This is a genomic window from Fluviispira vulneris (genome assembly GCF_014281055.1).
In the GTDB taxonomy this organism is placed as follows: Bacteria; Bdellovibrionota_B; Oligoflexia; order Silvanigrellales; family Silvanigrellaceae; genus Silvanigrella; species Silvanigrella vulneris.
The window spans coordinates 807402-922744 of sequence record NZ_JACRSE010000001.1 but is presented as its reverse complement, the minus strand read 5'-3'; the positions used below and the strand labels follow the sequence as shown (position 1 = coordinate 922744).

General features: G+C 33.5%; 101 protein-coding genes, 1 tRNA gene and 1 pseudogene (2 of these 103 cut by a window edge). 62 read left to right on the top strand and 41 right to left on the bottom strand.

Translation table 11 applies throughout. From position 1 onward, the window contains the following. The 4 genes in view from mrdA to H7355_RS03720 are tightly spaced (at most 24 nt apart) and all read left to right on the top strand, a layout consistent with a single transcriptional unit that may run on beyond the window. Nucleotides 1-1405 carry the 3' portion of a penicillin-binding protein 2 gene (gene mrdA, locus H7355_RS03735; protein WP_186645344.1) on the top strand. The gene continues 599 nt to the left of window position 1, outside the view, so only the last 1405 of its 2004 coding nucleotides appear in the window; its start codon lies beyond the left edge, outside the window; it ends in the stop codon at nt 1403-1405. A 7-nt stretch (nt 1406-1412) separates the two neighbouring features. Further along, a complete protein-coding gene (rodA, locus tag H7355_RS03730; protein WP_186645342.1) occupies nt 1413-2534 on the top strand; it encodes a rod shape-determining protein RodA in 1122 nt (373 codons plus the stop codon). Nucleotides 2535-2544: 10 nt separating this feature from the next. Then, nucleotides 2545-2817, top strand: a complete 273-nt coding sequence (locus tag H7355_RS03725) for a hypothetical protein (protein ID WP_186645340.1) — start codon at nt 2545-2547, stop codon at nt 2815-2817. 24 nt (nt 2818-2841) lie between these two features. Continuing rightward, on the top strand, nt 2842-3453 hold the full coding sequence (locus tag H7355_RS03720; RefSeq protein ID WP_186645339.1) for a crossover junction endodeoxyribonuclease RuvC: 612 nt from the start codon (nt 2842-2844) through the stop codon (nt 3451-3453). On the opposite strand, the gene H7355_RS03715 is transcribed toward H7355_RS03720, so the two are convergent. Further along, nucleotides 3419-6148, bottom strand: coding sequence for a M1 family metallopeptidase (locus H7355_RS03715; protein ID WP_186645337.1), 2730 nt, complete (start codon nt 6146-6148; stop codon nt 3419-3421). The two genes, H7355_RS03720 and H7355_RS03715, sit on opposite strands and share 35 nt — an antisense overlap. A 473-nt stretch (nt 6149-6621) precedes the next feature. On the opposite strand from H7355_RS03715, the gene H7355_RS03710 reads away from it, so the two are divergent. Then, nucleotides 6622-9162 (top strand): hypothetical protein, encoded by a 2541-nt coding sequence (locus H7355_RS03710; RefSeq protein ID WP_186645335.1) that lies wholly within the window; start codon nt 6622-6624, stop codon nt 9160-9162. Nucleotides 9163-9245: 83 nt separating this feature from the next. Here H7355_RS03710 and H7355_RS03705 read toward each other — a convergent pair whose 3' ends face one another. Then, a complete protein-coding gene (locus tag H7355_RS03705) occupies nt 9246-9848 on the bottom strand; it encodes an FMN-binding negative transcriptional regulator (RefSeq protein WP_186645333.1) in 603 nt (200 codons plus the stop codon). A 598-nt stretch (nt 9849-10446) separates the two neighbouring features. On the opposite strand from H7355_RS03705, the gene H7355_RS03700 reads away from it, so the two are divergent. After that, nucleotides 10447-11970 carry an ArnT family glycosyltransferase gene (locus H7355_RS03700; RefSeq protein WP_186645331.1) on the top strand — a complete coding sequence of 508 codons (1524 nt, stop codon included), beginning with the start codon at nt 10447-10449 and terminating at the stop codon, nt 11968-11970. Between the two features lie 76 nt (nt 11971-12046). Here H7355_RS03700 and H7355_RS03695 read toward each other — a convergent pair whose 3' ends face one another. Then, nucleotides 12047-12976 carry a DUF2079 domain-containing protein gene (locus H7355_RS03695; protein WP_186645329.1) on the bottom strand — a complete coding sequence of 310 codons (930 nt, stop codon included), beginning with the start codon at nt 12974-12976 and terminating at the stop codon, nt 12047-12049. 970 nt (nt 12977-13946) lie between these two features. Here H7355_RS03695 and H7355_RS03690 point away from each other — a divergent pair. Continuing rightward, nucleotides 13947-14519: a hypothetical protein gene (locus tag H7355_RS03690; protein ID WP_186645327.1), complete on the top strand. Its 573-nt coding sequence runs from the start codon at nt 13947-13949 to the stop codon at nt 14517-14519. 97 nt (nt 14520-14616) lie between these two features. On the opposite strand, the gene H7355_RS03685 is transcribed toward H7355_RS03690, so the two are convergent. The 5 genes from H7355_RS03685 to pepF all read right to left on the bottom strand — a co-directional run bounded on the left by H7355_RS03685 (nt 14617) and on the right by pepF (nt 19425). Next, nucleotides 14617-15381 carry an Nmad3 family putative nucleotide modification protein gene (locus H7355_RS03685; RefSeq protein ID WP_186645325.1) on the bottom strand — a complete coding sequence of 255 codons (765 nt, stop codon included), beginning with the start codon at nt 15379-15381 and terminating at the stop codon, nt 14617-14619. A gap of 159 nt (nt 15382-15540) precedes the next feature. Beyond that, complete coding sequence (locus H7355_RS03680; protein WP_222435650.1) at nt 15541-15774, bottom strand: hypothetical protein; 234 nt, start codon at nt 15772-15774, stop codon at nt 15541-15543. 245 nt (nt 15775-16019) lie between these two features. Continuing rightward, nucleotides 16020-16565 carry a hypoxanthine phosphoribosyltransferase gene (gene hpt / locus H7355_RS03675; RefSeq protein WP_186645323.1) on the bottom strand — a complete coding sequence of 182 codons (546 nt, stop codon included), beginning with the start codon at nt 16563-16565 and terminating at the stop codon, nt 16020-16022. 24 nt (nt 16566-16589) lie between these two features. Continuing rightward, nucleotides 16590-17453, bottom strand: a complete 864-nt coding sequence (locus tag H7355_RS03670) for a purine-nucleoside phosphorylase (protein WP_186645321.1) — start codon at nt 17451-17453, stop codon at nt 16590-16592. A gap of 157 nt (nt 17454-17610) precedes the next feature. Then, on the bottom strand, nt 17611-19425 hold the full coding sequence (pepF, locus tag H7355_RS03665) for an oligoendopeptidase F (protein ID WP_186645319.1): 1815 nt from the start codon (nt 19423-19425) through the stop codon (nt 17611-17613). A 222-nt stretch (nt 19426-19647) separates the two neighbouring features. Here pepF and H7355_RS03660 point away from each other — a divergent pair, with 222 nt between their 5' ends. Beyond that, entirely contained in the window at nt 19648-20940 is a 1293-nt protein-coding gene (locus tag H7355_RS03660; protein WP_186645317.1) for a dicarboxylate/amino acid:cation symporter, read from the top strand. Nucleotides 20941-20986: 46 nt separating this feature from the next. Here the strand turns inward: H7355_RS03660 and H7355_RS03655 are convergent, their stop codons facing one another. The 8 genes from H7355_RS03655 to H7355_RS03620 all read right to left on the bottom strand — a co-directional run bounded on the left by H7355_RS03655 (nt 20987) and on the right by H7355_RS03620 (nt 30105). After that, entirely contained in the window at nt 20987-22840 is a 1854-nt protein-coding gene (locus H7355_RS03655; protein WP_186645310.1) for an IucA/IucC family protein, read from the bottom strand. Then, on the bottom strand, nt 22833-23621 hold the full coding sequence (locus H7355_RS03650; RefSeq protein ID WP_186645308.1) for an ABC transporter ATP-binding protein: 789 nt from the start codon (nt 23619-23621) through the stop codon (nt 22833-22835). The genes H7355_RS03655 and H7355_RS03650 overlap by 8 nt, the downstream gene beginning before the upstream one ends. 7 nt (nt 23622-23628) lie before the next feature. Continuing rightward, complete coding sequence (locus H7355_RS03645) at nt 23629-24633, bottom strand: FecCD family ABC transporter permease (protein ID WP_186645306.1); 1005 nt, start codon at nt 24631-24633, stop codon at nt 23629-23631. A 3-nt stretch (nt 24634-24636) separates the two neighbouring features. Beyond that, entirely contained in the window at nt 24637-25569 is a 933-nt protein-coding gene (locus H7355_RS03640; protein ID WP_286190647.1) for a FecCD family ABC transporter permease, read from the bottom strand. Between the two features lie 62 nt (nt 25570-25631). After that, entirely contained in the window at nt 25632-26549 is a 918-nt protein-coding gene (locus H7355_RS03635; protein WP_186645302.1) for an ABC transporter substrate-binding protein, read from the bottom strand. Further along, complete coding sequence (locus tag H7355_RS03630) at nt 26536-27753, bottom strand: MFS transporter (RefSeq protein ID WP_186645300.1); 1218 nt, start codon at nt 27751-27753, stop codon at nt 26536-26538. Before H7355_RS03630 ends, H7355_RS03635 begins: the two co-directional genes overlap by 14 nt. A gap of 176 nt (nt 27754-27929) precedes the next feature. Then, nucleotides 27930-28976, bottom strand: a complete 1047-nt coding sequence (hemE, locus tag H7355_RS03625; protein ID WP_186645298.1) for a uroporphyrinogen decarboxylase — start codon at nt 28974-28976, stop codon at nt 27930-27932. Nucleotides 28977-28995: 19 nt separating this feature from the next. Continuing rightward, entirely contained in the window at nt 28996-30105 is a 1110-nt protein-coding gene (locus H7355_RS03620) for a mannose-1-phosphate guanylyltransferase (protein WP_186645296.1), read from the bottom strand. Between the two features lie 176 nt (nt 30106-30281). Between H7355_RS03620 and H7355_RS03615 the strand changes: the two genes are divergently transcribed. After that, nucleotides 30282-31490, top strand: a complete 1209-nt coding sequence (locus H7355_RS03615) for a phosphoglycerate kinase (protein WP_186645294.1) — start codon at nt 30282-30284, stop codon at nt 31488-31490. Between the two features lie 54 nt (nt 31491-31544). Beyond that, nucleotides 31545-32339 carry a triose-phosphate isomerase gene (gene tpiA / locus H7355_RS03610; protein ID WP_186645292.1) on the top strand — a complete coding sequence of 265 codons (795 nt, stop codon included), beginning with the start codon at nt 31545-31547 and terminating at the stop codon, nt 32337-32339. Between the two features lie 219 nt (nt 32340-32558). Here the strand turns inward: tpiA and H7355_RS03605 are convergent, their stop codons facing one another. The 4 genes from H7355_RS03605 to H7355_RS03590 form a co-directional block, all read right to left on the bottom strand. After that, a complete protein-coding gene (locus H7355_RS03605) occupies nt 32559-33128 on the bottom strand; it encodes a hypothetical protein (protein ID WP_186645290.1) in 570 nt (189 codons plus the stop codon). Between the two features lie 198 nt (nt 33129-33326). Then, the gene (locus H7355_RS03600; RefSeq protein WP_186645288.1) at nt 33327-34301 is read right to left on the bottom strand and encodes an SPFH domain-containing protein; all 975 of its coding nucleotides are present in this window, start codon (nt 34299-34301) and stop codon (nt 33327-33329) included. Nucleotides 34302-34303: 2 nt separating this feature from the next. Beyond that, complete coding sequence (locus H7355_RS03595) at nt 34304-35170, bottom strand: SPFH domain-containing protein (RefSeq protein ID WP_186645286.1); 867 nt, start codon at nt 35168-35170, stop codon at nt 34304-34306. 19 nt (nt 35171-35189) lie between these two features. After that, nucleotides 35190-37271 carry a SulP family inorganic anion transporter gene (locus H7355_RS03590; protein ID WP_186645284.1) on the bottom strand — a complete coding sequence of 694 codons (2082 nt, stop codon included), beginning with the start codon at nt 37269-37271 and terminating at the stop codon, nt 35190-35192. Between the two features lie 490 nt (nt 37272-37761). Here H7355_RS03590 and H7355_RS03585 point away from each other — a divergent pair, with 490 nt between their 5' ends. Genes H7355_RS03585 through leuB form a run of 4 tightly spaced genes read left to right on the top strand, consistent with a single transcriptional unit; the run spans nt 37762 to nt 42456 of the window. Beyond that, a complete protein-coding gene (locus tag H7355_RS03585; RefSeq protein WP_186645283.1) occupies nt 37762-39351 on the top strand; it encodes a homocitrate synthase/isopropylmalate synthase family protein in 1590 nt (529 codons plus the stop codon). A gap of 10 nt (nt 39352-39361) precedes the next feature. Then, nucleotides 39362-40759, top strand: a complete 1398-nt coding sequence (gene leuC, locus H7355_RS03580; RefSeq protein WP_186645398.1) for a 3-isopropylmalate dehydratase large subunit — start codon at nt 39362-39364, stop codon at nt 40757-40759. Between the two features lie 15 nt (nt 40760-40774). Next, nucleotides 40775-41380, top strand: a complete 606-nt coding sequence (gene leuD, locus H7355_RS03575) for a 3-isopropylmalate dehydratase small subunit (RefSeq protein WP_186645281.1) — start codon at nt 40775-40777, stop codon at nt 41378-41380. Then, the gene (gene leuB / locus H7355_RS03570; protein ID WP_186645279.1) at nt 41380-42456 is read left to right on the top strand and encodes a 3-isopropylmalate dehydrogenase; all 1077 of its coding nucleotides are present in this window, start codon (nt 41380-41382) and stop codon (nt 42454-42456) included. Before leuD ends, leuB begins: the two co-directional genes overlap by 1 nt. On the opposite strand, the gene H7355_RS03565 is transcribed toward leuB, so the two are convergent. Continuing rightward, on the bottom strand, nt 42444-42806 hold the full coding sequence (locus H7355_RS03565; RefSeq protein ID WP_186645277.1) for a hypothetical protein: 363 nt from the start codon (nt 42804-42806) through the stop codon (nt 42444-42446). The two genes, leuB and H7355_RS03565, sit on opposite strands and share 13 nt — an antisense overlap. Before the next feature lie 545 nt (nt 42807-43351). On the opposite strand from H7355_RS03565, the gene H7355_RS03560 reads away from it, so the two are divergent. Beyond that, nucleotides 43352-44905 carry a hypothetical protein gene (locus H7355_RS03560; protein ID WP_186645275.1) on the top strand — a complete coding sequence of 518 codons (1554 nt, stop codon included), beginning with the start codon at nt 43352-43354 and terminating at the stop codon, nt 44903-44905. A gap of 82 nt (nt 44906-44987) precedes the next feature. Here the strand turns inward: H7355_RS03560 and H7355_RS03555 are convergent, their stop codons facing one another. Further along, complete coding sequence (locus tag H7355_RS03555) at nt 44988-45746, bottom strand: FKBP-type peptidyl-prolyl cis-trans isomerase (RefSeq protein WP_186645274.1); 759 nt, start codon at nt 45744-45746, stop codon at nt 44988-44990. A gap of 154 nt (nt 45747-45900) precedes the next feature. On the opposite strand from H7355_RS03555, the gene H7355_RS03550 reads away from it, so the two are divergent. Continuing rightward, entirely contained in the window at nt 45901-46926 is a 1026-nt protein-coding gene (locus H7355_RS03550) for an NUDIX domain-containing protein (protein WP_186645272.1), read from the top strand. Here H7355_RS03550 and hisS read toward each other — a convergent pair. Then, the gene (gene hisS / locus H7355_RS03545) at nt 46923-48260 is read right to left on the bottom strand and encodes a histidine--tRNA ligase (protein ID WP_186645270.1); all 1338 of its coding nucleotides are present in this window, start codon (nt 48258-48260) and stop codon (nt 46923-46925) included. The two genes, H7355_RS03550 and hisS, sit on opposite strands and share 4 nt — an antisense overlap. Nucleotides 48261-48496: 236 nt before the next feature. On the opposite strand from hisS, the gene H7355_RS03540 reads away from it, so the two are divergent. The 6 genes from H7355_RS03540 to H7355_RS03515 are packed head-to-tail and all read left to right on the top strand — an operon-like array spanning nt 48497 to nt 56032. Then, nucleotides 48497-49273, top strand: coding sequence for an isoprenyl transferase (locus H7355_RS03540; RefSeq protein ID WP_186645268.1), 777 nt, complete (start codon nt 48497-48499; stop codon nt 49271-49273). Between the two features lie 20 nt (nt 49274-49293). Further along, nucleotides 49294-51099: an RIP metalloprotease RseP gene (rseP, locus tag H7355_RS03535; protein ID WP_186645266.1), complete on the top strand. Its 1806-nt coding sequence runs from the start codon at nt 49294-49296 to the stop codon at nt 51097-51099. Nucleotides 51100-51114: 15 nt separating this feature from the next. Continuing rightward, entirely contained in the window at nt 51115-51753 is a 639-nt protein-coding gene (locus H7355_RS03530) for a hypothetical protein (protein WP_186645258.1), read from the top strand. Next, nucleotides 51750-52661, top strand: a complete 912-nt coding sequence (gene pssA / locus H7355_RS03525; protein ID WP_186645256.1) for a CDP-diacylglycerol--serine O-phosphatidyltransferase — start codon at nt 51750-51752, stop codon at nt 52659-52661. The genes H7355_RS03530 and pssA overlap by 4 nt, the downstream gene beginning before the upstream one ends. Before the next feature lie 23 nt (nt 52662-52684). Further along, the gene (locus H7355_RS03520) at nt 52685-53761 is read left to right on the top strand and encodes an aspartate-semialdehyde dehydrogenase (protein ID WP_186645254.1); all 1077 of its coding nucleotides are present in this window, start codon (nt 52685-52687) and stop codon (nt 53759-53761) included. 21 nt (nt 53762-53782) lie between these two features. Beyond that, on the top strand, nt 53783-56032 hold the full coding sequence (locus H7355_RS03515) for a hypothetical protein (protein ID WP_186645252.1): 2250 nt from the start codon (nt 53783-53785) through the stop codon (nt 56030-56032). A gap of 15 nt (nt 56033-56047) precedes the next feature. Here H7355_RS03515 and H7355_RS03510 read toward each other — a convergent pair whose 3' ends face one another. Beyond that, entirely contained in the window at nt 56048-56308 is a 261-nt protein-coding gene (locus tag H7355_RS03510; protein ID WP_186645250.1) for a hypothetical protein, read from the bottom strand. An 83-nt stretch (nt 56309-56391) separates the two neighbouring features. Here H7355_RS03510 and H7355_RS03505 point away from each other — a divergent pair, with 83 nt between their 5' ends. From H7355_RS03505 to H7355_RS03475, 7 genes are all read left to right on the top strand, one after another. Then, complete coding sequence (locus H7355_RS03505; protein WP_186645248.1) at nt 56392-57348, top strand: hypothetical protein; 957 nt, start codon at nt 56392-56394, stop codon at nt 57346-57348. A gap of 109 nt (nt 57349-57457) precedes the next feature. After that, the gene (locus H7355_RS03500; protein ID WP_186645246.1) at nt 57458-58111 is read left to right on the top strand and encodes a YceI family protein; all 654 of its coding nucleotides are present in this window, start codon (nt 57458-57460) and stop codon (nt 58109-58111) included. 48 nt (nt 58112-58159) lie between these two features. After that, complete coding sequence (locus tag H7355_RS03495) at nt 58160-58528, top strand: hypothetical protein (protein WP_186645244.1); 369 nt, start codon at nt 58160-58162, stop codon at nt 58526-58528. Between the two features lie 31 nt (nt 58529-58559). Continuing rightward, nucleotides 58560-58925, top strand: a complete 366-nt coding sequence (locus H7355_RS03490) for a hypothetical protein (protein WP_186645242.1) — start codon at nt 58560-58562, stop codon at nt 58923-58925. A gap of 4 nt (nt 58926-58929) precedes the next feature. Next, complete coding sequence (locus H7355_RS03485; RefSeq protein WP_186645241.1) at nt 58930-59784, top strand: DUF692 domain-containing protein; 855 nt, start codon at nt 58930-58932, stop codon at nt 59782-59784. Next, nucleotides 59766-60617: a hypothetical protein gene (locus H7355_RS03480; protein ID WP_186645239.1), complete on the top strand. Its 852-nt coding sequence runs from the start codon at nt 59766-59768 to the stop codon at nt 60615-60617. The genes H7355_RS03485 and H7355_RS03480 overlap by 19 nt, the downstream gene beginning before the upstream one ends. Continuing rightward, complete coding sequence (locus H7355_RS03475; protein WP_186645237.1) at nt 60614-61357, top strand: tetratricopeptide repeat protein; 744 nt, start codon at nt 60614-60616, stop codon at nt 61355-61357. Before H7355_RS03480 ends, H7355_RS03475 begins: the two co-directional genes overlap by 4 nt. 20 nt (nt 61358-61377) lie before the next feature. On the opposite strand, the gene H7355_RS03470 is transcribed toward H7355_RS03475, so the two are convergent. Next, nucleotides 61378-61848 (bottom strand): Dps family protein, encoded by a 471-nt coding sequence (locus tag H7355_RS03470; protein ID WP_186645235.1) that lies wholly within the window; start codon nt 61846-61848, stop codon nt 61378-61380. 223 nt (nt 61849-62071) lie between these two features. On the opposite strand from H7355_RS03470, the gene H7355_RS03465 reads away from it, so the two are divergent. Further along, nucleotides 62072-62503: a hypothetical protein gene (locus H7355_RS03465; RefSeq protein ID WP_186645233.1), complete on the top strand. Its 432-nt coding sequence runs from the start codon at nt 62072-62074 to the stop codon at nt 62501-62503. A gap of 450 nt (nt 62504-62953) precedes the next feature. Further along, nucleotides 62954-64795, top strand: a complete 1842-nt coding sequence (locus tag H7355_RS03460) for a leukocidin family pore-forming toxin (RefSeq protein ID WP_186645232.1) — start codon at nt 62954-62956, stop codon at nt 64793-64795. A gap of 38 nt (nt 64796-64833) precedes the next feature. On the opposite strand, the gene H7355_RS03455 is transcribed toward H7355_RS03460, so the two are convergent. Beyond that, on the bottom strand, nt 64834-66102 hold the full coding sequence (locus tag H7355_RS03455) for a diphosphate--fructose-6-phosphate 1-phosphotransferase (RefSeq protein ID WP_186645231.1): 1269 nt from the start codon (nt 66100-66102) through the stop codon (nt 64834-64836). Nucleotides 66103-66230: 128 nt separating this feature from the next. Next, the gene (locus H7355_RS03450) at nt 66231-67490 is read right to left on the bottom strand and encodes an adenylosuccinate synthase (protein ID WP_186645230.1); all 1260 of its coding nucleotides are present in this window, start codon (nt 67488-67490) and stop codon (nt 66231-66233) included. A 159-nt stretch (nt 67491-67649) separates the two neighbouring features. Between H7355_RS03450 and H7355_RS03445 the strand changes: the two genes are divergently transcribed. Beyond that, the gene (locus tag H7355_RS03445; protein WP_186645229.1) at nt 67650-68258 is read left to right on the top strand and encodes a tetratricopeptide repeat protein; all 609 of its coding nucleotides are present in this window, start codon (nt 67650-67652) and stop codon (nt 68256-68258) included. 57 nt (nt 68259-68315) lie between these two features. Here the strand turns inward: H7355_RS03445 and H7355_RS03440 are convergent, their stop codons facing one another. After that, complete coding sequence (locus H7355_RS03440; RefSeq protein ID WP_186645228.1) at nt 68316-69653, bottom strand: hypothetical protein; 1338 nt, start codon at nt 69651-69653, stop codon at nt 68316-68318. Nucleotides 69654-70113: 460 nt separating this feature from the next. Between H7355_RS03440 and H7355_RS03435 the strand changes: the two genes are divergently transcribed. The 9 genes and pseudogenes from H7355_RS03435 to H7355_RS03390 all read left to right on the top strand — a co-directional run bounded on the left by H7355_RS03435 (nt 70114) and on the right by H7355_RS03390 (nt 80234). After that, a complete protein-coding gene (locus H7355_RS03435; RefSeq protein ID WP_186645227.1) occupies nt 70114-70902 on the top strand; it encodes an MnmC family methyltransferase in 789 nt (262 codons plus the stop codon). A gap of 425 nt (nt 70903-71327) precedes the next feature. Continuing rightward, complete coding sequence (locus H7355_RS03430) at nt 71328-72956, top strand: type VI secretion system baseplate subunit TssF (RefSeq protein ID WP_186645225.1); 1629 nt, start codon at nt 71328-71330, stop codon at nt 72954-72956. Then, the gene (locus H7355_RS03425) at nt 72956-73606 is read left to right on the top strand and encodes a hypothetical protein (protein ID WP_186645212.1); all 651 of its coding nucleotides are present in this window, start codon (nt 72956-72958) and stop codon (nt 73604-73606) included. The genes H7355_RS03430 and H7355_RS03425 overlap by 1 nt, the downstream gene beginning before the upstream one ends. A gap of 9 nt (nt 73607-73615) precedes the next feature. Then, nucleotides 73616-75241 (top strand): type VI secretion system baseplate subunit TssF, encoded by a 1626-nt coding sequence (locus tag H7355_RS03420; RefSeq protein WP_186645211.1) that lies wholly within the window; start codon nt 73616-73618, stop codon nt 75239-75241. A 29-nt stretch (nt 75242-75270) separates the two neighbouring features. Then, nucleotides 75271-77562, top strand: a complete 2292-nt coding sequence (locus tag H7355_RS03415) for a contractile injection system protein, VgrG/Pvc8 family (protein ID WP_186645207.1) — start codon at nt 75271-75273, stop codon at nt 77560-77562. An 18-nt stretch (nt 77563-77580) separates the two neighbouring features. Further along, complete coding sequence (locus H7355_RS03410) at nt 77581-78081, top strand: PAAR domain-containing protein (protein WP_186645205.1); 501 nt, start codon at nt 77581-77583, stop codon at nt 78079-78081. 12 nt (nt 78082-78093) lie between these two features. Continuing rightward, nucleotides 78094-79221 (top strand): annotated as a pseudogene (locus tag H7355_RS15990) (DUF6402 family protein). After that, a complete protein-coding gene (locus H7355_RS03395; RefSeq protein WP_186645199.1) occupies nt 79211-79693 on the top strand; it encodes a hypothetical protein in 483 nt (160 codons plus the stop codon). The pseudogene H7355_RS15990 and the gene H7355_RS03395 overlap by 11 nt, the downstream one beginning before the upstream one ends. Continuing rightward, complete coding sequence (locus H7355_RS03390) at nt 79662-80234, top strand: hypothetical protein (RefSeq protein WP_186645197.1); 573 nt, start codon at nt 79662-79664, stop codon at nt 80232-80234. Before H7355_RS03395 ends, H7355_RS03390 begins: the two co-directional genes overlap by 32 nt. A gap of 145 nt (nt 80235-80379) precedes the next feature. Here H7355_RS03390 and H7355_RS03385 read toward each other — a convergent pair whose 3' ends face one another. Together H7355_RS03385 and H7355_RS03380 are read right to left on the bottom strand one after the other, a co-directional pair. Then, the gene (locus H7355_RS03385; RefSeq protein ID WP_186645195.1) at nt 80380-80790 is read right to left on the bottom strand and encodes a GNAT family N-acetyltransferase; all 411 of its coding nucleotides are present in this window, start codon (nt 80788-80790) and stop codon (nt 80380-80382) included. Nucleotides 80791-81182: 392 nt separating this feature from the next. Beyond that, nucleotides 81183-81821, bottom strand: coding sequence for a SanA/YdcF family protein (locus tag H7355_RS03380; protein ID WP_186645193.1), 639 nt, complete (start codon nt 81819-81821; stop codon nt 81183-81185). 142 nt (nt 81822-81963) lie between these two features. Between H7355_RS03380 and H7355_RS03375 the strand changes: the two genes are divergently transcribed. Together H7355_RS03375 and H7355_RS03370 are read left to right on the top strand one after the other, a co-directional pair. Then, entirely contained in the window at nt 81964-83886 is a 1923-nt protein-coding gene (locus tag H7355_RS03375; RefSeq protein ID WP_186645191.1) for a hypothetical protein, read from the top strand. Between the two features lie 70 nt (nt 83887-83956). Continuing rightward, the gene (locus tag H7355_RS03370) at nt 83957-84604 is read left to right on the top strand and encodes a DedA family protein (RefSeq protein WP_186645189.1); all 648 of its coding nucleotides are present in this window, start codon (nt 83957-83959) and stop codon (nt 84602-84604) included. 8 nt (nt 84605-84612) lie between these two features. On the opposite strand, the gene H7355_RS03365 is transcribed toward H7355_RS03370, so the two are convergent. The 3 genes from H7355_RS03365 to H7355_RS03355 all read right to left on the bottom strand — a co-directional run bounded on the left by H7355_RS03365 (nt 84613) and on the right by H7355_RS03355 (nt 87303). Then, entirely contained in the window at nt 84613-85035 is a 423-nt protein-coding gene (locus tag H7355_RS03365) for a 6-pyruvoyl trahydropterin synthase family protein (protein WP_186645187.1), read from the bottom strand. Nucleotides 85036-85047: 12 nt separating this feature from the next. After that, the gene (locus H7355_RS03360; RefSeq protein ID WP_186645185.1) at nt 85048-86349 is read right to left on the bottom strand and encodes an ABC1 kinase family protein; all 1302 of its coding nucleotides are present in this window, start codon (nt 86347-86349) and stop codon (nt 85048-85050) included. Nucleotides 86350-86499: 150 nt separating this feature from the next. Next, nucleotides 86500-87303 carry an S-adenosylmethionine decarboxylase gene (locus tag H7355_RS03355; RefSeq protein ID WP_186645183.1) on the bottom strand — a complete coding sequence of 268 codons (804 nt, stop codon included), beginning with the start codon at nt 87301-87303 and terminating at the stop codon, nt 86500-86502. A gap of 205 nt (nt 87304-87508) precedes the next feature. On the opposite strand from H7355_RS03355, the gene H7355_RS03350 reads away from it, so the two are divergent. The 10 genes from H7355_RS03350 to H7355_RS03305 all read left to right on the top strand — a co-directional run bounded on the left by H7355_RS03350 (nt 87509) and on the right by H7355_RS03305 (nt 100189). Then, nucleotides 87509-88933 (top strand): DHH family phosphoesterase, encoded by a 1425-nt coding sequence (locus H7355_RS03350; RefSeq protein ID WP_186645181.1) that lies wholly within the window; start codon nt 87509-87511, stop codon nt 88931-88933. Next, complete coding sequence (locus H7355_RS03345; protein ID WP_186645180.1) at nt 88930-89703, top strand: hypothetical protein; 774 nt, start codon at nt 88930-88932, stop codon at nt 89701-89703. The genes H7355_RS03350 and H7355_RS03345 overlap by 4 nt, the downstream gene beginning before the upstream one ends. A 171-nt stretch (nt 89704-89874) precedes the next feature. Then, complete coding sequence (locus tag H7355_RS03340) at nt 89875-92073, top strand: glutamine synthetase III family protein (RefSeq protein WP_186645178.1); 2199 nt, start codon at nt 89875-89877, stop codon at nt 92071-92073. 260 nt (nt 92074-92333) lie between these two features. Then, on the top strand, nt 92334-93989 hold the full coding sequence (locus H7355_RS03335) for an argininosuccinate synthase (protein ID WP_186645176.1): 1656 nt from the start codon (nt 92334-92336) through the stop codon (nt 93987-93989). An 18-nt stretch (nt 93990-94007) separates the two neighbouring features. Beyond that, a complete protein-coding gene (locus H7355_RS03330; protein ID WP_186645174.1) occupies nt 94008-94988 on the top strand; it encodes an amidohydrolase family protein in 981 nt (326 codons plus the stop codon). A gap of 1 nt (nt 94989) precedes the next feature. Beyond that, nucleotides 94990-96126, top strand: a complete 1137-nt coding sequence (locus tag H7355_RS03325; RefSeq protein ID WP_186645172.1) for a hypothetical protein — start codon at nt 94990-94992, stop codon at nt 96124-96126. A 46-nt stretch (nt 96127-96172) separates the two neighbouring features. Continuing rightward, a complete protein-coding gene (locus H7355_RS03320) occupies nt 96173-96817 on the top strand; it encodes an orotate phosphoribosyltransferase (protein ID WP_186645169.1) in 645 nt (214 codons plus the stop codon). Then, nucleotides 96810-97901: a hypothetical protein gene (locus H7355_RS03315; protein WP_186645168.1), complete on the top strand. Its 1092-nt coding sequence runs from the start codon at nt 96810-96812 to the stop codon at nt 97899-97901. The genes H7355_RS03320 and H7355_RS03315 overlap by 8 nt, the downstream gene beginning before the upstream one ends. A gap of 52 nt (nt 97902-97953) precedes the next feature. Then, nucleotides 97954-99024 (top strand): FUSC family protein, encoded by a 1071-nt coding sequence (locus tag H7355_RS03310; RefSeq protein WP_186645167.1) that lies wholly within the window; start codon nt 97954-97956, stop codon nt 99022-99024. 133 nt (nt 99025-99157) lie between these two features. Next, nucleotides 99158-100189 carry an ROK family protein gene (locus H7355_RS03305; protein WP_186645166.1) on the top strand — a complete coding sequence of 344 codons (1032 nt, stop codon included), beginning with the start codon at nt 99158-99160 and terminating at the stop codon, nt 100187-100189. Nucleotides 100190-100219: 30 nt separating this feature from the next. Here H7355_RS03305 and H7355_RS03300 read toward each other — a convergent pair whose 3' ends face one another. From H7355_RS03300 to H7355_RS03275, 6 genes are all read right to left on the bottom strand, one after another. Beyond that, nucleotides 100220-100714 carry a MarR family winged helix-turn-helix transcriptional regulator gene (locus H7355_RS03300; RefSeq protein WP_186645165.1) on the bottom strand — a complete coding sequence of 165 codons (495 nt, stop codon included), beginning with the start codon at nt 100712-100714 and terminating at the stop codon, nt 100220-100222. Between the two features lie 22 nt (nt 100715-100736). Further along, a complete protein-coding gene (locus H7355_RS03295) occupies nt 100737-101159 on the bottom strand; it encodes a type II secretion system F family protein (RefSeq protein ID WP_286190642.1) in 423 nt (140 codons plus the stop codon). A gap of 202 nt (nt 101160-101361) precedes the next feature. Next, nucleotides 101362-101907 carry a type II secretion system F family protein gene (locus tag H7355_RS03290; RefSeq protein WP_186645161.1) on the bottom strand — a complete coding sequence of 182 codons (546 nt, stop codon included), beginning with the start codon at nt 101905-101907 and terminating at the stop codon, nt 101362-101364. A 184-nt stretch (nt 101908-102091) separates the two neighbouring features. After that, nucleotides 102092-103711: a CpaF family protein gene (locus H7355_RS03285; RefSeq protein WP_186645153.1), complete on the bottom strand. Its 1620-nt coding sequence runs from the start codon at nt 103709-103711 to the stop codon at nt 102092-102094. Beyond that, on the bottom strand, nt 103708-104535 hold the full coding sequence (locus tag H7355_RS03280; protein ID WP_186645151.1) for a hypothetical protein: 828 nt from the start codon (nt 104533-104535) through the stop codon (nt 103708-103710). The genes H7355_RS03285 and H7355_RS03280 overlap by 4 nt, the downstream gene beginning before the upstream one ends. A gap of 32 nt (nt 104536-104567) precedes the next feature. Then, nucleotides 104568-104861 (bottom strand): Flp family type IVb pilin, encoded by a 294-nt coding sequence (locus tag H7355_RS03275; RefSeq protein ID WP_186645149.1) that lies wholly within the window; start codon nt 104859-104861, stop codon nt 104568-104570. Between the two features lie 256 nt (nt 104862-105117). Here H7355_RS03275 and H7355_RS03270 point away from each other — a divergent pair, with 256 nt between their 5' ends. From H7355_RS03270 to H7355_RS03235, 8 genes are all read left to right on the top strand, one after another. Continuing rightward, on the top strand, nt 105118-106986 hold the full coding sequence (locus H7355_RS03270; protein WP_186645147.1) for a pilus assembly protein N-terminal domain-containing protein: 1869 nt from the start codon (nt 105118-105120) through the stop codon (nt 106984-106986). 7 nt (nt 106987-106993) lie between these two features. Then, nucleotides 106994-107824, top strand: coding sequence for a hypothetical protein (locus tag H7355_RS03265; protein WP_186645145.1), 831 nt, complete (start codon nt 106994-106996; stop codon nt 107822-107824). Beyond that, nucleotides 107814-108488, top strand: coding sequence for a hypothetical protein (locus H7355_RS03260; RefSeq protein ID WP_186645143.1), 675 nt, complete (start codon nt 107814-107816; stop codon nt 108486-108488). The genes H7355_RS03265 and H7355_RS03260 overlap by 11 nt, the downstream gene beginning before the upstream one ends. Nucleotides 108489-108496: 8 nt before the next feature. Beyond that, nucleotides 108497-109240 carry a hypothetical protein gene (locus H7355_RS03255; RefSeq protein WP_186645141.1) on the top strand — a complete coding sequence of 248 codons (744 nt, stop codon included), beginning with the start codon at nt 108497-108499 and terminating at the stop codon, nt 109238-109240. Beyond that, entirely contained in the window at nt 109240-110391 is a 1152-nt protein-coding gene (locus H7355_RS03250; protein ID WP_186645139.1) for a hypothetical protein, read from the top strand. The genes H7355_RS03255 and H7355_RS03250 overlap by 1 nt, the downstream gene beginning before the upstream one ends. After that, nucleotides 110378-111445: a hypothetical protein gene (locus H7355_RS03245; protein WP_186645137.1), complete on the top strand. Its 1068-nt coding sequence runs from the start codon at nt 110378-110380 to the stop codon at nt 111443-111445. The genes H7355_RS03250 and H7355_RS03245 overlap by 14 nt, the downstream gene beginning before the upstream one ends. Nucleotides 111446-111529: 84 nt before the next feature. Continuing rightward, a tRNA-Phe gene (locus H7355_RS03240) sits at nt 111530-111605 on the top strand. A gap of 165 nt (nt 111606-111770) precedes the next feature. Continuing rightward, nucleotides 111771-112442, top strand: a complete 672-nt coding sequence (locus H7355_RS03235; RefSeq protein ID WP_186645133.1) for an O-methyltransferase — start codon at nt 111771-111773, stop codon at nt 112440-112442. 13 nt (nt 112443-112455) lie between these two features. Here H7355_RS03235 and H7355_RS03230 read toward each other — a convergent pair whose 3' ends face one another. Then, nucleotides 112456-113865 carry an O-antigen ligase family protein gene (locus H7355_RS03230; RefSeq protein ID WP_186645131.1) on the bottom strand — a complete coding sequence of 470 codons (1410 nt, stop codon included), beginning with the start codon at nt 113863-113865 and terminating at the stop codon, nt 112456-112458. Between the two features lie 112 nt (nt 113866-113977). Between H7355_RS03230 and H7355_RS03225 the strand changes: the two genes are divergently transcribed. Beyond that, entirely contained in the window at nt 113978-115165 is a 1188-nt protein-coding gene (locus H7355_RS03225) for a glycosyltransferase family 9 protein (protein ID WP_186645128.1), read from the top strand. On the opposite strand, the gene H7355_RS03220 is transcribed toward H7355_RS03225, so the two are convergent. After that, nucleotides 115162-115343, bottom strand: the end of a protein-coding gene (locus H7355_RS03220) for a 2-hydroxyacid dehydrogenase (protein WP_186645126.1). Its footprint extends 814 nt past the window's final position; only the last 182 of its 996 coding nucleotides appear in the window; its start codon lies beyond the right edge, outside the window — the gene reads right to left on this strand; it ends in the stop codon at nt 115162-115164. The two genes, H7355_RS03225 and H7355_RS03220, sit on opposite strands and share 4 nt — an antisense overlap.

Sequence of the window (115343 nt, the reverse complement as noted above, 5' to 3'; positions counted from 1 at the left end):
TGGCAAAGCTGGGATTGAGCGTAAATATGAAAGATATCTCCGTGGGGGAGAAGGACGTGAAGCTTTACTTGTCGATGCTCTAGGTCGTTTACAAGCAGATTCTTCGATGGATATTACGATAAATTTAAGTCGAGCTGCGCAAAGAGGAAATGATGTTTATTTAACGATTGATTCAGAATTACAAGCAGTAGCGAGTGATGCTTTTAGAAATAAAAATGGTTCTGTTTGTGCAATTGATCCAAGAAATGGTGAAATTCTTGTTTATTTATCAAATCCTAATTATAAACTTTCTATGTACCAAGATGGTTTGACAATTGAAGATTGGCAAACTCTGCGCGCAAATCCATTTAAACCACTCCTTGATAAAGTTACAGGAGGAGCTTATCCCCCTGGATCGACATTTAAAATTATTGTTGCCATTGCAGCTCTAGAAGAGGGAATTATTACTGGTGAGAGAAAATTCAATTGTCCAGGATATTTCGTTTTAGGCAATGGCAGATGGAAATGTTGGAAGCACACAGGACATGGTGCTGTTAACTTAGAAAATGCATTAAAATTAAGTTGTGATGTATTTTTTTACAATATTGGCAATCTTTTAGGGATCGATCGCATTTCAAAATGGGGAAGATTGTTTGGCTTAGGTGAGAGAACTGGGCTTGATTTAAATATGGAATTACCTGGAATTTCCCCGTCAACAGAATGGAAATTGCGAACAAAAGGTTTGCCATGGTTGAGTGGGGATACCATAAATGCTTCGATTGGCCAAGGATTTAATCTCTGTACACCTATTCAAATATTGAATGCCTTTGCCGCAATGGGCAATGGTGGTAAATTATTTAAACCACATTTTTTAAAAAAAATCGTAGACAATCAAGGGAAAATTATCTTTGAAGAACGCCAAACTTTAATTCGAGAAATTAAACTCAATCCTGCAAATGTCGCACTGATTAAAAAAGGATTGTATGATGTTGTGCATTCACCCGAGGGGACCGCAAAAAAAGCAAGAGTTCCTGGTTTTACAGTGTCTGGAAAGACAGGTACGGCGCAAACATCGGCCTTAAAATTCACGAAAGGCGTGAATCAAGATGATGTTGCCTTTCGAGCGCTTGACCATGCGTGGTTTGCCTCTTATAGCCCCAGTGATGTTCCTGAAATTGCTGTGGTTGTTTTTAGCGAATACGATGGGGGAGGTGGGGGAGCTAATGCTGCACCCATCGCCCAACAAATCATCGAAGCCTTTTGGCGGAAAAAATTTCCTGAAAAATTTGCAGGTACGAGTAAAACAGCAATGTCATCACCGATGACCCATGGTGTGGGAGAAGATGCTCCACCAGAACAAGATATTGATGTGCATGAAGAAGGTAACGAAACAGAACCTGTAAATCTTCCTGATGAATTGAGGTAATAGTTGTATGATTTTGCTTTCTCTTTTGCGGGATAAATTCAAAGGAATGCCATGGGGGATCATAGCAACATCATATGCAATAATTCTAATTGGTTTGTATAATTTATACAGTGCAACCAATGCAACTGTAAATTCTATGCGCTTTTATGATCAAATCACTTTTATTTTACTTGGAACTCTTGCGGCTTTATTTTGGGGTGTCTTTTTAGAATTAAAAAGCATAGAGCGACTCAGTCTTTTAGGTTATATCCTTGTATGTATAATGTTGCTATCTGTTGATATTTTTGGCCGAAGTGCAAAGGGTGCTGAGCGTTGGCTTGTTATTGGTCCTATTCGTTTACAGCCGAGTGAATTTGCAAAATTTATTATTATTTTAATGGTTGCGCAAAGTTTTAATATGATGAAAGGTTTTTCAGAATTTTCTTTATTAAGTTTATGGCGACAAATTTTATTAGTTGCTTTGCCTTTTTTATTAATTCTAGCCCAACCCGATCTGGGTACAGCAAGTTTAGTTTTACTCATTTCTGGATTACAAATATCTACAGTTAAAGTGCGTGGAAAAAGTATTTTAACCTTATTAATTATAACAATTTCTTGCATTATTTTAGCATGGAATTTTGTTCTATATGACTATCAAAAACAAAGGGTGTTAACTTTTATTAATCCCATGCTAGATCCGAGGGGATCCGGATATCACTCTATTCAGAGTATGATCGCAGTGGGAAGTGGTGGCCTTTGGGGGCAGGGATTTGGGCAAGGGACACAAGCGCGCCTTAATTTTTTACCGGAGCGACACACGGATTTTGCTTTTTCTGTGTGGGCAGAAGAGCATGGGTTTGTTGGTTGTATTCTTCTGATATTTTTATTTTCCGCTCTTATTATTCAAATCTTTCAGACAGCAGATCGTGCTAGAGATTCTTTTTCAGCGCTTGTTTCTGTTGGGGTAGGCGGTTTTTTTCTCTTTCATTTTATTATAAATATCAGCATGGTATTAGGAGTTTTTCCAGTTGTGGGTGTGCCTCTTTCCTTTTTTAGTTATGGAGGGACACATATGATCACAGCATTGAGTTGCATTGGTCTTGTGGTTGCCGTAGAAAGAAAGAGGCATTTATCGACAACTTCATTCTAGGAGTCACCAGTTGTCTAGAATTTCGGAAAAAACAAAATTTAGAAAAAATGTGTTTGTCATTGGGAGTCTGATTACTGCAGGCGTGTGTGCAAGTATTTTAATTTTCGCTGAATCATACGAAAATAAAGAAAATATTCTCACTGCGCCTTTACAGGGCGATTTACCCACTGCTAAAATCACGTCCTCATCTGAAAGTACTCAAAGTAACAAGCAAGCAGAAAGTAAGTCTTCATTAGATAGTAAGCAAAGTAACAAGCAAGTAAACGATAATAATGCTCAATAAAAATCATATGGATAAACAATTTTTATGCGCATAATTGGAATTGATCCGGGCACACGCATTGCGGGTTATGGCGTTGTCGATCTCTCAGAACAAAAAAGTTTAAAAGCAATTGCTGCAGGTGCATGGAAATTGGATGTGCAAAAAGAACTTCCTCCACGCTTAGCAACTTTGGCTATTGAATTTAGACGTGTGGTCGAGGTTTATAAGCCAAGTCATATGTGTCTAGAGTTGTCATTTTTAGCTGACAATCCACGCACGGCTTTGTTTTTGGGACATGCGCGAGGCGTTATTTTATCTGAAGCGCATCAGCTTGGCTTAGTGATTTCAGAAATCAGTGCCACTTCTGCTAAGAAAATCATTTCTGGCAATGGACGAGCAGAAAAAGCTGCCATTGCAAAAATCATGTCCTCCATGTTGGGCTTTAACTTTGACAAACTTCCCTTCGATGCCACCGATGCCCTCGCTATTGCTTGTGCCGATGCGATGCGCAATCGCGATCAAGTCTTTGCCAATTCTGTTGTTCCATTAAGTGAAAAATCGCAAGCAAAAGTGAATATTCTAAATGAATGGCAAAAAAGAAAAAAGAAAAGTAACACACGGATTACGAATTTTGCTTCTCTTTTAAAGGCAAAATAAGTTTTAATTCCTTTATTTCTTTTTCTAAATTTGCAAGCTTTTCTTTCAGTTCAACAATTTCTACCAATTTTTCACCTATAGCTTCTTTTTCTATATTTTTGGCAAATTGGGCAAGAGATCTTCTTGCAAGTGGAATAAGGAAAGAAAATAAACCATAATTTTTCCGATTGACATATTGATAAAAAGCATTTTCATACCAGGGATCTTGGCTAGCGATCCACACCTGCGGCATGGTCATGACGACCCGGGTTGGAAAATATATTTTGGCAAAGCGATTTAAGGCGGGGCGAACCTCAGAGCGCAATTCAGGATAGCGTGAGACAATTTGTGCAAGAGCCATCAAAGCACCTGTGTTTATTCGCCAATGCTGGACAAACTCTTCCGTAATTGGAATGAGCTTCGCTATATATTTGCTGTTACCTAATTCTGCAATTAAACTAAAAGCTGCATTTTCAAGGAGACCATGGAAAGAACCTTCTTCTATTATTTCATCGGCGAGTTTCAGTATTTTTTTTCTATATTCTTCTTTTCTCAGTAAGCAATAATTCTTAGAAAGTTGGTTGATCCCAAGCAGTGCAGCTCTCTGTGCATGTAGGCTTTCCTTTTCATTTTGGCTTAACTTAACAAGCTGCTCAAATATTTTACTAGGCTGTTCATGATAACATTTTGCTAGAGCTGTGAGATAAGCAGCGCGACACAGGGAGTGTCTTTCTTCTATTTGTATTAGAAGATCATAGGCATATTGTGAACCTTTATCTGCCAATAAACAATATGTGGATTCACGAGCACGAAAACTGGGTTCTATTTTCAACCAATCTAAAATATATTTTAAATTTTCTCGACTTGGAAAATGCGCTAAAATACATTTTGTGGCAATGTATTTTAGGTAAGCTAATCTCGAGTCGTTATTTTTTAAGATATTTCTGCAATGTATTTCTGGTATTTTCTGCTCAGTTTCAGATATAAGGGTGGAGCGAGGATCAAATATGCAAAAAGAAATTTTTTGCTTAAGCGGAAGAATAATTTTCTTAATTTTCTCGTCGACGTAAACTTTAATCTCTTCGCTACTACCATCCGTATAATAAATTACGATATAAGTTTCGAAAGAAAAGAGTGGGAATTCTTTTGAAATTTCTTGTTTCTGTTCAACTTTAATTTCAACAAAATTGGCATTTAATTCTGACATTGAAATATGCACGTCAAGAATAAGGTGTCCACCTCGGAATATAAAATTATCGAAATAAGGGGCGGGATTTATACCGCTACACTCTTGGATCGCATTCATTAAATCTAAAGTTTCAACAGCTTTAAAAGCATTTTTATTTAAATAATGATTTATGGATTTTTGAAATACTTTTTCTCCCATAATATCTCTTAAATAATTTAAAAAGAGTGCTGCTTTTTGGTATAAGTGAGCATCGAATATTTCTGCTGGGTATTCGTACTGCGAGCAAACGATAGGCCGTAAGTATGATTTTGCTTCTTGTAAGTAGCCTGATAATAAATGATCACGAGCATAAAAAATACCACTGACTTTGCCATTTTTAAATTCATCCCAAAGCATTTCACTTTGAGTGGCGAAGCCTTCGTTAAGCCAACCTTGAGACCAAGATTTGCAGGTGAGTAAATCGCCAAACCATTGATGAGCCATTTCATGCATTATTAAAATAGAGCGGAAATCAGTGCCCAAACTAAAATGAACGGGACCTAAGACTTCATCTGTATTAATAGTAATAGAAGTGTTTTCCATACCGCCGTAAATAAAGTCTGCGATAAATGCTTGCCCGTATTTTTCCCAAGGGAACTCATAATCCCAATAGTTGGAATAGAATTCAAGCATTTCTTTTGTTTCGTTTAGGATCACTTCTTTTTGTTTTTTGTGTTCTTGCGGAATTAAAATTGCGACTTCTTTTTTTCGCCAAATGTCGGAATAAAGTTCAAGTTCACCTGCAACGAGTGCCACTAAATAAGGTGAGTTTGCTTTATTCATTTTCCAATGTTGATATTTTTTATTGCCTTCTATTTTTTCCGTGACTTTTACACCATTTGAAAGTGCATTCCAGTCTTTAGGAAAAGTCACTTCTAGATCAGTCGTGACTTTCAAACGGGGATCGTTTTGACACGGGAACCAAAAAGAAGCATCTGTGTCTTGCCCTTGGGTCCAGATGCAATTGTATTTGGCATGACTTTTTGTCTGTTTATGAATAAAATACATGCCTGCATTGGGTTCAATGGTGTTGTATTTCACTTTCAAGATAAAATATTGATTGCTTTTTAACTTTACGGGCAGGGTTATATGTAATTTATCACTCGTGCTTTCATAAGAACATTCTTTGTACTGAATTTTTTCCAATTTTTTTAACGAAAGTTCAGAATTCTTTTTTCCGGAAAAATAATCTTCGAAGTTAAAAGGAGCATACGCAGCTTGAAAAATATTCAGCTCATTTGCATCGAGAAAAAACTTTTCTATCTGCTCTATCTTTGTTTGAAAGATAATATATGCTATACCATGTAGCGTATTGTTTTTAAAATCAATATCGAGATTTAAATGAATATGGCGCTGTTCAAGGGGTCTGTTGCTGTCATAATTTAGCTTTGTCACTTTATTTGCTGGAAAATGCTTTAAACCGTAAGAATTTTCAGATTTTTCTTCATTGCTATTAAATATTTTTTCTAAATGTGAGCCGATTATCATGCGGATCCCCCTTTTTGTCTGCTTGTTATTTATCCAAAAAGGGTTCAAACTTCAATAGAGGATATTATTTTCTCGGAAAGCAGAACGGATTGTGATGTGGCCAAGTGAAGTATTATTTGAAAGTGAAATAAAAAATTTATTTGGATTTAACTATGATTTCATTTCAAAACTTATATATAATTATGAAATTAATTTTAATAAACTTAACGATATTTGATAATATAATTCACATTCTTCGGGCGTGATTCTTTGCCACCCGCTTCACCTGTGCGACCCGAAATGATTTGGGGTAAGGCTGTTTTGACTTATTATTTAAATGCACAAAAAAAGCGCAATTATAGATTCATAAACCAGCTCACAAGATATTTTATAAAGAAATTGAAGGCTAAGATTATTTTATAAAACAAGTGTTATTGATTCCTTGAATAAAATGTGATTTAATAATTAATAAAATTTTTTTAAGGATTTAATGTATGTTTGAAAAAAATAAGTTCATAAGAGTTATAGTATTTTCATTTTCAATCTTTTTATTCTATTCTTGCGCAAAAAAAAAGGTAGTATATTTAAATGCGGATAACGTAAATGAAAAGCGTATCAATGCAATAAGTTTTAATGCAGCAAATTCTAAATTTAAAGATGGAACTAGTTCCCATGTGTCATATGCAGATATTGAGGAAAGAATAAAAAACTGTTCAATTGATAACTCAGAGTTTAAAAATGAAATTCATGAAATATTTAAAGAATATAGCAAAAAAGATCTTCTCAGTCATGTTGGTAATTCAGCAATACCTATATTGAGTATTCTCAATAGAATTAGCAAACTCTCTCAATCTGAGAAACCATTAAATACTAATATATATGCATGCTATTATCCTGAATTGTTTTTGGCGAATGCTCAACTTATGAATATTTTGCAAAGAGTTCCATTAGCACCATTTAATCAGGAATCGCTCAGTACAGACGATCCTGCAGAAAATGAGAATTGGAACGAACAAGACAATTTTTACAAAAGTCGTTTTGCTAAATTAAATGGACTAATTCGTTCTGCTGCGATTGCCTATCAGTTGGTTGAAAAAGGGCGTTCTTTTGAAGATAAGATTCCAAGAATTTACTCTGAAGATGAGAATGGAAATAAAAAATATTTATTTGGATTTAAAGAAGGTATAAGAGAAGAGAATCTAGATTATCAGCTTAGAACTTTAGCAGAAGCATTTTCTGCTATTGGCTTTTATGAGCGCGCTGTTTATCGCTGGAATGGAGTGACTTCTGCAAAAGAGTTGAATATGCCTGTTACTTTGCCTAATGAAAGTCTACAAGATGACCTCAAACAAATAATTTCACAACTTAAAAATACAAACTCAATTGAAGAAAATAATAAGCTCCCTTTAAAGCTTATTATTGCAGCCGACTTACTCAAGGCGGGTCAGTTTGCAACGGCTGCTTTAAGTGGAAATAATTGTAGCACAAATAAAACGGGAGAAGTTCCTACAGATTTTATTTCATTGTGCTCCGAGCTCTCATTGATCAAAGAAAAAGCAATTAAGATTGATTTAAAACGATTGGTTTGTTCTAGCGCAAGCAAAGTTGCAATCGAACAATCTCCTGCTGATCTTTTAGCAAATATGTTTTGGAATGAAGCGCAGTGTGATGCATATATAAAATCAGAGCCTGAGCTTTCCAATAGCTTTCTGAACATAAAAGGGCTTTCTTATAATTATATCAATCCTGGAATACTCAATCCCTTGCGCTTGCAAAGAAAATATAAACGCTTACAAGATCAACTATTACAAATCAATCAACCACATTTGAACTATTTTGGAGAAGTTAGCTCACATGGCCCAATATTGGAAAGTATTTCGAAATATAGTCCAATTATAAATGAAGTTGGATCTCTTGCTAAGGATTATTTAAACTTAGCAGAAAATAAAGTTTTAAATATGCCTTCAGTGTCAATGATTTTCGTAACTGAGGACTACTCGAATATTTTAGATTTAATTTCAAGAACAAAAATTAGCTGTTCCTATCTTGCATCATTCAAGGATGCACAAAGTTGTATGATTGATCTTAAAATTTTACAAGAAGAGCTCTCATTTAAAAATGATTGGTCACACAGTCAAAAAAAAATTATAAGTTTAAAATTTTACTCAAGTGATATTAGGGATAAATTGCTAATAATTTCTGATGATCATGAGCAGATATTTGACAATCAGTTTTTGGATGCTCTCAATACAAATGGTATTTCAAGTTTAAATTTTAATGAGAAATTTCTCTCAATTAAGAACCTTATTCTGGGTGAATTTAATAATGAATACTATAATTCACGTCTTATCGAAATGACTGTAAATATTATACAAGAAAATCCAAGAATAGATGAGTATAACTATTCAGCATTTAAATCTCAAGATGGTATTGCATATTTAATGCGTGATGGTCTTGATAAAAATTCATTAAATTCGGAATCTTGCGGAGAGAATTTTATTAATTATAATAATGATAAATATAGTAATTTTATGAAAAAATTGGAAATAAATAAAAATAAATATGGAAAAAGCTTTCCATATTTATTCAATCCTGTACATACTCAGAATTTTATGTGCTCTAAGGTTAAAACTACATATTCGGAATTGCCTGAAAATAATAATTTAGAAAATAGATACACTTCACTGAAATGGCTTCAACTTTTATCAAAAGATCCAAGTAGCTCTCCCTCTGTAAATGATATTTATTGGAAATCTTTGACTGGGTATTTATCGAATGTTCGAAATGAAATGCCCAGCCTCGTAAAGCATACAAATAATATAATAGGATGCTTAGAATCTGATGAACTCGATTTGCCTTCTTGTGCAATTGCAAAAGATTCAGTTGAGAAATCATTTGCAGGTCTTCCTTTTTTGGGTAACTACACATTTGTTTACACACCTCATCATTTAGATAAATTAGAAAATGGAAAGAGGAAGATTGATCAGAAGATTAAGATAGTTGGCGTTGAATTTAAATTTTTAATTTCAAACTGAGGGATTAAATCAAGTTTTAGGAGGAATTATTTCATTCAGCGATTAAGAAGTGAGTAAAGAATAAATTAAAGTAATTTTCACCCTCACACCAATTCATAAAAATCTTGCATAATATTATGAATTAAGTAGTTTTCATTTTTTTTCTCATTTAGGTTTTGCATGATAGAGATTCTATCTTCATCTGTTCTGTTTTGACTTATTTTAAATTTTGATTTTAGGGAGAGGATTTCAAATTCAAATCCTATTATTTCTGATAACATTTCGTTCATTAAAGCTTCAGACAGGCTGCTCATTGACCAATTTGTTTTTTCAAAGTAGGCGACTTGTTTCTCTAAAAGAGTTTTAATTTCTTCTTTATCAGTTATTTTATTTATTCTGACCTTAGCTAAAATTGTACAATAATTCCATGTTGGCACATTATAATCTTTGTTTCTGTACCAAGTGGGTGAAATATAGCTATTGTGGCTATTAAAGACCAGATGTGCATGTGTTCCAGTTGTAAGGATCTTGGTTATGTTATTCCTTCTGGCAAGGTGCCCTAAAAGTTTATTGCCAGATAAAGATACAGGAAGTGATGTGACTTCAAGCTCCTCATTGCGCAGAATAAGTGTCGCTAACGGATTGTGCTGGATTATTTTTTTTTCGAGCCATTCTTTATTGTGTTCTAGTTCTATTGGAATAAACATAGGAGCCCTCATTTTTATAATTAAATAAATTTATAAAAATGAGGATTGTATAACTATAGCTATGTATGTCAAGCATTCTGTATAAAAATTGTTGTTGTTCTTATCAAGGACAATGATTTTGATACTTATACATAAAATGAGACTAGAAAAAAAATAGTGGAATATGCAAGGAGTGTGACTAAACGTTTTTATCTAAATATGAATTTAGCTATATATATTTCAGTTGCTCGTTTGGAAATTATTCTCTTTTAGGCTATAAGTTAAGTCATTTTTATGAATTTAAGAGACAGTTTGGATGAAAAATGAAATAATTCGTTTTGCAATAAAAAAGTAAATGAGTTAGTAATTTTTTTGTGGTCGAAGGTTCGAAAGGCAGATCATTACGTCATGCATAGAAAGAGGTATAAGTTGGTATTTTATTATATATTATTTATTATTTATTATAAAAATCAACAATATCTTCTAAAATATTGGAGTGAATAAATGAATGTGAATATTTTTTTATATAATTATTGTTTAGAGAAATATCCTTTCGCTTATGAATTTTGCTTATAAAGATCAATGGTTATTAATTTTTTTATAGGGATATTTCTCAAAAATGAAGAAAGTTTTGCAGAAGAAATACTTATTATTTAGCTTACCTTTTCTTTTCCTATTCGCAGTGATTTTTCCAAAATTACTTGGGCATGGAATGTTTATAGATGGGGTGCTTTATGCGACAATTGCCCGTAACCTTTCACAAAATATAGGGACTTTTTGGGAGCCTTATTTCACCAAAACTATTTTCCCTTTTTTTTATGAGCATCCCCCTTTGGGATTGTATATTCAATCTATTTTATTTAGTATATTTGGCGATTCCCGCTGGGTAGAAAAAGGCTACGCTTTAGCCTTAGCTATCTTTCAATTACTGCTTATCTCTAAAATTTGGAAAAATATTTCAAACAAAAAAGATCTCTCTTGGGCACCTGCTTTTATCTTTGTTATAACTCCTATCGTTTTTTGGGCAATGGCAAATAATATACTTGAAAATATTTTAATTGTTTTTTTAATGATAGGCACCTTATTTATTATAAATGGGTGTAGAGCGCAAAAAAATTACGCAGCTATATTTTATGGATTTATATCAGCAATTTTTCTATTACTTGGTTTTTTATCAAAAGGTGTTTTTGCTTTATATCTGCTTGTTTTCCCATTTTTTTGTTTTTATTTTTTAGATAAAGCTAATAAATCAAAAGCCATTATTTGCCAAATATCACTCTTATTTTCAACATTAATATTATCCCTACCTTTTATTTTTTATAAAAAATCATTTGATTTCTTCAAATTATATTTTGAAAATCAAGTTTATAAAGGTCTCGTTGGGGATAGAGAAATTTCAGATCCTCATTTTGAAATACTAAGAGCTCTTTTAGAACAAATTGTGTTGCCTGTATCTTTATGCCTTATTATAGTGTTGTTTATTAGAAACTTGAAATTATTTAATTTTAATCGAACTACAATTCTTTATTTATTAATGGCTCTTTCTAGTTCATTGCCATTGGTTATCAGTTCCAAAAATCATGCGGCGTATCTCATGATTTCATTACCATTTTATGCTTTGATGATTGCCTCGTTGTTTTTAAATTATTTATCTAGATTTCAAGATTGGTGTATTCAAACAAAATATGGTGCATTTTTATTATATAGTTTAGTGATTACAATGACTTTTGTAATCATTATATTAAGCGCAAGAAATTATAATCGAGTTCTTAAAAATGCTGAGTACCACGATGATTTTACTATGCAAGGAAAAATGCCTTTAGAAAATAAATTAATAAGTTTTTGTCCAAAGTGGATGAGAGGCAAAGGTGCAACAAAGATGATGGCATCAAATTTGGCAAGAGATTATAATATATCGTTATCGCTAAATCCAAATCACCAATTTAGAATATTTTTACTAAATGATCCTGAAGCTTGTTCAATTCCAAAAGGATGTACTTTATTTTTTCCAAAAAATCCAAAAGAGTTTGCTATTTTTGACTGCCGAGAAATAAGCAGCATTGACTCTATAAATGGCGAGAACGAGGTTTTAATGGATTCCGCATTATTTTGGAATGATGGTAGTAAGCAACAACAGGAATAGACTCTAAGTCCATTGGATTTAAGTAGCCAATATTTGTATGCGATTTTTCTTGGTTACTTTCGAATGGGAGTTACCTTCAAATCCGACAAACTTTTTTTTCTTTTTTATAAAAAACCATGTAATGTATATCTTTATATAAGAGATTAAAATTTTTATCCTCTCGAATAATTCTGAATTCTTTTAGAAAATTTTGATACCCCTCATCATTGCTAAACTGCGATGGGTTTAAAAGTGAAATAATGACTATTTCAGATTTATAATAATTTTTTAATAAGTATCTTTTCGTTGAGTTTGGGAGAAAAACTATGCTAAGATGGTCTGCAGAAACAATAAGAGATGTTTTTGGGCAGCTATGGGTGATTATTTTTTTTATGGAATTAAAGGCTTTTAAATTATTTTCTTTTTCATATGTTTTATATGAATAGTTAGGTGAGTTGGTAGCTCGATCCATTCTTATTATTAAGATGAAAAGAATAATCGCAAAAATACCAGAAATAATGTTATTAGAATTTGGAAATTTATTAATAATTAATTTTATTAAATTGAGAAGTCCAAAAAAGGTTGCCAGATAAATTCCGGGGAGCATCATACCTGAATTATACCAAAATAAATGATTTTTATCAGTATCATTTGCTAAAAAGAGGAGAAGTCCAGGAATATGAATACAGAGCCATTGAAGTGGATTAAAAATTCCTAAATACAGAAAGCTTTCGTTGAAGGCAGGTGCGCCGCTTTTTGCCAAGGTTTCTAATACAAGCAGTGGCTGACTTAATACCGAAACAATAATTTCTCCCCAGGTGTTTCCCCACTGTGACCAGAAATCTGTCGCTCTAAGATCTTTTGCAGCGCCCATGAGAGGCATAAATATTTTTAAAGATAGGATCACATATATAACACAGATTATTAAATACAATGGAATATATCTTTTGGAATTGTTTCTTATTGTGTTTAAATCTTTAGGGATAAAATAGAGAGATAAGATTTGGAAAAATAAAAAGAACCCCATATCTTGCCTGACGCCAAGAGCGAGAAAGAGAGGTATTAAAATATAATAAAACTTTATATTTTCAAGTATCATAGTGATTGTTATAATTGATAATCCAAGGAAAAAAATTTCAAAATGGCCTGAAATAAAATTTTTATTTAAATATTTGTTTGCTAAAAATAGAAAAATTAAAAATAAAGATAATAATGAAATTAATAATTTTGAATTGAAGGATTTAAAAATAACTTTTAGAGTATAAGAAATATAGTAAATCAACCCAGCACAGCAAACTATATTACCAAAAAAAATCGTTATATATTGTGATTCAAAAATTCTGAAAAAAGGGGAAATTAATATCAACGTAGGAGTCCAGTGAACAGATAAATGATTTAAGCTATTATCATCGACAACAAATAATTTACCATAGGCTGTATTTGCTAAAAAATTACTAATAAGCCCTAAATCATGGAATCCAAAGTAACTTGCTTTGAAAAATGATCATGACACAAGTATCGCTTTGATTGAGAAAAACAAAATAAATATATAAGAAATGAGTTTAATTCTTTTTTGAAATAGTTCATCCATCAAAATCTCCTTGAATTTTGTTAAATTCATAACATATATTTAGATGGATGTAAGTACTTTGCATGCTCTAACATCAAATATTCTTTACTTGTTGCTCGTAAGTGAAGAATATTTGCAGAGTACTTCTTTTCGTCGAGTGATTTTTTTGTCGTGATTTTCTAAATTATCTAATCTTTGGCTTTCATTAAGACAGCCGTAGATGGAAGTATTTATTTTGTAGTGTTTTGCAAAATCCATTATTTAAATTAATAAATAATGGATTTAGATAGAAATTATATTTATAATTTTAGAAGAATAATTAACAATTATTAACTGTCAGTATTTTGACAGTTCTGTTTTATAAGAACATTTTATTGGTTTAATCAGTTCAAGTTTTCAAACCACAATCGATTTTAAGGAAACAATTATGAACACCAAAATATTATCTATATTTTGCATGACTTCTTTTTCTTGTATTGCATTTGCTGATAGTTTACTTCCGAATTATTCTGCCTGGTACGCTCCAACAGACGGTTATTGGGGAGACTGGGGAGCTTGGGATAGATGTCCTCAAGGCCAATATGTTGATGGCTTTAAACTCAAATCAGAATCATATCAAGGTGAAGGTGATGACACTGGGTTAAACGGTATTTCATTGCATTGTAATGGCGGTGCCAATGTAAGCAGTTCTGTTGCGCAATGGGGATCTTGGAGCAATGATTCATATTGTTATGGCCCAGCCATAGGCTTTGCTATTCAAATTGAATCTCCTCAAGGCGATAATGCTGACGATACTGCTGCAAATAATTTTAAACTCATTTGTAGCAGTGGAAATAGTGCATACGCAAATGTGCAAACAAATTTTGGAAATTGGAGTCAAGATTTAGTTTGTCCAGCAGGACAGGTTGTTGTAGGAATACAAACTCGGGTTGAATCTGACCAAGTTGGTGGGGATGATACTGCATTAAATGGTGCACGACTTATTTGTGGATACCGTTAAATTAATAAATAGTTCTTGTTATAAAATATATAAATTGCAAACAATATTTTACAAGATCTAAAATCTCACTCTCGCTTTTTTAGCCAGCTCTTCCCAATCAAGGAATACTCCATTCTGTCCAATGATTATTTTTTCCGTGTTTTTCTAAATCATTTAAAATTTGGCTGTAATTAAGACAAACACGGATGGAGTCATTTAATTTTGTTTTTGGCATTTTCCAGTCTTTTACGAATTTGGGCAGAGGTGAGCAGTCCTCTGCAATGCGGAGAGGTTTTTTAAAAAAGACGGAACGGTGAATGTCTCCTTGAATCAAAAGAAGTGATTTTTTCTCTGGTGTAACAATGTGTTGATCTTTATAAATAATATGTTCGTTGCAAGAAGTCTTAAAGTTTCCCAGTTTTTCTTCTTCGATAGGTCCTTTTAATTCTAAAATATCTTGCATAGCATTTTCTATTACAAAGTAACCGATAATATATAAATGGGGAGAGCCATTTAATAAAAAACTCTCTTCAGTCGTTTCATACAACTGAAGAGAAGCGCAAAATAGTAAAAGATCGTCGTCGTTTAATTCTTTCAAACGAGGGATATGAGTTTTTCGAGTCTCACCATAAGTAAAAGAATAAAATTCTGGATCAAAATGAGCTGTTCCTTCGTCTACAAAAGAACTTAAATGCATTCCGTGTAGCAGTGCGTTTTGACAATTTAATTTACTGTAATGTTTATGATTGTGTTTTTTATTTTTATTAAATTCTTTTTCAAGCGGTGATGGGATATATTCATAAGTGCCATCGTTAAAAATGGGAGACAAACCTTGATTGTCTTTTAAATTTGCGCCAACTTTTAAAATCAAAGCACAATTCATAGCGCGCATCCTTTTTAAATATAAGAGATGGAAAGCAATATTTATATCATAAGAATATAGAAAAGATTTTTAAAAAGGATGGCAAAAAATTGTCATTAAAAAGCCACTGTTTCTTTTACCTTAAAGAAACAGTGGCTTCTGTATCTGGCAACGAAAAAATTATTGGTGTGATGCACCTTCTTCAGTTTTCTTCTTATTCTTCTTAGCTTTCTTCTTCTTTTCTTTCTTTGGTGCCTCTGGACTCGCATTTGCCGCTGGTTGTGCTGCAGATGCAGTGCTTGTTGCAGGCGCAGCTGCTGGTTCAGCGGCTGCAGACTGTGTATTTTGAGCAAAAGATGGACCTGAGATTGACAAAATCAAAGCAGATGAAACGATCATCGGAATTAGTTTCATAGGAAACCTCCATAATCCGGGCTTTTCGCTCAACGGATAATATTCATTAAAAATTGAGAGTCCTTTACCATCACAAAAATAATATGAACTCTGCATTGGATTCTCAATTATAATAAACTATAAAAGTGTTCTTTTTATTCCAAAGCTGAAAAAAGAGTTGATCAGAAAATGTCAAAAATATGACTGTCGAATTAAATAATAAGCTAAGCTTGATTTATGAGATACTGTTTCCTTATTTCTAAAAATTAAGCTTTTATTAAGTCTGCTACGTAAGGAAGATTTCTGTATTTGCCATCGAGGTCGAGGCCATAGCCAATCACGAAGTTTTTGGCAATTTGAAAGCCAATGTAATCAGCTTTTAAAGGGTATTCATGTGCTTCTGGCTTGTCTAATAATGAACAGACTTTGATAGATTTTGTGTTGCTTTTTTGGAGTTCATTTAACAAAAAGTTTATTGATCTTCCTGTGTCAACTATATCTTCAATCACAAGAATATGCTTGCCTTCGAGATCCTTAGGAAGTGGGGTAACGAGATTAATATTTCCCGTGCTTGTCGTGCCTTCATAGCTTTTTATGCGCACAGTTTCTATTTCAGTTGGCATTGCTAAATTTCTAACGAGATCGGACGCAAAAATAAGAGCTCCGTGTAGGACAATCAATATAACTAATGTATTTTCTGTGCCATAGTCATGGTTGATTTGTTCTGATAATTGTTTAATTCTTTCACGTATATCAGACTCGCTAAATAAGACTTTAACATTCATAAGAGTGTTGTTTACTTGAATTTGCATTTACAAAGCCCCGCTATAATTAGACTAAACCTCAAGCGCAACTGCGGTTTTGAGGACGATATTGGCCATATCTTGGGAAAATAGCGAGCCCATATCCATGACATCGGAGTGATCGAGAGTTTGGTGCTTTAGGCCAGCTCCGTAGTTTGTGAGACAACTGATACCTGCAATTTTTACGCCGAGTTGACGAGCTGCAATGGCTTCAAGAACAGTGCTCATACCAACGGAGTGTGCACCCATCGTTTGCATCATACGAATTTCTGCTGGTGTTTCATATTGAGATCCCATGACGCCAAAATAAACTCCATTGTATATTTTATGACCTAAAGCATTTGCAGTGTATTCAAATTGCTTTTGCCATGCCGGAGTGTAACAGGAGGTCATATCAACAAAACGAGCACCAAAACCTTCGCCAAATTCGCCATTGAGTGGGCTCATTCCAGTTGAGTTGATGTGATCTGAAATAATCATCATCCTTCCCAATTCCCAGTTGGTATTCAAACAGCCAGCTGCGTTTGTCAATATAATTCCTTTAACCCCCCAAGATATCATGCTTCTGACATTATGAACGACTTCTCCAGCATTATTGCCTTCATAACCGTGATTGCGTCCTCTCAAAAACGCAATTTGCCGTTTTTTATGAGTCCCATCAGGCAGTTGAACTTCTATCTCACCAACGCGAAGATCTCCTGCATGGCCAGCAACATGTGCTGCTTTAAAGCCAGGAATTTCAGAGAAATGGATAGATTTCATTTCAGAAATATTGGGTATAGCGTTTGAAAGACCAGATCCTAAAACGATACAAATGTCAGGTGCATTAGGATGCCATTTTTTAAGAAAATCACTGCTTGCCGAAACATTTTTTACGTATTTATTTTGTTCCATCATAGTCTTTCTGCCTTCGTTTTAAATTTAGAAAATTGAATTCAAAAACTGCAATAATTCCGAGTAGTGTGATTTTCCACTCGGGGACTATATAGAACAACTAAACAGAATGTACAAGGATCTCAAGATATAGTGATAATTTTTTTAAATGTGTATGAAATTAACTAAAAGTTTTTTCCGCTAATTCTATGTTACGTTTATAATTCTCAAATGCATTTGCCACGGGATCAGAATTTAAGAAGTCTATTCCTGCATCTTTTAAAATATCAAGTGGAGATTTAGATCCTCCAGCCTTTAAAAAGCTAAAGATTTTTTCTCTAGTTTTTTCTTTGTCAGTGCGAAGATTTTCAGAAAGGGCAAGTGAAGCGCAGTAGCTGGTGGCATATTTATAAACATAAAAAGCGGAATAAAAATGAGGGATACGCATCCACTCATGCTTTACATACTCAGGATATTCACACTCACTTCCATACCAAAATTTATTCAAATTTAAATAAATTTCTTCAAGTGTGTCCGGAGTAAACGATTCTTCTTTATCTGCAATTAAAGATGCCTCTCGCTCAAATGCAGCAAATAAAACTTGACGTAAAACAGTTCCCTCAAAGTTTTCTATGTTTTCAGACAGAACGGATTTTGCAAGGTCTGAATCCTTCATATGAGTTAAAATATAGTCACTTAAGAGAGCTTCATTCAATGTGCTGGCGACTTCTGCAACGAATATTGTATAATTTGCATTATGATAAGGTTGGTGCTTATGACTGTAATAGGAATGCATCGAGTGGCCTAATTCATGTGCTAGGGTATAGACATCACTTAAAGTACCAGTCCAAGTTTGCAGCATATATGGTCGAGAAGTATAGGTGCCCCAAGAAAAAGCTCCAGATCTTTTTCCTTCATTTTCTGCTCTATCAACCCATCTATCCTGAGTCAGACCTTGGGTAGCTATTGCAACATACTCTTCTCCGAGAGGTGCTATAGCTTTAAGTACAATATCTCTACCTTCCTCCCATGTAAAAGTAACTTCTTCTTTACTTTCAAATAAAGAAACAGCTCTATCATAAGGTTGGACAGCATCAATTTTCAATAATTTCTTGCGCAACTTCATGCTACGATGGAGCAAAGAAATATTTTTTTTAATAGCATCTATTAAGCCATCATATAAGCTTACAGGAATAGCATCATCAAAAAGTTCAGCTTCTAAATATCCTGAAAATTTTCTTACTTTAGCTACAGTGGAACCAGATAACATATTCCCATAGTAGTTGGATGTAATTGTGTTACGCCATTTGCAAATTTCACTGTTATATGAATTGTATGTATTTTTTCTTAATACACGGTCTTTTGCCTGTAAGTTGAGAGAGTAACGTGAGTTTGAAACAATATGTTCTTTGCCATTGCTATCAAGTGCGTTTGAAAATTTAAGATCGGCATTGTTCCATTTACTATGAATTTCATCAAAAATATTTAAGGAAACAGATAATTTTGCTAATAGACTTTCTTCTTGTTCAGTTAATATATGAGGTTTTTTTCTAATTAGCTCCATTATTTTAAATTGATAAGTTTTTAAAGGTTCAATTTTAATCCATTCGTTAATCTGGGATATTTTTAATAATTCTGGTTCTAAGAAAGCAAATTTAGACATCAATCCAGAATGCTTAATTTCAATTTTACCCACTGCTTCACTTGATTCAGTATTTTTTACATCTTCTGTGTTACGGAGAGATGCATAAACAAATAAATTTTCGAGACGAAGGCTCAATTCATCTCTACACTTTAAGCAATCATAAATAATTTCAGGAGATTGAGAAAGTTTGTTTTTATATTTACTTTCTATGAGTTTTTCTAAATCATCTTCACTGGGTAATTTATTAAATTCATTAGTCCAATGGCTGAAATCTTGAAAAAGATCAGTTAAATTCCAAGTCTCTTCTGTTTTTACTTCACTTCGTTTTTGAATTTTCTGGATTTCTTTCATGAATCGTCCTCGCATTTGATGTGTGTCAAATAATTGTTTTGGATAAAACCACTTCGAACTTTTTCACTCTACAATATCTATTTGATATTATGTAAGTATATTTAATTTATTTTTTAAATATTGAAATAAAAAAAGTTTAAAATTGATTTATTGAACTGTACTTTTGCAAAAATAATCATATTGTCTGCTCCCATTTTTGATTTTATGAAGAGGATTGGTTTTATGGTCATACAGGACAAAAAAAAGTTTTTGAATTTTAAAAATATCAACACAATACTTATATTTTTGTCAGTGATTTTAGGTTTTTTTATGGGAACTCTGTTTCCAGAGTTTATGATATCCATTCGTTGGATTGGTGAAGTCTTTTTTAATATGCTCAAAATGCTTGTTCTTCCTCTTATTTTTTCCGCTTTAGTCAGCGCAGTGACTTCCATGGGAAGTTTAAAAAAGCTTGGCTCTATTGGGATGTATACGTTTTTATACATACTTACAAGCGTGTGTACCGCGGTGCTCATTGGGCTTTTCTTATTTAATACATTTAAGCCTGGGGTTGGTATTGATCCTATCTTAATTCTCGGAAAAGATTCTACCTTACAACAAAATACCCCAATGACTTTTGAAATTTTTATTACGAGTCTTTTTCCTCAGAATATTTTAGAAGCTGCGGTTAAATTAGAAATTATGCCTGTGGTTTTATTTGGTTTGGCATTTGCAGTGGCTTGTGCATCCTGTGGAGATTCAGCAAAATCTGTTTCTGTTTTCTTTACTGGGATTCGCAATGTTTTTATAAAAATGATCACTTGGGTTATCTTATTAAGTCCGCTCGGTATTTTTTCTTTGCTGGGAACAGGAGTGGCACAATCTGTCCAAGAAGGTCACCTCATGCAAGATATTAAAGGCCTTGCTATGTTTGTCTTGGTCTTCGGTGCAGGTCTTTGCCTACAGATAGGTTGGCAATTGTTAGCCGTAAAGTTTGTAGCGAGAAGGGCATTAAAACAATTTTCTAAAAGCTCATCCGCCGCACTTGTGACTGCATTTGGAACTTCAAGTTCGCTTGCCACTTTACCTTTAGCTATGGATGCAGCAGAAAAAGAAAAAGTACGTGATGATGTCAACCGTTTTGTCATGCCTTTTACTGCAACGATTAATTTAGGCAGTACAGTGATGTATGAAGCTTCTGCAGCTATTTTCTTTGCACAAATTTTGGGTTTAGAGCTTTCTTTAAGTCATCAAATTATTATTTTTGTGACATCTATTGTTGCAGGTATGGGAGCTGCCGGTGTGCCTGAAAGTGGTTTGATCACGATGGTAACAGTATTACGTGCTGTAAATATTCCAGTGTCTTCAATCACACTTTTGTTACCTCTTGATCGAATTTTAGATCGGTTTCGTACGATGGTGAACACTTGGGGTAATATTTGTTGTGCTTCAGTTGTCAATGAACTTGTTCATCGGAGAGAGAAGCAATTTTTGCAAAATAAAAACAATATATCTAAAACAATATCTGATAAATAGTAGAAAAAAATCAACTCTGATTTTTTTCTAAAAAAGAAGTTTTATGTTAGGGGATTGGATTGGCTATATTAACGAAATAATATTCTGTCAACTCCCCTTTTAAACGCATAAGGGTTAAAGCTTTTAATTGAATATTTTCTTGGAAAAGAAATTTTTCATCTTTCGTGACTTGGTCCGCAATAATAGGATCTTTTTTTAATTCAGCAAAAGTATTTTGACACAGTTCTTTCACATAATTCCAAAGTAATTTTTCATCAATATTGAATTCTTTGCGTATTGCAATAATAATTTCCCCAATATGACTTTGGAAAAATGAATAAAATATATTCTTATGTAAATAAGAATCATTTTTGCAAAATATAAGAGAGTTTTTTATGGTGAGATTGAGAAAATAATTTTGCCTTTCAAGTCGCTCTTGTGAAATTCTTATATCAGCAAAATCTCTTACTAATAGGCAATGAGGAACTCCTTTTTTGAAAATAGGAGTGCTATTTTGTAGATGTGCTTCGAGGCTAATGCCGTATTTACTCATAAGGGTTAATAGAGATGGAATAGATATAGAGATATATTTTTTAAAAAACTCTAGGGCAGCAATATAAAGTGAAGAATTATTTTCAGTATTTGCAAATTGTTCAATTAGCTCAGTTAAAATTAATTTTTCACTAATAGGAGAGATTTCAAGCAGTGCAGCTGCAGGCATACATATTTCATTAACCGATAAATTTTTCTCTGGATTTTCCCGCATAAGGCAACTTAAATTTCTTCCAAGTGAGTCTCTGACAGAGGAATCGACCAAAGTCGATTTTTCCTCGAAATAAATTCCTGATATTTCGCCTTGAATTTTAAATTTACCACATAAGAAATCGGGAAGACTCAATTGAATTGTTTTCAGTATTTGTGAAATAAGTGGACCACTTTGGGTCGAGCGGGGAGAAATTGTGCGCACATCGCTTGTGGTCAAAATATTTATTGCTGTTTTTATATGAAACCGTTTAATCATATCTGTATTTTCAGGAGCAAATGAACGAAAAGAAACTAATGAACGTGCAGGGATTTCAATTGAGTTTAAAGGAACAATTATTTTTTCTGAAAGATAATGCTTAAATAGAACTTTAATGGTATGTTTATATTGCCATGGGTGAACAGGTATCAGTTCATAGTTTTGAAAATCAATATTGTTTTTTTCTGCTTCTATTAATATTTTATCGGAAAAATTAGGATAGTCTGCTAAGAGTAAATCTCTGAAATGGGTAAACTCGATTAATGTTACTTTACAATAATCTTTGTGAACAGCTAGCATTTTTAACGGCACAATTTTTCGCCATTCTGGCGAATAAGCAATGAGTTCTTCTAAATTTAAACCCATACGAGTTTTTGCGCCTGGATGAAGAGGATGGCCTTTTATGACACATTGTTCGTAAAAGGCCATAGGGCTAAAATTAGGATCTTTTTCACGTTCAATTAAGACCCAATCCAGAGATGATGTGATTCGTTTATTATTCTTATGCGAAAATTTATATTTATTCATTTCAAATGACATCTGTGCTAATATCATGTTCGAAACACTATTCTCTATTTCATTTTTAAAACGCATGAAAATATCTTCTGAATCATTGTTTTCTGCGAGCCACTCTTCTTGAAAGAGTTGAAGAAGATCGCAAGGATGAGAAATTTCTTTTGTTTCATTTTTATCAATTAGAGTGATTGTGCTCGTAAGATCGAATCTTTCAAATGATGCATAAGGATTTATTTCAGCATATAATTCTTTATTTTGTGAAAGCTTTACTGCTATTCGATTTTTATTTGGGTAAGATATTTTATCATTTTGAATTATTTTTTCACGAATAATAGCTTGAAATAATCTATTTAAAATGGCTTGTTTGGCAATTTCTTCAAACATATGACACCTCAAGTGGAAAAAAGAGAGGGGTATTATCGATTCTATTGCTTATTATAAGTCCTTTAACACCAAAAATATCTTCAATTATTTTTTCATCTAGTATTTGTTGAATGTTTCCTTCAGTTAGAATTTTTCCATTTTTTATCGCAATAATATGATCTGCGATTTTTGCAGCATGATTAATGTCATGCACGACCATCACTATGGTTTTTTTCTGAGTTCGATTCAGATTTTCAAGAATATTTAATACTTCAATTTGATGGCGCATATCTAAATAAGTCGTAGGCTCATCTAAAAATAAGTATTCTCCTTCCTGTGCAAGAGCCATGGCGATCCAAGCTCGTTGTTTTTGACCTCCCGATAAATCGCTCAAACGTTTTTGTCTGAGTTCTTGCATATCTGTTACATTAAGTGCCCAATCAATAGCATTATAATCTTTTGGACTTAAAGATCCAAAAAAAGATTGGCGTGGAAATCTTCCATATTGCACAAGTCGCTCAACAGTAAACTCCTGGGGAGCTTCAGGTGATTGTGGCAAAATGGCTAAGATCTTTGCAACTTCTTGGCTTGAACAGCTATGGATGGATTTTCCATCTAAATAAACAGTCCCACTGGAAGGCATAATGATCCGCGCTATCGTTTTTAATAAAGTTGATTTTCCTGAACCGTTGCTGCCAACGAGTGCGGTTATTTTATTTTTTCTAATTTTAATATTTAAATTATGTAAAATTTCTTTTTGAGAATAGGAAATGCATAAATTTTCGCAATATATTTCAGACATAATTCTTTTAATACCTTTCTTTAAGAAGCAAATATATAAAATAGGGAGAGCCGATTAATGTTGCTATAAGTCCTGCAGGAACTTCGTGTGGGGCAAAAATCGTTCGGCCAATTGTGTCAGAGATAATAACGAGAAATGCTCCTCCAAGGGCAGAAAATGGAATAATTATTTTGTAATCATAATCAAATAATTTACGCATTATGTGAGGAATAATTAATCCGACAAAACCAATCGGGCCAACAACGCAAACGGCACTCGATGAAAGAAAAATAGCAAGAGCTAATAAAATAATGCGAGATAAATTTATATTCACTCCCAGACCAATTATTATTTCATCACTTAAAGTTAAAATATTTATTCTCTGTGATAAAATAATAGCTAGAAAAGATCCGATAAAAGTGCATGGAAGAAGAAAATAAAATTCATTCCATTCTTTTCCCCATAGACTGCCCGAGAGCCACATATAGATTGAGCCAACTTCATTGGTATTATTTACTAAGATAAATGTTGTACATGCTTGGAAAAAAGCATCGATTCCAATACCAGATAAAATTAATCGCAAAGGTGTTATTCCATTTTTAAATGCGAAAATATAAACTAAAATACTAGAGAATATAGCTCCTAAAAATGCTGCAATAGGTAGAATAAAAAAACTTGTATTGCTAAAAACGAGTAGAGATAATACCGAAAAAAAACTAGCTCCAGAGTTGATACCAATGATATTCGGTGCAGCGAGTTGATTTTTAGTGACAGATTGTAATATTGCACCAGCAATAGCGAACTGAGCGCCAGCACAAGCTCCAATTAAGAGTCGTGGAAGCCGGTATTCAAATAAAATAGTATTTCCCAAATAATTGTTAATAATGTCTGGAAATAAATGGGAAATATTTATTTTAACATCTCCTACAAAACTGCTAAAGAGAATAAAAATTACTAAAGCAATTAAGAGAAATAAAAAAAGAGAGATTTGTTTAGTTTGTGCAAGAATATTTTTTGTAAATGCTGTCATCATATTTTATGCCGCCTTATCTCCATGTTTTCTAATCAAATATAAAAAGAAAGGGCAACCTAAAAATGCAGTTATGACTCCTACAGGTATTTCAATAGGTTTTAATATAACACGTGCAATAAGGTCAGATAAAACAAGCAAAAAAGCTCCAAAAATAGCGCAAAATGGGAGCATTATTTTATAATCATCGGATATGAGTTTTCTAACTATATGTGGAACAATCAAACCAATAAAACCGATTGCTCCTGAGACACTTACTGATGCTCCAGCTAAAATAATGATAAGTACACAAAGGATCGTGCGGATTTTCCATAGATTTAGACCTAAAGATTTTGCTATGTCGTCACCTAGAGAATAAGCATTCATAAAATGGGAAAAAATAAATGCACTCGCTAAAGCACAGAATGACCATGGGAATATTTGTGATAAATGTTCCCAAGTGACACCTGCCAATCCACCAGCAAGCCATGCGTAAATCATGCCTGCATTTTCTCCTAAGGAAATCAGCATTCCAGTACTGAGAGCATAGAGAAAACTGCTGATGGAAACGCCGGCGAGAACTAATTTACCAATTGATTGACGTTTTGTTATCGAAATAAGATAAACAAAACCACCTCCTATTGCAGCTCCCATAAAAATAAATAAAGTCATTAAATTCTGGGATATGGTCAATTGGAAAAATGAAATTAAGACAAAAACAAGTGATGCTCCTGCGGACACTCCCATGATTTTTGCCTCCGCTAAAGGATTGCGTGTAAGGCATTGCATAAGAGCACCTGCGACGGCTAAATTAGCCCCTATCAGAGCAGCAAGTGCTGTGCGCGGTAAACGCAGAGTGTTGATTATGATTGAATCCATGTCGCTATTATTCTGAAATAAATATTTCCACACACGCGAAAATTCTATATGCACACTTCCAAAAGCTAAACTCAATAGCATCGCAATAAATAGGAAAAGCAATAGTAGAAAAAATGAAAAAATGTTTTTAAATAAAAGTGAGTTCATTTGATAAAATCAGCCATATTTTCTGTAATATATAATGTTGCCAAAGGGCCTTTACTGCGAGATCCTCTTTCTCGTTCAACAACAACAACATTTTTATTTTTCACTGCACTTAAATTTTTCCAAATAGGATTTTTTTCTAGAAAATTTAGAATATTTTTTCCAGGATCATCAAAAACAATTATATTATCTGGATTTATTTTGAGAATATTCTCTGCGCTGAGCTCAATAAGATCAGGATAATCTTTATTACCTTCTCCTTTATAAGCATAATCGACTCCAATTTCACCAATCAAATTTGCAATAAATGATTCCCCCGTCCAAGCCCAGATTTTGTTATTAGGTACATATATTGCCAAAACAGATTTTGACTTTTTTTGATTCACAAGTTTAACTTCTTTTAATTTACTTTTAAATTTATCTTGATATTTTTTAGCAGCGTTTTGCTTTTGCAAAAGTTCAGCAAATATATTTAAGTAACTTAAAGTTTCTGAATATGTATCCGGTCTAAAATTTAGTACAGGTGCAATTTTAGTGAGTTTAGTAATTATATCTCTTTGCTCTTCATAAACTCTATCTATTAATATAAGATCTGGTTTGAGTTCATTAATTCGCTCTAGGCTTGGATGAGAAATCTTTCCAACAATTGGTATCTTTTGAAATTCAGGACTTAAATAGTCTGGAACGGAGCCTGCTGCGGTGATAATAATACCAACAGGCTTAACTCCTAGAACATCTAATATTTCCATTCCCGTCACACTTAAAGTAACGATTCTTTTGGGCGGAATTTTGAAATTGAGAGCAGAAATTTCATCTTTTATACGCTTAATTTCTTCTGGTTTAGCAAAGGTTTTAAAGTTTAAGAGAAATAATCCTATGAATAAAAAGATTTTTAGGTGTATTTTAACGAGCTTCATTTGATACTTTCCTTTCTTTTACTTGATAAGTAATAAATAATAAAATGATAAAAAAGAATGAACACATTCCAAAAATAATAAATGTATTCGGCATTCCAAAATTGTGAGCTAAAAATCCCGCTAAAAGTGTGCCAAAAGGTAAAAAACCTCTGTCACTGAGGACAAGACTTATTAATTTACCGCGGATTTCATTGGGAGATTTTATTTGAAAATAAACTCGATTTGCTGTTCGAGATATTTGACTCAAAAATCCGAGTAAAAATAAAAAAATGTACATAAGAAAAATATGGTTAGCTGTTCCCAGAGAAATAATAGCGATTGAAGCCAAAGCAGCAGTCGAGAGAATAAACAGAACCTGGATTTTTTTTCTTAAAAGACTAATTAAACTTGATCCGAGTATAGTACCGAGAGCTGATATCATAAGAAATCTTCCATATATTTCAGGTCCCATATTTGTTGAGGCATTTACAAATGCAGGCATTAATCCAATATATGGAAATAAAAAAAACATGAGAATGCATCCTGCAAATAAAATGCAGAGTAAGTCTGGATGTGCTTTTAAATATAAAAACACATCGCTATAATTTGATTTTTTTGTATTTTTTTCAAGAATATTTACGGATGAATTTTCTTGAATATTTTTGATAAAAAATAAAGAAATAATTACGAGTATCTGTCCTAAAAATTGAAAAAGAAATAAGAATCCAGAATCCATTTTTGCCAAAGCGATGCCTGCAAGAGCTGGTCCTAGAATAGCAGTGATATTAAGAACTGAAGTATAAATAGAAACAGCGCTGCAAATCGCTTCTTTTTCTATTAAGTGCGGGAGAAGGGCGTTTCGCACTGAGGGTTCCATCTCGACAAAAAGTCCTCTTAGGCCAACTATAAAACCTATTAAGATAATATTTATATTTTTATTGAGTACGATGAAAAAAAGAGCAAAATTAAAAAATGCAATGGATAAGTAAATAAGTATCAATAATTTTTTTTGATTGTATTTATCTGCGAGTGAGCCGCCTACAAAACCGATAAAGAGTGCAGGTAATAATCTTATGAAATTTATAATTCCAAGATTTAATTCAGAAGCAGTGTGTGTCCATATCACCCAATTGAGCGCAGCAAAGCCAATGTAATCCCCCAAAAGCGTGAAAAAACTTCCTCCAATAAAATACTGATAGTTTTTATATCTCAGAGCATTTTCCATTTGTTATACCTACAAACGATATTTAGCATGAAAATGATAATCATTATCACATTGCTTTTAACCTTAGGCAAATTAAAAATCCACTCAAGTCATAAAAATTTTTTTTATATCTAAAATATTAAAATATATTATAATAAATATTGTTTTTATTGAAATTTCTTTTGTTTTTTATAATTTTAAGCTCTAAATTCATTAACAAGTTGTACAAGATATTCAATATTTTCAACTGGAGTGTGCTGTGTACAGCCATGGCCTAAATTAAATATATAACCATGTGGATGGCGAGAGCCAATTTCTAAGCAATGAATTAATTTTTCTTTTAAGAGTTTTTGCGGACCATATAATAGCAAAGGATCGAGGTTTCCTTGAAGGGCAATACCACTGCCGGTAAAATGCTTAGAGACTTTGTATAAATCTTGGCGCCAATCAACACTGTAAACATTGGACTGGATTGAGAGGGCTTCCTCTGCAAGTCCAGCTCCTTGGCCGAAGAAATTGATCACAGGAACGAGTGGTTTGATTTCATCGACAATTCGTTTTGTATAGGGAAGGCAAAATTCTCTATACTGATCCGGTGTAAGAGCGCCCGACCAACTTTCAAACAACTGAATTGCTTCTACCCCTGCGTGTATTTGCATTTTCAAATAAGCAATGGTTGCCGTTGTCAGCAATTGCATGAGGCGATGAAATGTCTCAGGTTCGTTAAACATGAGTTTTTTGCTTTCAAAAAATTCCCCTTTTGCACTGCCGCCTTCAATCATATAACTTGCCACTGTAAATGGAGCGCCTGCAAAACCCAGCATAGTTGTTTCTTTAGATAAGTGGGGTTTTACTCTTTCAACTGTTTCACCGACATAACTTAATTTTTCTATGAGTTCCTCTACATTTTCTGCAGCAGGTAAAATGTTTTTAAGATCATCACTACTGCGAATAGTTTTTGCATAGCGTGGTCCTTCTTTTTCAACAAATGATAATTGTAAACCCATAGCATCGGGAATAAGTAATATGTCTGCGTATAATATTGCACCTTGAAGATTAAATCTTTTTAAGGGTTGTAAAGTTATTTCTGCTGCAATACTCGGTGTTTTGAACATAGTTAATGTGTTATATTTTTTTCGAATTTCACGGTATTCTGGAAGGTAACGACCCGCTTGTCGCATAAGCCAAAGTGGTGTCTTTTTAGTTTTGTTTCCTTTAGCTGCTTCTAATAGAAGTTTGCTCATATTGTCTCCAGAAAATTAATTAAAGTAACTTTGTGTTTTTTTGTTCAAGGTGTTGCACGACTTTTTTAACATCTTGACTGCGGGCAAGAGGCATGACTAAAACAGCATCATTTGTAGCTATAACAGCAACATTTTCCATACCAACTACAGAAACAAATGGCCCTGTTGTATGGATTACGCTATTTTTTGTTTCATGAGTAAAGATTTCCCCTGAGAGTGTGTTACCTTGGCTGTCTTGTTCAAAACATTCACGCACGGCAGACCAAGAACCAACATCATTCCAATCAAAATTTGCTGGGATACATGCGACGTGACTCGTTTGTTCAATAAATGCTATATCGATGGGAGAGTTTTCTATTTTTCCATATATTTCATTTAGATTATCATTATTAATAGATTCAATTAATGCGGCAGTTTCAGGTTGAATATGGGAAAATGCATTCCAAAAAGTTTTTGTTTTCCAAACAAATATTCCTGCATTCCAAAGATATTTTTTTGTGCGTAAAAATTGTTCCGCAGCAGCTTGATTGGGTTTTTCCCGAAAACTGCGCACGCTATAACCTGTAGCGGTGACTTCAGTTAATTTTTGTGGAGAGAGAATATTTCCATCTTTATCCAAAGGAAGTCCTTGCTCTATATAACCAAATCCAGTTGCAGGATAGGTTGGTTGAATGCCAACAGTGACAAAAAAATTATTTTTAGCGAGTTGAATTGCATCGGAAATAGTTTGTTCGAAGGAACGGATATTTTGAATGGCATGGTCTGACGATAAGATAACCATGATTGCTTCAGGATCTTCTTGCATAAGACGCCAAGCGCTCAATGCAATTGCTGGGGCTGTGTTGCGTGCTTCGGGTTCAATAATCATTTTGGCAATTTGGTTTGAAACTTGATTTGTGCACAGATTTTCTTGTCCTTTAGCTGTGACAAGCCAGCGTCTGCTGATAGGTGAAATATTTTTTATGCGCTCAATAGAGAGTTCGAGCAGTGATTTTTTTGCACCACCCAAGGTTAAAAACTGTTTTGGAAACGATTTACGTGAGAGTGGCCAGAGGCGTGTGCCTGAGCCGCCACACAAGATAATTGAATAAATATTTTGATCTTTTTCAAATACATCGTGTTGAGTCATTACACTCTCCCATCGTGTTTAGTTTTTAACAAAGGTTTTCCCATCATTTCGGGTTCCTCTTGAAGTCGTGTTGTCGCATAAGCAAAGCATTTTCTCAACTGTTTGACAAAGCCCTCCAAGAGATCTTTACTTTCCATTGAATTGGGCTACATCGACTCATGGAAAGGGGCTCGCCAATGGCAAATCGTATTCGTACACTCGAAGATCTTAAATTTGAAGAAAATTCTAACCCTGTTGTTTTTTTACGTCTTGATTTAAATGTTCCAATAAAGCACGGAAAAATAAGCGATGACACTCGTATACAAGCAGCACTTCCTACCATTAAGTGGTTGCTAGAAAAAAATGCGAAAATAATTGCTTGTTCCCACTTGGGACGCCCAAAGGGTATTGGTTTTGAGGAGGAATTTTCTCTTTCACCAGTTGGCTCACGTTTGGCAGAACTTCTTAACATAGATGTTATTCTTGCGCATGATTATACTGAAGATGGTTTTTCAAAAATTGTCTATGATTTAAAACCAAAACAAATTATTCTATTAGAAAATTTACGTTTTCATAAAGAAGAGCAAGCAGGAAATGAAAGTTTTGCCAATAAATTAGCGCGTAGCGCAGATTATTATGTCAACGATGCTTTTGGAACATGTCACAGAGCGGATGCATCTATGGTTGCCGTGCCAGAATGCTTTCCGTTGGAAAAAAGAGCAGCTGGTTTTCTGATCGAAAAGGAAATGAAATTTCTTGAAGATGCTTTCCGTGCGCCAAAAGCTCCAGTTACAGCTGTATTTGGCGGTTCAAAAGTTTCCGACAAAATTGATATCCTGCGTAAATTCACTACAATTGCAAATAATATGATCATTGGTGGAGCTATGGCTTATACATTTTTAAAATGTAAAGGCAAAAATGTTGGTAATTCAAGAGTAGAATCCGATAAATTCGCTCTTGTTGAAGAAATATTTAAAGCAGCAGAAAAGCGTAATGTGAAAATTTATTTACCAGAAGATCATCTGTGTGGAGCGGAATTTTCTGAAAATGTAACACCTGTTCCTGTTGGGGCTGTTGATATTCCAGATGGATTAATGGGACTAGATATCGGCCCGCGTACATCCGAATTATTTGCAAGTGTAATTGAAAAGAGCAATGTCGTTGTTTGGAATGGCCCTATGGGTGTTTTCGAATTTGATTCCTTTGCAAAGGGAACAAAAGCTGTAGCACAAGCAATGGCAGAATGTGAAGGCACAACAATTGTGGGTGGAGGCGATTCTGCTGCTGCTATAGTTAAATTCAAAATGCAAGACAAAGTAACACATGTTTCTACTGGCGGTGGAGCGAGCATGGAACTTCTTGAAGGCAAAGAACTCCCTGGAATTCGTGTTTTAAGAACAAAATAATTTTGCACTCTTTTTAAGAAAAAGAGTGTTTTTAAAATGTTATTGGAGTTGATTATGGTTTCAAAGCGTAAAAAAATAGTAATTGGCAATTGGAAAATGTATAAGAATGCAGCACAAGCGAGTGCTGATTTTTCTGATTTAGCAACATTAATTGTAGCTAAAAATTTAAATATTGAAGTTGGCATTGCTGCGCCAAGTGTTTTTCTTGCCGAGCTTGCACGTAAAACCCAGAACTCTGTTACTTTATTTGCGCAAAATGCGCACTGGGCAAATGAAGGTGCTTTTACAGGTGAAGTCTCATCTTCTATGCTCAAAAGCATTCGCATCAATGGAAGTCTAGTGGCTCACAGTGAACGTAGACAAATGTTCGCTGAAAGCAATGAAACAGCTGGAAAACGCGTAGGTGCGCTCATTCGTTCAGGTATGAAAGCTGTTTTGTGTATTGGAGAAACTCTTGCAGAGCGTGAAAAAGGTGAGCTGAAAAAGGTTTTAAAAACTCAGATCGAAGATGCCCTCAATGCGTCAGGTATTCGTGGTGCAAGTGAATTTATCGGATCGGATCCTTCCTCACCTCTTCTTTCCATTGCCTATGAACCAGTTTGGGCGATTGGCACAGGCAAAGCGGCTTCTCCTGTAGAAGCTCAAGAGGCTCATGCATATATTCGGGAAGTTCTAGCATCATACTTTAATCCTGAAACAAGTTCACGTCTCCAAATACTTTATGGTGGGAGTGTCAAGCTCAATAACGTGAGTGATTATATGGCTTGCCCTGATATTGATGGTGCTTTAGTGGGCGGTGCGAGTTTAATAGCAAAAGATTTTGCTGATCTGTGCGAAAAATGTAATTAAAATTTTATCCTTATCCTTATCTATTATTATTTTTTAATGTTGAAATATAATTTGAATTATAAGGTTCGAAATGAAAAATAAAATAACTCTTTACATTACTGTACTGTAAAGCAATTAAGTGGTGAAATAACTTATTAAATAAAATAATTTTTAGTTTTCAATTTGCAACGATTTAGGGCTTTCTGGTATAACTGTTGCAAATTTTAAAAAAATAAAGATTTACTTTTCCAAAACTAAATCTTTAATAGGGGTAATATCTCCCTCTTTAACTGTATCTTTAATCGCTTTTATCAGTTTAGCATCGACTCCACCTTTGTTTGGGAATTCGGTATAAGTCCAATTTTCACATGCTGAGCTTTTTATTTTATCTTTATTTTCCCCATAATAGTTTACTCCAATATAATTCCAAAAGAATGCTGGAATAATTCCACCAGAAGTGCCTATGTGCGAATAATCTTCACCATAACTTTTTGTACATATTTTTTGGAGAGAGGTACAAAATTGTTTAGCTTCATCAACATCTTTATAAATGGTTGAAACCTCAAGGACAGGATGCAAATAGGAATTTAAGGAAGGAGTGCCATCTACCCAAGTGCCTCTTTTGCTACCCGAGGCTCCGCGTTTTTCGAATTCATGTACACCTTTTGGAGTAATGGGCGCCCATTTCCAGTCGCTTGAATTTTCTTTATTGACACAGAATAAATAAGAACCAATATTGCTAGCGTGAGCAGAAAATTGAATTAAGGAAACAGAGCAGAATAATAGTGAAGAAACTAAAGATTTTTTCATGATTTAATCCTATTTTATTCGATGCCAAAAATATACAGATGGTGGAAATTACCAAGGCCTTGGTAACAAAAAAGTAATAAAAAAAAACAAAAATAGCAAATTAATTTTATTATATTTTTAAATATAAAAAATGATTATAAATAATAGAATAATCTTAAAAATTTTAAATAATAATAAATAAAAAATTGTGTTTATCTGTTAACTTTCTGGGGAAATTTCATTTTTTTTATGTGAGAATGAGTTTTTTTGCGAAATATTCTGCATGAAATGATTTTGGGTATGAGGGGGGATTGAATGTGTTTCGTCATAAGATAAAATTTGTGGTAATGATCCTTGCATAGCAATCATTTCTTCATTTGCAAATCCCTGAAATGCAATTGTTCTATGTGGTTTTATAAGTGAATATTCGTATAGTCTTGTATATGCCTCAAAAAGTTCAGGATTTTGTGCGAGTTTTTGATAAGCTTTACCAATGGACAAACTGTATTGTCCTTTTGCTTCAGCCACCAATGCTGCCACCTTCGACGCAGTTTCCGCTTCGAGTAATTGTGCATCGAGTCGGCCAACTTCTTCGATATCTGCTTTTGCTTTTTCCAAACGAGCAGCAACTGTATCAAAAAGTTGTTGGGAAACTTCTGGTAAGAGGCTAAGTTTACTAATAAAAATCTTATCAACAGTGATGCCCCAACGCAAAGTTTCATTTTTGATCTCATCTTTTATTTTTTGATTCAATGCATTTCTGTTACTTAATATCTGCTTGAATTCTAGAGTTCCTAAAATAGACGTTGCAGCACTGGTTAAAGTACTTTGTAATGATTTTTCTAAATTTTCAACTTGAAATGCAGCTTTTACTGGACTGGTGATATTAAATTCAACCCACAGATCTATTATAATTGTTGTGCCAGAAAGATCATTTATGTGGATTTCTTCAAAAGTTCGAAAATCTTTTTTTAAAGAAACAGAAATGGTTTGACAGGTTGGCAGTATTTTTTCCAAACAAAAATGTAAACCGGGTTTGGTATAAATTTTTATAAGCTTACCGAAGCGACACATTAATATATTTGTTTCATTATCAACCTGAATGATAAAAGCTTTGCAAAATAAAAAAATGAGGGGTATAGCGATAGTTCCGAGAACGATTCCAAGAATAATTTGTAAAATTTCGTGTTTCATAATTACCTCTTAATATAAGAGAGCTTAGATTCTGAAAAAACTTCTACTTTTCTACGTTCTAGATATTGTTGTAACGTTCCATTATTTTGCAATTCTTCTAATATTTGAGCGAGAGTCGTGATTTCTTCTTCTACTGCTTTTGCTTTTGCCCGCGCAATAGCTATCCCTTTTTTCGCCGCAATTAAACGCTGTTCACACTCTCCTTCTGTCTGTGCATAAGATCGCTGAGCTTCGCTTTGTGCATTGATCACGCCATTGAGTGCGTTTGCCAGTTCATCTGGTGGAAGTATATCCGTTAAGTCGACACCATCAAAATGAATTCCGTAATTTTCACCCATCTTTAAGGTAAAAAATTCTTGAATATGTTGATTCAATTGTTGACGATCTCTTCTGAGAGCTGCATAAGATCCCTCTTGAGATTTTTTAAAAGTGCTATTTTTATTTTCAAAACTTGCTATTTCATTATGTAGCAAGCAAGTAAATAAACTTTTGATATGCTCAGTAGCATTTTCCATAGTAAATAAATATTCATAGAGATTTGTTTTAAGTGGACTGTATCTTAATTTTGCATCGAGTCTTAACAATGTCCCATCTGCTACCATTGCCATTGGTGCGCCTTCATTATTTGACAAATCAATCATTTGTTCCATGATCGATATTTTATGTTCCCTTTGCCATGGCCATTTAAAATGCAATCCTGGTAAAAAAGTTTTTAATTGTTTTGTTTCTTTATTTATCAATAAGGCTCTGCCAAAACTTGTTAGAATGGCGACTGAACCTTCATTGACTTGAAATCTGCATTTTTTAGTAATGTATAAAAGATAAAAGGCAAAGCCAGTTAAAAAACCAATGAGCATATGCTCAGTCATTTTTAATCTCCCTTTTCAATTAAAATTTATAGGGCGTCTTTTTCCATTTCATACTTGTATTTTCTAAATTCTTTTTATTGGTATCAAAATGACCATTGTGTTTTTTATAAGCTGCGACTAGCCCTTTATTCACATCAACGACATCTTCATTGAAATTCATATGTGCATCTGTAACTTGAGGGAGTATATCAACTTTATCGAGAGAATCGACAACCATTCCATGCGGGACATAACGTCCAGCGGGAATTTCGACTCCAACAACGATGGCTCCGATACCAATATAACAATGCGAACCGATGATAGAATCATGAACAATTGCTTGAAAACCAATAAAGGAATTATCCCCTATAAAACATGGACCATGGACGAGTGCCTGGTGAGCAACAGATACATTTTCTCCAATATACACTGCCCAGTCTTCGCCGCCAACGCTTACCCATTTTTCTTTCAAAGCATGGATAACAACTCCATCCTGAATATTAGAATTTGAACCAATAAAAAATGGTGTTCCTTCATCGGCACGGATTGAAGATTCTGCTGCAATATGAACATGATCCCCTAAAACAATACGCCCGATCAAAGATGCTTTTTGATGAACGAATGCGGAGGCCGTTATATATGCTTTTTCACGAATTTGTGTGAGCCAATTTTGATTTTCTATTGGCAGTGTATAATGTGTTGGTTTTTTATACTCAACCTTTATTCGACTTGGTAAATGGCCACGAATATTTTTCGATTTGAGTGGAGAAATCTCAGTTTTTTTCTCGGGCTTTTTAAGCCAATAGCCAAAAGAAAATACAAGAATACCACTTAAAAGCCCCCATAAAAGATGTCCTGAAACAGTGCCAATCATGGTCAGGGCAAAAGAGAGAGCTGCAAATTTTTGAGCTTTGAGTAAATGAAAAAAAGTTTTAAATTCAACAAGTCTCAGACCGATCACACACAGCAAACCAGCGAGTGCTGCTAAAGGAATGGACGCCATCGTATCTGCCAAATAGAATATGCATACCAACAGAAGAACTGCATGAAGAAGAGAAGACAGTCTCGTTTTCGCTCCGCATTGGACATTGACACTCGATCGAACAATGACTCCCGAAACGGGCATACCGCCGAATAATCCTGAACCTAAGTTGGCAAAGCCTTGGCCAAAGAGCTCGAGGTTTGAATTGTGACTCTTTTTACTATGTGAAATTCGGTCAATAGCTTGAGCGGAAAGCAATGACTCAATTGAAGCAAGGAAAGCTAAGGGAATTGCAAGAGCAAGAAGTTGAATCCATCTGTCTAAACTGAGCAATGGCAAACTCGGTAAAGGTAAAAAAGAAGGAATTGAACCAACTCTTTGAATGCTCCAGTCTAATCTTGTGGACACTTCTGTGACGATAACAATTCCAACAAAGGCAGCAGGGAAGCGTTTAAACTGTTTGCAAGACGTGACAAGCAATGCAACAACAAGGCCACAGACAACAGCGTGCCATGAAACTTCATGTAGCCAATCACTTCTGTTAAAAATTTTTGAAATTGCAAAAACACTACTATTAAATCCAAGTAATTCAGGAAATTGGTTGTCAAGCAGTCTCAAGCCAACTCCAGTCGTAAATCCGACGAGAACGGCTTCAGGCATAAATTTGATAAATCTTCCTGCTTTTAATAAACTCAGTAAGAACTGAATAATTGCAATAATAATGCAAGCTCCAGCAACACCCACTGCACCAAATTCCTTGGTAATGGATAAAATCATAAAGCTTAGGGCTGCAGCAGGTCCTGTTACTTGCAAAGCAGATCCACCAAATAAAGCCGCTATCCCTCCGCCTACGGCGCCGGCTATGATCCCAGTACTTGCTGGCAGTCCGCAGGCAACAGCAAGTGCAATATTGAGGGGGAGTGCAACTGAAGCGACAGTTATTGCAGCAATTATATCTTGAATTAAACTTTTACTGCGCAGCACTTCGAGCCAATTATCAGTAAGATCTTTTGCGAGATCATTTATATGCAAAATATTTTTTAAATTAAATATATTTTTTTCCAATGATTTTTTATGAAATAAATTCTTATTTTTAATGAGAATATGATTAGAATTAGAATATCCAATTAATTTCTTCATTGTAACTCCAAATCGATCATATTAAGTTAAATTACAAAAATATTTATTCCTCTAAAATTCATTATTTTCAATTTATATCTTGATTAACATAAATTAGAAAGTGGTGCTAATTAATTGACGTTATAAAAAATTTTTATCGTCAATATTTAATAAAAATAAATTTTTAATGAAAATCTTTACATAAAAAAAAACTTATGATAGATACATGCATATGACTGACCGGATAGTAATATCTCGTGGATTATAATGAGGGATGTAAAATGAAGGGCATACAGAAAAATAATAGTTTCGATATAATTAAACCATATTACAAATCCTCAATGCTCCTCCTATCTTATCTAGATCTATCTCTACTAAATTAAAACAATCTTTTTTTAAAATTTAATATTATCATATTTGTTATAAAATAAAATATATACTTTCTTAATAATTTTTCGAATGTATTAACACAATTGTATTATTTAACATGAAATTTAGAATGGAGTTTGTTATGCAATCACGTCAGATAAAAATATTTGATACAACCTTAAGAGATGGACAACAGTGCCCAGGTGCAGGAATGTCATTCGAAAATAATATTGAATATGCAAAATTGGCAGCAAAAGCAAATATTGATATTATTGAAGTTGGTTTTCCAAGTGCAAGTAAATTAGATTATATGATCGTCCATTCTGTTGCAAAAGAAGTTGTAGAAAATAAAACAAGTCCTATTATTGCTGCTCTCTGTCAACTTAGAGAAAATCAAATTGCAACTACTGTTCGTTCTCTTGAACCAGCAATTAAATATGGCAGAGCACGTTTACATACATATGTGCCAGTGGATTCACAACTGATGTCTGCCTTGGGTGATTATGGAAAAAATTTCTCACAAATAATAAAAGATGTTTACAATTATATTAAAATTGCAACGCAAGCAGATGTCGAAGTCGAGTTCAGTCCAGAAGGATATTCTAGGATGGGTGAGCATTTTAATTTTGTAACTGATTTAATCAGAGCTGCTATAGATGCTGGTGCAACTATAATAAATTGTCCTGATACAATTGGCGGAGCTTGTAAATTACAGGGACGTGAATATTTTGTAGAAAAAATGAATGATCATGCAAAAATTATTGAAAAAGAATTTCCTAATAAAAAAATTACTTGGTCGGCTCACTGCCACAATGATTTTGGCTTAGCACTCGAGAACTCGATCAACGCAGTAATCTATGGTCCAGCCACACAAATAGAGGGTTGTTTTAATGGCATTGGCGAAAGAGCTGGTAATGTTTCTTTAGAGCAAACAATTATGTTTCTTAAAAAATTTGGAGCGTGCGAAAATAATAAAATGCATTACTATACAAATGTTAAAATTGAACATTTGCAAGCAATTTCTGACTTTGTCAGTATAAATATGCTGCAACGTCAACCGCATTGGCCAATTACAGGAGAAAATGCGGCAAAGCACTCTTCAGGAGGTCATACAAACGCAATTATAAAAAATCCTTTATCATATCAGCCGTTTGACCCAAATGAAATAGGTAAGAAAATTTCATTTTTGTTTGGCCCTTTTAGTGGTGGAAATCATGCCAAAGACATAATTGAAGAGTTTGGCTATATTTGTCGTGAAGAGGAAAAGGCAAACATTGCCCAATTTATAAAAGATTTTCATTCAGACAGACGAAAAGGAATTACCGATTCAGAGTTAATTAGCACTTATATTGAATATAGAAAACCAATAAAAATTCACAATTTTAATTATGCTAAATCGGATAATAATAATTCAATAGAAATTGAAGGCGATTTCTTTGGAGAAAATAAAAAATTTTATTTCACTCACTCACAAGATGGCTCTGTATACACTGCTCTATATAATGCTATAGTGAAATTTATTCCTGATATGAAAATTGGAAGATACTCCAGTCAGTCTATTGAAAAAGGTGTGAATGCAATAAATCGATCTAAAACCATGATTGAAGATCAAGACAATAAAATTTATACTGGAATCGGTGAAGACTTTGATATTGAAATATCTGCTTTAAAATCATTGATTGATGCAGCAAATCATATGTATATTCGAAGAACCTATGTCAAAACAAATTGAGGATCGGCAGATGAATAAAAATATAGTTGAAAAAATTTGGGATGCACATTTAATAAATGAAACTCCAGGACAATCTTCAGTTTGTGCAATTGATTTTGCTTTTTTACATGAAGTTACATCTGCACAGGCATTCCAGACTCTCAAAGATCGAAATATTGAAATCATGTTTCCTCATCAGTGTATAGCCACAATTGATCACAGTATTCCAACTCGGAAAAATAGAACAGAAATATATGATACAGCAGCTAAAAATCAGGTTGAATTGTTAAGATACAATGCCAAAAAAAATTCGATTCCATTTTATGACTTTGAAAGTGGATATCAGGGAATTGTGCATGTGATAGGACCGGAGCTTGGAATCACACAACCTGGAATGACATTAATTTGTGGTGATTCTCACACAGCAACTCACGGTGCATTTGGAACTTTAGCATTTGGAGTCGGGACCTCAGAATTATCGCATGTTTTAGCTTCTGGATGTTTATTATTAAATAAACCTAAAGTTATGAAGGTGGAATTCCGTGGGAAAATACAAAAGGGAGTCTTTGCAAAAGATCTTATCATGAAGTTGATAGCTCAAATAGGCATCGGAGGTGGAACTGGTTATATTATTGAATATACAGGACAAGTCATACGAGAAATGAGCATGGAAGAGCGAATGACCATTTGTAACATGAGTATAGAATGTGGAGCAAAAGCAGGTCTTATCTCACCCGATGCAACAACTTATCAATATTTATCACAAAGACCTTTTGCACCTGTTGAAGAAGATTGGGAATATTTAGTAAACTATTGGAATTCTTTTAGAAGTGATGAAAATTGTAAATATGATTCTGAAGTTATTGTTGATATACAAGAATTAGAACCTATGGTAACATGGGGGACAAATCCTTCACAAGCAATAGGAATTTCTAAAGAAATTCCTGAAAAGTCTGAAATATCACATAATGAAAAAATAATGTATGAAAAAGCCTTAGATTATATGAATCTTAAAGGTGGAATGAAAATGAGAGATATTCCAATTGATTGGGCATTTATAGGTTCATGCACGAATGGAAGAATTGAAGATCTCAGAATATGCGCAAAAATTATTCAAAATAAAAAAGTCCACCCATCTGTTACGTTGTTTATCGTTCCTGGCTCTGAGGGTGTGATGCAACAGGCAAAAAAAGAAGGTCTCGATAAAATATTTTTAGAAGCAGGTGCTGATTTTCGTATGCCCGGATGTTCGTTATGCTTAGGTATGAACGATGATAAAGTACCAGCAGGGAAAAGATGCATTAGTTCTACAAATCGAAATTTTGTAGGACGGCAGGGAACTGGGAGTTTTACCCATTTAGCTTCTCCTGCAACAGTTATAGCAAGTGCGATCGAAGGAAAAATCTGTTCACCTACAAAATATTTTTAAAAAAAGGTTTTAGATATGGAAAGTAAAGCATTAATAACAGGAAAATGTATTCCACTTGAGATGAGTGATGTAGATACAGATTTAATCATTCCTGCTCAATATTTAACTTCAGTGACTCGCAAAGGCTATGGTGAAAATCTTTTTAAAAGGTTGCGTGAAAATTCACCTGATTTTATCTTTAATGATACAAAATATAAAGATGCTGAGATTTTAGTTACAAAAAATAACTTTGGATGTGGATCGTCACGCGAACATGCCGTTTGGGCGTTAAAAGAGTATGGTATACAAGTAATAATTGCCCAATCATTTGCAGATATTTTTGCTGGAAATAGTTTAAAAAATCGTCTTATTCTAATCCAGCTTTCAGAAAGCGAAATAAATAAAATTTTAGAAAAATCAAAACAAAATGAATATATATTAAAAATCGATTTACATAGCTCAAAAATCGAATCTAAATGTGGAGATGTTTATCATTTTAATATGGATGATTTTCAAAAATCATGTTTCATTAATGGATTTGATGAAATAGTTTATCTACTTTCTTTCAAAGAAAAAATTAAAAAATTTAAGCAAGAACAAATGCAAAAAAATATTATACCAAAATTAAATAGGACAATATAATGAATAAAAAAATTGCAGTTTTACCTGGTGACGGAATCGGACCAGAAGTTATGGAACAAGCAATACAAGTATTGCGTGGTATTGAAAAGAAATTTAACCACCAGTTTGACATTAATTATGGTCATGTAGGTGGAGCAGCTTATGAAAAATTTGGCAGTCATTTCCCAGAATCAACGAAATTCATATGCCAAAAAGCAGATGCAATTTTGTTTGGTTCTGTGGGTGGACCAATTCAAGAATCCCATCTTGCTAAATGGAAAGATTGTGAAAAAAATTCTATACTTTCATTAAGAAAAGAATTTCAGTTTAGTTCTAATATTCGACCAGCAAAAGTTTACTTTGAATTAAAAGATATCTGCCCATTAAAAGATACTATTATAAGAGAAGGAATTGATATCGTCATTGTGCGTGAGCTTTTAGGAGATGTTTACTTTGGTGAGCATAGAACATTTATTGAAAATCAGTTGAGGAAAGCATCGGATCTTTGTGAATACAATGAAAAGCAAATTGAAACAGTTGCTCATCAAAGTTTTAAAATTGCCCTTGGGCGCAAGCGTAAAGTGACATCGGTTGATAAAGCAAATGTTTTGGATACTTCAAAATTGTGGAGAGAGGTGGTTACCGAGGTCGGTAAACAATATCCCACTGTAACTTTAGAACATATGTTGGTTGACAATTGTGCTATGCAATTCTTTATCAATCCATCGCAGTTTGATGTTATTGTAACAGCAAATTTATTTGGAGATATTCTTTCCGATGCGGCTGCAGCCTTTCCAGGAAGTTTAGGGCTTATGCCTTCAGCAAGTTTTAATGAAACTGGATTTGCTTTGTATGAACCTTCAGGTGGCTCTGCTCCAGACATTGCAGGAAAAAATATTGCAAACCCAATTGCGCAGATCATGTCACTCGCCATGCTTTTAAGACATTCATTTGAATTAGTTGAGGAAGCTCAATGTATAGAAAATGCAATCCAAAAAGCTTTGCGAGCAGGTTATAGAACCTCGGATATATGTATAGACAAAGAAAAAGCAGTGACTACAGAGCAAATGACTGAGCAAATTCTCTATTTTATGTAACCAAAGAAACAATGAATTTTCCAATCCTGTTTTAATTCAAAAAACAAATGAATTTTTTTTTGTTCCTTAATCTCTATTTTTAAACAGCTCGAGTCCAGCTCTGATTTAGAATTCATAGCATAAACATTCAGATCAATTTTATTGCCAATAGAAATAGGGAGTGTGATCTCTTCATTAAATGGAATCCAATTTCTGTCATTTATTTGAATACTCGAAGAGATATAGCCCCAATTTTGTGGATGCAGAGCTGAAATCTTGATCGTTTGCAATGTGCTCATCTCTGCAGAAGCACTTTGAGATATCATAGCTGCACAAATTATAAATGTGAAATTATTAAATATCTTCATCATAAATCTCTCCTTTCTTGCAATAAATTTTCAAAATTCTGTATAGATGTTTTATGAAACATTTTTAAGCTCTTTTTTTTGATATTATTTTGACAATCTTGTTGAAATATATAATATAGCACCTGTTTGGATAACAATTTAAAAACTCTATTGGACTATATGATTTTCAAAGCTATTTTGCAATATGTTGTGTCTGGGGCATTTGGTGAGTAAATTTTTTTATAAGGCAATGTATTTGTTAATTATATTATTAATGTGAATATTTATTATTAAATTAATAATAAATATTGAAATTTATAATTGTGTTTTTAAAAATTATTTTATAATATGTAAATGGTAATGAAAGAGTTAACATAAGTAAACACTTTAAACCAATTTAATATTTAGTTTTTTTAATCTTTAAAAAGTATTGTCTTATTAAAAAATTAATAAGAAGCGTTTAATTTGTTAAAAAAAGGAGAGATGGATATGAAAAAATATTAACTTTTTAAAAATATAAATAATTTTAAAATTTTATATAAGCATTTCAACTGTATGAGGAAATGAATATGCTAAGCGTAAGACAAATATTGTTACCAAAGTTAATGATCATCTCTTCTATTCTTTATTGCTCACAAATCAGTGCGGAAGACGTTTTACCGAATGAAAACTCTTCAACAAAAAGAACTCATTCAAGAAAAAATTTTCAAGCGACAAGTGATATAAATTCTGAAAAAAAGGAAAGTAGAAATAATTTACTCAAGCTTTCTAATTTATCATATCTAATTTCTACCCAGAAACTAAATGCACATTTAGGAGATAAGAGAGAATCAATTGTAACAATTACAAATACGAGTCGCTCAGATTATATACGTGTTGAACCGTTACCTTTGACTTATCCTTTACAAATATTGCATAATTCTTGTGATGGAGAACTTTCCCCTTCACAAAGTTGTGTTTATAAAATTGTTTTTTCTCCACAAAGTAACGACCAAAAAGGGTCAGATGAAATTAAGATAGCGTATTATAATGGAAATGACTCAAAATTGATCAAATTAGATCAAATAAAGTACCAAACTATACCAAAAAATGTGCTCGATTTATCTATGTATGATGAAGTTTATGCCTCTCTTAATATGGGAACTATTTGTTCAGAGAAAAGAATGTATGCAAATGGCAAACATAATATTCCATTATTTCCAAGCCTCTCTATTACAGATAAAAACTATAAAAAAATCACAGTTGATGAAAATGAAGTATATGAAGCTGTGCAAATTTTTGTAAGACGTGGAAATACAAATCAATTTATTGAACAAAATAAAGGAAACAGTACATACAGTGTTTCGCAAACGAAAAATAAATTCTCCCGTTGTATGAATTCTCCTACGAATGATTCTTATAATAATCACAAATTGTTTTTTACTTCGAGCAATGGGGGTGAAAATATTATTATAGGTGGGAAGATTGATTATATCAATAAATCAGGCGAAATAAAAACGATTAAAACGAGTGATAACGGATTTTTAACAATTCAAAGTTCAGATAAAATTATATATCCCAATGAAAATCTTTTTCATCTTGTGCAAGAAAAAAGTACTGGTTTTGGATTCACTGCATCAACTCGCTCTGTAATTCGAGTTTCGCCAAAGGTTGAAGTTTATCCCAATCTTTATCACTATCGTTTAAGTAGTTTTTCTATGACAGATACAACATTTGGTGAGCATTATACGACAGGGTTGAAACCTCTTAAATTCAATCGTGAGAGCTTTAATTTAGTTCGCGGTTATTACGATAATTCTCCAAGTTTGAAATACAATTCTAACAACAACTATGATGTTGGTATAAATTATAACTTTAAATACGGGAGAAAATTTCAAGTATTGGATCTTATCTCCTTAAAACATAAACCAAATTTTATAGATAGCATTAATTTAGATGGCTCATATTTTAGTTTTGCTTCTTTTCAGAAAAATGATTTGGCATTGGTTACACAAAGTTATTGCAATGGCTGTACACGTGTCTCAGCAGATGTCTACTTTAAGTTAACTATAGAAGGACATGATACTTACGGAAATGATTTTAAATTTATTTCAGATTCACGGCAAAACAATTTATATTTATAAAAAAGTTTATTTATAAATTGATTACGAAAAAGGCATCCTGAAAAGGATGCCTTTTAATATAAAAAAAATATTTAAATTTTAATTATTTTTTTACATTTTCATTTGCTGGAGCCTGTGCTGCAGGTTTAGCAATAGAAACGAGGTTCACTTTAAATACAAGTGTAGAGTTTGGTCCAATATTTGGGGATGGAGACTGAGCGCCATATGCTAGAGAAGCAGGAATATAAAGCATCCAAGTAGAACCTTCAGGCATAAGTTGGAGTGCTTCTGTCCAGCCCTTGATCACACCGTTGACAGGGAATGTTGCAGGTTGACCGCGTTCATAGGAGCTATCAAAAACCTTACCATTGATTAAAGTACCTTCGTAATTAACAGTCACAGTGTCTGTTATTTTTGGTTTTCCACCTTTTCCTTCAGAAACGATCTTGTATTGAAGACCACTCGGAAGAGTTACGATGCCTTTTTCTTTCTTATTCTTATTTAAGAATTCTTCGCCTGCTTTTTGGTTTTTATCACCAATAAGTTTTTGTTGTTCAGTTAAATATTTTTGCATGAATTCTTGAGATTCTTTTTCAGTCAACTCAGATTTCTTACCATTTAAACCTTCATCAAAAGCCTTGAGCAATGCTTTTTTGTCAATTTTAAAATCAGAGCCATTGATGCTAGATGAAAATTGATGGCCTATAATATATCCTGCTTTTTCTTCGTCGTTTTTGAAGGTCACTGTACTTTTCTTTGCAGTTTGAGGGATGGGTGTCGTTGCATTTGCTGCAAGCGAGATCAAAGGGGAACATGCGAGGGCTGCAACAAGTGCCCATTTTTTTGTTGAAGCAATCTTCATGACAGAATTCCTTCTTATGATTAGAAATACGGCATTCGTAGACTAACGAATGATGGCAGGACTGTATTACTGTTGTATATAAGTGTCAAGCACTAGAAGTCCTAAATTTAATACGGTAAGTGTTATTGTATTGGTCTGAGTGAGAGGAGTTTTCATGGTAAAGCAAAAATCATTTAAATTTGATGTTGCGGTGTTTATAGGTCGTTTTCAGCCTTTTCATAAAGGACATGTAAATAGTGTGAGAATTGCTTTGCAAAGTGCACAGCAGCTTATCATTATTTTAGGTAGCTATCGGATGTCAGCATCGATACGCGGTCCTTGGGCAGCCGAAGAACGCATTGCAATGATTCAATCTGCTCTTTCCCCTGCACAATTAAAGAAAATTCAGTTTATCTGTATACGGGACAGGCTTTATAATGAAGATATTTGGAAAAGTAATATTATTAATGAAGTTGAAAAAAAGGTTGGATCTGATAAATCAATTGCAATAATTGGTCACGAGAAAGATTCTTCATCGTATTATTTACGCCTTTTTCCAAATTGGAAATTTATGGAAACAGGAAATTATATGGGAATCAATGCCACAGATATTCGCATGAATTATTTTTTAAGAGATAAAACTGTAGCATTATATGAGCATATTCCTGAAGGAGTTATACCTTATTTAAAAAAATTTAAAAGAACTGAAGACTATAAAATATTAAAAGCCAAATTTAATGCTTATGAATCATTAAAGTTACATATGAAAAAAGAACCTGAAAAAACAGTTTGTAATGCAATTATAGCTTGTGGAGGTTATTTTTTATTTGTTAAAAGAAAAGAAATATTTTCACAAAATTTATATTCTCTGCCAGAGGCCACACCCAAAACAAATGAATCTTATTTTGAGTGTGTTGCTCGTGCTTTATTGGAAGAAACGGGACTTCGTATTTCTCCAGAAAAATTAAGGCAATATTATAAAAAAGAAGGAACTTTTGATTATGCCGGAAGAAATCCTTTAGAAAAAACGATTTCACATACATTTCTTTTCGAATTAAATGACGTACCGTACCCTAAGGTAACGGCAGGAAAAAATATTGCTAAAGTTGAATGGGTTTTGTATGATGATATTTATTTAAATGAGAATTGCTTTTACTCGGATTTCTTTCAAATCATTCAATGGTTTCTGCGAAGTTATTAAATATTTTTTAATTTATGAATAAATTGTTCGTAACCTTTCTTTTCATTTGCAAAAGTTTCTTGTTCACCTGAATTAAGCCATTTAACTGCAAATAAATTGTTTTGTAGTTCATCATTGCCACGAAATACAACTGCTTTTGCTCCAGATTTTTCTGCATTTTGAATTTGTTTGCCAAATTTACTCTGTGCAACAGGCGCTTCTACTTTAATTTGATAATTTCTTAAAATAGTGGCAATTTTGAGAGAATCCAGTCTGTCATTTTCTGAAAAACGAAGAACACATACATCGGTTTCTTTTTTTAATTTCGGAGTGAGATTGTGAGATTCCATAAAGTTTAAAATAGCCACATCACCCATCCCATAGCCGATTCCTGGCAACTCATCCCCACCAAATGCACCAACAAGATTGTCATAACGACCCCCTCCAAAAAGTGCACGGTTATTGTCAGGATGGTTATCAAAAACTTCGAAAACCATGCCGGTGTAATAATCGAATCCGCGCATTATATCAGGAGAAAATTTGACGCAGTGCGAGTTGGTTAGCTCTTTTAAAATATCTATTCTTTTTTTAAGTTCAACTGCATCTAGAGAGTTTTCCTTGAGTATTTGAATAATTTCTTCAATCGAAGAATTGAGAAAGACTTCAAGACTTTGAATTTTCTTTTCATCTAATTCAAGTTTTTTACACTCTGCATGAAAAACTTCAGAAGAAATTTTATCTCTTTTGTCGAGAAGACGTAATAATTGTGGAATGATATCTTTAGAAACGCTTAAATTATGATCAAGAAATGCGTTTATGATTCCACGGTGATTTACTTTAACTGTAAATTGATCATCTGTCGCCCCAACACTTTTAAGAACTTCAATAGCAGTGAGGATAATTTCCACATCTTCATCGAGTGGGATGCCACCGAATAAGTCAACATTGAGTTGATCAAATTCACGCAATCTGCCGCGTTGCGGGCGTTCAAAACGCATGCAGGTCGGAATACTGTACCAACGGATTGGGCGAGTAAGCTCTTTTTGTTTAGAGGCTATCATTCTTGCAAGAGTTGGTGTCATTTCGGGACGAATGGCAAGAGTTCTATCTCCTTTATCTTTAAAAGAATAAAGTTGCTCGCGAACAATTTCTTCACTTGATTTTGCTGCATAAAGTTCTAGATGCTCAACAATAGGGCCGTTATATTCTTCATATCCAAAAGAATGCATGACAGTGTGAATTTTTGTGTAAACGTAATTTTTTAAGCGTTGATCTTCAGGAAAAAAGTCTCGAGTTCCTCTATAACCTTGAGTGCTCAAACTTGCTTTTTTAGTCTTTTGGATATCATTTGCCATATTTTTATCATTCCTACACATGTCAGACTGGGTTAGGCTCTAATGAGCTTTTGCTAAGCTAATGGCATAGAATCTGGCTGTCAATTTTTAAAATTGACTTCACCAGAAGCTTGATCTCGAGTATTTATATGTGTCAGATTGCAGATTCGTAATCTTGAGAATTGTCAAACACTGAGATTTACTTAACATTGATGTGTTTATTTGTCTAACATTGCAGTTTTTCACAGGCATAAATCATGAATAGTTATTGTGATAAATGGAACTTAAATCCTCTTAAACTTCCTCAGCACATTGGAATTGTGATGGATGGGAATGGACGTTGGGCTACAAAGCGAGTTCTGCCCCGTATTTCGGGTCATCATAAAGGGGTTGAAAGAGTTCAAGAAATCACAGAACTTTGCGGAAATTTAGGAATAGAAGCTTTAACTCTATTTGCTTTTTCAGAAGAAAATTGGTGCAGGCCAGAAGAAGAAGTATATGGAATTATGGGACTTCTTAGGTGGTATATCCGAAAAGAACACAAACGGATTGTCGAGAAAAATGTTCAATTTAGAGTTATTGGGAATCGCATTAAATTATCTAAAGACATAGTCGAGTTAATTGAGAATTTAGAAAAAGACACAAAAAATAATACAGGTATGCATTTATGCATTGCATTAAGTTATGGTGCGCAAGGGGAAATACTGCGTGCCGTGAAAAAAATTGTCAAAAAAGTTCAGCAAGAAGAACTCAAACCAAATGATATAAATGAAAAGATATTCGAGCAATCTCTAGATACAAACGGTCTTCCTCCATTAGATATGTTTATCAGAACAAGTGGTGAGTATCGTGTCAGCAATTTTTTATTGTGGCAAATAGCATATGCTGAGCTCTTTTTTGACAATATATTGTGGCCAGATTTTGATTCAGAAAAAATGGTAGAGCTGTTACATATGTATTCTTTAAGAGAAAGACGTTTTGGTAGAACGTCTGAGCAAATAGCAGAAAAATCATTCAACATGACTCTTGGCTGAGATGAGAAAGGATTGTGTAGATGGAAATTCTACAGACAATATTTTCAAATACGATTATTGCCTTTATTATTCTTATAGGAGTTGTCGTATTTGTTCATGAGCTTGGACATTTTGTCGCAGGCAAAATTTTTGGAATTCAAGTCGAAGAATTTAGTATAGGTTTTGGACCAAAAGCTTTTTCAATCAAAAAAGGGACTACAGATTACAGAATCAATTGGTTTCCTCTTGGTGGTTATGTTCGATTTTATGGGGCTGATATTGAAGAAAATATTCCCATGGAAAATAGAGAAAAATCTATTTTACATGCAAAAGTTTATAAAAGAGCAATTGTTTCTTTTGCAGGGCCTCTTGCAAATTTTATTTTAAGTTTTTTTGTATTAACTGGAATTAGTGTATTTGGTATTCCTCAGGAACTTCCTGTTATTTCTGTTTTACCTGACTCAGTAGCAGAAAGTTTTGGCTTAGAAACAGGAGATAAATTTCTAAAAATCAATGAAAAAGAGGTAGCAAATTGGTCACAATTGTCATCAGTTATTTCAAAAAATGCAGAAAATAAATTAGCTGTCGTTATTGAAAGAGACGGAAAAGATGTACAGCTCGAACTTATTCCAAAAAAAGAAGAAGTTGAAACTATTTTTGGCAATACACAATTTGTGGGCCGGATAGGCATAGTGAATTCATTTAATTCACCAAATATTGTAGTAATTAAAGACTCATTTTTTGCAAGCTTGGGTTTAAAAAGTGGGGACAAAATTCTTAAAATAAATGGAAAAGAAACTAATTATCTATATGAAGTTATTTATGCAATGCGAAGAACAACAAATTCTAAGTCAGAATATACTCTAGCTCAAAATATTAAAAATAATAAATACACTCCTAATTCTCCAATAGTATTTGTGATTGAACGAAAGGGAGAAAATAGTAAAACAGAGTTATTAACAATTAATTTTAAATTAACAGATAATAAACTAAAAAACTGGGCAGAAAATTATTTAAAACATAAAAAATTGCAAGACATTCCTTGGGCTAAAGATCTTCTTTCAACGGACCAAACCGTTTCCTTATTTTCTGAATTACCAAAAGGAAACAAATTGATATCTGCACAAGAAGGTTGGAAAAGCTGTGGATTAAGTCCAGGAGATACCCTTTATGCTGTAGAAGGATATGGCAGGATTCTTTCTCTGTCTCAATTTTATATTTGGCTCGATAAATTAACAAAAAGTGCTATGCAGCAGAGCGATAAATTAGCCAAAGCAAATATTAAAATGGATGTGATTCGTGCAAATGGCACACAGGCATCATTAAATTGTGGCATTCCTTTGCGCCAGGGCGTTGATCATCTTAATCGAGAACATTTATTTTTGGATTTTCCTTTGCAATTTATGACTCAAAATGTAGCTTTAAAGCCTGTTTTATTTAAAGCAAACTCAATTTTAGATGCGTTTGAAAAAGGCTTTCATTCTATGCTCAGTCAAATGAGCTTGACATTGACAAGCATAAAAATGCTGGTGACAGGTTCCATCCCTTTGTCTAACCTTGGCGGACCAATTGCCATTGCAGGTGTTGCTGGTGATGCAGCTAAAGGTGGATTGATGACTTTTGTTTTTACCATGGCATTTATAAGCATAAATGTTGGAATGATGAATCTCCTGCCTTTACCTGCCCTTGATGGTGGTGCATTGCTGCTACATGCGGTTGAGTCGGCATATGGCAAGCCACTTCCAAAATCAATTCAATTAGGCGTTCAGCGAGCTGGAATACTTATTCTTTTAGGACTTTTTGTTGTGGTATTTTATAATGATATTTTGCGCTTGATACGCTTTTAATCTAAAGGATATTTTGTGTTTTCTCAACTTGAATTCCCCTTTGCCCTTATTCTTACGCATAGAAGAGGTGTGGGGATTGCTCTCTTTAAAAGTGATCTTATTTTTTCATCATCTTTCAATGAGCTTGATTATTATACTCTCATAAAGAATTCAAAGATGACTCAAATTCGTGATGACAATATAGAATTACTTGAATTTGAAGACTTGATCTTCTCACGAGTGAAAGGAAAAACTGCGGAAAATCTTTTTCACTTATACACTAAAACGTTGGAGAGATTTTCCATTAAATCTCACGAAATTAAAACATTGCTTGTCGGCACAGGCCCTGGGTCTTTTACAGGTTTGCGCCTCGGATGCGCTTTTGCCAATGGATTAAAAATGGGATTGCCGATCAATCTCTTGCCAGTGAAAACATTTTTAACCCCAGAGCTCCTTGAAATATGTCGCAAAATGTCTGTAGAACATGAGTTTATTGAGCAATTGGGTGATTATCAAGAAGATGATGAATCCACAGGTTTTGTTACTTTTTTTGATCTTTTGGCAAGTCTTTTACATGCACGAAATGAAGATAGAATATTTGTTGACTCGCTTATTCCTGAATATGGAAGAGAACCTGGCCCAGTCATAAAATTAAATGAAGGATTAAATAAATGAATAGCGATATGCGAGATGAAAATTTTAATGACAAAGGACAACTTAATGTAACGTCTTTTACTGAAAAAAGACGGCGTGTCAAATCAAGTATTTATTTGTTGCCCAACCTTATCACTGCCACCTCATTATTTTTTGGTTTACTTGCAATAAAGTACTCCATAGATGGCAGGATAAGTGGAGAAATGCAAAATTTCGTCTTTGCTGCATATGCAATTTTGGCTGCAGGAATATGTGATGGTTTGGACGGTAGTGTTGCGCGGTTAACCCATACTCAAAGTTCATTTGGTGTACAGCTCGACTCTTTGTGTGATCTTGTTTCTTTTGGTGTTGCGCCAGCGGTTGTTATCTATAACTATGGTTTGAATGAATTTTTTAGGCTTGGTTTTTGTGTTGCATTTATTTTTGCAGCCTGTGGAGCTTTACGATTGGCACGTTTTAATGTGCAAAGTTCAATGGGCAGAGCAAACGGTAATTTTACAGGTATCCCTATTCCTATGGCTGCAGCTCCTTTAGCCGTTTTTATTATGGCTCAACAAGAACTCGCAAGTTGGACAAATGTCGATCATGCTCATTGGGAAGTGACTCTTGCGCAGGCATTGACGAGTGTAGATGTAAGAAATACAACTCTTCTCATAATTACTTTTTTATTAGCCCTTGGCATGATCTCAACATTTGAATATATAAGTCATAAGGCAATTCGTTTGCCGAGAAAAAGACCTTTCCGTGTTTTTGCAGCGGTCTTAATTATATTTGCATTATTTTTTAATATTCAATTTGTTGTTTCTTTAGCATTGCTTTTAATTATCTATTGTTCACATGGACCCATTTTATGGTTATTCACACGCAAAGATAGAGCAGAGGAAGAAGAAGAACTTTTTGAAGCTGGAAATAATTCAGAGGAATCTTAATTAATTTTTTGGAGCATACGTACATGTTAGAATTGACCATTGGAATTGTTGGTGCCACCGGAGTTGTTGGGCAAACTGCATTTGATATTCTTGCCGATGATTTTTCAGGATTCAAAGTTAAAAAATTAAAGATGTATGCTTCTCGTAGTTCTGCTGGTAAAGTTTTCAATTTTAGAAATACTAAGGTAACAATTGAAGAAATTCATTTAGATTCTATGCTTGAATGTGATGCATTGTTGTTCGCTACCGATGCAGCTATTTCACAAGAATATATTCCAAAACTTGCTGAGAAAGGTATCCTTTGCATAGATAAATCATCGGCATTTCGCGCTCATCCGGACGTTCCACTCGTTGTGCCAGAAGTCAATGGCCATACACTTTCGTATGAAAAAATTGCAAAATTTCCTGTTATAGCAAGTCCAAATTGCTGTACAATTCCTCTCGTTATGGTTTTAAAAGCTTTAGATGAAGAATTTTCACTTAAACGTGCTATCGTATCAACCTATCAAAGTGTTTCGGGTGCAGGCAAACCTGGAGTGGAAACCCTGACTGAAGAATCCCAAAGCTTTTTTGTCAACCAAGATCTCACCTGCGGCAAATCCGATGTTTTTCCCAAATCAATTGCTTTTAATGTTATGCCATTTGTGGCTGGAATTTTAGAAAATGGCGACACTGACGAAGAAGCAAAAATTATTGCAGAAACACGTAAAATCTTAGAAAAAACAAATCTTCCATTGGCTGCTACTAGTGTGAGAGTGCCAACCTTTGTAGGGCATGGCGAATCTGTTACTTTAGAGTTTAAAAACAAGGTAACAACTAAACATGTTAAAGAAATACTGGCAAAATTTGCAGGTTTGCGCGTGATAGATGAAAGCTCTAAACTTGAAGAAGATGATTTTGAACTATTTGTCACACCACGTGAAGCCCATGGCAAAGATGAAGTTTATGTCAGTCGCATTCGTACGACAGACGTTTTTGAAAATGGCTTATCCCTGTGGATAGTGAGTGATAATTTAAGAAAGGGTGCAGCATTGAATGCAATTCAAGTTATTAATCATTGCGCACTAAATGGAACAATTATTTCTTTAAAAAGAAAATAATTCACTGAAAGAGTCTGAACTGTGAAAAATGTAATTCTTGTTTTTTTTTATTTATATTTAAATTTTAATGCTCAATTAAGTTATGCTCAAACTTCAAATTTAGCTCTCGATGTTTGTGATTCAACGTTAACGACAAACGTAACATGTTCTGCAAGTTCAGTGAAAGTTTATGCCGCAAATAGTTATACAGCTTCCTTTATGCCTCCTGTGCAGGCAAAAGATAATATTTCTAAATTAGTCCTAACTTATAGCATTAAACTTTATAACCCAGCAGATGCGACAATTCCTATTGATTATTCCAATCAAAACTGGGGAGTGCGTTTTGTTGATACTAATAATGGCAGTCCACAAGATTATTATTTATCAAATAAAAGTAACGATAATGTGACCGTGGAAGTCAATGATACAGGAATGAGGACTGTTAATAATGTTTATGTTGGAACAATAATTGTTACTTTATATTTCACCGATGCAAGCATAAATAATAAATTACCAGCTAAAGTGCAAAATCTAATTGACACTTCAAACAATGCATTGGGAATTATTCCAATATATAGTTCTTCAGTGAATAATTCTTTAAAATTTTCATGGCAAGCGGACAAAGGTGCCATGCTTTATCCCCCAACTATGTCAGTTACTTCGGCTGACAGCGCCATAGTGGTGAATTTAGCAGCTCCAACAAACCTTGCAGCTGCCGATTCTACGAGCACGAATCTTACAAAAACAACTGACAACACTTTTTCTGGCTATGTTTTGCTTTATTGGCTTGACCGCGATGCGAATGGTGTTGCCACAGGTTGTAAAGCAAACCCTGGTGGTTGGACTTTTTATCTCAATCCTGTTTCTATCAATAATGCAGCGCAAAACACAACGAGCACTTGTACTTACACACCTTATAATATTTCAATGTTAGGTGGAGGAACATCCTCTGCTCTCGGTTGTACGACTACATCGACGCTTCTTCCATTTGACTCTACTTTAACCTCATCATTTACAAATTTAACTGCAGATACGGCAGCTGTGCCTTTAACATCGAATCCAACTTTATTTGCCAGTGATAGCACGGGAACCCCCGTCGGTTGCTATTATGCCGTGTATATTCCTTCAACTCAGTCTTCTTGGAGCAAAGGAAATTTAACCAATGGTGAAATATATGGGGTGATGGCTTGGGCACTTAATAATGGTTATGACACAAATGCTCAGATCAGTTTTCCAAAATACAGTTTAGCGCACACGCCTATTTACTATGTTTCTCCAGTGAATATTCCATTGGCAAGTACAGACAAAACACCAAATTTACCAAAAACTGAGACAGATTGTTTTGTAGTGACTGCTGCATCGAGTGACGTGAACAGTAAATCCGTTTTTTATTGGCGTATTATTCGTGATGAATATTTAACTCCCCTTGGTTTAACTTCTTTTTATTATTCTAAAGCCCAGAAGTGGGCCGCTTGGTTAAATGATCATCCGAAATTAAAACCTGCAACAAATTTTATTTTAGAATATACTGGTAAATCCATTTATTATACAAGTGGTTTTATTAAAAAGTCTGCTGAACAAGTGAAAAGCACATACCATAAACTGATGAGCTTGATTTTTCCAGAAGCGAGTGCTCAGGAATTAACAGACGAAAAAAAAAATACTGTAGAAACATTTAAACAACCAGATTATGATATTTTTATTATTGGAGGAGTTTTATCACCTACAGAGGATAAAAAATTATATGATAAATATTATTCAACCCAACAGACAATGCTTTTTGAATTAGGAGGAAATCAGTTATTTTGGTTAGGAAATTTAGGACTGTCTGTGGGCGCATTAGGTCGATATCTTACAAATTCAAGCTCAGGCAGTGTAACAACAAATACTGGCGTGAGTCAGGAATATACTCGAAGTATATATTCCTTATCTGGAGAAATTATTGTTGGTCTACGTTATCGTCATCCTTCCTTTTTATATATCCAGCCTGGAGTTTTTGGTGGAATCGGTTATTTACGCTTACGCGAAGAAGCAAAAACAGGTACCTCACCTCAATCAAGTGATGGTTCTAACCTAAGCTCAGGTGTCACTGTTTGGAGTCCAATCTATGAAGTTGGTGCAAACTTAGATATTAGCTTGAGTAGCATATTTGCTGTGAATCCCTGGGAGTTGGGATTATATTTAAATGATATTTTATTAAGATCATCTGTCTCATATAATTTAAATCCATCTACGGCTATTTCTACATCAGGTGTTTTCATACAAGCGGGTTTTGTTTTTTTACTAAAATAAAAAATAAATCAAATATTATCCAACATTTCGTCTAAACCACAAGCGATCTTTTTCTAATAAAATACATGGATATATAAGCCTTATAAAATCACGCCAATGTCTATCGATTGAAAAATCAGAAACACGTGCATAGCGCATATTTTTTATAATGTCTTGAATCTGCCAGTAGATGTCTATGGGTATAATGACCTCAAGCTCTGGTATACTTTTATCAGTTTGGATAGGATCAGGACGGAGTTCAGGGAGTTCAGCAATTGTTAAAAATCTTTGTATCATGCTATTTTCCTTTTTTCCTGAGTTTCAAATGTCGTTTCGGAATTTAGAGATTTAAATTGAATCAATAGCTTTGGGGGACAAGTGTGAATTTACGTAGTTTTTGGGAGCGGGGAGGGTTTAAAGTTTTATCTGTGGCGCGTTTGAGTTCATGTAGCTATTCAATGGTTCTATATGTGCTGAATTGTTTAGTTGCAGGTATTGAAGAAATCGTATCGAGCACTGGTGAATTGTCAATATTATTAGGAGTGCCTGAGCGTCTTGTAAAATTAGCGATTGAAGAGCTTTCTGCCAGTAATATCCTAAGTATTACAAAGAAGCATGAAAAAACTTTAGTGATTCGCATGGTTCTCGATCCAGAAAAATGGACGAATTTGCGAATTACTCCTGAAAGAAATAAAAGAATGCTCGGAGATGCTAAAAATTTGCATTCATTGGTCCCGCAAAAAGAAATTAAAAAAAAGAGCAAACCACGTAAGGTCTCTTTATCAAGCCAAGAGGCACTTCTTTTCCCTAAAAAAAATGTTTCAAAAAGTGATAAAAATAAAAAAGAAATTTTAAAAAGTAAGGAAGCAATTGAAAAGATTATTTCAACTTTTATGAGTAATAATAAAAATGAAATTGATATTAAAAAAGAAGAAAAATTTGCTGCATTACTATTAGAAGATCATTCACTTGAACAAATTATTTCGCTTATTAATTTTTTCTCAAAAGAAATACCATCTCTCTCTATGCTTGCTGGAGCATGGTATCATTATATGAATAAATATAGAGAAGAGACAGCAGAAGTTGATGATCTAAATGCATTTAGAAAAAAGCACGAAGGTTTCGATGAAAAGATCCGAGCTATGGCATCTTATGAATTGAAAAGAATTCAAAAAGAGCGAAAAGCAATATCAGCCGACGAAGAGCTTTTGTTACTTATTCTTATGCGGCATGAACAACCTAGAAAACAACTCTACTGGGCTTTAAAAGCTCGGGATAAATATCCTGGACTTAATGTATTTTTAGATCAAGCCAAGGCATCTGTCGAATTGACGTGAGTGCTCTCTACAAGAGTTGAGTTTTTGACGTTTGACTTTCCTTTTAATTCTTTCCTACTATTATTATCTGTATCACATGAATATTACTTTTTATTTATAGGAGCTTTTGATGCTTTCAAAGAAAATTGCTGCATTGTATTTAGCTTCGATTTCTGTTACCTTACCAGCTTTTTCAGATGAAATACCACCTAAGCATCCTGAAAGCATTATTGTAGCTGAAGCCGCTGCAAAAGCAGATGGTGCTGCAAAGTATATTGTTGATACAGATCACTCTAAAGTAACATTTGAAGTAGCTCACTTAGTGGTAAGTACAGTGACCGGCGAATTTAAGAAATTCAGTGGAAATTTTAAATTCAATCCAGAAGATTTTTCACAAACACAGCTTGAAGCGAGTGCTATAAGCTCATCGGTCGATACTGGCGTAAAAAAGAGAGACGATCATTTAAGAAGTGCGGATTTTTTCGATGCAAAGAAATTTCCAAATATGATTTTTAAATCAACTTCAGCTAAGAAAACAGATGATAATAAATTCGACTTAATCGGAAATATCACCATTCGTGGTGTCACTAAACCAATTACATTTAAAGTAACTTATAAAGGCCAAGTAAAATCGAGTGGAAAAATAACTCAAGCGTTTAAAGCAACAGCTGAACTCGTAAGAAAAGATTTTGGCGTGAGTTTTCAAAATATCGTTGAGGCAGGTCCAGTGGTTGGAGATGTCGTAACAATAAATATTACTTGTGAAGGAGTCAGAAAAATTTAGTTACTTTTTTTGCATTCTTAACTTTTTATCACTTTAATGGAGAGTTTTATGTCAAATAAGAAAGTGCTTGTTGGTGCTGCGTTAGCTGGTTTGGCTGTGGGTGCTCTTAGTGTTTCTGCTTCTGCAAATGCTGAAGATGTTAAATGCTGGGGTGCAAATGCTTGTGGTGCAAAATCCACTGATAAAACTAAAGCTGCTTGCGGTGTGAAACAAGAAGATATCGATGCAGTTAAAAAATCTGAATTTGCTAAAAAGTTTTCTAAAGCTAAAGTGCATGAATGCGGTACGCATGCTGAATGTGGCGCAAGTAAAGGAAATTTAAATTGGTTTCATACTTCAAAAGATGACTGTGCATCACTTGGTGGTTTTTTGATTGTTGACAACAGTGTTAAAAAATTGCCTAAAGTGAAAAAATAATCGTTCTCTAGTTATATTATAAGGCGACAAAATGAAGAAAAATGAAATCATTTTAATAGCAGCTCTGAACGGTATAACCTTAGCGTGTTTTGCAGAAGGTTCTAATAGCAATCCTGCACATGTCACTCAAGAAGTTGAGAAGTGCTTCGGAATAAATAAATGCAAAGGTCTCACATCGTGTTCAGTTGAAAAAGATGATATTGAGGCTGTTAAAAAAGCTTTTGGTAAAAAGTTTGCAAAGACTCAGCCTTATGAATGTGCTGGTAATATTGGGGGAGCTGCAAAAAAAGGTTTTCTAGGTTGGATTTATGTCGCGCGAGGATCTTGTCATAAAATTGAAGGCGGATTTTTAATTGTTAAAGACCAATCTGGGAAAAAAACTGTAGATAAAGGTTAAAGATGTGATTTCATCTCAAAAGATTGAAAGAGGAGTTTTAACTTATCCGGCAGGAATATTTGGAGCAGGCTTAAGGGCTGCTCATTATTCTTTTTGGCATGAAATTTCTCAATTGCCTCCGCTCGAAATCATGGCGGATAATTATATGTATTTAAAAGGTGGACCTGGGTTCTTTCACCTCTTTAAAATAGCTGAAAGAACAAAAGTCGTTGTTCATGGTGTTGGCATGAATATAGCTTCAACAGAACAATTAGATAAAGAATATTGTTATCAATTAAGAGATTTTTTAAAAATTCTTAATCCAGAAGTGGTTTCGGATCATTTGTGTTTTTCCGCTTCAAAAACTCATAACAGTTTTGATCTTTTACCGATTCCATTTAATGCTGTTACTTTAGATTTAATATGTGATAAAGTATCTCAAATTCAAGATATACTTGGACGCCAATATTCTCTTGAAAATATATCTTCATATGTATCTTATCAAGACAATGAGTATTCAGAAATCGAATTTCTAAATGAAATTTGTAAAAGGACAGGTGCAGGTATCTTATTGGATGTGAATAATATATATGTTTCAGCTTTCAATCATGGGTATGATGCAGATGTAGAAATTGCTAAAGTAAAACCTGAATATGTGAATCAATATCATATTGCAGGGCATTCGGTTTTAGATGATTTTTTATTTGATACACATGACAAACTTGCCTGTGAAAATGTTTGGAAACTCATGTTATGGGCTTTAAAGAACATTGGTTTTAGAACTGCAATTATTGAAAGAGATGATGATACAGCTCCATTTGAAGAGCTTATTTACGAAATCAATTTTGGAAATAATTTATTATGCAATTTGAAGAATTAAAAGAAATACAGGATTTTTTTTTGAGAACAACTCAGAAAAATCCTGTCGATGATATTATAAACTCTTTTGCAGATAAAATGGGCAATGTTTTCGAAAGAAATACGTTGCATCGAATTGAAGCATATCGAACAGGTTACTTTGCCAGGATCTCTTCAGTTTTTCCTGAAACCGTTTTTAATTTGGCAAGTTGTTTATTTGAGAAAAAATTCGTCGCTGGATTTATTATTGAATATTTTTTAGAAAATCCAACTTCATTAAATATGATCGACTCATTATTCGATTTTCCAAATTATTTAGAACAAAATGAAAATATTAAAGAATGTCCTTTTGTTCCAGATTTTATGCGCTTGTGCCTTATCCGCGATCAAGTTTTATCTGCAGAAAATCCGTTGACTGAGAACTTTATTTATAAATCTTCTTTTATACCAAAGCCTTCAGAAATATTTTTGCAACGTAATCATAGTGTAATTAAATCAGAGTGGCCTCTTTACCAAATGTATAATGTTGCGAGTGAGATAGAAGATCGTTTCGATGCGGCAGGCAGCTCTTTGAGTAAAGAAATATCTCAAGAGATAGAAGAAATACGCGTTCAGAAATTTTCTGCTATCCAAAATGTAGCAGAAAGTCTATTACTGTATAAAAGCTCAGCATGTTCTTTTGAAGTTTTGCATATTCCTGAGGAGTATATTTCTTTTATTGAAAATATGAGTGAAGGAAAAAGTTTAGAGCATTCTATTGAAAATATGGAAGCAAATGATAACTTTGATTCAGAAAAATTTTCTTCGTGGATTGCTTTGTTAACTCAACATAAAGCATTGGTAAAGGGAATATGAAAAGATATTTATTGCTTTTTTATATGAGTTTATTTTTTCCTATTATAGCCCAAACACAAGATAAAATTTTGCAAGATAATGGGATAAAATGTAAAGTAAACGCAAATTCTTGTACAAAATCAGGGATATCTTTTTTTGATAAAGGTGATTATCAAAAAGCGTTCGAACTTTTTAGTGAAAGCTGTAAATATTTAGATCCTGTTGGTTGCACAAACTTAGGTGTATTACATGAAAAGTCGGCAAATATGACTAAAGCCAAAGACTTTTATTTAAAAGGCTGTAAAGTCGGTGACAGTCAAGGTTGTTTGTATTTAGGTAATATATTTTTTAATGAAAAAAACACTGCCCAAGCTGAGTATTATTTTAAATTCGCTTGTTTAAATAGCAATCCCCTAGCTTGTACAAATTATGCTTCCATCAAGGAACGTAACGGTAAAATAAAAGAGGCATATCAATTTTATTCAAAAGGATGCCTGAAAGGGGATCCTATTGGTTGCTTGTATTTAGCGAAAATAGAGTTGACCAATGGTGACAGCCTTGGAGCTATGTCTGCCTATAAGAAAGCCTGTGACAAAGGAAATATGTTGGGCTGTACCAATTTAGGTGTCATGCACAGTCGTGAAGGGAAACAGGCATTGGCTCGGGATATTTTCGACAAAGCCTGCCAAACAGGTTATACTCAGGCCTGTACAAATTTAAATCATTTAAAAGAATATAATGAAAAAGAGTCATCTTCTTAAAAAAGACTTAAGTATGTGTGTTAATCATTTAAATGGCTTCTCAGCATCCAAGCCGTCTTTTCATGTTCTTCAATTCTTGCGGTGAGAAAATCACCAGTTCCTACATCACCAGCACCATTCGCTTCCTCGATCCAATTGCGTAAATTTCGCACCACACATTCGTGGTCATCTAATAAAATCTTAATCATTTCTTTATCTTTAGGGATTTCCTTGGTCTCTTTTATGCAAGTTAATTCTTTCATTTGAATATAGGTGCCAGGGACAAATTCTCCTAAAGAGCGAATACGCTCAGCAATTTCATCTAAGCTAGCAAAAAGGGCATTGTATTGTTCATCGAAAAGTTTGTGGAGATTCTGAAAATGCATTCCCGTTACATTCCAGTGAAAATTATGTGTCTTCAGATAGAGATAGTAGGAATCTGCAAGATAATGTGAAAGAATTTCAACCACTTTCTCTGTATTTGCCTTAGTTAAGCCAATATTGATTTTCATATGAACTCCTTAAGTAAAAACGTAAAACATCACCGACGTTATATAATAAACCATTTTTTATAAATCTGTAATACCATATGAGCTATTTTTTTTAATAATATATTTTTTGTATTTTATGAGTATTTATTCTTAATTATAGAGAATTTTCAAAGGTCAATCAAAATATTATATTTTCATTTGCTAAATTGAATGGTATATGAATTTTTTATTTTGGGAGTTTTTTATGCGGTTTGTGTTTCTTTTTATTTTTTCTTTTATTTTAATTAGTTTTTCATCATTTGCAGCAGATGTATGTATCAAAAATAGTGAAGGTATTTTTTGTGGTGAAAGAATTCAAGAAGAAAGTAATAAGTCAAATATTTATAATGAATGTGTTGAATTTAATGATAAGAGAATCTGCGGTAAAAGCTGCGTGAAAAGTCTTTGGGGAGCAGATTGTAAACAAAGCAAATATGAATCATGTATTAGTAATTTTAATGGTGTAATTTGTGGATATGATTGTAAAGAACACTTTGGTATTGCAGTGTGTGCTTCTAAACCTCAATACAGATGTATAATTAAGTTTAAAATGGCGAGCTGTGGTATAAAATGTCGGTATAAGTTTGGAGGAATACAATGTGAAGAAGATGATAAGAATCTAAAAGTATTAAGATAAATATATTAAATATATAAATATTACTTTTTCTATACCACTCAATAAAAATATCTATTTTATTGAGTTTTTTTGAATTTAAATTTCATTTTTAAATGGGTGCTTTTTTTATTCGAGTTTAAAACTCATATATAAAAAATTTTTAGTTTTAATTTTTTAAAGTTTTTGTGTAATAATTTTGCAAAATATTAGTAAATACAAATATATAAAAGATATAAAATTTTAATATTTCTTAATAATTATATCATACTATTTAATGTTTAATAAATGTTTCTTTACAAGTCTTTCATTAATGGTAAGCTATTTTAAATGAACAATATGATAAGTATTGTTTAGGTAAAACATTCTAATATTATTAAAATTAAATATTTATATTTTTTCTGGAATACTTATTCTTAATTAAGTTGAGAAAGTATTTGTCAATTAAATTATTTGTAAAATTTGGAGGATACAGTGAGTCTTGCTTCTTATCAAAATAAAATACTATGTTTTGGATTGGGTAGTATTATTATAGGGTATTATCCTGATTTTACAAAGGCAAAAGCAGCAGATTTAACTGGATCTTCAAGTCATATCATCGTTGATAAAAAGAATGATTTGCAAAATATTGAAGATGGTTATGAAAATGGGAAAGTGCTTATATTTGACAATAAAAACATTGAAGAAAGCGAATCTAATAAAAAAATTATGGAGCATTCGAGCGGAATTAGCATCGACAATGCCCCAGTGCTTTTAAGAAAAGGTGCCAACGGGCCTGAATTCATTGTTATGCCAAGTGATATTTCTGAATCTGAAAAAAATTTCCAAATAGAAAAGTTCGAGCAGAAACGGAAAAGAGTTAAGCGCTCCTCCCCCGCTGAAAATCAACTAAAAAAACCATCTGTAACAATAACTGTTTTGAAAAGAAATTTATCTTGCAAAATGAATATGTATAAAGGATATGAAGATTATCCAGAGTATATGAAAGATTATTGTGATAAAAGAGCTTTTGTAGAATTGAATTATAAAATAGATATGTACGGTTCGATTGCTCTGCAAAAAACTGACGAAAAAACAGGGGCTGTGACCCGTACTGAAGATGGTAAATACCTGGTTATCACAGTCTCTCCTTTCGAAGAAGGTGGAACAGGTTGGCATATTACCGATGAAATTAAAGAAGAAGTGCTGTGGGGAAATTTTTTAGGCAGTAGAAATGAGTTCGTCGGGCCTTTTGCAAGTAAGTATAATTTTTGGGTACAGTCAGATGAGCAAAACCCAAATGTAAGACTTGTCGCTACTTTTCCACAAAATACAAATCCCGAAATGAGTGTCAATGAGTCTCGTGGGGTAACAGTCGGAATGAAAGGTGGGATCAAATTCGGAGTCGATAAAGATCTCAATCCGAGCGGGTCCATTGATTTAGACATATCAAGGCAGGTTACTGAAACTCGAAATGTTTCTTTTAAAACATATGAGTATTATGTTGAAAATAATAGTTATGACGGAGCCGCACGGTGGACCTGGAATAGCAAAATGAATGAAGCAAAAATGTGTAATGCATTAACTACAAAAGATTTTGGAGGACTGTTCGGAGATTGTTACTTTACACGATTTGTTTTAAATGATGATAAGGTTATAAATAAGGAAAAGCTAAATCTCTCAGCAATCAGCTATAAATCTTTCACACCTTCTTTTCAGGCAATATATAAAGCTGATAAAAATGAAGTGGGTGAATCAACATTTAGCATAGGTACAAGCGCAGAAGTTGGAGTTATTTTAGGAAGTGTTTCTATGGGTATCGCAACGGTAGGTGGATACTATTGGTATTTTCCATCATACACTGCGAAGCCCATTCCAGAAGTAAACGCGCAAGAAAGGTTTACAGTGGATTGGAGTTCTCCTTTTTTTGAGCCCGAACAAAATGTTCGTTTGCAAAATATGAATGGACTTAGTACGACAAAATGTTTAAGTGTAGAAAAAAGGGATGCAAACTTAAAAAGTGAAAATGGAATTGTTAACTTAGAAACTTGCCAAGATGAACGGGGGCAAATCTGGGGTTATGACAATGAAGAAAAAGTTTTTAAATCACGTGTGGATAAAAATTCATGTCTTACATATATAGACGATCATAATTTTGCTGTTCGTTCTTGTGCTTACGTAAATTCACAAAAATGGATTATAAACTCAGATGGGAATATTCAATTATATGTTGATAATAACAAAATTTTGGGAGAAGATGCTGCTGGAAATTTAAAAATTGTCAATCCTGATTCATCAGAGAAAATAAAATTTGAAGCATTTAAAGCAAAATTATAATTTTGCAAAAATAAAAAGTCGATTTAAATATCGACTTTTTATTTGTCAGGACGAACGTAATCAAATAATTTTTTCTTTATATGTGCTGCTTTTAATGCTCTTAATTCAGGAACGCAACCCGCAAGGGGAAGAACATATTGATAAAACTCTTCAGTGACACCATTTTCTTCACTGTTGATCATACTTTTAGGCATGAGTTTAGTTTTTTGCGCAACAAGTTTAAGGTCACACAAAGATGTCTCGCATTTGTAATTTTCGCCTGGGACACGCACAAGGGTCACCATTTTATCTGATTCCCCTTTCATAATATAATGCACAGCCATCGATCCTACCAAAAATGCATCTGCTTGATCTGTGTGTGAAGCCATACCTGCTAACGAGCGTTGCAAATAGCCCAATGTATCAGCACGGCAACGTAACTTACCAAAGGAAGTATTGTACAATAAATTCTTTTTTATCAAATTGCTTAAGTAATCTCCAAGTTTACCTGAGCTTGATAACAGAGCATTGCCAAATTCATCAACTTCACCTGCAAAACGCTCCTCGCCAAGTTGATCGGCTATACCTTCTGCAACCACGATCGTTGCGCGTCCGATACGATTGTATGTTTTTTGCACGTCGGATAAAAACTTTTTCTCATTAAATTCAACTTCAGGAAGATAGATAAGATGTGGACCAACTTCATCATCATCTTCAATATCTATGTGACCTTTTTTAGCAATTGCTGTTGCAGCAGCAATCCACCCAGCATGGCGACCCATCACGACATTTATTTTAACACTGTTAAAAAAGCTGCGATTGTCTAAATCATCTCCTGCAATAATATGCGAAACAACTTTAGCTACGCTGCCATAACCAGGACAGTGATCGGTGACCATAAGATCGTTGTCGATGGTTTTTGGAATATGGAGAATGCGGACACGATAATTTCTTTTATTAGCTTCTTCACGAATGAGTTGGGCTGCTTCGGCAGAGTCATTTCCACCGTTGTAAAAAACAAATTTAATATCGTGGGCAGAGAAAACTTCAAAAATTCTTTCTAAATCACTGTGTCTGGGTTTTATCCGAGCAGAACCAAGGGCGGCTCCGGGTGAAACAGCGATATTTTGCCAAATACGATTTTCTTCAGCGGATAAATCGAGAAAATTTTCGTATAACACACCATGTAAACCATGATAGGCTCCATAGACTCTATGAATTTCTTCGGGATAATCGCGACTTGCAGTCATAATTCCTGTGAGAGATTGATTTATTACAGCTGTTGGACCGCCAGATTGAATAATGAGAGCATTACCTTTAAGCGTCATGGGTTCCATTCTCCGCAAAATGAAAAAAAATTATAGCATTTAAAAAAAATCTGCTATAATTGTTGTTTATACATTTATAATGTACTTGATCGTTTTGAAAAAGCAATACCACGTTTTAGGTGTTTTTTTCACACCCAAAGACCTTCACTGCGCTCAGCGCCAGTAGAGATATAAACACTCGGAACGTCTATATATTTTTCTACCTTTTTTATAAATGCTTGATACTGTTTGTTGAGCTGTGGTCCATTTGCCACGCACTCCCAACCATCAACATATTCTACCACAGGCTCAACATTTTCCCATGCTGATTGAGTCATTGGATAGCCAACCATTTCTTTTTGTGTGCGTTTGTCTCGGTAGGCAGTGATAATACCAATATGTTCAATACCAGAAAGCACATCTGCTTTCATAATTGCAAGACCTGTTAAGCCATTAATTCTGGAGAGATAGCGAAGTGCTACGAGATCGAGCCAGCCAACAGACCGTGGGCGACCTGTATTTGTGCCAAATTCATTACCACGTTTACGCAGTTCATCAGCAAAATCTCCAAAAAGTTCAGCTGGATAGGGACCATTACCCACACGGGTTGAATAGGCTTTTATCACACCCAAAATATTACTTATTTTCCAAGGAGGGATGCCAAGCCCACCTGCACAGGAACCCGCAACCAAGTTGCTTGAAGTCACAAATGGATAAGTACCAAAACTCACATCGAGCATTGCGCCTTGTGCGCCTTCGAGGAGGACACGAGCACCTTGTGCCAATCGGTTGTTGGCAATCATTGCTAAGTCTTTCATATAAGAGCGCAAAGCTTCAGCGGTTTCAAGGAATTCGTCAAGAACTTTACCTTCAAGACCTTCTTTTAAATGTGGATTGGCATTCAACCAGGCATGAAAATTTTCAGGGCTTGAAATTTCGGCTATGCGTGGTCCTTCTCTGTAAGCACGACTGGCATAAGTTGGGCCGATTCCTCGTCCCGTTGTTCCAATTTTCGCTGTATTTTTAGAGCGTTCAAGTTCACGCTTGAGATCGAGATTTTTATGGTAGGGCAAAATAACGCTCGCACGGTAATCTACATGCAAACGCTCGGGAGTGATGTCGTAACCTTGAGATTTAACTTTCTTCAGCTCATCACGCAAAACAAAGGGATCGACAACAACTCCTGCTCCGATCCCGATTTCGCAATTATCCCTGAGTATTCCTGAGGGAAGAAGCTGTGTGACTATTTTTTCTCCGTTTACCCAAATAGTATGGCCAGCATTGTTTCCTCCTTGAACACGGCAAACCAAATCGGCTTGTTCGGCCAAAACGTCTACTAGCTTACCTTTACCTTCATCACCATATTGAACGCCAAGAACCAGTGTCGCTGCTCCATGTTGCAGTTTCATTTCTACTCCCGAGTGAATATTTAACTCCCACATACTTATGCAGGTTTTACAATTGATGAAATTGGAACAGTCTTCTGTTCGCGTCACTCTCACACATTCATTTTCATTCTTCAACATTTCTTGGTATGATTTGCATATATTTTGAAAGGAGAGCTTTTCGTGCAAAACTCTTTGAATGATTTTAAATCAGCTTTGTTTGCAGGTGATTTTAATCTTGCTGAAAATATAGGACTTGTTCAAATTCAGCAAAATGGTGAAAAGGCGGATTGGTTAAATGAAATGGGGTTACTTTATTTGATGAAAGGAGATCTCCCAGAAGCTCTAAGACATTTCGACAGAGCCATTGCAGCAGATCATTTTTATATTGAAGCACAATTTAATGCAGCTATTATTTTAAGTGACCTAGGTTTTTATGATGAAGCTTCGCAAAGATTTGCCGAAGCCTGTCGGCATGAAGGAGTTTTGCTTGCGCAAAAACATTTTGACATGGCGCAATTTTATTTATCCATGCGGAAATTAGAATCTGCAGAAGAAGAATTGCGCAAAGCTATTGCTTTACACAATTCTAGTGACTTCTATATTGAGTTGACTAGAATTTATATTGAACAAAAGAAATTCGATGAAGCTCTCTTAGAGATCGATACTGCAATTTCACTTAATTTAAATAATCCTATTGCCGAAAATTTGCGTTCACAGTGTTTACAGGCAAAAGATAATTTTATTTCGTCTGATAAAGTTCCTGGTGAATTAAATACACCTCCGTTTTAATTGTTACTTTATTTTAAAATAACAATTAATTCAGTGAACATTAAAATACTTTAAATATCAATAGTCCACAGCTACAGAGGCATGAATATTGGATCCTCCTTGCGAAATTGCATCTGTAGAGTTTTCTGCATTAAGCACAGAATTAGGTAAAGATCTTGCTAAGCGCAATTGAATTGGGTTTGCATAAATATGACCATTAAATCCCTTACGATTATTGTCCGCTAAGAAATTTTCTAAAAATGGTGCTTTGGTATGCACACCAATCATCAATTTATAAATACCTAAAACTCTGCGCTCGGGTCTTGCTGGAAATTCAATTTGTAACGAAGAGCTTGTTTGATCTTGTATTTGCGTTGACCAACCCCAATTTGCTTGGAAAGTAAATGAGGTCTCTTCATTGACTATGACTCCATTTGCACTGATCTTCTCTCCCACTTGAAAGCCTAGGTTAGTAGAGTTTGTTTTTGTAATACCATGAGTGATTGTTTCTGTTTGATTGTAGCCTGTGTTTTCACCAGCATATTGCGTCCAACCCAATTGCCAAAAAGTCCCTGCACTTAAAGTTTCATCAGATCCATTTGCACTCGTTATCTGTTGCTTTCCGTTTGTAGTTTCATAAGTATTTATATAGTCAATATCCCAGAGAGTTGTCTTTTCATTCGGAAGTGATTTAATTAAAAAATAACCTATAGGTTCATTGTATTTTACATTATAGCTTATTTTGGTATAGCTATTATTTCCAGGTTTTAATTCATTCAAATGTCCTTGACCATCTGATATATAGATCTTGTCTATAATATTATCTATTTGTGACTGCGCATTACTTGTCGAATCAAGATAAAATCCACTGCTTATATTGTTATCTTTATTTAAAAAATGCACTGCTAAAGTCGGATAATCCCAAGAAAGAGTTGAATAACTAGATGTCCAAACCGATGGGTGAGAAATTATTGCTGCAGATATTTCTCCACGGCAGCCATCTGTGCTTGTGCAATAAAGCTCGGTACCAAAATCTTTATTACCCAAACTAGAATAGCTCTGTTCCCCTTTCCAAGTTGTCCTTTCGGTGTCTATACCCCAAGTTAATGGCAATGAATTGTTATGAGTAGAGACAAATTCAGTAAGTTTATCGGAATCCAACGCTGGTGCGGGATAGCTGGGCGGCTCTTTATAACCTTGAACTGATCTTAGAATGGATTGCGCTTTATAATTTGGGTCATTGGATTTAACAATCTGCTCTCCGTTATAAATGGTATAAATTACGTGGTTTTTATTTACCAAAGGTGTGAAAAGTTGTGATGAATTTAAAGTTTCTGCTGCTGAAATATTTTTTGCGAATAATACACCGGCAAGACATATCCCTAAGTTTATAATTTTGTTACGATATAGAGTCATTTAAGCTATCCTTTTTTCAAAAGTTATCCCAATAATCACTCATCCTAAGAGATGTTATAAGTTAATAAAATAAATTATGGTGAGCTATAGAGGGCTTGTTTGTAAGCAGAAAATACAAAAAATGGTATTCTTTATATAATAATTATATTAATAAAATCAAATATTTAAATTATTTAATACATACATTTTTACTAAAATGTAAAAAATATTTACAGAGAAAATAGATTGGTTTAAGTATTACTTTCTTATTAATTGATATTTTTTGCTTAATAAGAATAACTGAGAAGAGCTTAAGTGCTGCATAGGGCATAAAAATTTGTGCGCAATCAGAGAATGCTTGATGTTTCAGGGAAAATTGGAATGGCCTCTATAAAATAATTATGAATTATGGAAAAATTTGTAAAAGCAGAACTTGTTGATTGCCTAAAATGTGTTATTGAAAATATTTTTGGAACAAGTTATGGATAAATTAAAGAACCACGAAGAACAAATTGGTGATTATCGCGATAAGGATGGTTTTTCTGCACATTTTTATAAAACCCAAGACAATTCATGGACTGTTTCAATTGTTTCAGACGAAATCCAGACAGAGTTGATGCACAGTCAAAGTGGATCGTTTTCAGAAACCATTTATGTCTATCTGCCTGTAGTGGATTTTGTCATTAAAAATAATTTAGATCCCGTTTTTTTATCAATTGGACTTGGGGTGGGTTATATTGAAATTATGCTTTTTGCGTATCTTCTAAATAAAAATATTTCAGACGAATATCTTTCAAAATTATTTATTTTTTCATTTGAAAAAGAGGAAAAATTAATTCAGTTTTTTACAGCATTTTTTTTGGACAAGTCCTTACCGAAATCTTTTCATGCCTGCTATTCTTCTATTCTTCAGTTAAACAGTGAGTATTTTTCGGTAGATAAGAATGAATTAAAATTATTTATAAGAGAATTTATTCTCAAAAATAATTTTGTCATAAATAATAAATTCACAAGCGAAACACAATTAACAAAACCAGCCAGCGGTATTTTTTTTGATGCCTTTAGTGCCAATTCCTCTCCCGATCTTTGGCATGAAAGTTATATAGATAATATTCTTTCCCAAGAAAATTGTGCTTCCTCTTCAGCTTTTGCAACCTATGCTTCTAAAAGTATGCTCAAACGAAAACTAAAAGAGAATCATTTTAATCTTTTAAAGAAAAAAGGTTTTGCTGGGAAAAGAGAATGTGTTTTTGCTTCACGTATGTGTTAAGAAATTGGTAAGCTAAGTATATAATAGATCCATAACTGATCAACCCATAACTATATTGATTTAAAAAAAAACACCCTAATTTTAATTTTAATAAAAAAAATAATTCAAATAATAGAGTTGAATGAATTTGCATTTAATGTTACAAGCAAGGCGAAGATTTAAACTTTGATATTGAAAGTTGGCATTATTTTACTTGAATAGAATTTGTTAAAGATAGCAATAAGAGAATTGTGGATAATTTATTGTATCTTCTTTTGATACAAGAGTGCTCTGAATTTTCTTCAATAAAATAATGAATCAATATTTGCAAAAATGAATATTACAATAAAAAAAACTTAAATTGTTGCAAATTTAAGTTTATAAAAGACGATTTTTATTATTATTTAAAACGCAAAAAAAGTATTTGGATTGCAAGAATGAGGTCTATGAATATTTATCAAGTAGAGTTAGCTAGACTCATAGAAAAATTAAAATCCGAAACAAATGAAATTGGTAAAAGAAATCCTAATCTTTTTCCAGCTCTCTTTGCCAAAGGCGATGCCATCAATGATCCAGAAACGGATCGGCTTGTTGAAAGTTTCGCTTATATGATGGCACAAAGTAACATAAATTTTGTTGATACTTCGGAACAAATGTCGACAAATGACCTGAGTTTATTTTTACCAGAATGGTTTGAGCCCACGGTTTCATCTGTTATTCTAAAACCCAAAATTCAGGATTGGCAACAGTGGGAAAATTTCCATATAAAAGAAAACACAGCATTTCTTTCAACAGATCCTGCACTTAAAGATGAATACCCATTTTCAAATGACTTACCCATTCAATTTTCTCACATAGATATCGAAGAATCTTCTTTCTCAGTAATCAACGGTAAGCATTCTCTCGTGTTAAAATTTAAAACACTTGCAGATATAAATCGCTTAGGAAAAATTAAAATATTTCTAGATTATAGCAAGTTCAATTTTTATTATAGATTGCTTGATAATCTTATACTCAATAAAAATAAAATTGAAGTTTTACACAAGAACGAAAAATTCGTTTTAAATCCAAATGCAATAAGCTATTCTTTTACAAATATGCTTGATAGGTCAATTTATACTGCCGATAATATCACGTATTATTTATTTCAATTTATAAACTATATGAACAACTACTGCTTTTTAGATATTGATTTTTCTGCTTTGCAGATGAATATTGAAAACAATGAAGAATTTATAGTTATTATTCCATTGGATGATTTTAAAAATGAGTCATTAGATATTAAAAATTATGCTCATACCAATTGCTTCTCCTGCAAAAATTATTCTATCAACCGAGGCGATCCAATCTATTTGCAAGCAGGAACGAAGCCATTTCTTACGTTAGACAAAGCTTCGAAAAAGAATTTTATAGGATTTGACCATATCCAATTTTTCGATTTAAACCATAAGAACGTTTATTTAAGAAAAAGAGAAGATTATCGTCTCATCAAAAAATATACCAAAACAAAAAATGGACTCGAAATTCATTTCTACTTAAAAATACTTAAAAAACTAGAAAAAGATATTATTATTGTGCCCTATTTTAAATTTTCCAATTTAAAAGAAGCTCACTTTATCCTGCCAGGGGCAAAAATGCGCCTAAAAAAGAGCAGCAGATTTGAGTTTACCACGATTTCAAGTCCATCAAAGACAAATTTTTATTTAAATCCAGATAAAAATAAAAACTTTTACAAGTCTATTTTTAATATGAATATGAATCTACTAGATGAAAACATAAAGTTTTCTGACTTTATGGATGCTTTAAAATTATTTTCTGAGATCACACAATATTATAAAGGAATAATTTCAAAGATAATTTATCAATTTAGAGTTGCGGAAGAAGTGAATAAAAAGACGCAAATTCATAACGTCCATGGATGTTTTCTTCATAAGAGATACTGCGTAACTCTTGAGATAATAAAAAAATATTATGAATTCGGTGGTGTGACTTTAATTGCCAAGTTCATCGAAGCGCTTCTAAATAAGACCTCAAAAATAAATTCAAAATACTCCGTTGAACTAAGGATGAAGTAATGAAAAGTATTATCAGTGAGTTTGAACAAATATTGTTCAAATCTCTCGTATATTATCCAGATAATGAAAAAAATATAGCTTCAACCTTTAAGGTTACTTTGCCTGAAATATATTATGAAAAATTTAAAGTATTGAACGAGAGGCAAAAACTCATAATAGCAACTTTTGTGAATAAATTTTTAAAAAAAATACAGAAAAGTGAAGCCATCGATAATGAAAGTGTTAAAAGTCATTATTTAAACTTTAGTATTGATAAAACTAAGCTTTTAAATAAACAAAATACAATTCAATTTGTTCTAAATGAATTCGAGGACTGCATTGATTCTTATAATGATATAAAGCTTTTTGAAGATGTTCATCATAGAATAAGAATAGAAAATAACACATTAGCCAACAAGAATTTTCCAATTTTTATTGGATCATACTTGGATATCAATCAATGTGGTTGTATGGTCATTATGAAGTTAAACACACGTCATCAACAGAAAATAGTAAATTTCATTAAAAAATATAAAGTCAATGCTTTATATTTTATCAGCAAAGAAGAATTCGATATTTATTTAACCTTCCATTTTTTTGATGGTGAATTTGCTTGTTTTAAAAATTCAACGGAAGAAGAAAAAGAAAAATTTAAAAATCAATTAAACTGAGGTGTATACATGAATTTTGAAAATGTTATGGCAAAACATTTAAATGAAATGCGTCACGAAATCAGTTCTATGACATCGGAGTTTCCTGAACTGACACAGCACTTCGGTATGGGGCACAATGGACTCCTTGACACAGAAACAGAGAAACTACTTGAAGCTTTTTCTTTTATGCTGACTGAGTCAGAAGCAACACGCAAAAGTCTTATGGCAAATAAAGTAATGGCATTCCTGGAAAATGTTTTTCCAGAATGGTTCAGACCCGATATTTCTTCGAGTGTGGTCGAGTTTCAAGCATATGAAAATTTTGACTCAATATTGAATGACATGAAACGAAAAGAAGTTCTAAGCTTAAAGCTAAAACAGGATAATAAAGATTTAAAATTTTCTTTTTTAAGTCCAAAGTATATAACACCATATTTTATTGAAAAATCTTACTTTAGTAAAAACATGTCGCAAGCTTTTTTGCATTTGGATTTTAAAAATAAAGTCTTTGCATCAGCCCTTGAAACAACAAAAACTATGCGTGTGTACTTCCAATTCGAGAATATTGAAAATACCTTTTCTTTATTCAATTGTCTCATTGAAGATGAAAATAATTTCACCTTTTCTTCATACGAAGTTAGAGAAGAAATCAAGAGAAAAAATATAACTTTACCCATATTTGAAGATAGGCGCAAAGAGTCTATATTCTTTACAAGTAAAAACAAGCTTTCTGTTTTTTTAAACGTCTTGAATAAACTCAATCATTATTTTTATATCGATATTAACTTAGAAGAACAGCTCTCGGAAAAAAGAGATAATTTCAGTTTAATCATTCCTTTAAATCTTTATTTGTTCGACAATCTACTAAAATATAATAATTTCGCTAAAACAAACTGTATCCCAGTTTTTAGCATTTATCAAAAATCTATCACCAATGTAAATCTAAATATAAATGAAAATTCTGCTACGCTACCTGTATCCAGTTTGAAAGACGATCATATATTAGAAATCAACCAATCACACATTTATAATTTTAAGTTAAAGACAAAAGATCCTCTTGCCAGTGATATGTCGATTGTGAAAGAAATTAAATTTTCACTGGATATTCCATTTGATATCAGACATTCATTTATATTTAATAAAAGTTCAGTCGCACCCGACTCTCTCCTGATGACAGAAGGTTTGTGTATTGATTGCTTTGAGCAAATGCAGTTTTTGAATAAAGAAAATATGGGTTTAACAAGTTCAGATGACTCTCGTTTTGGCCATCTCATAACTGAAGTTATGCCGACAATTTTTTATCCGGAAGTCTTCTATGACTCTGAATTTTTAAATTATCTTTATAATTTAAATTATTTTATTGGTAAAAAAATGAATAATCTACCTAAAATTATGGAGTACTTTAAAAAAATAAAAGATAATTATTTTAATTATAAAGATCCAGTTTATAAATATCTAAATAGTATTGTTATTCAAGATTGGTACATTGTGGCTCGCATGAGCGATGAAGGCAAACCACTTTTAATCTCAAGATACAGAATAACAAATAAAAATAGGGAAGACACAGTAAATTTACTATTAGATAGAATTTTTGAAAAAATATTAACTGAAATTGCAGAAAGTGATCTTGTTTATCAATTTGAACGTGATTAATTTTATAATTCAATTTATGTGAGGGGCAAATGGATTTATTAGGAAGTGCTGTCAGTGCAGCAAAGAAATTAGTGGTCAAGCCTTATCCCTGCTTAGATGTTCTTTCTGCGGTTGAAAATAACACCGGCCATAGATTTATCGTGGAGTTTATTGCCGATAAAAAAATAATATTTGAAAGTGGAGTTTCCCAGTTTGAAATTAAAGAAAGTATAAGCTCTTTGTTTAGAATAGACTTAAGGATTGAACTCAGTAAAAATGAATTTGTAAAATTTTTATCCGATATGCAATTGCATGGACATGTGATTGATAGCGAAAATATATCGGCTTATTTTTATTTCAAAGAAATTCATGCACACTTGCTCAATGGATACTCGCTCAAAGTCAGAGAATTCAATGGTTATATCCAAAACTTTCAAATTTCTTCCGTTGAACATGATGGGGTCGAAACAATCATTCTGCAGATCGCTGCGGCACCTCTGCCTGCATTTATGCAACAGACCAATGCTTATCGCGCTTATGTTAATAAAACTGTCGAAGAAATAATTGAAGATGTTTTTGCGGATTTCTGCAAAGAGAGTTTATTAACCGAAAAATTTAAGCCTGACTTTTGCATTACCTATCCCGTTAAAAGCAATCGAATCAATTGTGTGCAAAATGGAGAGTCACATTGGGATTTTGTGTTACGTCTGATTGAAGAAGAAGATTGGGAATATGTTGTTACCTTCAATGATAAAAAATGCGAAATCATGATATTTGATGAAATTTTAGCACCCGAGATGTTAATTCCAACAGGAATAAAAAAAGAAACCACGCTGGATTTAATCGACGATCAAAGTGTTATGTGGGAAACGCTAGCTGAGCAATCGTTTGAAAAAAAGAATTTTTTATACGGCCTGCGTTTTATAAATACGGGCATTCCTGCACCTATTCAAGTGCTCGATTCCGACGCGCGCAGACATGGTGTTCCCTTAAAAAGCAAAGAAGCTGTTTCAAAACTTCCGCCTAAACACAAAACCCCTTTGCAATTAAAATGGACCTATGGGCAGGAGGGGGCTAAAAAATACTCATTAACCGATTCGAGTATTAAATTTCTCGATAGACGCGCAGAAAAACTAGAATTAAAAAACACATTTCCGACTTTTCAAGCCAGTGGAATGACAAATTGTCTCGATATTTATTTAGGGAGTAGAGTGAATGCCAATTATGACAGGGATAAATTCAAAAAAATATATGGTGAATTAAAAAAGTTAAAAAATTATCGGGTGCATAATTTGCGTTTTGTTTTTAATTGCCAATCTCAATTCGGAAAAAATAATTGCCAATATTATACAGAAATGAATATGCATCCAGCGGAAATAGTATATGGCATAAAGCAAGACTATGAACGCAATTATATTGATGGGACGATGCATGGGATCGTAAAAGCAGATGATGAGAAAATACAGCTCGATGGTGAAAATAATTATATTAAAGTGATGTTACCTTGGCAATATAAGGGTTTACCCGTAAAATCAGATTATATTTTAGCCCGCTTTATGAGCCCCTGGGCAAGCCAAAATTATGGAATGTTTGTCACCCCTCGCCATGGTGACGAAGTGGTTGTTTCGTTTGAAGATGGCGATCCCGACCTGCCCGTAGTGCTCGGCTGTCTGTATAACCAAAAGTGCAAATATCCTGTGAGCGCCAAAGAGAATAAACACGTACTCGCCATTTACGATCAACCATCTGAAAATAAGAAAAATAACTTCCTCGTTATGGATCACAAAAAATCCTCCGTCGATATTGCAGCAGCAGAGCATATGCGCATTCGATCGTTTGGAGATCATTTGGCACAATCAAGAAAAACAATGACAATGAAGACTTCTGAAAATATGCTCAGTCATTCTAAAGAACAGATGGAATTTATAACAGAAAAAAATATGTTTTCCTCATCGAAAGAAGAGATGGAATTTATAACGGAAAAGAATATGCTCGCAACTTCTAAGGAACAGATGGAACTCATTACAGAGAAAAATATGTTTGCAAGTTCAAAAATGCAAATGGAATTTATTTCTGAAAAGAGTATTCATATGGATGCTAAGGAACAAATTGAGCACAAAACAGATAAAACTATGAAACTTGATAGTAAGCAAGATATGAGTTTTAAAACAGAGAAAAATATCATGGCACAAGCAGTGGAAAAAATAGTTTTAGAAGCGCAAAAAAAGATTGAAATACATGTTGGAAATTCTATCATTGAAATTGATAGCGCAGGTAAAATAAATATAAAGTGCACGGAATTAAGCGTTGAGAGTGCAGGATTAAAAATGGAATTAGCCTGAACATTGGAGAAAATTACGATGAAGTTAGGGATTGTTGTTCAAGGAGATTCATTAAGCAGTGGTGGAGTCGTTTTACCTATACCAAGATTAAAACCAAATATAATGAAAATGCCTTTTGCGTGCTTAGGAGATAAAGTCTCCTGTCCTATTCCTTTTCATGGAGTGGGAACAATAGAAGAAGGATTTGAAAAATTTAAAATAAATGGTATGCCAATTGCATTGCATGGTCATAAAACTTCATGTGGATGCACACTTGTAGCATCACAATTCGGCTCTAAGTTAACAATAGATGTGCCTGAAAAAACAGAACATACTTGGGAAGTAAAGTATAAAAAATTTATATTTAAAGATAGTGAAACTAGTGAGAACCTGCAAAATATTCAATATTCAATTATATCAGAGAGTGGAGATTTTAGAAGAGGTTATACAAATGAGAGTGCAGAAACGAAAACTTTAATGACTAAGGAAAGTAATTGCAAATTCAATTTAAAACCTCAAACTAAAATTGTCATTGAATGAAAGAATAAAATTATGTTGAACATAGATCTTACCAAATTAAAATATGCCACTCCTATTGTGAGTCCAATACCTTATATAGCAACAATGTATTTACCAGGAGTTTCTACCTGCGCGCTAAATGGAATTGAAACAGATAACGAAGAAGAAATTACAGAAGTTAAAGTTAAAAGATTTCGCTTGACCAATATTCCTGAAGCAATGCGAAAAATGAAAAATCCAGACGGCTCATCTTGGTATATAGCCCCAAAAATTATGGAAAAATGGTTTTCACTCCCGGCATATGTTATGGATTTAAAATTGAAGACAGGGAAAATAACAGAAGCATTTTATTTAAATATCAATGATAAAATAGATAAATATTTGGCTGAAATTAAAAAATATGAGCCGCATGTAATACAAAACTTAATGACTATGGATGAACTTTTAAAATTCCAAAAGGTAAAAAAAGCTTTTGAAATTTTAAAATTAAACACTGAAAATGGTAATGTAAAATTTGGATTTTCTAAAGAGGGGCTTAAGGTACTAGGAAATAGAATTGGAAGATGGAAGAATATTAATAATATTCATGAAGAAAAATGGAATTTTGGAGACTTTAGCAAATCGGTCTATTTTATAGATAACTTTTTCCAATATAATATTTCTCCCATTGATTGCAATATTTTAAAAGATCCTATTGATGATTTCTTTGGTGCTATAGGGACTTCCAACTTAAAAATTGCCGCTCGTGGCGAAGTATCCATGCTGAAAGGACAAAGAAATAAATGTCTTTTTTAAGTAAAAGAGGTTGCTATTTATTTAAGAGATAATTATGATTTTGTTGATAAAGGAAAATATATTGATAAATTAAAAAAAATTAATTTAGATGATACTTTCTTAAGAAGATTTGCTTCACAGCCTTTAGGTTATTGGGGTTTTGAAGGTGTATTGAATTTAAATGAAACTCAAAAATATATAGCTTATGAATGTCCTATAAAAGGAGAAATTAAAATGTATTTTCTAGTTCAAAATTACCATTTTCATAAATACAGAGAGAAGCACAATAAAGGTGGCGATTTTGTAAACTATTCAGATATGATTAAAATCCCACTCCCAAAAGATCAATTTAAATATGAATTGGATATTGGAAATCATGCTCAATAATAATGACAAGGAGAATATTATAATTCTCTTTAAAATAATTCTAAAGCATAGAGTTAAATTTCTTCTTATTATAATTATTTCGTTTATATATTATATTATTATGATAGATGATAAAGATATGAAAAGATCGAGTTTAATAGAAATTAATTTTAGTACTTTCGGAAAATATCGGGTTGAAATTTATAAGCATTTAGAATTTATAACAACTCCTGCATTTCCAAACTACAATATTTTTATTTATGATAACTCTAATAATGAAATTTTATATTCATTCTATGAACATCCAATGAGATATTTTGAAATTTACTGGGGTGGATCTAAAAATGATACATCAATAGAAATTGATTATATTCTTAATATATATAAGCTTCCTCCAGAAAGATGCATAGGTTTTGTAAACTGCAAGGAACTAACAAATTTTCTTAAAAGAAAGTTAATAAATGACAAAAATAATTATAAAATTATTAAATAAATTTTTAAAGTTGATATTAGTAATTGAAATTATAAAAGACTCGGTAACATTTATTAATACATTATTTCAATTGCTAAAAAATAAATATATTTTAACTTTTAAAATAATACTTTGCATGTTTATTTACATTACTTTATTTTTTGATAATTGCTATTCTTATTCCTTGAGCCCGTTGAAAAAATATTATGCTACAATCTGTTATCCGGAAAAAAATAAATTTTTTCATTTTTTGACCAAATGGAAGCCAAGAGTTATTTCTATTTATCAAAGATGGGATGGTGATGAATATTATGATTTTTCTAAAGCAACAGGAAAATTAGTATTTAAATCTGAAGTTTTGAATATTACAAATAACAATATGAAGTGGGAATTAGATAACCATAAAATTTTAATAAGTAATAAAATATTAAATGTGAATTTCAATGAATATTGCAATGAGTCGTTTAGTCGACCATGCAATGAAAATTACGATGAATATGATGATATAGACATGAATGAAGTAAAGAAAAATAAGTCTTATTATTCTTTAGGTAAATGGTGAGATAAATTGTTTTATTTGGTGGACAATATTATATATCGAATTCCCCCTCATTTAAAAAAAATAAATTCGTGAGAGTAACAAAGTCCATTAAAAATAAAAGCATTGAATAAATATACAAATAGTTTATTATATGCATAACTATTTTTTAAGTAGAAAATACCTTTATATCAGCAATAGTTTTAAATCCAAAGCTTTCATATAATGATTTTCCATCATTGCTAGCAGATAAAACAATATTAGATACATTCTTCTTGAACGAAGTATCTATTAAAGTATTCATTATTTTTTTAGCGAATCCCTGTCTTCTATATATAATATCCGTTTGTACGTCATCAATGACAGCATAATTATTATTTATGATGAGTCTTGCCCAAGATGCTAAACTGTTATCAACCTTGGCACAAAAAAATAGAATATTTTTAAACAGCATTTTATCAAAATTAATAATAACTTTGCCTCTTTGCTCATTATACCAATTTACTTGATCTTGATCCTGTATGCACTCAATTGTTGGGTCATTAGAGTTATAGTGCGACTTATTCAATTTCAAAGACATAAAAGATTCATTGACTAGATTCTTATAACCCTTATTTTTCATATGCTTGCATATTTCTTCACTTGGATTAAAAAGGCTTTCAAAATGAAATTCATTTTTGCTAAGTGCTGTAAAATCTAAAGCGTTAAAATTATTATAACTCCAAACAAAAAATTCTAATTTTCTTAAAATAGAACCAATTGGAGTGTCAAACTGAGCTAAGATAAAATCTTTCTGTTGATTTAGTTCAACATAATTTATACATCTTGATTTTGTCCAGCCTACTACAAATTCTTTAATTTCTTTTTCAATATCTAATAAATAATTTATGAATTCCCTTTAATCATTATAGTATTTAAATATTAAGAATAATTTTAATTTATATCATAAAATATCGCAATCTGTCAAATAAATTAAAAAATAAAGTTTCTTTCATCAATAGGTGGTACTTTAAAAATAATTTGAAAAAAGTCTTTTGTTCTAGCAAAAAATTCTCTTGACGAGTAATACCATTTTTCTTTGACTTCGCCTGCCCCAACCCCATCGGCTTCAATCCCAACTTCGCGGGCAATCCAAACTGCTCTAGGTAAATGGAAATTTTGTGAAATAATATATGCGCTGTTTATATTATAAATTTCTTTCGCCCGCAAAATCGTTGCATAAGTGCTATAACCTTTTTCATCTGTAATTAAACTCTCTGCAGGTATTTTATTTTTGAGTGCAAATTTTTTCATAGCAGTGGTTTCACTATAATTTGTATCTGTTCCATCACCACTCATAAGAATATGTTTCACTAATTTTTTATGATAAAGGTCGATTGCTGTTTCCATCCGTGCTTTTAATACACCTGATAGTAAATCACCATGCACACTTGCGCCAAGGACAATTGCATATTCTTTTGGAGTTAATGGGGGAGGGGCATTTCTAGAATTGAGGTACACAATGAAATTTGTAATTGCAAAAATCGCAAGAATTAAGAAAATAATTGCAGAAAGAAGAGTTAATATAATGCTGAAAATTTTTAAAGCAATTTGTAATATTTTAATAATCAAATTTTCTCCAATCCGTTAATCAAGTGTGCAGCTAATCACCTCACCCAAGTTTGTCTAAAATTTGCAGCCTAGTGTCAAATTGCTGAAGCTTCTAAATGAGTACGAAATTAACATACAATTTAAAGAACAAGGGAGCCTCTGAGTGGAAAAGTCAAAAATTGTCAAATATTTAATTTTAGCATTTTTGCTTCTGTTTTATATTGAGAATTTATTTTCGTTGGAAAATCCAACAGCACGCCCCCCGAGTACACAAGGTGACTCATATTTATTGCCTCCTGTGCGGAGGGTCGGAATTGATATTTTAGAAAGTAATGTGGATAAATTTAGAATTTTCATGCGCAAACAAGACAGAGTTTTATATGGTGTGCCAGCCCTACCTTTTAGCGAAACTGAATTGCGCAAAGATCTCGTTGCGGATGTTGATGAAGAAATTCAAAATACAGGGCGTTTTTGGAGTCTATCTTTATCTGATTTTATGAAACTGATTCCCTTGAGTGGATCAGCAAAAAACTCACCTGAAAATGTAAATGCAGATAATCTAAGAGTGAATCTTGAATCGGATTACAATTTGGATGCTTGGATTCGGCCATCCATTTATTTTGCTCCGGATCAAACTCTCGTGCGTGTGTCAGTAAGAGGCGCTGGAATTATGGGTTCTATCTGGGCGCGAGAAGATGTTATGATCGAACCGCAAGCCAGTCGCTCAAAAATAAAAGAAGCATTTGCTCAAGCCGTTTCACGTTTGATTGCGACATTAGGTCACGACGGTAAAGTGACATATATGCGTGAGAATTTATTAACTGTAGATTTTGGTAAAGAACGAGGAATTGTTCGTGGTGAAACCCTTTATGCAGGTTACGTTATTTTATCGAGTTTTCATCCACAAACAGGCGAATTTTTACGAGCCAATCGGATTCCAATCCATGCTCTTAAGGTATTGGAAGCACGCCAAGGAAGTTCTCTGTGCCAAATTGTGTCGTCCGATCGTGTTTCATATGAACAAGCATTAAAAATTCTTGATAAGCAAGATGTTCAACTGCTCGTTTGGAAAAAAGAACAAAAATTAAATAATACCGGTTGGAGAGATCCTTATAATCCAGAAACCGCTCCCATGTTAGGCGCGGCAGAGGAAGGTTTTGAATCTCAGACAAGAAGAGAGAAAATGCGTTCGATGTTACCTCCAGTCGTTTTTGGAAAAGACAAGCAAGAAAAAAACGAACCTGTTTCGATGGATAAAGACAAGATAGATAAAAATAATTTAGAAAAAGATAAAACGGCAAAACTTGATAAGAAAAGTGAAATTGCTTTAGCACAAGAGGAAAGCTCCAAACCGCAAGCTGAGCAGCAAGGACTTATTTCTCCCCAGCTTCCTCCTAATGAAGGCGAAGAGGTTGAAATCAGTAAGCCAAAGAAAAAAATTTCCATTGATGATCCTAATACTTGGGATCCAACAAGTCTAAGAATTGGTGCTGCTCTTACATCGGGCTCATATTTTGGCAATTCTGCAGGCATACCAACAACTTTAATAAATACATTCAATGCATCAGGAAAAATAGATATCGATTCGACTTTTGATCTCTATATAAATCCATATGGACAATTTTCATTTTTTAACGGCTCAACTATTGAGGGTTCAAGTTATTATGTTGGCATAGGTGGTTATAAGGTTTTATGGCGTAACCCTGTTCCTTCTGGAGTTTTTCGCATAGGAGGAGCTCTTGAATATATGGGAGGAAGTGTTTTACAGTCCGATGCTGCTTTTAGTATTTCTAAAATTTCTGTTTTTGCCAATGGCCGATGGTCAGATAATATTGATAATATTGGTGATTATGAATTTGTCGGTGGATTTTCTTTTTTTGATTTTATCCAAGGAAAATCTGTTTGGGCACTCGAGGCAGATCTCAGACCTTTTCGTTTGATGACAAAAGAATTATTATTTCGGGTTGCTGCAAAAAGATATCTGGAAGGATGGTTTGAAGTTTCTATCGGTGTATCTTGGGATTTTCTTCCTTCAGAATCATATAATTTAATTAAAGGCAATAATTCTAAAAGAGAATACTTTTAAGATTGTACTTCATTTATTTTCCGGTATAAGAAATATGAATACGTGATAACTCCAGGAGGATTGTTACTTTATGGATTTTTTTCATACGCTTTATCAATTTATTTTATCAGTATTAAATGATCCCATATTTCTGATACAAACAGTAGGATATATCGGTCTCATTTTAATTGTTTTTGCTGAAACAGGTTTATTGGTAGGCTTTTTTTTGCCAGGGGATTCATTGTTAATTGCTGCAGGATTATTTGCTGCTAAAGGAGATATGCAGATCTCAATTCTTATTTCTACACTAACTGTGTCTGCAATTGTAGGTGATGCTGTTGGTTTTTATATTGGCAAAAAACTTGGTGCATTGCTATATAGTAAGGAAGATTCTTTTTTCTTTCGCAAAAAACATATACAATATGCGCATGATTTTTATGAAAAACATGGTGGAAAAACTATAATTATAGCAAGATTTATTCCTATTATAAGAACTTTTGCTCCTACCGTTGCTGGAGCTGCTGAGATGACCTTTTCTAAGTTTGTATCTTACAATATCATCGGTGGGTTTTTATGGGTTTGGAGCATGGTATTTGGTGGATATTATTTAGGAAAAATGTTCGGAGATAAAATAAATGACTATATTCATTTTTTAATTGTCGGAATAATCTTTGTATCGTTTATTCCTATTATAGTTAAATGGATAAAATCAAGAAAAGAACAAGATAATCATGCTTGAAATATATCCTAATTTCTCAAACGTGTTGCAAAATTTGTTTCTGTTTCCCATAAAGTAACTGAGTAAAGCTCAAGTTTGTTTTTCTGTTTACTTCCAATAGATTTATCAAGTCTTTTCCAGATTTCTTCAATAAAAATTTCGATTGTTGGGATTTTACCTTCAAGCCAAAGCACATCAAAATTTAAATGTTTATGATCGACGTCGTTGATAATATTCTCATACACGATGTCAGAAAGATCTTGTAAATTAAAGAGCATGCTTGTTTCAGGATCCACTTGACCTGTAATTGCAACCTCGAGTTTATAGTTATGCCCATGCCCATTTTTACCTGCACATTTGCCATATATTTCTTTATTTTTATCATCACTGAAGGTTGGATTAAAAAGCCTATGACTGGCGCAAAAAGAAAAATTATGTTTTAAAATAAGCATTATCAATCCTTTTTATTGTAAAATATTTACAAAAAGTTCTCTGGCAAAGACCGTCGCCCCCAGCTTTTCCATCATGATTAAATTTCCACCAAGTCTTCTATTCATAAATATGATTTCAGAAGCTGGAGCTCTAAATTTAGTCAATTTCATTAAATGAAAAGACTCAGAATTTATTCTTTTTAACATATCACAGTTTCTCCAAGAATAACTCTCATGGATAAAGGGCTCCATTGCAAGCTGCATTATTCTTAAAAAACTCTCTTTTATCTCATTGCTGTCATCTGTAAATAAAAAGCCCATTTTTACAGCAACATTTATTATGTTTTCTTTATCTTCAGCTAGGCTTACACGACAAAGTTCAGCATAATTTTGGATAAGATCGGAACTTAATTTTTGTGTAGCCCCAAAATCGAGCAGAACAAGTTTGCAATCCTCAGTGATAAGAAAATTACCGGGATTGGGATCGGATTGAATATGTTTGAAAGTTATAATTTCTTTAAAGACAAGATCCAATAAAAGAAAACCTATTTTATCGCGCTTTTTTATAAGTTCGATATCTGAATGCATTTCACTTTGATTGCGTGTCATCCATTGTTGGAGATTTTCACCTTGGATCCATTCCGTGGCTAAAATATTTTTTCGACAAAGATGGGAGATTGTTTTTGGCACAATAATATTGGGATTGTTACTAAAGTTTTCTTTATAAAGTTCATAAAAGTTTTTTTCACGTATAAAGTCGAGTTCTTCAAGAAAGAGTTTTTCGACGGCTTCGAAAGTGTGATCATAGTTTGCCATATTTGGCATAATATTCGCTAAATTGATGAGTCTTTTCATGTTTTGAAGATCGGATTTTACGCTTTTTTCTAGATTTGGATATTGTACTTTAAGAGCGATATAAGTTCCATCTTTTAAACGTGCTTTGTGGACTTGACCAATACTTGCGGCATGAACTGCTCGTTCTTCGATGTATTCAAAGTCATCTAAATTACCAAATGCCTTTAATAAAATGGGTTCTATAAAGCTCCAATCTTTGGCGGTTGCGTTGGCTTGTAGTTTGCTCAATGCTTCTTTCCAGCCTGGGGGAAGCATTTTTTCATCCACCATGCTTAAAATTTGTCCAACTTTCATAGCTGCGCCTTTAAGATCATCGAGACCTTTGACGAGTCTCAATGCAGCTTCACTGATAGGCGAATCCCCTTCACTCAATTTACTTAGTTTTTTTTGAATGGCCTCATTGCCTGCTTTGAGGGCAGTGCTGCCAATGGTTCGAATAAGAGATAATGCTCTTGATTTTGAACTGTTTTTTTCTCTCAAAGCAACTCTCCTTTGCCTACGTTAAGAATAATATATAACATAAAAATATTTTTTCGTAACTGATGTTTACTGATATGTTGAATAAAAAAAATTCCTTTATGAAGCATTATTTCATAAAGGAACTAAAAATCTTTGTTTAAAAGAAAATGATTATTTTAAACGGGCAACAGAATCTATTTCTTTGCGAATAAGAGCCATTTTTTCGGAAGCAATGTGTGGTGGAACAGTTCTTGGATTTCTAAAGTAACAACTCTCATCCAATTCTTTTCTACAAAACATTGTTTGATAGGTATGATGTTCTGGAGAGTTTTTATCTATGGTGTCATATTCTCTTAGTATAAATGGGGAGACAAACTGAGTGATGCTCTCAATTTCATGATCCATGTATATTTTTTCGTTCTTTTTATTTCGCGCAAAACCTCTGACAACATAATCCACACAAACGACGTCTGTTTCGAATGCCTTGAACATAAAATCCAATGCATACAAAGGTGAAATGCTTCCACAGGTTGCTATGTCAATGTCAACGCGAAAGCTACAGATACCAGAGGGATCAAGACTGTCTGGATAGGTGTGTGCACAGATATGACTTTTGTCTAAATGAATGGAAACCGTTGACTGAGCCATGAGATTGGCTTGTTTGTCAACAATGTTATAAGTTGATTGAGAAATCATATTTGATTGTTGAGTTGCTTGATCGCCCTTTAAATCGCTCATGAGCAATATAACGCTTGCACCATATGGATCGAAATCTTTTGAGCTGACGTTTAAAACTTCAGCATCAATTATTTCTGCAATTCGTATGAGTTGGGATTCAATTTGACGTGCGGAATACCGTTCATCAATATACCTGATATACGAAGCTCTTTCTTCATCATTCAATGCAACAGCAAAGTCATATAGATTGAAGCTTAAAGCTTTCGTTAGGTTGTTAAAACCAAGTATTTCTGTCATCTTATGTCCTCATAGAGCCCTGTGAGATTCTAACCTAACTAGGTTATCTTATTCAACAGGTTACGCAATGTAGTATATTATGAAAATTGCGAGGCAGAATTGCCATCCCAAACAGGGGGGTAAAATATTGTAGCATACTCCAACTTGCAAGAACAATTATCAGGAAGTATTTATCTGATTAATTTCAAATAGTAAGGTGTATTAGATGGATTCCAAACGTGGTCTTTTCCTAGTGATATGTGATGATCCTGAACTTGCATCAACATTAGTGCACATTCAAAAAAATATGGATATAAAGGTTTGGGTTCCCAGTAAATGTGGTCAATTACAAACTTCTTTAATCGATGCCTGTGAAGATTCCATTCATAAGGAAGCTCTCGTCAAAGGGGATGTGACCAAAGCCTCTTTCTTTTCTCAATGGAAAGAATATAAGCCTATTTGTGTTGTCCTATCTTTGAAAGACATAGAAAAATATTCAAATATTCGAGAACTTATTCTGACTGAGTTGCCCGATGCTCGTATTCTATCTTTACAGATTGGCCATCCTGAAGAAGTGCCTCGCAAACTCATTGATAACGATCGTGAACTTGTTTTGTCGTGGACTGAATTGTTAAGCAGACCTATTAGTGCGGAGTTGAGACACATAGAAAGCAGTCACCGCGTAAAAGAAGTGCGAGATATACTTGATAGTGGTGACAAAATAGCTCTTTTATTACAACCCGATCCTGATCCCGATGGATTAGCATCAGCTCTTGCGTTGAGAGCTTTGTTAGGGAGAAACAAAGTTTCAACTCCCATAGTGACGTTTGGCAAAGTCACACGCCCTGAAAATTTAGCCATGTTAAGATTGCTTGATTTAGAAGTCATAACTATTAAACCAGAAGACTTAAATAATTTTGATAAAGTAGCTTTGCTCGATACGCAGCCAACCCATTTTACTGTTACCTTACCAAAGGTTGATGCCATCATTGATCATCATCCCATGACTGGAAATTACAGTGATATTCCATATTGTGATATTCGTTCGAAATATGGAGCGACTTCAACAATTTTGACAGAATACTTACGAGCTGCTGCAGTAAATATTGGGCAAAGATTAGCCACTGCGTTACTTTATGGAATAAAAGCCGATACTCTACATTTAAATAGAGAAGTTATTGATGCAGACCTTTATGCATTTATATCGCTCTATCCTGATATCAATTATAATTTATTACGTAGAATGGAAAAACCTGAGCTTCCTATGCGCTTTGCACCCGTTCTTGCGCACGCTTTAACGAGTATGGCCGTAAAAGAGTCCATATTAGTGAGCTATATTGGTGAAGTTGAGAGAGAGGATCTTATTCCGCAAGTAGCTGATTTTATGCTTCAATTTGAGGGGTCAGAGTGGGCTATTTGCGCTGGTATCTACGAAAATAACCTTGTTATGAGTGTGCGCAATGTGGGATATGTGAAAAATGCCGGAGACGTTGTAAAAAGAATTATCAACGGTTGGGCGAGTGGCGGTGGGCACAGAACTATGGCAAAAGCAATTTTCCCAGTCGAAGGTTGGAAAGAACGATATGGCAATTTAAATTCAGAAAATATAAAAGCAACGGTGTTGAATTTATTTATTAAGGAAGCTTTATGAGTTTTTCTGAGGAGCAGCAAAAAAGATCGATAGAGCCATTGCACACAGGTTTTGGTTTTTTTGCAGAGTCGATAATTGATAAGTCACAATATCTTCCTTTAAAAGAATCAGAACTCACAGCGCAAAATAATGCTTATCTAAACAGTGATATAGAAAAAAGTCCTATTATTTTAAATGAAAATTACTATGCGGAAAATATAAATGAGTTGCCTATCAATCATGAAAAAGATGCTGCTGTTATTAAAGAAAAACAATTAAAAGCATTTTATAATGATCAAAAAGATGTTGATGTTGATAACAATTATTTTGTGCATCCTTTTTTTGCTTTTCTTGCTTGGACAGTCGATGCGTTGGTAGGATTTTGCTTTCTTATTATTTCCCTGTGTGTCAATACTGTTTTTATTCCAAAAGGATTTTTCGATGTAACTTCTTCATTAGTAAAATATTTATCAGTGGCGACAGTGGATTTAGGTGTTCTTTATACATTTTTATTTTCATTGCAAGTTTGGTTTTTTATGGCAATTCTCGTCTTCTTATTTCAATACTCAATATTAGGCTTTGAAGGGGCGACATTGGGTAGATGGCTCTTTGGGATTTCAATACAAAATCATAAGGATAAAAATGCGAAAGTCTCTGAAAGAACTAAATTTTGTGCCGCTCTATCAGAATCTATGTTGTTAGGAAGTATTCTATCATTTCTTTTCATAATTCTCCTTCCATCCCGTGTTCCCATCTTCTTTTGGATGCGTTATTCATCAAAAAATCTTTAAATCACTTTGGACTTTTCATATTTTATGCTACGAGCATGTGACGACTTTTGAGAACATGTTTTTTGCGTTTAAATAAATGCAGAGTCTACATATATAGAGGAAAATAAAAAATATAATATATTAATATTGTATTTTTTGACTCGTGATTTTTAAGCAAAATGGAGTTTAACCATGAAAGATTCATTTTCTAATTCTGCTGTTAACATTCGTAAAATACAAAGACCACAGAATGCGGATGGAAAACAATCTCGCATTGCTGATTATTTTGCCTCAAACGTTTTTGATTTGCGAGCTATGGTTAAACGCTTATCTTCACAAGATCTTGATGTTATGGCAAAAGTCATGAAACATGGTGGCAAGATCGATGCCCATTTAGCAGAACGAATCGCTGCGGCGGCGCGTGAGTGGGCTATGGAAATGGGGGCAACGCATTATTGCCATTGGTTCCAACCACAAACAGGCACAACAGCTGAAAAGCACGATGCTTTCCTTTGGTTTGATAAACAAGGCAACCCAATTGAAAGATTTACAGGACCCGAGCTTTTACAAAGTGAACCCGATGCCTCAAGCTTTCCATCTGGTGGTATACGCTCAACTTTTGAAGCGCGCGGTTACACGGGTTGGGATCCTTCTAGCCCTATGTTTATTATGGAAACTGAAAATGGGAAAACCTTATACATTCCATCTGTCTTTATAAGTTATCATGGTGATGCACTGGACTTTAAAACTCCATTATTACGTTCAAACAAAGCTCTCTCAGAAGAAGCGGTTAAAACCTTGCATTTCTTAGGAGAGAAGAAAGTTAATTATGTTTCGACTTCTGTCGGACCAGAGCAGGAATTTTTTATTGTTGATAAAGAGTTAGCAAGAAAAAGAATCGATTTAAAATTTTCCGGTCGAACTGTTTTTGGTCGTAGACCTCCTAAAGGTCAGGAGCTGGAAGATCATTATTTTGGGCAAATACCAAGTCGTGTACAAGCTTTTTTTAATGAACTTGAGGTTGAACTTTATAAACTTGGTGTGCCAATTAAAACTCGTCACAACGAAGTGGCACCAGGTCAATTCGAAATAGCTCCCATTTTTGAATCTTCCAATATCTCAGCTGACCACAATCAATTAGCAATGAAATATATAAAGAGTATCGCCCTAAAACATGGATTTATTGCTCTTATGCACGAAAAACCTTTTGCAGGTGTGAACGGCAGTGGCAAGCATGTCAACTGGTCCATGCAAGATTCAACGGGACGTAATCTTCTGGACCCAGGGGCAACACCTCATGAAAATCTTGTTTTCTTAACTATGCTATGTTCCGTATTGCTTGGTATCCATGACAACGCCGATGTTCTAAGAGCGTCCATAGCTTCTGCTGGTAATGATCACAGACTCGGCGCAAACGAAGCTCCTCCAGCTATTATTTCAGCGTTTTTAGGCAATACCCTTGATAAGATTCTCAATTCTCTTGAGTCGGGTTCTGGTGATATTATCAATGCTGAGAAAGTCATGATTGATCTTGGCATTTCCCATTTACAAGGTGTTGCAAAAGACAATACCGATCGCAATCGGACATCGCCTTTCGCATTTACTGGCAATAAATTTGAATTTAGAGCGGTTGGATCCAGCGCATCAATTAGCTATCCTACGGCAATTTTAAATGCTGCTGTTTGTGATGGACTGAGTAAAATCAATAAAAGATTGGATGCACGTGCACAAAATGGCAAAGTTTCCGATAATATTATTCTCAGCGTTTTAAAAGAAGTTATTATAGAAACAAAAAAAATTCGCTTTGAAGGAAATGGTTACTCACAGGAATGGCTTGAAGAAGCAAAACAACGAGGGCTGTCGAATTTTCCAATGACTCCTGACTCACTTGCTGCTCTTGCTGACGAAAAGAAAGTTCAGTTCTTAATAAAAGCAAACATATTTACGTCTGAAGATATTGCAAGTCGATTAGCCATTCAACAAGAGCGTTACATTAAACAGAGCTTGATCGAAGTTAATTGTGCTTTAGAAATGGCACAAACTCAGGTTATGCCAGTGTGTTTAAATTATCTAGAAAAGCTTATGGATAATGTGAAACTTTCGAAAGAATTAAGCATACCATCGCCGGCAATTAAATTTGCAGAAGAATTTGGGAAAGAATTTAATCATTTCTTTTCATCACTAAATTCTCTTAAGTTACAATATGATAAAATTTCAAACGAAGAATGTTATGAGCATCACAATTTAAATTCTACAGCTATTTTTATTGGCCAACATATTTTACCTAAATTAGTTGAATTACGGAATACAGTAGATCAATTAGAAGGATTAGTTCCACATAATTTGTGGCCTTATCCAAAATATTCTGAAATGCTTTTTGGCATCGATTAAAAATGAAGTTTTAACTTGACTCAGAAATTATTCTCATATAAGTATCTTCGGATGAATTTTTTTCGAGTTTCTTTTGTTTAGGACTTTATCATGTTATTTGTGCATAAACACAAGGCTTATTCTCTAGCTATAGAAATAAGGTCACTCGTTTTAGAAATTGAGATATTTTAGTTTTTTGCTCCGCATTTGCGGGGCTTTTTTTTTGCATATTTTAAACCCAGTGCAAATTGTTTTGGGGCTATTAAAGAAGGGATCTTACAATGACAGATTACGTTAAAGTTGCATCATATGAAGGCCGCAAAGGTGAAATTCGTAAAGTTGTTCTTTTGTATTCTGGCGGACTGGATACTTCAGTTATGTTGAAGTGGATTCAAGAGCAGTACAATGCTGAGGTGATCGCATTGACCATAGATATTGGTCAACAGGCAGATAACCTTGAGGAAATAAAAGAAAAAGCTCTTCGCCTCGGGGCAAAAAAAGCTTATGTGATCGACGCAAAAAAAGAATTTGCTTATCACTATTTGGCAAAGGGAATCAAAGCCAATGCCCGTTACCAAGGTGACTACCATCTCGCGACACCACTGGGCAGGCCTCTCTTAGCAAAAATTGCTGTAGATATAGCTCGTGAAGAAAATTGTGACTGTATTGCGCACGGGTGCACAGGTAAAGGCAACGATCAAGTGCGGATTGAGGGTACGGTATTAACATTAGCTCCCGAAATGAAAATTATTGCACCCGTTAGAGAATGGGGCATGGGACGCGATGAAGAACTTGAATATGCACGCATCCACAATATTCCTGTAAAGCAAACAAAAGACTCACCTTATAGCTATGATGACAATATGTGGGGCGTTTCTGCTGAAGGAGGTGAGATTGAGAATCCTGCGCTTATTCCTAACTTACCTGCTATTTTACAGGTGTGTAAAATAGTTGAGAACACCCCGCATGAGCCTGAACTCTTAAAAATTGGTTTTTTAAGAGGAATTCCTGTGCAATTAAATGGACAGGACATGGATCTTCCATCCATTATTCTTGAGCTCAACAAAATAGGAGCATGTCACGGAGTTGGAGTTACCCATCATTTGGAAGACAGAGTTGTTGGTCTCAAAGTGCGTGGTGTGTATGAATCCCCAGCTGCGCACACAATCATACGTGCACATGAGACCCTCGAAAAATTTGTCTGCACTCGACATGAAAATGAATTTAAAATGATTGTCGATCAAAAATGGGGATATCTCTGCTATGGAGCGCTTTGGCATGAGCCTTTGATGGATGACCTCAATGCTTTTATTGAAAGAATCAATGAAAAAGTAACAGGTGTTGTTACTGTAAAATTGTTTAAAGGTCGCGTTGATGTTGTGGCAGTTGAAACACCAAATAGTATATTCGATGAAAAATTAGCAACTTTTATGAAGAGCAATGCTTTCAATCAAAATGCATCGGCTGGATTTACTGAAATTTATACAATGCAAATGCGACTCTCCCAAGAAAAAGAACGTTATGCACTTGTTTCTGTAGGTGGTGATCAGAATAAAGAAAAATTTGCTCCAGCAATATCTGAACTTTATTCGCTTGGATTTGTCTTGTTTGCAACACAAGGGACGCATAATTATTTAAATAAACTTGGAATAAAAAGTGTTCTTGTCCATAAAGCAAATCAAGAAAATCACAAACCAAACTTAATTGACTTATTAAAACAAAATCGCTTCGATTTAGTTGTGAACGTGGCTTCGCCAACCAATTCATTGAGTGAAGAAATTGATGGAAAATCCATTCGCAGCTGGAGCGTAAAAAATGGAGTTCAATTGATCACAGATTATGATGTACTCAAAGTTACTATTGAGAAAATGAATAAATCTGTTAAATCAGGTGTTTCAAAAAATATAGAATCATCAAAGAAGCCAGCTTTACTTTAATATGAGGAGAAATTGAGTATGTGGAATCCCTTTGCAAAATTATCAGAAACCATTGCAGGACATGGGGGATTTGTAAATGCCCATGCTCATTTTGACCGCGCGTATTCTGTTTCTTTATCAGACTTTAATGATGCTCATGGAAGCGTTAATAGTCATTTATTTGATAAATGGAAGTTGGTTGATAAATTTAAGAAAAATGCTTCGGAAGAAATTTATTATCATCATATTTTAGCAGCTCTCAATAACCAACATGAACAAGGTGTGCGCCATTGTCTGTCTTTTATTGACTGTGATCCCATTGCTGAAGAAAGAGCTTTAAATGCGGCTTTAAAAGCGAAAAACTTTGTTGCAAGAAATTATGAAATGAATTTTTTAATTGCTTGCCAAACCTTGAAAGGGGTTTTGCATAAAGATGCTCGCAAATGGTTTGAAAAAGCTTTGGAACATGTTGATATTATCGGTGGTTTGCCTGGTGTCGATGCTGGTCAAGAAAAAGAGCATCTTGATGTTTTATTGAAAGCTGCTAAAGAAACAGGAAAACGAGTGCATGTACATGTCGATCAGTTAAATAGTGCTGAAGAAAAAGAAACAGAATTGTTGGCTCGAAAAGTCATTGAGTGGGGATTGGAAGGTAAAGTAACAGCTGTACACGGTATTTCTATTGCGGCACACAACAAGGCTTATCGCACAGAACTTTATAAACTCTGCCGAGATGCTGGTCTCAGCTTTGTCGCTTGTCCTACAGCTTGGATTGACAGTCGCAGAACAGAAGTTCTATCTCCCACACATAATTCTGTCACACCCATTGACGAAATGATTCCTGCAGGACTCACTGTTGCGCTTGGTTCAGACAATATTTGTGATATTTATAAGCCTTTTGCTGAAGGAAATATGCTCACAGAATTAAAAATATTATTAGAAGCGAATCATTATTATGATATAGAAGAATTGTTACGTATTGCGACAGTCAATGGTCTAAAAGTTTTAGGATTGGATTGAAATGTACAATGCAAATGCAAGCTACGAAGAAAATTATGCTCGTGGGCCAGATAAAAATTATTTACGAAACAGACATTTTCCGATACTCGAATATTTAGAATCCCCTCAGTATGATTTTTTAGGAGTCCCTTTGCATATTCCATTTGGAGTTGCTGCAGGGCCTCTGTTAAATGCGGATTATGTGAGGGTTGCTTTAAACGCAGGTTTTTGTTTGCCTGTTTATAAAACAGTACGCTCAGTCGCTTGGGAGTGTAATAAATGGCCCAATATTCTATCTTTAAAATCGGAAAATAAGTCTCTGTATGCAGAAGAAAATAATCTTGTCATAGGTGAATTGTTTTCAGAAAGCGATTATTTAAATAAAAAAATATCAATATCAAATTCCTTTGGTGTTCCAAGCCAAAGTGTCGACAAATGGCAAAGTGATTTGGCGACTTTAAAAGATTATTCAACAAAAAAAGGCTATCATGTTTCGTTAAGTTTTCAAGGATCACGTTTATTAGGTGCTAGCACCAAAGAAACAACAGAAAATTTTTACAAAGATGTTTTAAAAATTACTGAAATCGCTTGTGAAGGTATTCTAGCAAGTGGATTTTCAATCATAGAAATGAATTTGAGTTGCCCAAACGAAGCGCAAGCTCCTCTATATAAAGATTTAAAAAGTGCGATTGCAACGATAAATTGCGCTTATAAAATTATTTCTGAGCTGAAATCTAAAGTAAAACTTGTAGTGAAGCTAGGCGTGTTGAACGCAGAAGAAACTCGTATTTTTCTTGGAGAAACAGCTGGAAGAATTGATGCAGTCAGTGCAATTAATACAGTATCTGCAAAAATTACACAAAAAAATGGTTATCCTGCTTTAGGAAATGGTTCTTTAAATGGTGGAGTTTGCGGTTCGTATATTTTTGATCAAGGTTTAGAGATGGTCGCTTTATTATGTGAGACTCGAGAAAAATTGGGTATCCAAAAGAGCGATCTTGGAATTATAGGTGTGGGTGGAGTCGTGAGTGCAAAGGAATTTGCTTCTTACCGATCCGCTGGTGCTGATATCGTGCAAGCCGCAACAGGAATGATGTGGAATCTAGACTTGGCTTCGGAAATCGCCAATCATTTAAAAGTACCTTGTCAATTATCCTAAAATTAAGCGTACATTTTCAATTATCATTATAGAAGGAGTTTGAAGAGTGATTTTAAACTCAGAAATGCAAGAAATTATTCAAGGTTTTTTTGAAGCAAAAGTTATACAAATAAAAACCAATCCCATGTTTAAATTAACAAGTGGGAAAGAATCACCAGTTTATATCGATCATCGGAAAATATTCAGCCACCCTCAATTGCGTCGTAAAGTTATTAAAGCCTTTGCAGACTCTTTACTTTCGCAGTATGCAAAACAATTTACTCAAGATATTGTAGTTTTTGCTGGCACTGCAACTGCTGGAATTGCGCCCGCATATGCTTTAGCAGACTATTTTAATTGCGGTTTTGTTTATGTGCGTAGCAAAGCCAAAGAGTATGGTCTGAATTCTGTCATTGAGGGCTTCATTCCAGATGAAGCACATGTCATTGTAGTAGATGATATGGTAACGACAGGTGGAAGTATCTTGCAAGCGTGTGAGCATGTACGTAAAGATGGTTTTCAAATTTTAACAGCAGTGAGCTTATCACAGCACAGTTTGAAAAAAGTGAAAGAAAATTTCACTTTAGCAAATATACCGTTGCACAGTCTGTTTAAAACGACAGATATTTTTGATATAGCGTATGGTAAAAATATGATAACTGGGCGTGAAATGAAACTGATTATGGAGTGGTTAACTCAATTGGATGAATAAAAAAGTAATTTATCAACAACTCTTACTTGTGTGGGAAAGAGATTATCGCTCTTTTATTCAAGGAGTAAGAAGTTCATTAGCAATTTTAAGTGTTTTTGCTATTTATTATTTTACACGCAATCAAGAACTTATTTTTATGGGATTATGCGCTTTGGGTTTAACTCAAGCGTGTACCCGTTGTCCTTATTGGCGCATAGAATTTAATATGTTGTTAGCATATTTATTTTCTACTGCGCTTATTTTTATAGCTTTTCCCTATTCAATGACTTATTTATCTATAGCTTTTTTTTCTTTCTTTTTGGCTTTTTTCATTCATATTTTTTCATATTACAAGATACCATCGGTTTATTCAATATGGATCTTTGTTATACCTCAATACTCTCTATTTTCACAGTACAATTTTAAAGTCACAAAAGAACATGCCATTATGAATACGATAGCATTCATAATATCATTTTTTATCAGTGCGATTTTATTCAGACCGCGTCTTAAAAAAGAATGTTTATTTGAAATGCGTTCAATTTTAAGAGAAATGTCTTTTTATATTGAGTCTGTCGAGAAATATACTTTTAATAAATCGGACGAGTCTGCAAATTATTTGACCATGAGGCGACAAAAAATATTTTCACGGATTCAGAGCTTAAGATTAATGCTTAAAGAGATCGATCTTCAGATAAAAAGAAGTAACCAATTAAAAGAAAAATTTTTTATTTTTTATGTTTTAGCGACTTTAGAGGAGCGCTTTATCGAAACAACGATTGGGATTAGCATTAAACTAAGAGTTTTAAACGTTCCAGCAAAATATGAAAATCAAGTGCGAAACATATTTTATTCAATAAGCAGAATAAATAATTCGCTATTAAACTTTTTAGTTCATAATAAAGATATTCGTATAGATGATATAAAGAAAATATATGAAAATTTATTTAATGATGCTAAGAATGAATTTAGCAAAATAGAAACAAGCCACGAAGAGTATGTCAATGATGAATTTTTTACTGAAATATTGGCTGTAGGATTACAATTAAAAGATAATATTAGTTTGCTTAATGCCGAACTCAAATTTCTATGTCGGAATGAGTGAAGATATGCTTCGAAATTTATATTTTAAAAATTTGGAAATTTTTTTCAAAACGATGATCAATTTTGAAATTATGGAAGTCCGACAAGCTTGGCGAGCTGGAGTGATCTGTTTCATAGCTGTTATTCTTGATGAGTTTTTCTTAAAGACCGAGTTCCCTGGTTGGATTCTTATCACATCTCTCGTTTGTTTGCAGGCCAATTTTGGAGCGACTGTAATTAAAGCCAAACAAAGACTTGTGGGAACGATTCTTGGCTGTGTATTGGCTTATTTTATTGTTTTCTTATTTCCGAATGATATGAATATATATATATTATTTATTTTTCTTTCTATCATATTTGCAATTTATAATACAGTAAATACAGTGCAATCATACACATATTCAATTTTTTTCTTTACTTTTGCTCTTATGATGTTATATGTAACCGCCCATCCCAATGGAATATCTTTTGCTATTTTACGAATAGAGGATGTTGCAATAGGTGCTTTGCTTGGTACCTTAGGTTCATTTTTTCTCTGGCCAAATTTTGCAAAGAAAAGTTTTCATACTGATCTTAAAAATATAATTAGAGATAAGGATATTTTGTTTGAATATATTATAGAGTGGATTGATGGAAAAAAAACATATGAAGATATTTATGTACAGAAAGTATTGTCAGCAACACAAAATCAAATGGCGCGCAATCGAATTCTTGAAATATATTATGAAATAGGTAAAAGAAATTTTCCATCAAAGGAATACGAAGCTTTTATTTTGTGCCAGGAAAGAATTCATTACTCGTTATTAACAGTTTTGAATGCACTAAGAGTTGGTTCATTAGAAAAAAGAATGGATTCTTTTCTTTTTGTAAAAGAACAAATGCAAGCTATCCAAAATTATTTTAATGAATCTGTTTTACGCCTTCCATTGTCGAAAGAAAACGCATTAGAATTAAGAATAAATTCCCTTGCAAATTGGGACTTTCAAAGTGTTGAAGTCAAAATCACTAAGGATCTTTATAACAGTAAAGGCCGTAAAATTTCATTTGAAGAAATTAAGTTAAGATCTCTTTTGGAAAGATTATTTCAAGAAATTAAACTTATGAATATTGAAATTGATAAATTGCATGAATATTACTCAAAATAACAAATAAATGTCATATATACAAATCAATGTGTTAGCTAAAAATCAATAAATGTTAAATTAATGTTGATATGACGGCTATAAATATGGCAAGGTAGGAACACTGATTTTTGTTGGTTCTGTTGGAGAGCATATTATGTATCTTATTGGATTCGATATAGGTGGAACAAAAATTGAAGCAATGCTTCTACATTTTGGTATAATGAAAAAAGAAGAAAGCTATCTCTCTTCTTTTGAGTTTCAAAAATCAACGGGTGAAATTGTTCCTGGTTTTGTGCTTTATAAAAAAAGAGTGTTAACGGAAAGGCATAATGGATATGAACAAGTCATTGAAAAAATGTCTCAACTTGCCAACGAAGTCTGCGCAGAAAGAAATTTAGATCTACATTCTTTAGCAGGAATCGGATTGAGCGTACCTGGTCCTGTTGATCCCATTTCAGAACTTGTTACTTCAAGTAATACGATGATTTTAGTAGGGCACAATCTACAAAAAGACCTACGTAATAAACTCAATGTCTCTTTTCCAATACTATCAGAAAACGATGCCAATTGTTTTGCATTAGCAGAAACACTTTGTGGTGCAGGAATTGAACACTTTAAAAAGACAAAAATTCCAGTGAGTAAACAAGTTTCTATGGGACTTATATTAGGTTCTGGATTCGGTGGTGGACTGATAGTGAATGGTCGTGCTGTTACCGGAAAACGTGGGGGCGCAGGAGAAATTGGTCACATGACTCTCTATTCGGAAGGTCATCCATGTTATTGCGGACGTAGAGGATGTGCTGAGCAATATCTATGTGGACCAGCGCTTGAAGCATCACTAAATTCACGTATTTATTCACAAATTGAAAAACGTCCTTCTGCTCAAGAAATTTTTCAACTCTATAATACTCAAGATCCAATTGCTTTGGCTGTGGTCAAACAATATAAAAAAGATTTAGCAAGTTTTTTAGGAACTCTCACCTGTATGCTTGATCCACATTATTTTGTTTTAGGTGGTGGTTTGAGTCTGCAAGATATTATTTATGAAGGTATTGAAGCTAAAATAGGTGAAAATACTTATTTACCTGATAGCCCTGTCACAGTGTATAAGCACCGAATGGGAGATTCTTCAGGAGCTATAGGTGCAGCATTGGTTGTTTTGGAACAAAATAGATTACACTTTTAATATTCATATTAATAATCTTTTTCTCTGTTCTTAAAGAATTCCTTCAAGATTTTTTCTAATTGTTTTAAGAACATTTGCTAGTAAGGCTTTCTCTTGTTCTGTAATGTCTTTTAAAACTTTAGGTCTTATTGATTCACTTACTTGCAGAGCATCCCCTAATTTTTTCTCACCCAAATAGGTAAGCTTTAAGCTCTTTGCTCGTTTATCATGGCTATCGTCGTGTTTATCGAGCCATTTTTTATTCTCCATATTTTCAAGAGAGCGTGTGAGACTTTGTGGTTCAACGTCCATTACAAATGCAAGATCTGCTTGGCGAATTCCTGGGTATCGACCAATATAAACAAGGATTCTCCGTTCAAGTCGACTCAATTCATAATCTTTAGCGATTTCACCAAGTTTATTGCGCCATAAATTAATAGTGTCAATAAAATAAAATTCAAGAAATGCTTCAGTAGATATATTCTCAGAACTGATTTTCTGGAGTGCTTTCAGTTTATCATGTGCGGTGTTTTCTATATTTTCCATAACCTTCCTTTATAAACAAGAGTCAGTTGTTAAATGATATAATAAAATCTTCAATTGATGCACTTCCTAATAAAATAAATATAACTGGAAAAATAAAGAAAACCAGAGGAAAGATCATTTTTACGGATGCCTCACTTGCTAATTTTTCGAGCTCTGTGTTTGCTTTAGCTTTTAGATGACTGCTCAGCTGGTTTAAATTCTCTGTGAGTGAGGCTCCGAGTAGAAGGGAAAGAGTAATATTTTCAATAACTTCTTGTAAATCGCTGTTGCTTTCTGATTCTGGAACTGATTGTAAAGCCTCGAGAAAAGAAGAGCCTAAATAATATTTTTTTAAAATTTTTTTGCAATTTTTCTGTAAATTGTGATCGGTGATAGAAAAGCATGCTCGCTCAAAAGCTTTAAAAGTGTTTAATCCTGCTTGTAAGTTTAGCACTAAGGTGTCCAAAAAATCTGTCAGAGCATATTTAGAAAACGTGCTTTTATTTTTGCTTCTACCAATAAAAAAATATAAAATTTTTAATTTGCTTTTTTCTGATAAAAAGTCATTAAGTATTTGTATGGTTGAAATATTTGTAGATTTATTTTGTTTTATGAATAAATAAAATATAATTAAATTCGTGATAATAAAAGAAATTATTAAAATAATATTAAACAATTTTTGTGATCCTTTTTAGAATAATGATTCCGAATAAATTAAAAATAACACAAATTATTAATAAAATATTTCCAATAATATTATAAAAAAAGAAAAGTATATGCTCTGGAGATATAAAGTAAATTATAATAAATAATATTGATGGGATAGATGATATAATAATCGCTTGAAATTTCATTTGAGCAGTTAACACTTTTATTTTTTGTTCAATTTTAATACTACTCATAGTCTTTGCTTTGGCATTTTCTAAAATTGAGCATATTTTTGTGCCGCTTTGGTGGCCTATTTGTATGGCCGCTAAAATATATTGTAAATGTTTGTTGTGACGAGATGAGCTTTTTAAATCCATAGCTTTCTTAACGGATTCTTGGAACGAAAGACCTTGGTGGTAAGAATTGCATATAACAAATAAATATCTTTTTATTGTTGGGCTCCAATAAGATTTTTTAGCAATTATTACGATTGCCTCAGAAATATGAATTCCAGCTTTTAAAAAAGAATGCAGTGAGTCGATGAGGGTTGGAATTTCTGAGAGCAAGTTTTTCTCTTCTTGCTTGAGTTTGATTTTGAAATAGATGAATTTGAAAATGCTCAGTCCACATGGAATAATAAAAAGTACAATTGGAAATATAAACAAATACATTTTTTTAATATGCAAATTATTATAAATTAACAACGTATAATTTATAATTAAGAATATAAAAATAAATAAAATACTGAGCTCAATTGCATTCATATAAGCACTTAGTTTTAATGGTTTTTGATTGTTCACAAAGAGCTGTAATGGAATGAATGGATTCAACACAACGCATACCATTCGCACGTCGAGTCAATTGAATAATAAAATGAATCGCTGTGCTCATCTGTTCGCGAATGGCAGTGGAAGGGAGGTTTTGTGAAGCATACATTACAAGAGTTTCGAGGCGCCTCAAAGCATCTTTTGCTGAATTAGAGTGAATAGTTGTCATACTGCCATCATGACCAGTATTCATAGCTTGCAGCATATCTAAAGCCTCTTCGCCTCGGCACTCTCCAATAACTATGCGATCAGGTCGCATGCGCAAAGCATTTTTCAGCAGTTCCCGCATAGTCACTTTACCCATTTTTTCGCTGTTCGCGCTGCGAGTCTCGAGGCGGATGACATGAGGTTGCTGTAATTGTAGCTCAGCAGAATCCTCTATTGTAATGATGCGTTCATCCCTTCCGATAAATGAACTTAAACAATTTAAAAAAGTTGTTTTGCCTGTTCCTGTTCCGCCTGAGATCAAAATATTTTTCTTATCTTGCACAATCCCTTTTAAAAGATCTGCCATTTGCTGAGTGAGAGAGGAATTATTTACAAGATATTTCATATCAATAGAATATTTTGGAAATTTTCGAATTGTGAGACAAGGTCCGTTTAATGATAAGGGTGGAATGATAGCATGTACGCGCGCTCCATTGGGCAAGCGTGCATCGCAATAGGGTGTGCTTTCGTCGATCTTTCTCCCAACTGAAGTGCATATTCTTTCAATGAGAGTCATAAGAGTGTTGTCGGAGCTGAAGATGAGAGGTGATAGTTTTAGTTGACCTTTACCTTCAAAATATACTTTTTTTGCATGGTTAATTAAGATTTCAGAAATTCCTTCATCATAGAGAGGAAGGGTTATTATTCCATAGTCGACAATTTGTGCACAAACACACCAAATTATTTTTTTGAATAAATAAATATTTTCTTCAGAAAAAATACAATGTTTTTCCCAAAAGAATGTATCTAAATAGCAACAAGCTGTCTCTACGATATCAAAGTAATGATACGTTTTTGCTTCTAATCGTAAAATTGAGTTTTGCGAGAGTTGATTTTGCACTTCTGCAAGAGTTTTTTTGAAAATATCAAGTGAGTAAATGTGAGTTATTTGTTGGTAAATAAGTGCTATTATTTCTGGATTTTTTTTGAATTGTTTAAAGTTTTCTTCAATGATTTTCGTTTTATGCTCATAGTCTGAAAATAAAAATTTTAAGTTTTCATTTCCATTTGTGCTAAATAAGAAGAGATCAAAGCATGATATATTTAAATCTTTATCTAACAAACTGCTTAGGAAGAAATTGTCATTTTGTTCATAGAAAAAATCAATTTTTTGAGAAAAAAAGGTCAAATTTTTCTTTAAAAAGAATGTATTTACTTTTTCATCCCTGATATCGAAAATGAAGCCATCGTGGAGCAGCACTTGGCAGTAGATTTTTGTTTTTTCAGAGCTTTGTATTATAATATCGCAATTTTCATTGTTGCCAATGGTAAGAATATTTTTATCCTCAATCTGTGCAATTTTATTTTCTTGATGATTTATTATCCTCCAGTTCATTGAATATATTCTCCATGTATTATTTGAAAAGTATCTTCCTTAATAATCTTTTTTATTCGAGGGTCTTCGAGAAATTTATTAAACGTTACGGCGGAGCTTTTTTTATTCTTAAAATCATTTGGATTACGTAATGAGATTGAAAATTTTGAATATTGTTTCATAAAACTAAGAATTTTCACTTCATCGGGCGAAAGATAAAAACTTAGGGAGTGACTTGGGATTTGGTTGTTGGATTTGTTTAATCGGTCACCTATACCGATAATTTCTATTCCGTCTAAGATTGTTTCTGTGGCGTTGCCAATTTGAGGGATTTGTAAATGGGCAATGATGTCTATGCGATCTCCAATTTGAATGTGAGATAATATAGGGCTAATTTCTACATCTAAAACAAAAAGTCTTTTGCCAAAAGGTATTTTTTCAGGCAAATGATGGGTATTAACTGTTGAAGAAAAGTTATTCTTAAACAGAGGAGTATTTTCTTTAATATCTATCAATATTTTCTTATCACGAAAGCTGTCAAATTCAGAATTCAAAATGTAATGTTCTTTTGTCTCACCAATGTCCATATAAACGAATTTTATATCGTTTTCATTCGCTTTTTGATTTTTGTAAATATTTTTCTGAGTAACTGCAACCGCATAGCGGTTAAGTTTTACTTTGTCGTCATCTTTTTGAAAAATAATTACAATAAGAGTATATTGTGTGAAAGTTACTAATATAGATAAAAAAAGAGATAAGTAAAAACGATTTATTCGCTGTGATTTTGTGTTTTCTATTTTTTTATTTTCTTTGTGTGTATTCCAAATAATATTTGTCTTTTTCATAAAAATTTTCTAGCAATATTTAAATTAATAAACTATAAAGTTTCTTTATCAAAAATATCTTCATCCTTTTTTATGGATGTGTTGCCTGTGACAGTTGATGCATTCTTTTGTGCTTTATCCGCAGCAGATTTTGATTTTTTTTCAGATTCGTTGATTTTAGCGATATCTTGTCCGGAAATAGCTCCTGCAAGTGCTGCAATCTTTGCTTTAATAGCTCCCCCAAAAAATGCAGTTGCAGCAATTGAGGCAACTGCGATCAGACTTAAAATGATAGCATATTCTGTTAGACCTTGGCCTTTTTCTGTTTTAATAAATAATAGAGACATATGTATAAAACCCTTTCTGAGAAATATATTCATCACAATTTTATTTATTTATTTTTATTTAATCAGAATACAGATTTTGTAATTTATCTAAATATTTGATATCAATAACTGAATATTTAGAGTGTTTAATTTGCATTGAATTTGTCTAATAAATATAGCTAATTCATCTATTAAAAAATCAGTATAGTGTCATTTGGCAATTGAAAAATTACTGAGCATAAGAACATCACATGGAACAGAGATGAGAGGGGCCAATGTGATAAAACTTTATGATAACTTAGATACATTTGAACTTAATCTCGATGGATTTAGAGTAAAATTGAAATCTCCCTCTGGACAGCAAGCAGCTAGGACTGGTTTATTAAACCACCTCTCGCTTCCTCTTCATGAAGGTTTACTTTATAGGAAAAAACGAATTTTTCATACATTTGGTATGTCTTTTTCTATCGCTATTTTTTGTTTAAATAAGTATAAAAAATTATTAAGTAAACCAGAAATTATTGAGAAAAATTGTATATTTATTGTGCCAAAAGAAAGTTTTTATACAATGGAAGTTCATCCTGAACTCACCACAAAAATTTTTGACGATTATATGGATAAAAAAATAAAAATTATAAAAAATAAAAAAGCAAAAATAATTTATTTTATTAGCAAAAATATTATTTTTATATTTACTTTTTTCTTGTTAATATTCTTTACATTGTCTGCGTATTCAAGGGAAAATTTAAACTTAAAATTGGGTAAGTCAAAAGTTATACAACTCTTTTCAGCTCCACAAAGTATTCAAATTTCAGACCCAGATATCATAGATATTCAAAGAATAGGTTTCACAAACTCGATCAAAATTATCCCAAAGCAAAATGGGCAAGCAGCTCTTACTGTTCAATATGAAGGTGGCAATGAAATGTATTGGCAGGTATATGTTGGTAAGAATATTGCAGAAGAAAGATATTCAGAGAAGACAGAAAACGAGTTTCAAGAACATTCGCTACCTTTGAGTATTTTGACAACACATTTAAAAAAAATTAATGGGCTTAAAGTATTAATTAAAAATGGACGTATTATTTTATTTGGAAAAGTGAAAAAGTTTGAAGATTTTCGATCGATTGCAAGAGAAGTGGGTATGCATGGTAAATTATTTTTTCCAACGTACCAAATAGCTACTCAGATTGAATTAGGTGTTTTGCATTCCCTCCAAGAAGATTTGAAAATATTAGGTGAAAAAAGCTTATATATTATAAATAAGGGTGGAGTCTTTACACTCACAGGTGTGCCATCATCTCCAGTTGGTAAACATAGAGCATGGGATTATTTAAATGCACTTTTACCCAATTTAATCGATGCTACGAGTCTTTTTTCAGGAGAAAGCAGTGTTGTTCAAATCAATTTTGAATTCTTAGAGGTTGGAAAAAAAGAAGGAATTGGTGGCGGAATTCAGTCTCCTGGTATGCAAGCACCAATATCAACTTCATTAAACTTTTCTTCTTCACTGATAAGCGCTCCTATCCGTGAGCCTATTCTGCAAATTGCACCGTTGAATTTCTTATTAAAAGCTCTTGAAGAAAGAGCATTCGTGCGCAATCTCGCCCAACCAGTTGTCCTTTCGCGCTCAGGTGAAAAAGCATCATTTTTAGCGGGGGGTGAGGTTCCTATCGTGACAGCGCAAAATTCTGGAAACAATTACAACTCTTCTGTGAGTTTTAAACCATTCGGAATTATGTTTACTGTACTTCCACGAGTGCAATCAGATGGGAGCATTTGGTTAAAACTTGATTTAGAAGTGAGTGATGTTTCTCAACTCTATGCCAGCCAAAACATCCCTGGTTTTACCAAGCGAAAAATAAATACTAATATTATTTTGAAAGACAATAATTTAGCGCTTTTAAGCGGATTGGTGCAAGCAAAAAACTCAAAAAATATCGAAAAATATCCATTTTTAGGCAGTATTCCTATTTTAGGCGAGCTTTTCAAAAGTAGAAAATTTCACGATGAAGAATCCGAACTTTGGATTGCTGTCTCTGCTATACGCAGTGATTTACAAGCCGAAAACAATGAAATTAAAAATTTTATGAATATGAAGGCGAAAAATTTTGAGAAAAATCTAAGTGGAAGCTTATTGGATTGAGGTTGAAATGTATTTAATCTTTGAAAGAGAAAGTGGAATCCTTCAATTTAGTTTTTGTAATTACAATGAAAGTATCTTTCTAAGAGCTTTTATTATTCATAGTATAGAAGATAAATTATTTACCTGTAACAAAAAATATTTTATTTTTTTTAATGACCTGCCAATAAAGTCAACTCAAATACTAGATTATAGATTTATATTTAAAAATAATACAGTAAAAGAATTTATTTATTTCTTGTTTTTTAGCGTATTTGTTATTTTTAATTTTGTTAAAAAAATTTTAAATGACAATATTTTAAAGAAGATTTTTATCTGGATATTTGCACTATTTTTTCTTTTTGATTTTAGTAGCAGACCAGAAATATCACTTGTGAACAATATTTATAAAAATCAAGACTTTTTAGCGTGGAAAAATCATTTTATAAAAACAAAAACTGCGCAAAAAATTGCTTTTAAAAAGCATTTTTCATTGACTGATAAAATACCCCAAATCCGAGGGATTTGGGACTTTAAAGTGATTCCTTTGACAGCACAAGCTTCTGCAGACGATAGTTACTCAGGTTTTATTGCTCTTCCATATTCTGCAGTTATTTCTATACAAGGAAAATATATCTTAATTAAAAGACCAATAGAAAGTTGCGAAGAAAATCAAATGCATGTTTTTGCTATAAATGAAAAAGATGAATTGTTGTTGTTGGAATCTACTAAGTTAATATCTCGACAGAAAAAAGATCATTTTATTCTTTTTTCTACTCTCGAATTAAAAAGATATGCACAAGAATTTGCAAATTATTGTGCATATATCAAGGAAAATGCAGGTGACTTTTTTGAGCAATAAAAGATTTCTTTTTGATATTAAAAATAATAGATATTTTTCTTTAAATGAAGCTCAGGATATTATGAATTTTAATATGCCTTCATCGGAGGTTTTTCTTGTTCTCGAAAGTGAAAAAAAATATTTGGTAGAGATAAATGAAGTTTTTTTGTTTCAAAAAGATATCTACGTATTTATTAATTTAGATGATAAAATATCTCTTTTTACAACAAAGATTAAGGGTGACAAAATATTTTTATTGCTTACCGAAAGTGTAATTCAATTCCTAGAAAAACATCTAAACAATGGGGTTTTGTTCTGTTTAGTTAAAATTTTTTTAAAGAAAATTTTAAAAAATTGGAAGATATTATCGCTGGGTTTGCTCTTTGTTATTATGCTCGAGCAAAAGCACATTCTTTCTCTCGAGGATGAATCTTATACTTATAAATATCAACTCAAAAAGAATATTTATGCAGTCTATAAAGATGTTTTGCGAAATGCACACTATGAAATAAGAACTGAGACCTATCTCCCACTCAGCAAAAATATGGATATTCCTCTAAAAAACAAGAGTATGGAGCATAACAAGCAGCAGACAACTCAAAAAAGAGGAGAACGAGTGAAAGCATTTGAGTTTGAGCCAGATATTGATCTCTTTTTAAAATTAAAAAAAGTGAAGAAAGAGTAATGGATAGAATGAGAAAAAAAACAGAATTGACTTCTGCAACGGGACAGGTGCTCATCGAAGCCCTCATTTCGCAAGTCATTTTAGCATTAAGTGCATTTGCTTTGATTGAAATTGCACGCTTACTGGCATTTAAGGCAGTGTTTAAAGCTGCTGTATCTGACATTGCTTTGCAGATTTCGCACAGTGAACTTGCGCTCAAGCGCAATAGGGCAATCCCTCAAAGTCATTCAAATTCTTCTTTTAAGAGTGAGATTTATGATGATAATATAAAAAAACAACTGCATCATACTCTTAAGCTTTTTCCCACTTCCTTTATTTCATTTGAGAAGGAATTGAATGCTGAAAATATATGGGTTTATTCAATTCCACACCATACTTACACGATCTCTCTGCAATTTGTTTTTAGTCATTTTAGTCATCCAGAAGGTGTTTATTTAAAGGTTACGACTTGCTTGCCTGTTTTATTTTCAAGTTTTTTTAATCCTTCTATACAAGTTGGTCGCAGATCTCAGGCAAAGAGAAATTGTCTTGGCCATTTTGCTGGGGCAAAATGGCACTATCCCATTTACTGGTATCGCGTGCGCGTTTCCACATATGTTCCTTGGCCTGCATCCACACAAATCTTTGAAAAAGGCTTAGCTATACCAGAAAAAATACATGGCCTAGAAGAAGATATCATAAAAGAAACAAAAGAATTTATTTATGCGGTTGATCTTTCTCAATACATATTTAAAAATAAAAAGGAAAACTGATGAATAAATTTAAAGCTTCTTGTGACTCAGGTCAGGCTTTAGTCAGTGGGCTTATCTTTCTTATTTTAGCCATGCTCAGCACTCTTTTTTTTCTATTTATTTCTGAATCATTTTATCGCGCATTTTCAAACATCAATAAAGAGAGAGAAAATAAACTGCGAGATCTATCCTTGATAGCGCACAAGTTAAATCATATTTCACTTAATAATTTACAGATCATAACAGCTCTCAGCGTTGCGCAAAATGCCTTTGCTGAGTCTGCTGAAACCGGTTTGTATATCTCTTTTTCTCAACCGTATTGGCAAACATATCAATCTCTGCAAAAAGCAAGTGTACATTCTGACGGAGATTTTAAAAAAAATGCTCTAACACAAAAAAATAAAGAATATATTAATAATATTTATAAGTCTTTTCGCTTAAAATCAGGCAGAGGGCTTTTTATTGCAAAGTCTTTAGCTGAGAAAAATAAAGTTATTATAAATTCATTGCCAAAAAATATACAAAAATACTTTGTGCAAAGCTCTAATAAAGACGTTTTTTGTCTTTCCCTTGCAAGTCAAGGAAAAAAATATATATCTCCAGGTTTTATCAATCTTCCTTTAATTGAAAATCTATATAATTTTTATTTATTGCGTGACGATTGTCAGCTATCCCATAAGAATGGAGCCTATGCAGTAGTCAATAAAATACTGCCCTTTTTATCCGGTACTGAATCCAACTTAGTACTCGATTATGAAAAATTAGCGGAGCACTTAAATCAAACAGTCAATTTTGGTCTTTCGCTTGTTTCTTTTACACAGGCAAAATCTTTTTTGTATGATCTTTATTTACAGGATAGTCCTAAGTTAAAAGCAAATGTAAAATTTACAAAAGTAACAAAATATTTTACGAAAATAAAATTTTTTAAATCTTTGAATTTAGAGAATGAAGATTTTTTTAACAGTTCTCCTAAAGATATTTTAGTGCGAATCACCCATCCGTTTTTTATTTGTTCAGCGAAATCAAAATGGCAAGGTGATTTCTTAGAGGAAAAAGATTGGCAACATTTAACCGCTTGCTCGCTGTCAGAAGGAAATTTTTATAAATCTTTTTTTACTCCTAATTGGATTGCTCTCGTGACACAGGAAAAAGGTAAAAATGAATATTTTTGAAGCTAAAGGACAATCTTTAGTGGAATGCGTGATTGTCCTCCCTCTTTTTTTTCTCACCCTCGCTGCTCTTCTCCTTCTTTTTAGGCAGCAAAACCGTGCTTATCAAGATGACAAGACTCTCTCTGTGCTTGCTCTTCCTGACGCACATTTTGCCCGAGAAGAGCGCAAGCGAGCTCTGTGGCGAAACTCAACGGACGAAAGCCAAATTGCCTTAGAGCGTATGGCTGAGAGCGCGCTCAACCCAGACCTTTTTTTTTCTACGAGTGTTGATCAGCACAATGGGGTCTTTATTGAGAACCAATCTGTTATTGCGGCGCAAGCGTCGGCTTTGTCAAACAACTGTTCCTTTTCTGCTGTTTACAACCTTCTATCCAAGGGAAATGGGACTTTTGCTTTAACGACCTGTGCCCAAGGGAATGGTTATGAAACAAAGTTGAATAAAGAGTATGAAACGCAGCTAGAGTCTTTTGCAGACGAGGAAAAAGATTCCATGCGAATTCCTGCTCGTCTTTATAAAGAAGTCTATGAGCCTATTAAACAAGTTATGACGGGTTCGGCTCTTTTTTATCCTTACCTTGAATTGAGTTGGGGGCAAAGAGAGCACGCTGTTGGAAAAAGTGTGCGCGCCTTTTTTTTGAGTCCTATGGGAAGTCAGTTTAGTAGAGATATTGCGTCCTTATTAAGTTCAACGAAAGGGGTTTTTAATGTTCATTGTTTTCTTGAACCTTTTTCCCCTACCTGCCAAGCCCAAACTCTTCGCAGTAAGTTTTCTCGCACAGCCAAAGATTCTGCAAATCTTCAGATAAATGCCTGTTTCCTTGAAAGTGCCATCAAATGCGTAGGCACCTCTGTGGCTGCGCCAGCCTGTTTCGTTGCCAAAGCTGTTGCTATTGTTGCCTCGGTTGCAGCGGGGCAGGCTTCACCGCTTTGCCCAGTGCTCAATAATACCGTGCGCACTGGACAGTGGACAGTGCAGAAAACAGTTTCTGCATATTCTTTGATCATAAAAGCGCAAGAAATAGGTTTTAGTAGTAGTTTTTTGAGTATAAATTGAGCATTAAAAAAAATATAAAAAAACTTGCTTGGAATGCTTGACTCAAATCGCATTCGTGTATTAGTCACTGTCCTACCAAGGGTTGGCACTTTAGCTCAGTCGGTAGAGCAGTGGATTGAAAATCCACGTGTCCCCGGTTCGATTCCGGGAGGTGCCACCATCTCTTTCTCCTTCTCTTCTTTATTCTTTTCCTTATTTTTAATTTTCTTAATCTTTATGAATCAAAAGACCTAAATTTTAATAAGACAACTGAAGATTTTTTTGATAAAAAATCATTTGTTTTTGTTATTTTAAACATAAGGTTGAGTTTTCAATAGGAAATGAAATGCGCTTAAAATCATACTCAAATTTATCACAATCTGTGGCAAACTATGTTGAAGGTCTCCTTAATATCGATGAATGTGCGGACCTTAAGCTCGCATTACAAATTGCTAAAAAGCGTGGAACTCCACCCTTACAGGTAATTCCTACAGACGGGCGCTGTCTCGAGATCTTAGCGCGTTCGGTTCAGGCTAAAAAAATCGTCGAAATTGGTACACTTTGTGGATACTCTGCCATATTTCTTGCAAAAGCACTTCCACCGGAAGGTAAACTTTATACTTTTGAGCAGAGTGAGCATCATGCGCGGGTTGCCAGCGAAGTTTTTACTGAACTCAATCTATTGACGAAAATTGAGATTGTCTTTGGTAAGGCTTCTGAAAAGCTTCCAGAAATAAATCATAAAGGGCCTTTCGATCTTATCTTTATCGATGCTGATAAAGCCAGTTATCCACATTATTTTGATTGGGCAATAGAAAACTTGCGCTCAGGTGGATTATTGATTGCAGATAATGTCTTTGTTTTTGGTTATATTGGCGAAGAGGAATTGCCTAGCGGAGATCTGGCAAACTTAGTTTTGGCAATGCGTGCGTTCAATCAAAAATGCGCTGAAGACGCGAGATTGGTGACAACTTTTTTGCCAACCGGTGAGGGTATGATGGTCGCGGTTAAAAAATGAATTTTAATTGATGTCAACTCAGAGCATTTCTTTTATTATCTATAATCTGCCATATGATGACATAAATAATTGCTATATTTATATATATAAAAGAGGAGTCAAAAAAAACATTTTGCGTGGTTGCGTGAAATAAGTTTGCTAATAAAGTAACAAAAAGAGGAATAAGTAAAAGAACTAAAGAATTTTTTTGTGCTTTGATTTCAAGTTTTAATACGCGAAATATTTTATAGATTGCAAACAAAATAATGCTCAAGCCAATAATGCCCACAGAGGCTAGAATTTCGAGGTAATTATTGTGAGCATTGTACTTCTGTTCAATATGAGAGAAACCGAGTTTATTATAATATTCGTTGCGGATTCCGTGATTAATCCAAAAATTCCCTTGTCCAACAGCAGGACTATCTAAAAACATTTTTGTATAAACTTTCCAAAAGTACTGACGATTGTTTCCTTCTTCGAAAGCATGTGAATTTAATATTGACTGGGCAGCTGAGTCAAATCTTTCAATCACTCCAAGTTTTTTTCCTATAAAGAAACTTGCAATGCCGATCGATGTTATAGCAATAATTGTAAAAATAGGCTTTCGCTTTAAATAAATAAGTGATGGGATTCCCAATAAAATAGCAATATTTACGAGAGTAGCTGTTCTGCCTGAACTGAGAAACACACAGGTGGTATTGGCGATTGTAATTAAAAATAAATATACATATGGTAAGTATTTATGATCTTTAAATGGGATAAAATACATACTTTTTAGATTTTTCTTAGCAATAATGAGCCATAATAATGTCCAATTAAATGTGGCATAAGTTAAACCCACTGCTGCAACAGTTAGAGGATGGCCATAGAAGCCATATACACGAAAAGTTCCATTCTGTAGTAAGTTGTCATTTGTTAAAATGGGGCCATATTTCGTATGAGAACGAAGTTCAAAACCTGTAAAATGTTGATAAGTAAGTGCGCAACAAAATAAAATAGAAGCAGGTAAAAGTCCTGCTAAAAAGTATTTGAGAGGATTAATATCAGGGAGTGATTGGTTTAGATTTTTTCCTTTCGTAAAAAATCTAAAGATTTCGTAGCGTGAAATCCAAATAAAAAAGCTAGAAATTGTGCCTGTAAAGAAAAAAGAGGAAGAGAAACTGCTATTGAGTAAAAGTGGAAAATTTTCCTTTAAATTGTATATAGATGGTGCTATTGTTTTGTTTTGAAAATAATAAGTTAAAAAATTAAAAACGGGAAATACGCAGTATAATATGAGTAAATATATACCAAGTTTTAGCATAAAGAAAGGAATTTTTTTATTTTTAACTAAATAATAACCAAAAGGCGCAAATATACAACAGAGATAAAAGCCTGCAGCTTGAACAGCAATCCCAAGATATAAGAAAAATGGTAACAAAAAGAACAGAGATCTTAAGAACATGTATTAAACTCCTCATATACATCAAGATCGCAAAAACAGGTTTTGAGTTTTTATTATTGTATGTTAAGCCATTTTTGATTTTAATGCTATGCTTAGGGGGATTTAAAATCATATGCACGATGATAAGAAAAGAATTTTAATAGTACTGCCGAGACAATTGGGTGATGTTCTATTGGGCACTCCAATCGCGCAAGTATTACGGGATAAATACCCAAATGCACAAATAGATTGGTGGAGTCATCCTATGGCGAAACAAATTCTTGAGCAAAATCCCTTTTTAAATCATCTTTTCTTTTACCCTGTTTTAAAAAAAAGTAAAACAAATAAGAATTCCATATTTAAACGACTGATAGAAAATATTGTATTTTTATATGAAAATATACAGCATTTAATTAAAATTAGAAAGCAAAAATACGATATTGTGATCGATGCAATGAATAATCCCAGAACAGCTGTGCTCTCTATGCTAACGGGAGCTCCTGTCAGAATCAGCTTTTCGACAAGTCCAATTCGAAATTTAGTTTTCAACAAATTGATTCCTCGCGAAGATTTAAATGGAATCTATTTAGGCCATGCTCGTTTAAAACTATTGCAACCGTTAGATATCAACTTACAGACAGAGCAATGCTTAAAATTGCACCCAATCATACCAATCTCTCTAGAGAATAAAGAAAAAGTACAAGATTGGTTGAATAAAGAAAAAGCAAAACTCATTAGTGCAAACATAAATATAAAACAGACCAAATCGCATATTTTCGATTATATACTTTTAAGTCCGACCCATAGACGCTCTGTACGGCGTTGGCCAGCAGCAAGTTATGTGGATTTAGCTTGGCGCTTGATACAAAAATATCAATGCCCAATTGTCTGGCTATGGGGACCTACAGAAGATGCTTATGTCAATGAAATGCATTGTGCATTGCAGCTTAAACTAAAAGAAAACAATCTAGCAATTGAGTTTAGTTTATTTCCTCCTTTATTCAGTTTGCGTGAAGCAGGCTTTCTTTCAGAACAAGCACTTCTTTGGATTGGAAATTCAAATGGCCTAAGCCATATTGCAGTTGCAGCTGGAGCAAATACTCTTGAGTTGCATGGACCCACTTCGCCAACCAGTTGGTGTCATCCAGATAAATCTAAACATTTGTCCTTACAGCGAGAGACAGGCTGTATACAATGTGAGTCAAACATCTGTCGACTGAGCAGACGTGAATGCTTGGAAGACCTCAGTGTGGAAAAGGTCTTTCAAACGGCACTTATTTTAATTGAAAATAAAGAAAAGCTCGACAATGAAGGTTATTAAATTTCTTTGCAATGCACTTCATTGATGAGTTTTGTACTCATTTCATAATCAGATATATTTTGTAACGTTGTAGTGACAATACCTGTTAAGGCTTCATGGGTTAAAAATGCTTGATGAGCGGTGACAAGAACGTTTGGAAAAGAAATCAAACGAGCAAGATTATCATCTTCAATTCCTT

Excerpts from the sequence above, each read along its gene's own strand:
- rodA (WP_186645342.1), top strand. The coding sequence starts at position 1,413 with ATGATTTTGCTTTCTCTTTTGCGGGATAAATTCAAAGGAATGCCATGG.
- H7355_RS03720 (WP_186645339.1), top strand. The coding sequence starts at position 2,842 with ATGCGCATAATTGGAATTGATCCGGGCACACGCATTGCGGGTTATGGC.
- H7355_RS03715 (WP_186645337.1), bottom strand. The coding sequence starts at position 6,148 with ATGATAATCGGCTCACATTTAGAAAAAATATTTAATAGCAATGAAGAA.
- H7355_RS03710 (WP_186645335.1), top strand. The coding sequence starts at position 6,622 with ATGTTTGAAAAAAATAAGTTCATAAGAGTTATAGTATTTTCATTTTCA.
- H7355_RS03705 (WP_186645333.1), bottom strand. The coding sequence starts at position 9,848 with ATGTTTATTCCAATAGAACTAGAACACAATAAAGAATGGCTCGAAAAA.
- H7355_RS03700 (WP_186645331.1), top strand. The coding sequence starts at position 10,447 with ATGAAGAAAGTTTTGCAGAAGAAATACTTATTATTTAGCTTACCTTTT.
- H7355_RS03695 (WP_186645329.1), bottom strand. The coding sequence starts at position 12,976 with ATGGGGTTCTTTTTATTTTTCCAAATCTTATCTCTCTATTTTATCCCT.
- H7355_RS03690 (WP_186645327.1), top strand. The coding sequence starts at position 13,947 with ATGAACACCAAAATATTATCTATATTTTGCATGACTTCTTTTTCTTGT.
- H7355_RS03685 (WP_186645325.1), bottom strand. The coding sequence starts at position 15,381 with ATGAATTGTGCTTTGATTTTAAAAGTTGGCGCAAATTTAAAAGACAAT.
- H7355_RS03680 (WP_222435650.1), bottom strand. The coding sequence starts at position 15,774 with ATGAAACTAATTCCGATGATCGTTTCATCTGCTTTGATTTTGTCAATC.
- hpt (WP_186645323.1), bottom strand. The coding sequence starts at position 16,565 with ATGCAAATTCAAGTAAACAACACTCTTATGAATGTTAAAGTCTTATTT.
- H7355_RS03670 (WP_186645321.1), bottom strand. The coding sequence starts at position 17,453 with ATGATGGAACAAAATAAATACGTAAAAAATGTTTCGGCAAGCAGTGAT.
- pepF (WP_186645319.1), bottom strand. The coding sequence starts at position 19,425 with ATGAAAGAAATCCAGAAAATTCAAAAACGAAGTGAAGTAAAAACAGAA.
- H7355_RS03660 (WP_186645317.1), top strand. The coding sequence starts at position 19,648 with ATGGTCATACAGGACAAAAAAAAGTTTTTGAATTTTAAAAATATCAAC.
- H7355_RS03655 (WP_186645310.1), bottom strand. The coding sequence starts at position 22,840 with ATGTTTGAAGAAATTGCCAAACAAGCCATTTTAAATAGATTATTTCAA.
- H7355_RS03650 (WP_186645308.1), bottom strand. The coding sequence starts at position 23,621 with ATGTCTGAAATATATTGCGAAAATTTATGCATTTCCTATTCTCAAAAA.
- H7355_RS03645 (WP_186645306.1), bottom strand. The coding sequence starts at position 24,633 with ATGATGACAGCATTTACAAAAAATATTCTTGCACAAACTAAACAAATC.
- H7355_RS03640 (WP_286190647.1), bottom strand. The coding sequence starts at position 25,569 with ATGCTATTGAGTTTAGCTTTTGGAAGTGTGCATATAGAATTTTCGCGT.
- H7355_RS03635 (WP_186645302.1), bottom strand. The coding sequence starts at position 26,549 with ATGAAGCTCGTTAAAATACACCTAAAAATCTTTTTATTCATAGGATTA.
- H7355_RS03630 (WP_186645300.1), bottom strand. The coding sequence starts at position 27,753 with ATGGAAAATGCTCTGAGATATAAAAACTATCAGTATTTTATTGGAGGA.
- hemE (WP_186645298.1), bottom strand. The coding sequence starts at position 28,976 with ATGAGCAAACTTCTATTAGAAGCAGCTAAAGGAAACAAAACTAAAAAG.
- H7355_RS03620 (WP_186645296.1), bottom strand. The coding sequence starts at position 30,105 with ATGACTCAACACGATGTATTTGAAAAAGATCAAAATATTTATTCAATT.
- H7355_RS03615 (WP_186645294.1), top strand. The coding sequence starts at position 30,282 with ATGGCAAATCGTATTCGTACACTCGAAGATCTTAAATTTGAAGAAAAT.
- tpiA (WP_186645292.1), top strand. The coding sequence starts at position 31,545 with ATGGTTTCAAAGCGTAAAAAAATAGTAATTGGCAATTGGAAAATGTAT.
- H7355_RS03605 (WP_186645290.1), bottom strand. The coding sequence starts at position 33,128 with ATGAAAAAATCTTTAGTTTCTTCACTATTATTCTGCTCTGTTTCCTTA.
- H7355_RS03600 (WP_186645288.1), bottom strand. The coding sequence starts at position 34,301 with ATGAAACACGAAATTTTACAAATTATTCTTGGAATCGTTCTCGGAACT.
- H7355_RS03595 (WP_186645286.1), bottom strand. The coding sequence starts at position 35,170 with ATGACTGAGCATATGCTCATTGGTTTTTTAACTGGCTTTGCCTTTTAT.
- H7355_RS03590 (WP_186645284.1), bottom strand. The coding sequence starts at position 37,271 with ATGAAGAAATTAATTGGATATTCTAATTCTAATCATATTCTCATTAAA.
- H7355_RS03585 (WP_186645283.1), top strand. The coding sequence starts at position 37,762 with ATGCAATCACGTCAGATAAAAATATTTGATACAACCTTAAGAGATGGA.
- leuC (WP_186645398.1), top strand. The coding sequence starts at position 39,362 with ATGAATAAAAATATAGTTGAAAAAATTTGGGATGCACATTTAATAAAT.
- leuD (WP_186645281.1), top strand. The coding sequence starts at position 40,775 with ATGGAAAGTAAAGCATTAATAACAGGAAAATGTATTCCACTTGAGATG.
- leuB (WP_186645279.1), top strand. The coding sequence starts at position 41,380 with ATGAATAAAAAAATTGCAGTTTTACCTGGTGACGGAATCGGACCAGAA.
- H7355_RS03565 (WP_186645277.1), bottom strand. The coding sequence starts at position 42,806 with ATGATGAAGATATTTAATAATTTCACATTTATAATTTGTGCAGCTATG.
- H7355_RS03560 (WP_186645275.1), top strand. The coding sequence starts at position 43,352 with ATGCTAAGCGTAAGACAAATATTGTTACCAAAGTTAATGATCATCTCT.
- H7355_RS03555 (WP_186645274.1), bottom strand. The coding sequence starts at position 45,746 with ATGAAGATTGCTTCAACAAAAAAATGGGCACTTGTTGCAGCCCTCGCA.
- H7355_RS03550 (WP_186645272.1), top strand. The coding sequence starts at position 45,901 with ATGGTAAAGCAAAAATCATTTAAATTTGATGTTGCGGTGTTTATAGGT.
- hisS (WP_186645270.1), bottom strand. The coding sequence starts at position 48,260 with ATGGCAAATGATATCCAAAAGACTAAAAAAGCAAGTTTGAGCACTCAA.
- H7355_RS03540 (WP_186645268.1), top strand. The coding sequence starts at position 48,497 with ATGAATAGTTATTGTGATAAATGGAACTTAAATCCTCTTAAACTTCCT.
- rseP (WP_186645266.1), top strand. The coding sequence starts at position 49,294 with ATGGAAATTCTACAGACAATATTTTCAAATACGATTATTGCCTTTATT.
- pssA (WP_186645256.1), top strand. The coding sequence starts at position 51,750 with ATGAATAGCGATATGCGAGATGAAAATTTTAATGACAAAGGACAACTT.
- H7355_RS03520 (WP_186645254.1), top strand. The coding sequence starts at position 52,685 with ATGTTAGAATTGACCATTGGAATTGTTGGTGCCACCGGAGTTGTTGGG.
- H7355_RS03510 (WP_186645250.1), bottom strand. The coding sequence starts at position 56,308 with ATGATACAAAGATTTTTAACAATTGCTGAACTCCCTGAACTCCGTCCT.
- H7355_RS03500 (WP_186645246.1), top strand. The coding sequence starts at position 57,458 with ATGCTTTCAAAGAAAATTGCTGCATTGTATTTAGCTTCGATTTCTGTT.
- H7355_RS03495 (WP_186645244.1), top strand. The coding sequence starts at position 58,160 with ATGTCAAATAAGAAAGTGCTTGTTGGTGCTGCGTTAGCTGGTTTGGCT.
- H7355_RS03490 (WP_186645242.1), top strand. The coding sequence starts at position 58,560 with ATGAAGAAAAATGAAATCATTTTAATAGCAGCTCTGAACGGTATAACC.
- H7355_RS03480 (WP_186645239.1), top strand. The coding sequence starts at position 59,766 with ATGCAATTTGAAGAATTAAAAGAAATACAGGATTTTTTTTTGAGAACA.
- H7355_RS03475 (WP_186645237.1), top strand. The coding sequence starts at position 60,614 with ATGAAAAGATATTTATTGCTTTTTTATATGAGTTTATTTTTTCCTATT.
- H7355_RS03470 (WP_186645235.1), bottom strand. The coding sequence starts at position 61,848 with ATGAAAATCAATATTGGCTTAACTAAGGCAAATACAGAGAAAGTGGTT.
- H7355_RS03465 (WP_186645233.1), top strand. The coding sequence starts at position 62,072 with ATGCGGTTTGTGTTTCTTTTTATTTTTTCTTTTATTTTAATTAGTTTT.
- H7355_RS03455 (WP_186645231.1), bottom strand. The coding sequence starts at position 66,102 with ATGACGCTTAAAGGTAATGCTCTCATTATTCAATCTGGCGGTCCAACA.
- H7355_RS03450 (WP_186645230.1), bottom strand. The coding sequence starts at position 67,490 with ATGAAACTGCAACATGGAGCAGCGACACTGGTTCTTGGCGTTCAATAT.
- H7355_RS03440 (WP_186645228.1), bottom strand. The coding sequence starts at position 69,653 with ATGACTCTATATCGTAACAAAATTATAAACTTAGGGATATGTCTTGCC.
- H7355_RS03435 (WP_186645227.1), top strand. The coding sequence starts at position 70,114 with ATGGATAAATTAAAGAACCACGAAGAACAAATTGGTGATTATCGCGAT.
- H7355_RS03430 (WP_186645225.1), top strand. The coding sequence starts at position 71,328 with ATGAATATTTATCAAGTAGAGTTAGCTAGACTCATAGAAAAATTAAAA.
- H7355_RS03425 (WP_186645212.1), top strand. The coding sequence starts at position 72,956 with ATGAAAAGTATTATCAGTGAGTTTGAACAAATATTGTTCAAATCTCTC.
- H7355_RS03420 (WP_186645211.1), top strand. The coding sequence starts at position 73,616 with ATGAATTTTGAAAATGTTATGGCAAAACATTTAAATGAAATGCGTCAC.
- H7355_RS03415 (WP_186645207.1), top strand. The coding sequence starts at position 75,271 with ATGGATTTATTAGGAAGTGCTGTCAGTGCAGCAAAGAAATTAGTGGTC.
- H7355_RS03410 (WP_186645205.1), top strand. The coding sequence starts at position 77,581 with ATGAAGTTAGGGATTGTTGTTCAAGGAGATTCATTAAGCAGTGGTGGA.
- H7355_RS03395 (WP_186645199.1), top strand. The coding sequence starts at position 79,211 with ATGCTCAATAATAATGACAAGGAGAATATTATAATTCTCTTTAAAATA.
- H7355_RS03390 (WP_186645197.1), top strand. The coding sequence starts at position 79,662 with ATGACAAAAATAATTATAAAATTATTAAATAAATTTTTAAAGTTGATA.
- H7355_RS03385 (WP_186645195.1), bottom strand. The coding sequence starts at position 80,790 with ATGTCTTTGAAATTGAATAAGTCGCACTATAACTCTAATGACCCAACA.
- H7355_RS03370 (WP_186645189.1), top strand. The coding sequence starts at position 83,957 with ATGGATTTTTTTCATACGCTTTATCAATTTATTTTATCAGTATTAAAT.
- H7355_RS03365 (WP_186645187.1), bottom strand. The coding sequence starts at position 85,035 with ATGCTTATTTTAAAACATAATTTTTCTTTTTGCGCCAGTCATAGGCTT.
- H7355_RS03355 (WP_186645183.1), bottom strand. The coding sequence starts at position 87,303 with ATGACAGAAATACTTGGTTTTAACAACCTAACGAAAGCTTTAAGCTTC.
- H7355_RS03350 (WP_186645181.1), top strand. The coding sequence starts at position 87,509 with ATGGATTCCAAACGTGGTCTTTTCCTAGTGATATGTGATGATCCTGAA.
- H7355_RS03345 (WP_186645180.1), top strand. The coding sequence starts at position 88,930 with ATGAGTTTTTCTGAGGAGCAGCAAAAAAGATCGATAGAGCCATTGCAC.
- H7355_RS03340 (WP_186645178.1), top strand. The coding sequence starts at position 89,875 with ATGAAAGATTCATTTTCTAATTCTGCTGTTAACATTCGTAAAATACAA.
- H7355_RS03335 (WP_186645176.1), top strand. The coding sequence starts at position 92,334 with ATGACAGATTACGTTAAAGTTGCATCATATGAAGGCCGCAAAGGTGAA.
- H7355_RS03330 (WP_186645174.1), top strand. The coding sequence starts at position 94,008 with ATGTGGAATCCCTTTGCAAAATTATCAGAAACCATTGCAGGACATGGG.
- H7355_RS03325 (WP_186645172.1), top strand. The coding sequence starts at position 94,990 with ATGTACAATGCAAATGCAAGCTACGAAGAAAATTATGCTCGTGGGCCA.
- H7355_RS03315 (WP_186645168.1), top strand. The coding sequence starts at position 96,810 with ATGAATAAAAAAGTAATTTATCAACAACTCTTACTTGTGTGGGAAAGA.
- H7355_RS03310 (WP_186645167.1), top strand. The coding sequence starts at position 97,954 with ATGATCAATTTTGAAATTATGGAAGTCCGACAAGCTTGGCGAGCTGGA.
- H7355_RS03305 (WP_186645166.1), top strand. The coding sequence starts at position 99,158 with ATGTATCTTATTGGATTCGATATAGGTGGAACAAAAATTGAAGCAATG.
- H7355_RS03300 (WP_186645165.1), bottom strand. The coding sequence starts at position 100,714 with ATGGAAAATATAGAAAACACCGCACATGATAAACTGAAAGCACTCCAG.
- H7355_RS03285 (WP_186645153.1), bottom strand. The coding sequence starts at position 103,711 with ATGAACTGGAGGATAATAAATCATCAAGAAAATAAAATTGCACAGATT.
- H7355_RS03280 (WP_186645151.1), bottom strand. The coding sequence starts at position 104,535 with ATGAAAAAGACAAATATTATTTGGAATACACACAAAGAAAATAAAAAA.
- H7355_RS03275 (WP_186645149.1), bottom strand. The coding sequence starts at position 104,861 with ATGTCTCTATTATTTATTAAAACAGAAAAAGGCCAAGGTCTAACAGAA.
- H7355_RS03265 (WP_186645145.1), top strand. The coding sequence starts at position 106,994 with ATGTATTTAATCTTTGAAAGAGAAAGTGGAATCCTTCAATTTAGTTTT.
- H7355_RS03255 (WP_186645141.1), top strand. The coding sequence starts at position 108,497 with ATGAGAAAAAAAACAGAATTGACTTCTGCAACGGGACAGGTGCTCATC.
- H7355_RS03250 (WP_186645139.1), top strand. The coding sequence starts at position 109,240 with ATGAATAAATTTAAAGCTTCTTGTGACTCAGGTCAGGCTTTAGTCAGT.
- H7355_RS03245 (WP_186645137.1), top strand. The coding sequence starts at position 110,378 with ATGAATATTTTTGAAGCTAAAGGACAATCTTTAGTGGAATGCGTGATT.
- H7355_RS03235 (WP_186645133.1), top strand. The coding sequence starts at position 111,771 with ATGCGCTTAAAATCATACTCAAATTTATCACAATCTGTGGCAAACTAT.
- H7355_RS03230 (WP_186645131.1), bottom strand. The coding sequence starts at position 113,865 with ATGTTCTTAAGATCTCTGTTCTTTTTGTTACCATTTTTCTTATATCTT.
- H7355_RS03225 (WP_186645128.1), top strand. The coding sequence starts at position 113,978 with ATGCACGATGATAAGAAAAGAATTTTAATAGTACTGCCGAGACAATTG.